Genomic DNA, 106,795 nt, shown 5'->3' with positions numbered 1-106,795 from the left:
CGCCGCGGCCCGCCGGGCCAAGATCACAAACGAATGAGTGTCAAGGATCTACCGACACAGATCCGTCAAGCATGTCCCGAAGGTCGACACCAGCTCCGCACCCGGGTCCCTCCCTCGCGCGTCCCGCGTCATCCCCAGGCGTCGTCGACGGGTTCGTACCCGATCGCTGCCGTCGTCTCCGCGAGCTCGGCCCGGCGGTAGCGGTTGGCGGAGGTCCCGTTGACGACGACGAACCCGTCGACCTCCGCCTCGACCGACGCGCGGACGAGCGCGGCGGCGTCGCGTGGGCTCAGCCACGCCGACCGCTCGCGCGGGACGACGTCGGAGGGCGGTCGCTCGGGGAAGAACCAGCCGATCCGCAGCGCCACGACGGTCGTGGCCGACGTCGCGGCCACCCACGAGCCGAGCGCCTCGGCCCACGCCTTCGTCGCCCCGTAGAGGTCCGCGGGTCGCGGTGCGTCGCCGGGGCGGAGCTGGGTGTGGCCCGGCGCCGCGGACAGCGCCTGCAGGCTGCTCGCGAGCACGAGCCGACGCACGCCCGCGTCCGCGGCGGCCTGCGCGACGGCGTACGCGCCGACGACGTTCGTCGGCAGCAGGGACTCCCAGCCCGCCCGCGGGTCCGGGTCGGCCGCGAGGTGCACGACGGCGTCGGCGCCGTCGAAGGCCGCGCGGCACGCGCCGACGTCCGTCACGTCGAGCGAGACCATGCCGTCGACCGGGTGCAGGTCGGTCGCCGTCACCCGCCACGTGCCCGGAAGCAGAGGCGCGATGCCCCGGCCGATGCCCCCGGCCGCGCCCGTCACGACCACCCGGCGACCGGCACCCTCGCTCTCCACGCGCGGAACGGTAGCGACGACCCCTCACCGCGCGCCCTCCTGCGGGGATCGCGTCCCGGGTCTAGCCTCTGCGGATCGGACGGCGCGTCCGCGTCGGGGGAGGACAGCGCCATGGACCTGCCCGGCTGGGTGAGCATCGCCCCACCGCTCGTCGCGATCGTCGCCGCCCTCGTGTCCCGCCAGGTGCTCCCGTCGCTGTTCGTCGGCGTCTGGGTCGGCGCGTGGCTCGTCGAGGGCCTGACCTTCACAGGCCTCTTCAGCGGCCTGCTCGCCGTCGCCAACCGGTGGGTGCTGGAGGCGCTCGCCCCGCCGGACGGCGACACGAGCCACGCCTCGATCGTCGTCTTCACCGTCCTCATCGGCGGGCTGGTCGGGATCATCGCCCGCAACGGCGGCACGCTCGGCGTCGTCGACACCGTCACCCGGTGGGCGACCAACCGCCGGCGCGGGCAGACCGCGACGGGCGCGCTCGGCTTCGCCATCTTCTTCGACGACTACGCGAACACCCTCGTCGTCGGCAACTCGATGCGCCCCGTCACCGACCGGCTGCGGATCAGCCGGGAGAAGCTCGCGTACCTGGTGGACTCCACGTCCGCGCCGGTCGCCTCGATCGCGCTCATCTCGACGTGGATCGGCTTCGAGGTCGGCCTCATCGACGAGGCGCTCGACACCGCCGGCGTCGACGCCAACGCCTACGGCGTGTTCGTGTCGAGCATCGCCTACCGCTTCTACCCGGTGCTCGCGCTCGTCCTCGTCTTCGCCGTCGCCCTCATGGCCCGCGACATCGGCCCGATGCGGGCGGCGGAGCGTCGCGCGATCGGCGGCTCGCCCGCCAGCGACGGCGACCTCGCCGCGACGACCGACCCGGAGCTCTCGCCCAAGGACGGCGCCCCGCACCGTCTCCTCAACGCCGTCGTCCCGCTCGTCGTGCTCGTCGGCGGCACCATCGGCTTCCTCTTCGTCACCGGTGAGGGCAGCTCGGTCCGCGACATCGTCGGCAGTGCCGACTCCTACGCGTCCCTCGTCTACGCCTCGGTCCTCGCCGTCGTCGTCGCGGGGGCCATGACGGTCGGGCAGCGGATCCTGTCGCTCGGCGAGACCGTGCAGGCGTGGTTCGCCGGCGTGAAGTCGGTCGTCTACGTCCTCATCGTGCTCGTGCTCGCGTGGGCGCTGTCGGCGGTCGCCGACGAGCTCGGCACGGCGCAGTACGTCGCCGACCTGCTCGGCGAGGGCCTGCCGCTGTGGGTGGTCCCCGCCGTCCTGTTCGTCGTGGCCGCGGCGACGGCCTTCGCGACCGGTACGTCGTGGGGGACCATGGCGATCCTCATGCCGCTCGCGGTGCCGCTGACGGTCGCGGTCGCCGAGAGCGCCGGCCAGACCGGCGACGCGCTGCTGCCGGCGCTGTACGCCTCGGTGTCGACCGTGCTCGCCGGGGCGGTGTGGGGCGACCACGTGTCGCCCATCTCCGACACGACCGTCCTCAGCTCGCTCGCCTCCGGCTGCGACCCGGTCGCGCACGTCCGCACCCAGGCGCCGTACGCCCTGCTCGCGGGCGGGGTGAGCGTCGGCGCGCTGCTGCTCGTCGGCCTCGGCGTGCCGTGGTGGCTCGTCTGGCTGCCGGCGGCCGCCGCCGTCGTGCTCGGGCTGCGGGTGCTCGGCGAGCACATCGAGGAGCCCGACGAGCCCGACGAGCCGCGCGAGGTCGACGTGCGGGAGCAGCGGGCCGCCGCGGCAGAGCGTCCCTGAGCCGGCGCCACCGTCGGCCCTCGCGGAGCCGGCGGCCGCACGACCTGCCCGACGGGGTTGTGTCCGGGGGTGGCGCCATCGTGTGCGGATGGGGGACGGGGCCGGTGTCGCGGAGCAGGTGCGCCACCTGCTCGAGCGCTGCGCGAGCGTCCACCGCGCGCTGACCGGCCCGCCGGGGGAGCGTCCGTCCGAGGCCGTCCCAGCCATGGCGGCGGTCCCGGCGGCGCCGGCAGAGGGTCCCTGGCGGACGGGCGACGCCGAGCTGCTGGACGCGTGCGAGGGGCTGCTCCGGCTGAGGTCGGCCGTCGAGGCCACGTACCTCGCCGCCGTCGGTGAGATCGACCGGCGCCGCGTCTCGGCGGCGGACCTTCCTGCGGATCGGCCCGGGCCGGACGTCGGGGTGGCGGCGCTCGTGGTCGGTGCCTCGACGGGACGGTTCCTGCGCGTCTCCGCGCCCCTCGGACCGGGGCAGGCGAGGGCCGACGTCGCGGCGGCGCGGGCGACGGCCCCCGGCGAGGTGCTCCACGAGCTCGGCCGGCGCCTCGCCGACGGGGAGGTGACGAGGGCGCACGTCGACGTCGCGGTCCGCTGCCTCGACACCGTGCCCACCCACCTGCGCAGGGACCCCGAGGACCGGCGCGTCCTCACCGACTTCTTCGTCGACCTCGCTCCCGAGGGCACGCCGCGGCAGCTGCGCACCGCCTGCCGGGCCCTGCTGGAGCGGCTCGCACCCGACCGGGTCCACCGCTTCGACCCGCGCGCGCACGAGCGCCGTTTCCTCGACCTCGCCGACGACGCGACAGGGATGTGCGTCGGCAGCTTCGCCCTCGACGCGGCGGCGGGCGCCGTCCTCCGTCGCGCCCTCGACGCCTACGCCGCACCCCGGCCGACCGCCCCCGTCCCCGCGGACGAGGGCCCCGTCGACGCGTCGGGCGGGGACGACCCCCTGACGGGCGGCCCGGTCCCCGCGAGGGACGAGCGCACCCCACGCCAGCGCCGGGCCGACGCCCTCCTCGACCTCGCGCAGGTCGGGCTCGGGACGGCCGGGCCGTCGCGTGGCGAGCGACCCCGGGTCGTCGTCCACACCACCGCCGAGCAGCTCGCGGACGTGCCGCCCCCGCTGGCGCTCGGGGACGACGTCGTGCCGTCCCCGCCGACGGGGCGGGCCGCCACGCTGACCGGTCAGGAGCTCGACTGGTACGCGCTGCGGCGGCTCTCCTGCGACGCCGTCGTGCAGCGCTGCGTGTGGGACCGGGCGGGCAACCCGCTGCTGCCCGAGCTCCTCGAGCTCGGGCGGACCTCGCGCCTGGTCGACGTCCACCTGCGCCGCGCCCTCGAGGCGCGCGACCGCGGCTGCGTGGGCTGCGGGGCGCCGGCGCACGTGTGCGACGCGCACCATGTCGTCCACTGGGCCGACGGCGGCCGCACCGACCTCGGCAACTGCTGCCTGCTCTGCGGCTCGTGCCACACCGCCGTGCACCTCGGCCACCTCGAGGTGACCACGACGCCGACGGGGCACCCCCTGGTCCGCCACCTCCACGCGAGGGAGCGCAACCGCCGGGCACGGGCGCCCCACCACCACTACGTCGAGCAGCTCCTGCGCCGGCTGCGGGGAGACCCCGGCTCGCGCCGCGGCCGGGACGCCTCCTGGGGGGCGGGTCCGGCGGCAGTCGCCACCGGGCCGCCCTGAGGTGCCGCCCCGGTCCTTCCCGGGAGCAGGTGGCCCGCGGTCGGGTGCGCAGCCCCGCGAGCCACCCGCGGACGGGTCCGCAGCCCGGTGCCGGCCGCCGCCGGGTGCGCGTCCGCCGTGCGGCCCTGTCCGCGGCGCCGCGACGCGACCGTGCCGCAGGTGCACACTGCCGGGGTGGACTGGTACCTGCACGCGGGCGACGCCCTCGCGCTCCGGTCGCTGCGCCACGAGGTCGGTTCCTACCTGCACCGGCACGCGGCGCCCGACGCGGAGGTCGCGGACGCCGAGCTCGTCGTCGAGGAGCTCGTGGGCAACGCCCTCCGCCACGCCGGGGGACCCGTCTGGGTGTCGCTGAGCTGGCGCGAGGTCGCGCCGACGGTGAGCGTCCTCGACCTCGGACCCGGCTTCGACCCGTCGCTGCTCGGCGAGGTCCGTCGCTCGCCCATCGACCGCGGCCCCGACCCCGAGCACCCGCCGAGCGGGCTGGAGGACCTCGACGACCTCGAGCTCGCCCTGCTCGGCGAGAGCGGGCGCGGGCTGTTCCTCGTCGCCACCCTCAGCGACCGGCTCGAGGCGCAGGTGCGCAGGAGCGGAGGCATGGTCGTCACCGCGGTCCTGCCGGTCAAGAAGCGCGAGGAGCTGAGCCACGACCCGCCGCGGCGCACCGCCGGCGCCCTGCCGCTGCCGGAGGAGGCGAACCCCGACGGCAGCTTCGGCAAGGAGCCGTTCCTGCGTGCCCTCGTCGTGCAGATGGCCCGCGCGCTGGAGTTCGACCACGGCCCCGACGCGGCCGAGGCGGCGGTCGCGCAGGTCGGCGCCGACGTGGGCGGGCGCATGGAGGAGGCCTACCGCGAGGCGGAGGCGGTGGTGGAGCGGTTGAGCGCCGAGCAGCTCGCCGACTGCTACGTGCGGCTCAAGCACGCCATCGACGGGGGCTTCACCGTCACGAGCGTCGACGAGGACCGGATCGTCCTCGTCAACGACCGGTGCCCCTTCGGGGAGGCCGTCATGGCCGCACCGTCGCTGTGCCGGATGACCTCGAGCGTGTTCGGCGGCATCGCGGCGCGCAACAGCCCCGAGGGAGCCGGTGTGCTGCTGGAGGAGCGCATCGCGCTGGGCGACCCCGGCTGCCGGGTCGTCGTCTACCTCACCGAGCCGCCGCCCGGCGCCCAGCCGTTCGTCCACCGCTACCGCCCGCCGGTGTGACGGGCGGGGACGTCGGGTGACCTCGCCGCCCGCGGCTCAGGTGCGAGGGGCGCCGGGTCGATGACCTGGGGGTGCACGCCCCGGCCACGACGACCGCACGGGCCGCGGCGCTGAGCCTCAGCGTCATCGGGCTCGCCTCAGGCGTGCTCACCTTCGCGTCCACCCTCGTGCCCAGCGCCCCGGGGCTCGACCTCGTCGCCGTCCGCTGGGTCGCCCTCGCGACCCTCCTGGTCGCCGCCGCGGTGGCGGCCCTGCCGTGGCGGCGGGTGCCCGTGCGCTGGACGCTGCTGCTCGTGCCCGTCGGCATGCTGCTCATCGGCGTCCACAACTACCTCGCGGCGGCCGACGCCTACCGCTACGGCGCCTTCTTCCTCCTGCTGTTCGTCTGGGTCGGCCTGTGGCACCCGAGGGGCACGGCGACCGCGCTGTCCCCTCTCGCGGCGGTCGCCTACGTCGTCCCCCTCGTGGCCGGGTCGGCCCCGGGCCACGCACCGTGGACGGTGACGTACGCCCTGCCGCTGTACGTCGTGACGGGCGAGGTCATCGCGTGGCGGTCGGCCCGCCTGCACGAGGCGCTGCGTCGCCTGGACGACCTCGCCCGGACGGACCCGCTCACCGGTCTGGCCAACCGGACGGTCCTGGACGCGGCGGGTCGAGGCGGTCCGGGCGGTGGTGCCCTGCTGTACCTCGACGTCGACCGCTTCAAGCAGGTGAACGACTCCTACGGCCACCAGCGAGGTGACGCCGTGCTGCGGGCGGTCGCCGCGGCGCTGCGTGCGGCCGTGCGCGAGGGCGACGTGCCGGTCCGGATCGCGGGGGACGAGTTCGCCGTCCTGCTGCGGGGGCCGCTCACCGCCGCCGAGGCCGACGCGGTCGCGGGCCGCATAGGCGCCGGTCTGGGTCGGCTGGACGTCGACGGGCTCACCGTCACCACGAGCATGGGCGTCGCCTGGTGCGCCGGCGACGGCGTCGAGCGGCTGCTCGCGCGCGCCGACCGCGCGATGTACGCCGCCAAGGACGCCGGCGGTGCACGGCTCGTCATCTCGGCGCCGCGGGCCGCACCCGGTCCCGGCTGAGGAACCGCCGGGCGGTCGTTTCGTGCGGGGACGGCTCGGGTACCGGACCTCCGATGACCGCGATCGGGTTCCACGCCTCCCACGAGCAGGTCCACCCCACCGCCCTGCTGCGCGCCGTGCAGCGCGCGGAGCAGGCGGGGTTCACCTTCGGCATGTCCTCGGACCACTTCTCGCCGTGGAGCGCCCGGCAGGGCCACTCCGGCTTCGCGTGGTCCTGGCTCGGCGCCGCGCTCGCGACTACGAGCCTGCCGTTCGGGGTCGTCAACGCCCCCGGCCAGCGCTACCACCCGGCCGTGGTCGCGCAGGCCATGGCGACCCTGTCGTCGATGTTCCCGCAGCGGCTGTGGGTCGCCCTCGGGACCGGCGAGAACTCCAACGAGCACATCACCGGCGACGCGTGGCCCCGCAAGGAGCTGCGCAACCAGCGGCTCCTGGAGTGCGTCGACGTCATCCGGCGGCTGCTCGACGGCGAGACCGTCAGCCACGACGGCCTCGTCACCGTCGACCGCGCGGTGCTGTGGACCCGCCCCGACGTGGCACCCGCGCTCGTCGGGCCCGCCGTCAGCGAGGCGACCGCCCGCTGGGTCGGTGGCTGGGCCGACGGTCTCGTCACCGTCAACGCCGAGCACGACACGCTCCGCCGCCTCGTCGACGCCTACCGGGAGGCCGGCGGCCCCGGGCCGCTTCGCCTGCAGGTGCACGTCTCGTGGGCGCCGACCGACGAGGAGGCGCTCGCGATCGCCCACGACCAGTGGCGCACCAACGTCTTCCCGCCCCCGGTGTGCTGGGACCTGGAGACCCCCGAGCACTTCGACGCCGTCGGGGAGTCGGTCGAGCCCGACGCGGTGCGCGGCACCGTGCTCGTGTCCAGCGACCCCGGACGGCACGCGGAGTGGCTCCAGGGCTTCGCCGACCTCGGCTTCAGCGAGATCGCCGTCCACCACGTCGGGCAGGAGCAGGACGCCTTCGTCGACGCCTACGGCGAGCACGTGCTCCCGCAGCTCGACGTCACCGTCCCGCCGCCGGTGCAGCCGGCGCGCACGAGCGTCCTCGCGGGGTCCGCACCGTGAGCAGCACCGCGGCGCAGGCCGACTTCTGGTGGAAGAACGCCGTCGTGTACTGCCTCGACGTCGAGACCTTCTTCGACAGCGACGGCGACGGGTGCGGTGACCTCGTCGGGCTGGTCCGCCGGCTCGACCACCTCGCGGACCTCGGGGTCACGTGCCTGTGGCTCATGCCGTTCTACCCGACCGCCGACCGCGACGACGGCTACGACATCAGCGACTGGTACGGCGTCGACGACCGGCTCGGCAGCCTCGGCGACGTCGTGCCGTTCGTCCGCATGGCCCGCGAGCGCGGCATGAAGGTCATCATCGACCTCGTCGTCAACCACACCTCGAGCGACCACCCGTGGTTCCGCTCGGCGCTGGAGGGGAAGGACTCCCCGCACCGCGACTACTACGTGTGGCGCTCCGACCCGCCGCCGGACACGTCCGACCAGGTCGTCTTCCCCGACGAGGAGGACAGCATCTGGACCCTCGACGAGAGCAGCGGCGAGTGGTACCTGCACCGCTTCTACGCCCACCAGCCCGACCTCAACGTCGCGAACGACGCGGTGCGCGAGGAGATCACGAAGGTGATGGGCTTCTGGCTGGAGCTCGGCGTCGACGGCTTCCGCGTGGACGCGGTGCCGTTCCTCGTCACCCCCGACCACCCCGAGACGCAGGGCCACGCGCCCGACCCGCACGACTTCCTCCGGTACCTGCGCGAGTTCCTGTCCCGTCGCAAGGGCGAGGCGATCCTGCTCGGCGAGGTCAACCTGCCCCGCGAGCAGCAGTGCGAGTACTTCGGCGGCGGCGACGGCGACGAGCTCGACATGCAGTTCGACTTCGTCGGCATGCAGCACACGTACCTCGCCCTCGCCCGCGAGGACGCGACCGTCCTCGCGCGCTCGTTGCGGGTCCGACCCGCGATCGCGCAGCGCTCGCAGTGGGCGAGCTTCCTGCGCAACCACGACGAGCTCACGCTCGACAAGCTGGGAGACGCCGAGAGGCAGGAGGTGTTCGACGCCTTCGGCCCGGACCCCGACATGCAGCTGTACGGCCGCGGGCTGCGCCGTCGGCTGCCGCCGATGCTCGGCGAGGCCCCGGACGGGGACCAGCGACGCCTCAAGATGGCGTACAGCCTCATGTTCAGCCTGCCCGGCACCCCCGTCCTGTTCTACGGCGAGGAGATCGGGATGGGGGAGAACCTCGACGCGCCGGACCGGCAGGCTGTCCGCACGCCGATGCAGTGGACCTCGGGCACCAACGGCGGGTTCTCGACCGCGCCCCCGGACCGGCTGCCGAACCCCGTGACGACCGGCGCGTACGGGCCGGAGCACGTCAACGTCGCCGACCAGACCGACGACCCGACGAGCCTGCTCGCGTTCGTCTCCCACCTCGCGCGCCGCTACCGGCAGTCGCCGGAGCTCGGCTGGGGCGCGCTCGAGGTCCTCGACACCCCCCACGACCACGTGCTCGCGCACGTCGTGCGGTGGGAGGGCAAGGTCATGCTCGCCCTGCACGCGCTCGCCGACCGCCCCGTGACCGTCGACGTCTCCTTCGCCGACGACGCCCACGACGGCACGCTCGTCGACCTGCTCGACGGCACCCGGGTCGAGGTCGCCGAGGACGGCAGCGCGAGCGTCGAGCTGGCCGGCTACGGCTACCGCTGGCTCCGGCTGCGGACGGAGCAGGACGACCGGCTGCTCTGACAGCGCACGACCGGGCGGGGTCTTCCACGCAGGGCGAGGTCCTGCACGCAGGGCGAGGTCCTGCTAGTAGGAGCGGAGCACGAGGCCGTCGACGTGTGCGGGCCGGTCCGACGCGGACCGGACGGCGAACGTCCCGGTGCGCTGCGGCCGGCCGAGCGGGACGCGGACCACCTGCTGGGCTCGCGTCGACGTGCTGCGCAGGTCGACGCGCGCGAGGACGACGCCGTCGTTCATGACCTCGACGACACCGCACGTCGGGCACCGGGTCGCGACCAGCCACACCGCGTCGGTGCGGTTCGCGGTGAGGCGCACGTGGCTGCCGCTGCGGTCCAGGCGGGTGGCCGTGCGCATCATCGCCGCGGACGACGCCTGACGGGTGTGCGCGCCGGAGGCGACGAGGTGCCGGTCGTCGACGGCACGGGTGACGCAGCGCTCGGCGGACCACGCCGACCAGTTCCCGGCCCTGTCACCCGCCCTGACCTGCAGGCAGCGCGTCTCCCCCTCGGCCAGGGCGACGGTCACGGCGCCCAGGGCGGGGTGCACCTCCGCCCAGGCCGTGGGCACGAGCCACGGCCCGAGCGGCTCCCGGACGTGGGCGCTGCGGGCCCGTACCTGGAAGTGGGGCAGCACGCGGTCGTCCGACCCCGTGAAGGTGTACCGCACCGAGGACGTCGCGGACGTCGAGGGGAGCGACGTCGCGACGACGCGTGGCGCGACGAGGTCGGGACCCGGTAGGTAGCGGCTGACCTCGACCGACGACTCGGCCCACTCGCCGAGGCGGGCGACGACGCGCACGCGGTAGCTCCCGGCCGCCGGGGTGGGGATGACCACCCGGTGGAGGTCGCCGCGCACGCGCGTCGAGGCGTAGCCGTGGGTCGACGACAGCCGCCCGTCGACGTGCACGTCGAACGTCGTCGGAGCCGGCCGACCGACGCTCTGGACCCACTCCAGCGTCGTCGTGCGGTCGGCGTCGTCGCTCGGGTCGAGGGTCAGTCCGCTCGGTGCGGCCGGTCGTACGAGCCGGGAGGTCACGTCCGCCGCGACGGCGCCGGCCGTGCCACCCGGGCCCACCGTGGCGACCTCGACCGTGTAAGCCCGGCGGGGGTGGAGGTCGAGAGCCGCGCTGCGAGCCCCGGGGTCCAGGAGGCGCACGGTCTGCGGCCACGGGTCGCCGGCGAACCGCACCACCAGCAGGTGCCCCAGCGCCTGGCCGCCGCCGGGGTGCTGCCACGAGACCGTGACGTCACCGTCGTCGGGGTAGGAGAAGGCGAGGTCGGTGGCGGGCGGTGGCGGCGACGCGGCCCCGTCCGGCGCGGAGGGCTCCACGACCGGGCCCGGCAGGCTCGCATGCCGCACGCCTCCGTCGGGAGTCACCCACGCGACCGAGACGGTGGGTCCCCAGGTCGTCACCGCCACCGTCTCGGACCTCACGACCGACGGGCTCAGCCGGTGGTCCGGGACCACGGGACCGAGGTGCTCCCAGCCCGCTCCCGGCACGCCGAGCGATCGCCACTGCAGGACGTGCCCGTCGTCGTCGCGCACGGTGCGGAGCAGCGCGCCGTTGCCGAGCCGCGGGTGGGACAGGTCGCCGAGCTGCTCGGGCGCGCGCTCGTCCAGCACGTCGAGAAGCTGCCAGGAAGCGGACCTGCAGCGGACGAGGAGCCAGCGGCCCGCAGCCTGCATCCCCGGTTCGACAGCCTCCCCGGGGTCGCACCCGGGCGCCGTGGCGACGGTGCGCGTGCCCCCGGTCCGGAGGTCGCGGCCCACGAGGAGGTCGGGCGCCGCCCCCCGTCGTCGGAGCCGCTCGTCGAGGAGGGCGTGCTCGGCCGTCCGCCACAGGACCGAGTCGTGCAGGGCGACCGGTTCCCCCAGGCCGGTGCTGCTGCCGTCCGAGAGGTCGACCAGGAGCCGCTCCCTGAGGGAGCCCCCAGGCGGCCACGTGAGGTGGTGGTCGCCAGAGAGCGAGCCGACGCCCTGCCCGACGCGGTCGGCCTCGGGCAGCTCCCTCCCCGCCTCCCCGCCCGGTGGGCGTGCACCCGGCACGGCCGCCGTCACCAGGCCCTTGCTCCACGGCAGCTCGACGAGGGCTCCGCCTCGGTGGGCCACCACCCCCCACGACGCCTCGTCCGCGAGGACGCCGGAGGGCGAGGGCACCGGCGCGCCCAGCGTGGCCGGGTCGAACCACCGCACGTCGGCAGCGGCGACGAGCAGCCGCGGACCGTCGAGCGCGACGCCCCTCGCCGGGGCACGCTGCGCCGGCGGTCGCCACAGCAGGTTCGTGACGGGGTCACGGTCGTCCGTGGGTGCCGGCTCGACGACGACCTGCTCGCCGTCGGACCGGACGACCCGACCGCCCGGGTAGGACAGGAGGGGCGAGGCCCGCCCGACCGGGACGAGGCGACCGTCGTCGGCCAGCCTGAGCACCGGCGTCGGCGGCGGCTCCGGCTCGGCGCGTACCGGCAGGGTGTACGGGCGCCCGCCGAGGAGGACCTGCCCGCCGGTCAGGACGATGGCCGGGAGCTCGCCGGACCCGTCGCCCGGCCACGGCTCGCTGTGGACGACAGGACCCGGGGCGCCGTCGACCAGCGTCGTGCGGCTCACCCGGGCACGCGGGGAGGTGCCGTCCGCTGCGCTCTCGCGAGACCACCACGCGAGCACGTCGCCGCCCTGGACCGCTGTCCCGGGCACGACGTCCAGGTCCGTGTCCAGACGCCTGGCGGTGGCCGACGGCGTGTGGACCGCGAAGGCTCGCCGTGCCCCTGTCGCGGGGTCCGTCGTCGAGACGACGGCGACGTCGGTGTGCACGGGGGGCACGCTCCGCAGGTCGACGTCGCCGACGAGCCCCCTGACGCCGACGATGCCTCGCTCGTGAGAGTGCACGGTGAGGCGCTGGTCCGCCGGGGCCTCGGAGCCCTCGTCCGTGAGGACGCCGTCGGACCCGACGCTGAGCGGGTGCCCGTACAGGTGCAGCAGCGACCCGGTCGCGACCTGCTCGGCGCGGAAGCCGTATCGGGGGTCCTGGTGCACGAGGACCGACCCGGCGAGCGCGAACGGACCGGTGCCGTACAGCGTCCGCCGGACCGGAGGGCCGTCCACCGGCAGCCACACGGCGTCGCTGACGAGCGGTTCCGGGCGCCCCAGCGGCTCCTCGGCCACCAGGAGGCCGGCCTCGCTGCTCGCGACGACCGCGACGCGCGGGGCGGCGGCGCGTGGTGGGACGGGGACGTCGGTGACGACCACGGGAGCCGTCCCCGTCGTGCCCGCCGAGCTGCTCGACGCGGTGAGTGACGTGGTGCCTGGGGTAGCGCGTGTGGTGGTGCCTGTGGTGGTGCCCGCCGAGGCGCGGGCGGGCTCGGAAGCGGGCAGCGTCACGACGACGACCGCGAGCGCGAGCAGCAGCGGCACCACTCGGCGCAGCGGCCGCACGGGGTTCACGGGGGGGAGCATGACGGTTCGGGCCACCACGCGAGGTCGTTCGGCGCGACTGCACCCGGGCGGAGCCGCGGCCGGACGCGGACGCGAGCCCGCGGACCCGGTCCCGGTCGCTAGCGTCCCGGCTGTCCCCCTCAGCCCACCCGGAGGCCCCCATGGCGCTCGCCGACCACGACCGCTACCCGCTGCTGTTCGGGCCTTCGCCCGTGCACCGCCTCGAGCGCCTGACCGCGCACCTCGGCGGGGCCGACCTGTGGGCCAAGCGGGAGGACTGCAACTCCGGCATCGCCTACGGCGGCAACAAGACCCGCAAGCTCGAGTACCTCGTCGCCGACGCGATCGCGACCGGCTGCGACACGCTCGTGTCGATCGGCGGCGTGCAGTCCAACCACACCCGGCAGGTCGCGGCCGTCGCCGCCCGGGCGGGCCTGCGCTGCGTGCTCGTGCAGGAGAGCTGGGTGGACTGGCCCGACAGCGTCTACGACAAGGTCGGCAACATCCTGCTGAGCCGGCTCGCCGGGGCCGACGTGCGGCTCGTGCGGGCCGGCTTCGGCATCGGGTTCAAGGAGAGCTGGGAGCAGGCGCTCACCGACGTCCGCGAGTCCGGCGGCACGCCGTACGCGATCCCCGCGGGCGCGTCCGACCACCCGCTCGGCGGGCTCGGCTTCGCCCGCTGGGCGGAGGAGGTCGCCCAGCAGGAGGAGGAGCTCGGCGTCTTCTTCGACACGGTCGTCGTGTGCTCGGTGACGGGCAGCACGCAGGCGGGCATGGTCGCGGGCTTCAAGGCGCTCGAGGCGGACGGCGCCCGCCCGCGCCGCGTGCTCGGGGTCGACGCGTCGGCGAAGCCGGCCGAGACCCACGCGCAGGTGCTGCGCATCGCCCGCCGCACCGCCGACCTGCTCGACCTCGGTCGCGAGCTGCGCGAGGACGAGGTGGAGCTCGACGAGCGCTACCACGCGGGCGTCTACGGCATCCCGGACGAGCGGACGCTCGAGGCGATGCGCCTCGCCGCCCGCACCGAGGGGATGGTCACCGACCCCGTGTACGAGGGGAAGTCGATGGCCGCGATGGTCGACCTCGTCGCGAACGGCGAGATCGACGCGGGCTCGACCGTCCTGTACGCCCACCTCGGCGGCCAGCCGGCCCTCAACGGCTACAGCGCGCTGTTCTCCTGAGGTGGCCGGGGCGCGTCGAGGTCGCGCTGGAACCACGCGACGTCGTGCCAGCGACCGAGCTTCCAGCCGACCCGACGGAAGACCCCGACCTGCTCGAAGCCGCACGCGAGGTGCAGGCCCTCGCTGGCCGGGTTGGGCAGCGTGCTGCCCGCCACCGCCCGGCGGTAGCCGAGGCCGGCGAGGCGGGGCAGCAGCGCCGCGTACAGCGCGCGACCGGCCCCGCCACCCGTCCGGCCGGCGGCGACGTACACGCTGACCTCGCACGTCCACGCGTACGCCTCGCGCACCTTCCACGCGCCGCCGTAGGCGTACCCGACGACCCCCCGCCCCGGGTCGTCGAGCACCAGCCACGCGTGCGCGGCCTGCGCGACCGCCATGCGTCGGGCGATCTCGGCCGCGTCGGGCGGCTCGAGCTCGAAGGACACGGCGGTGTCGCGCACGTAGGGCGCGTACACGGCCGCGCAGGCCGCCGCGTCGACCTCCGTGGCGTCCCTCGCCACCCGCCCGTCCGTCACCACCGTCGGATGCTAGGCGGGTGCCGGAGCGGCGGGTGCCGGAGCGGCGGGCGCCGGAGTGCGCACGAGGACCGCCGGGACGCTCAGGCCGAGCGGAGGGTGAGGACCTCGGCGCCGTCCTCGGTGACGGCGACGGTGTGCTCGCTGTGCGCGGTGCGGCAGCCCGTGGCGCTGCGCAGGGTCCAGCCGTCGGCGTCGGTGACGAGCTCGTCGGTGTCGGCCATGACCCACGGCTCGAGCGCGAGCAGGAGCCCCGGCCGCAGCCGGTAGCCGCGACCCGGGCGCCCCGCGTTGGACACGTGCGGGTCCTGGTGCATGGTCGAGCCGATGCCGTGCCCGCCGAACTGCGTGTTGACGCGGTAGCCCGCGCCGGTGAGCACCTCGCCGATCGCGTGCGACACGTCGCCGAGCCGGGCGCCGGGCCCGACGGCCCCGATCGCGGCGGCGAGCGCGCGCTCGGTCACCTCGATGAGCGCGAGGCTCTCGGCCGGTCGTGCGTCGCCGACCACGACGCTGACGGCGGAGTCGGCCGCCACGCCGTCGAGCACCACGGCGAGGTCGAGGCTCAGCAGGTCGCCGTCGCGCAGCACCTGGTCGCGCGGGCGGCCGTGGAGCACCGCGTCGTTGACCGACGTGCACACGTAGTGCCCGAACGGGCCGCGGCCGAATGACGGGGAGTAGTCGACGTAGCACGACGTCGCGCCCGCCTCGACGATCATGTCCCGCGTCCAGCTGTCTATCTCGAGCAGGTTCGTGCCGACCGTCGCCCGCTCGCACAGGCGCCGGAGGATGTCGCCGACGAGCGCGCCCGTCCGTCGCGCGCGGTCGAGCTCGCGGGCGGTGAGGATCTCGATCATCGGGGCCTCTCGGTCGCGCCGTCACGGCGACGGGAGCGTCGCCGCACCCCCAGTGTCCCGTGCCCTCAGCATCGCGACCGCGCTCGCCGGGCAGGCCGAGGCCACCTGGACCGACGCCGACAGCGCGGTCGGCAGGTCCTCGCGCGCGACGACCCGGAACCCGAGCCGGCCGAACCAGTCACCGGCGGTCTCGGTGAGGAGCGCGACGGGTGCCTGCGGCGCCGCCGTGGAGGCGGCCCCGTCGAGCAGGTGCCGCACGAGGCGGGCGCCGGTCCCGGTACCCCGCCAGGGTGGCGCGACGACGACGGAGCGGAGCAGCAGGGCCGTGTCGCTCCCGCAGCCGTGGCGTTCGAGCGCCGCCCCGCCGACGACGACCGGGGCCGCGGCGGTGCCGGCCGGGACGACCGCCACGACCGTCCGCCACGCCTCGTCGAGTCCGTCGAGCGGGAGACCGGCCGAGCGCAGCAGCCCGGCCAGCGCCGTCCGGTCGGTCTCGTCCGCCGCCCGGACCGTGGGCCGCGCCCCGGCGGGCGGCTGCGTGCTCATCCGCAGCAGACCTCGCCAGTGCGGGAGGTGGGGACGCTCGCGGCCGCGACCGTCGAGCGCGCCCGACCTGCCAGGACGGCGAGCCCGACCCGGGTACCGCGGGTGACGGCACCCGGCGCCGCGGCCCCGGACCGGCGGCTCGCGCCACCCCGCGCGGCGCGGGCGGCCTCGCGGGCCATCTGGCGCCGGGCGTCCCGGGCACGGCGGCTCAGCGCGGCCTCGCAGGCCTCCCGCGTCAGCTCGGCGGCGCGCTCCTGGACGAGGCGGGTCTCGGTGGTGGGCATGCGGCGGCCTCCTGCGGTCGTGACGTGTGGACCTCCGGCGCGCGTCCTGGTCGCCCAGGTATTCGACAGACGTCGAAGGCAACCCAGAGCCTCGTCGGCTCTTCGACATGTGTCAAGTCCTGTGCGACCATCGACGTCGTGGCGCGCACACGACCCGTCCTCGCCGACACCGACCCGGTGGGCTGCGGTCCGCTGTGCGAGGCCGGGCCGCTCGACGAGCCGGAGGCCGTCGCGGTGGCCGCCCGGCTCCGGGCCCTCGGCGACCCCGTCCGCCTGCGCCTGGTCGCGCTGCTGCTCGCCGCGGACGGCCGCGAGGCGTGCACGTGCGACCTCGCGCCGGACGTCGGGCTCAGCGAGCCGACGGTCAGCCACCACCTCAAGCAGCTGCTCGAGGTCGGCCTCGTGAGCAAGGAGCGGCGCGGTGCGAACGTGTACTACCGGCCCGAGCCGGAGGCCCTGCGGGCGGTCGGGCGGGTGCTCGCCGTCGGCGGCTGAGGCGTCCCGGTGAGAGCGGGCACGGCGTCGGTCCACAGGTGCAGTGCCGCGTACGCGCGGAAGGGCCGCCACGCCTCCGCCCGCGTCAGCGCGTCGGCGGGTCGGTCGGCACCCATGGCGCGGCGCAGGACGAGGTCGCCGGCGAGGAACGCGTCCGCGTCGCCGAGGGCCCGCATCCGCACGTAGCCGGCCGTCCAGGGGCCGACGCCCGGCAGGCGGAGCAGCCGCCGTGTCACGTCGTCGACCGCCTCGGGGCCACCGTCACGTGCCGCCTCGAGGTCGAGCCCGTCGACGGCCGCGGCCGCGAGCGCGACCAGGGTCGCCGCCCTCGCGCCCGTCACCCCGGTGACCGCGCGCACGCGCGGGACGCCCGCGGCGACCAGCACCCCGGGCGAGGGCAGGAGCCGCAGCCGTCCGCCCCGCGAGCCGTCGGGGCCGTCGGGGCCGTCGTGGCCCACCGTCTCGCCCAGTCCCGCCACCAGGCGGGCCGCGAAGGTCCGGGCCGCGCCCAGGGAGACCTGCTGGCCGAGGACGGCGAGCAGCGCCGTCTCGAAGGGAGCGGCGCTGCCCGGCACCACGAGACCGGGACGGCGCTCGACGAGCGGCGCGAGCACCGCGTCGCGGGCGAGCGTCTCGTCGACGCCGGCCGGCCGGTCGAGCCCGAGCCAGCGCCGCAGCCGGGTCGCGAGCCCGTCCGCCCCGGTCACCGTCTCCACCCCGCCCGGGGCGTCCGCGCCTTCCGGGCCCTCTGCCTCGCCCGCGCCGCCTGGCCCTGCGACCGGCTCGACGTCGACCCGCAGGCTCCCGTCGACGAGGTCGGCGAGGTGGGCGACGACCCGGACCGCGCCCGCGCCCGTCCGCACGAGGCGTGTGTGGGTGCCGGCCACCGGGTCGACCAGCTCGAGGCCCGGGACCGCGTGCGCCGCCAGGAACCCCCGCAGCGGCGCCGGCGCGAACGGCCGCGGCACCCGGAGCAGCCAGGAGGTCGCGTGAGGGACTGCACGGGTCACGGGCGGAGCGTGCCGCACGTCACCGACGCCGGCCCCCGCGGGCGGCCGGGCGCACCCCGTGCGGCTGGGAGGATCGGCACATGCAGCGGACCGTCTCCTCCTCCCTGACCGCGGACGTCCTGTCGCCGGTCGACCTCGAGCTGCAGGTCGCGGTCGCCCGCGCCGACGGCCTCGACGTCGACGAGCGGCTCGAGGTGACCCTCGACGGCGCCCCGCTGCAGCCGACGGAGCTCGACGACCCCGGTCCGTCGACCCCCAGCCGCGTCCACGTGCTGCGGTGCGGCCCGGGACGGCTCGAGGTCCGCTACGACGCGCGCGTCACGGGCCGGGCCGCTCCCACGCCCGTCACCGGTCTGGACGCGACGGTCTTCCGGCGGCCGAGCCGCTACGGCGACTCCGACCGCCTCGCCGCGCTCGCGGTCGCCCAGCTCGGCCCCGGGGTGCGCGAGGACGGTGAGGGGGAGGACCCGGCCGTCGTCCGCGACCGGGTCGTGGCCTTCGTGCGTGAGCGCATCGCCTACGTGTCCGGCTCGAGCCGCGGCACCGACTCCGCCGTCGACTCGCTGCTCATGGGCGCAGGCGTCTGCCGCGACCACGCCCACCTCGTGGTCGCCCTGCTACGGGCCCTCGGCGTGCCCGCGCGGCTCGTGTCGGTGTACGCGCCGGGGCTCGCGCCGATGGACTTCCACGCGGTCACCGAGGTGCTCGTGGGCGAGCGCTGGACGCTCGTCGACTCCACCGGACTCGCCCCCCGCCCGGCCATGGTGCGGATCGCGACGGGCCGCGACGCCGCCGACACCGCGTTCCTCACCACCTACGGCGGCGAGCTCCGCCTCACCGGGATGACGGTCCTCGCGGTCGTCGACGGTGACCTGCCGGTGGACCCGACGAGCGACGACGTCTACCTCGGCTGAGGTCCGCGGGCGGGCCCGCCTACCCCAGCACCGGTACCCCGGCGAGCGCGTCGCGGAAGCGCTGCGGCGTGACGTCCTCGTCGACCATGCGGCCGTGCAGGTAGGAGTCGTACGCCGCGAGGTCGAGGTGCCCGTGCCCGCACAGCGCCGTCACGATGACCTTCTCCTCCCCGCTCTCGCGGCACGCGAGCGCCTCGCGGATGCAGCCGGCCAGCGCGTGCGTGGGCTCGGGCGCCGGGACGATGCCCTCCGTCCGCGCGAACTGCACGCCCGCGGCGAAGCACTCCGACTGCGGCGCCGCCACCGCCTCCACCAGCCCGAGCTCGTAGACGTGGCTGAGGAGCGGCGCCATGCCGTGGTAGCGCAGACCGCCTGCGTGGATGGGGTCCGGCACGAAGTCGTGGCCGAGCGTGTGCATCTTCATCAGCGGCGTGAGGCCGGCCGTGTCGCCGAAGTCGTAGGCGTACACGCCGCGGGTGAGCGACGGGCACGAGGCCGGCTCCACGGCGCGGATGACCGGGTCCATCCGGCCGGCGAGCTTCTCGCGCAGGATCGGGAACGCGAGCCCGGCGAAGTTCGACCCGCCGCCGGTGCAGCCCACGACCACGTCGGGGGTCTCCCCGGCGAGCTCCAGCTGCAGCAGCGTCTCCTCGCCGATGACCGTCTGGTGCAGCAGCACGTGGTTGAGCACGCTGCCGAGGGCGTAGCGGACCTCGGGGTCCTGGGCGGCGACCTCGACGGCCTCCGAGATCGCGATGCCGAGCGACCCGGGGTGGTCGGCCTGCCGCTCCCGCACCGCCCGGCCCGCGGCCGTCAACGCGCTCGGGGACCGGTGCACGGTCCCGCCGAAGGTCTCGATCATCGTGCGGCGGTACGGCTTCTGGTCGTAGCTCGCCCCGACCTGCCACACCTCGCACTCCAGGCCGAACAGCGCCGAGGCGAAGGCGAGCGCGGTGCCCCACTGCCCGGCGCCGGTCTCCGTCGTGAGCCGCCGGACGCCGGCCCGGGCGTTGTAGTACGCCTGCGGGACGGCGGTGTTCGGCTTGTGCGACCCGGCGGGGGAGACGCCCTCGTACTTGTAGTAGATCCGCGCCGGGGTGCCGAGCGCCCGCTCGAGGTTGTGCGCCCGGTACAGCGGCGAGGGCCGCCACAGCCGGTAGACGTCGAGGACGGCCTCGGGGATGTCGACGAAGCGCTCGGTCGTCACCTCCTGCTCGATGAGCGCCATCGGGAACAGCGGCGCGAGCGCCTCCGGGCCGATCGGCTCGTGCGTGCCCGGGTGCAGCGGCGGCGGGGGAGGCTCCGGCAGGTCCAGCACGATGTTGTACCAGCGGGTGGGCATCTGCTCCTCGTCGAGCAGGAACTTGTGATGCGGCATGGACGGACCGTAGGTCGCGGGGCCGCCGCGGCGGTAGGGCTCAGGCGGCGGTGCCCTCGAGCCGCTCGTCCACCCGTCGGTCGAGCTCGGCGACGAGTCGCCGGACCTCCGGCTGCCGCAGCGCCGCGAGCACGCGGTCGACCCCGGCGTCGACGTCGCCGCCCGGCTCGAGCCCGCCGTCGCCCCGGTCCCGGTCGAAGCGCTCGCGGGCGTAGTCGACGAGCGCGCCGGACAGCCCGCGGGCACCGCCGACGGCGTCCCGCAGCACCGCCTGCACGAGCCGGAGGTCGAGCTCGTCGAGGACGGCGTCGACCGCGCGCCTCACCGCGCGGGCCTCGCGCCGGAGCCCGGCCGGGTCCGCGTCGTCGGCGAGACCGCCCCGCTGCAGCACACGGTGCGTGGTCCGGGACAGCGCGAGCACGCGGGTGAGGTCCGCCGGCACACCCCGGACCGCCCCGACGAGGCGGACCCACTTGCGGGCGGGCCACAGCAGCACCTTGGCCGGCAGCCCCGCGACGGCCCCCAGCAGGCTGCCGGGACGGTCGACGAGGTCCTCGACGCGCTCGAACGGGTACGTGCGCCCCGACGCCCGCAGCGTGCGGCGGACCGACTCGCGCACGGCCCGGGCCGCGAGCGCGTCGTCGAGGACGGGCAGCGGCACGAACCGCGCGGTCGCGGCGACCAGGCCGCACACCACCCAGTCGCGCAGCAGCGTCGGGGGCACCGACGCGGGCGCGGGCACCTGTTCGCCGGGACGGCTCTCGGTGTCGGGGCCGGCGGCGTAGGGGGGCGTCGTCATGGTCGTGCTGTGCCCTACCCGGGGGCACCGGAAACGGGCGCTCAGCCGGTGGGCGGGGCCACGAGCCGGTACCGGGCGACGAAGGGGCACGAGAACGGGTCGGCGCGCCGCTGCCCCACGCCGTCGAGGTAGCGACGTACCTCGCCGTAGGCGGTGAGCAGCGACGGGGAGGCGTAGGAGATGTCGTGGCGGCGGCAGAAGGCCTCGACGACCGGGCGGGCGAGCCGCAGGTGCGGGCGGGGCATGCTCGGGAACAGGTGGTGCTCGATCTGCAGGTTGAGCCCGCCCATGAGCTCGTCGACGGCGCGCCCGCCCGCGATGTTGCGGCTCGTGAGCACCTGCTTGCGGAGGAAGTCGAGCTCGGCCTCCCGCGGCAGCACCGGCATGCCGATGTGGTTGGGGGCGAAGGCCAGGCCCATGTACAGCCCGAAGAGCCCCAGCTGCACCCCGAGGAACGCGGCGGCCTTGCCCGGTGGCAGCACGACCGCCACGAGGGCGACGTAGCCGCCGAGGCGGAGCACCAGGAACGCGGCCTCCAGCCAGCGGCGCCGGAAGCCGCGGCGACCGAACACGACCCGGAGGCCGTGGGCGTGCAGCGCGAGGCCCTCCAGCAGCATGAGCGGGAACACGAACCAGCCCTGCTTGCGCGCGAGCCACGAGCCGGGTCGGGTGCGCGCGGCCATGGCGGCCGGGGTCATCGCGACGGCCCTCGAGCCCAGGTCGGGGTCCCTGCCCTCGCGGTTGGGGTTGCCGTGGTGGCGGCTGTGCTTGCCGGTCCACCACGAGTGGCTCATGCCGAGCAGCAGGTTGATGAGGACGAGCGCCGTCCAGTCGTTGGCGCGGCCGCCGGTGAACACCTGCCGGTGGGCGGCGTCGTGGCCGAGGAACGCCAGCTGCGTGAGCACGACCGCCACACCGCCGGCCAGCAGCAGCTGCCACCACGTGTCGCCGAGCAGCACGTGAGCGGCGAGCAGGCCCGCTAGCAAGAGGGTGCCCGCGACCATGCGGGTGAGGTACCAGCCGGGACGGCGCCGCAGGAGGCCCATGCCGCGGACCTGTGCCGCCAGCTCGGCGTACAGCGTCTGCCCCGACCCGGCCCGGCCGCGTGGCCCGCGGGTGCGGGCGGCGGAGTGCGGGTCGAGCGCGCCGGGGTCGAGGGGGAGAGCGGTCATCGTGGTCCTCCAGGGGCCGTCGGCACGGGCCCGGGCGCGCTGCTCGTGTCCTCCGACTCTGCGCCTCCTGCGGCGGCGCGTCGCGTTGGTGCGCGCCCGCGTCCGCCGGCGGGGAGGTGCGCCACGGCGCCTGCGCCCGCCGGGGCACACTGGTACCGCTGCGGCGACGTGACCGCCCGCGACCACGCGACCAGCCACGACCCCGGGAGGCCTGCCGTGACGCTGCTCGACCGATCGCGCGCCGGCGAGGGCACCGACGGCGGCCCGGGGACGGCGCGCGGGGCGGTCGACCGGCTGCGCCGCCTGCTGCCCGGCCAGGTCGAGGACTCGGTGCGCGTGCGCGCCGAGTACTCCACCGACGCGTCCAACTACCGCGTCGTGCCGGCCGCGGTGGTGGTCGCGCGCCACGTCGACGACCTGCAGCTGGTCGCGGAGGTGTGCCGCGACGAGCGCGCCCCGCTCACCGTCCGCGGCGGCGGCACGTCGGTGGCGGGCAACGCCGTCGGGCCCGGCGTCGTCGTCGACACCAGCCGTCACCTCACGCGCGTGCTCGAGGTGGACCCCGCCGCCCGCACCGCGGTCGTCGAGCCCGGGGTCGTGCTCGCCCACCTGCAGGAGGCCGCGCGCCCGCACGGGCTCCGCTTCGGTCCCGACCCCTCGACCCACGCCCGCTGCACGCTCGGCGGCATGATCGGCAACAACGCGTGCGGCCCGCACGCCGTCGCCCACGGCCGCACCGCCGACAACGTCGTCGCCCTGGACTGGCTCGACGGCACCGGCCGCCGCTACCGCGCGGGGTCCGGGGACCTGTCGGTGGTGCCCGGGCTCGAGGAGCTCGTGCAGGCCTCGCTCGGCACCATCCGGACCGAGCTCGGCCGCTTCGGTCGGCAGGTGTCGGGCTACTCGCTGGAGCACCTGCTGCCCGAGAACGGCCGCGACCTCGCCAAGGCGCTCGTCGGCACCGAGGGCACGTGCGGCCTGCTGCTCGGCGCTACGGTCCGCCTCGTCGACCTCGCGCCCGCGACCGCGCTCGCGGTGCTCGCCTACCCCGACATGGCGAGCGCGGCGGACGCGGTGCCCGCGCTGCTGCCGCACCGTCCGCTGGCGGTCGAGGGCATCGACGCGCGCCTCGTCGACGTCGTGCGCCATCACCGGGGCGAGGCGGCGGTGCCCACGCTGCCCGCCGGGGGCGGCTGGCTGCTCGTGGAGGTCGGTGGCGCCGACGCCGACGAGGCCTTCGCCGCGGCCCGCCGGCTCGCCGCCGACGCGGGCACCGACGCGGTGCGCGTGGTCCCGCCCGGCCCGGAGGCGACGGCGCTGTGGCGCATCCGCGAGGACGGAGCCGGGCTCGCGGGCCGCACCCCCGCGGGCACGCAGGCGTGGCCCGGCTGGGAGGACGCCGCCGTGCCGCCGGAGCGCCTCGGGGACTACCTGCGCGGCTTCGAGCGCCTCATGGCCGACCACGGCGTCGACGGCCTGCCGTACGGGCACTTCGGCGACGGCTGCGTGCACGTGCGCATCGACCTGCCGCTCGCCGACGACCCGGCCCGCGCCCGCGCGTTCCTCGAGCAGGCCGCCGACCTCGTCGTCGCGCACGGCGGGTCGCTGTCGGGCGAGCACGGCGACGGCCGGGCCCGCAGCGAGCTGCTCGCCCGCATGTACGGCCCCGACGCGCTCCGCCTCTTCGAGGGGTTCAAGGCGCTGCTCGACCCGCTTGACGTCCACAACCCCGGCGTGCTCGTGCGCCCGCGCCCCCTCGACGTCGACCTGCGCCGCCCGCAGGCGCTGCCGACCCCGCGCGCGGGCGGGTTCGCGCTGCTGCACGACTCCGGCGACCTCACCCGGGCCGTCCACCGCTGCGTCGGGGTCGGCAAGTGCCGCGCCGACACGAGCGCCGCGGGCGGCTTCATGTGCCCCTCGTACCTCGCGACGCGCGAGGAGAAGGACTCCACCCGGGGGCGGGCGCGCGTCCTGCAGGAGCTGACGAACGGCACGCTCGTCGACGGGGTCGCCCACCCGGCCGTCGCGGAGTCCCTCGACCTGTGCCTGTCGTGCAAGGCGTGCGCGAGCGACTGCCCCGCCGGCGTCGACATGGCGACGTACAAGTCGGAGTGGCTGCACCGGCGCTACCGCGGCCGGCTGCGCCCCGTCGCGCACTACGCGCTCGGCTGGCTGCCGCGCTGGTCCGCGCTCGTCGCGGCGGTCCCCGGGCTCGCTCTCGTCGTCAACACCGTGCTGCGCGCGGCCCCGCTGCGCCGGCTCGTGCTCCGTCTCGGCGGCATGGACCCGCGCCGGTCCGTGCCGCGCTTCGCGGGCCGCACCCTGCGCGCGCGCTGGGCCGCCGACCGGTCGCCGCGGCCGTGGACGACGCGGTCCCCGGCGCCCGCGGGGCCCGTCCTGCTGTGGGCGGACTCCTTCACCGACGGCTTCTCCCCGGACGTCGGCGAGGCGGCGCGACGCGTGCTGGAGGACGCCGGGCACGAGGTCGTGCTCGCCGGCCCCGGCGCCTGCTGCGGGCTCACGTGGCTGTCGACCGGTCAGCTCGACGGGGCGCGCGAGCGGCTGCGGCGCACCCTCGACGTGCTCGCGCCCCACGTCGACGCGGGCCTGCCCGTGGTCGGTCTCGAGCCCTCGTGCACCGTCGCGCTCATGACCGACCTGCCCGAGCTGCTGCCCGAGGACCCGCGGGCCGCACGCGTGGCGGGCGCGGTCCGCACGCTCGCCCAGGTGCTCGGCGAGCGCGTGCGCGACGGCTGGGCCCCGCCGTCGCTGGCCGGCCTGGACGTCGTGGCCCAGCCGCACTGCCACCAGCACAGCGCCACCGGCTACGGCGCGGACCTCGAGCTGCTGCGCGGCGCCGGCGCCACGGTGCGGGCGCTCGCCGGGTGCTGCGGCCTCGCGGGCAACTGGGGGATGGAGGCCGGGCACCACGACGTCTCGGTCGCGGTCGCCGAGCGCGCCCTGCTGCCCGCGCTGCGCGAGGCGGCCCCCGGCACCGTCCTGCTCGCCGACGGCTTCTCCTGCCGCACGCAGGCCGCGGACCTCGCCGGGGTGCCGGGCCGGCACCTCGCCCAGGTGCTCGCCGACCGGCTGCCGGGCTGACAGGGGGCCTCGGCGGCTCAGGAACCCGGGTGGGTCGGCCGATCATGCCCGGGTGACGGAGGTGACCACGCGCGGCGGGCACGCGGCGGCAGGGGCGTGGTGCCGCCTGCTCGCGTGGGCCGGGGTGGTCCTGACGGTGCTCGCCGCGCTCGTCGCGCTCCTGCTCGGACCGCTCGCCCGCGACGTCCTGCTGCACGTCGTCGTCGGGCTCGTGTGCACGACGGGCGGGGCGTGGCTGCTCGCGCGCGCCCGCCCGCTGGCCGCGCCGGAACGCCGTGCCACCGCGGGCCTGCTCGGCGCCGCGTTCGTGGTCTACGGCGCGGGCATGCTGGTGAACGCGACCCAGCCGGGCGTCGCGCACCCCGAGGCGCCGGGCGACCTGCTCGCGCTCGCCGTGACCCCGCTCGTGCTCGTCGCCTTCGCCACCGCGCCCTCCTCGTCACGGGCGGCGCTGCCCGTCACCCGCCTGCTGCTCGACGCGGTGCTGCTCGCCACGGTCGCGACGCTCACCGTGTGGGAGCTGCTGCTGCCCGAGGGGCGCGACCGCGGGCCCGACCGCTACCTGCTGCTCGCCACCCTCCTCGGCCTGGCGGCGGCCGTGGCGGTGCCCTCCCTCGCGGCGGTCCGGGAACGCGGTCGGCGCCTGCCCGTGCTCGCCCTCCTGGTCGTGGCCTTCGTGGTCCCCGACGGGGCGGTGTCCCTCGGGGCGCTCGGCTTCGTGGTGCCGGCGTGGCTGGAGCAGGCGGCCGTGCTGTGGCAGGTGCTCGTGCTCGTCCCGCTCGTGGTCGCGGCCGGCCGCTGGGTGCTGCTGCCCCCGCCCCGGCGCGACGTCGTCCCCGACGGCGACGACGACGAGGGCGGGTCGGCGACGCTCGCGACCGCCGTCTCCGGCGGCCTGCTCGTCGCCGTCCTCGTCGGCGGCGGCATACAGATGCTCGACCCCGTCGCGCTCGGGCTGTCCGTCGCGGTCGTCGTGCTCGTGCTCGGCCGCGAGGTGCTCCTGCTCTCGGTGCTGCGCCGGCTCGTGCGGCGCCTGACGCGCCAGGCCCTCGTGGACCCGCTCACCGGGCTGCCGAACGCCCAGGCGCTCGCGGCGCAGTCGACCCGCCGTGTCGCGGCGGTCGTCGCGGTGGACATCGCCGGCCTCGACGCCGTCAACCAGGTGCTCGGTCGTGCCGGCGGCGACGCCCTCGTGAGGCGCGTCGGGGCGCTGGTCGAGGCGCAGGCGCCGCAGGGCGCGACGTGCTTCCGGGCCGGCGGCGACGAGTTCCTCCTCGTGCTCACCGCGACGGACGAGGGAGGTGGCGCCCTCGAGCCCGCGCTCGCCGCCGCGGAGCGGCTGCAGGAGGACGCGCGCCGCGGCACCACCGGCGACGACGCCGGGGGCGGGGGACGGCCCGAGGACGGCGTCCGGCTGCACGTCGGCGTCGCCGCCGCCGCCGCGGGTGACGCCGCCCCGCTCGCGGTCGTCGTGGAGGACGCCCTGCAGGCGCTCCGCACGGCCCAGGAGCAGCGCACCAACCGTCCGGTCCTGCACGACGACGCCCAGCGCGAGCAGGTGGCGCGCGACCTCGCGGTGCAGCGCCGGCTCGCGGGCGCCCTCGCCCGGGGTGACGTGACGGTGCACCTGCAGCCGATCGTCGACCTCCGCAGCGGCGAGGTCGTCGCGGCGGAGGCCCTCGCGCGCTGGCACGACGAGGAGCTCGGCCACGTGCCGCCACCGGAGTTCGTCGCCGCCGCCGAACGCACCGGGCTCATCGACGACCTCGGTGAGCACGTCCTGCGCACCGCGGTGGCGGACGCGGACGCGGCGGGCCTGCTCGCGGCCGGCCTGCGGCTCACCGTCAACGTCTCCCCGCTGCAGCTGCGCCACCGCCGCCTGCTCGACGTCGTCCGCGACACCGTGGCCGCGCACGGCGTCGGTCCCGGACGGCTGGCGCTGGAGGTGACGGAGTCGGTGCTGCTCGACGACGACGGGCCCGCCCTGTGGCACCTGCACCAGCTCGTGGGCATGGGGGTCGACGTCGTCATCGACGACTTCGGCGCCGGCCACGCCTCGCTCGGCTACCTCCGCCGGGTGCCCGCCGCGACGCTCAAGCTCGACCGCGGCCTCGTCACGTCGGCGGCCGTCGACGTGCGGGCCCGCGCGGTGCTGCTCGCCGGGCTGGAGCTGTGCCGCACCCTCGGCCTCACCAGCGTCGTCGAGGGCGTGGAGACCCAGCAGGTGGCGGCCGAGATGGCCGGACTCGGCGCGGACCTCGGCCAGGGGTGGCTGTGGTCGCGCGCCGTGCCCGCCGCCGAGCTCGCCGCCGCGCTTGGCGCGTCGGGCCGGCTCAGTGCTCGGGTCGGGAGCTGACGGCCTCACCACGGACGTCGAGGTGCCGGTCGCCCGGCACGGCGTCGCTCTCCTCCGCGGTCTCCGACCCGTCGCCGTCCGGGTCGGACCCGCGCGGGCCGTCCCGCTCGACGTCGGTCGACATCGACGTCTGCTCCGTGCCCGTGCGTCCCGGCACGTCCGCGAGGCCGACCTGGTCGCCCGCGTCCCCGCCCGAGGCGGCGTCCTCCGCCGGTGCGGGCGGGCGCTGCGCGAGCGCCCGCCGGGCGATGATCTGCTGCTGCGTGACGGCGCGCTCGGACCGGCCGCGCCCGACGAAGGTGATGGTCCACTTCAGCAGCGTCGTCACCCGGTTCTTGAAGCCGACGAGGTAGAGCAGGTGGACGGCGAGCCACAGCAGCCAGGCGACGAAGCCCGAGAACTTGCGGCCGCTCACGTCCGCGACGGCGGAGAACCGGGCGATCGTCGCCATCGAGCCCTTGTCCTTGTACCGGAACGGCTCACCCGTCTCCTCCCCGGCCAGCGAACGGCGGATCTCCCGGGCGGCGTGCTGGCCGCCCTGGATGGCGACCTGCGCGACACCAGGAAGGCCCTCCAGCGCCATCATGTCGCCGACCACGTGGACCTCCGGGTGCCCCGGCAGGGTGAGGTCGGGCTGCACCTTGACCCGCCCGGCGCGGTCGAGCTCCGCACCGGACTGCTCGGCCAGCAGCGCGCCCAGTGCGCTGCCCTGGACCCCGGCGGCCCACACCTTGCAGCGGGCGTCGATGCGGCGCACGGTGCCGTCGGGGTCCTTGACCTGCAGCCCGGAGCGGTCGACGTCGACGACCATCGAGCCGAGCTGCACCTCGACGCCCATCTTCTCCAGCTGCCGGTGCGCGGCCTCGCCGAGCTTCTCGTCGAAGCCCGGGAGCACGCGGGGGGCGGCGTCGAGCAGCACGACCCTCGCGCTCGTGGGGTCGATGCGGCGGAAGTCGCTGCGCAGCGTCTGCCGGGACAGCTCCGCGATCTGCCCCGCCATCTCGACCCCCGTCGGGCCGGCGCCCACGACGACGAAGGTGAGCAGCCCCTGGCTCTCGCGCTCGTCCCACGCGAGCTCGGCGAGCTCGAAGGCGCCGAAGATGCGACCGCGCAGCTCCAGCGCGTCGTCGATCGACTTCATGCCGGGCGCGAACACCGCGAACTGGTCGTTGCCGAAGTACGACTGCCCGGCCCCGGCCGCCACGACGAGGTGGTCGTACGTCGTCACGGTCTCGGTGTCCACGACGCGGGAGCGCACGCAGCGGTTCTCCAGGTCGATGCCCGTCACCTCGCCGAGCAGCACCGTGGCGTTGCGCTGGCCGTTCAGGACCTCGCGGGTCGAGGGGGCGATGTCGCCCTCGGACAGGATGCCCGTGGCCACCTGGTACAGCAGCGGCTGGAAGAGGTGGTGCGTCGTGCGCGAGACGAGCGTGACGTCGACGTCGGCCGTGCGCAGCGAGCGCGTCGCGAACAGGCCGCCGAAGCCGGAGCCGACGACGACGACGTGCGGTCGCCCGGTCGTCCGCCGGTGCGAGCCGTCGCGCGAGTCGACGCGGGTGGCGACCGGGCCGGTGACGAGGCTCGGCTCGTGCGGGCTGGTGTCGGGCACCCCGGCCCCGTCGTCGGTCGCCTCCGGCGCGCCGGCGCCGCCCGCGTCCCCGGTGCCGCGGCCGGCCCGCCGCGGGCCCGCCCCGTGCCGCTCGCGGTGCTCCGGGTGCGGGTCCGGGCTGCCGGGTCCGGGCGGGCCCTGGGTGTGGAAGTGCGTCATGGTCCCCTCCGCCGGTGCGGCTGCGTCCACGGTCCCCGCCAGCGTCCCAGCCGTCGCCGCCGACGGCGAGACGACGCGGTCCGGGCGGCGGTGGGCCGTGGCAGCCTGACGCCGTGACGAGGGTCCCCCACCCGCCGCCGGTCGCCGACCGGCGCCTCCCGCTCGACCTCGCGGTGTACGGCACGCTGCGCCGGGGCTGCCGCAACGCGCACCTGCTCGCCGGCGCCGAGCCGCTCCTCGACGGCGTCGTCCACGGCGCCCTGCACGAGGTGGCCGTGCCGCTCGGCCGCGACTTCCGCTACCCGCTGCTCGTCGTGGGCGGCCCGGGGGCCGCCGCGGCCGGCCTCGTCCGCGTCGAGGTCCACCGGGTGCACGACGAGCCCACGCTCGTCGCGCTCGACGCCCTCGAGGCCTACGACCCGGCCTCGCCCGCGACGAGCGAGTACGTGCGGGTGCGCGTGCCGCTGCTCGACGCGACCGGGGGCGCGACCCCGCACGAGGTGCAGGTGTACGCCTACGCCGGGCACGTCGACGGGCTCGGCGAGGTGCTGCCCGGCGGCGACTGGTGCGCCCACGCCGGGTCGGCGGCGTGAGGGCGCACCCACCCCGCGGTGCCGCGGCGGGGTGCCCCAGCCGGTGGGCACCCGCTGAGCGCCCGGGCCCGCTCGGGTAGGAATACGGTCATGAGCGCACGCGCGGACGTCGGAGTCATCGGTCTGGCCGTCATGGGCCGCAACCTCGCGCGCAACCTCGCGCGCCACGGCCACACGGTGGCCCTGTACAACCGCAGCCCGGAGAAGACCCGCTCGCTCGTGGCGGAGCACGGCGACGAGGGCACGTTCGTGCCGAGCGAGTCGCTGGAGGACTTCGTCGCCTCGCTGCGCACCCCGCGCGCGGTCGTCGTCATGGTGCAGGCGGGCGCGGGCACCGACGCCGTGGTCGACGCCGTCGCCGACCTGCTCGAGCCGGGCGACATGGTCGTCGACGGCGGCAACGCGCTGTTCGGCGACACGATCCGCCGCACCGAGGCGCTCGCGGCCCGCGACCTGCACTTCGTCGGCGCGGGCATCTCCGGGGGCGAGGAGGGCGCGCTCAACGGCCCCTCGATCATGGTCGGCGGCTCCGACACCGCCTACGAGACGCTCGGGCCGCTCGTGGAGAGCATCGCCGCGGTCGTCGACGGCACGCCGTGCGCGGCCCACCTCGGCACCGACGGCGCGGGCCACTTCGTCAAGATGGTCCACAACGGCATCGAGTACGCCGACATGCAGCTCATCGGCGAGGCGTACGACCTGCTGCGCCACGTCGCGCGGCTGTCGCCCGCGGAGATCGCCGACGTGTTCCGCGAGTGGAACACCGGCGAGCTCGACTCCTTCCTCATCGAGATCACCGCCGAGGTGCTCGCCCACGTCGACGGCGCCACCGGACAGCCGTTCGTCGACGTCGTCGTCGACGAGGCGGGCATGAAGGGCACCGGCACGTGGACGGTGCAGACCGCGCTGTCGCTCGGCACCCCCGTGAGCGGCATCGCCGAGGCCGTCTTCGCGCGGGCGCTGTCGAGCCACCGCGAGACCCGCGACGCCGTGCAGCAGGCCTTCGGCACCGCCGACGGCTCCGCGGTGCCCGCCCCGGACGACGTGCCCGCCTTCGTCGAGGCCGTCCGCCGGGCCCTGTACGCCTCGAAGATCGTGAGCTACGCGCAGGGCTTCGACATGCTGTCCGCGGGGGCCGCCGAGCACGACTGGCACCTCGACATGGGCACGATCGCCACCATCTGGCGCGGCGGCTGCATCATCCGGGCGCGCTTCCTCGACCGCATCACCGAGGCGTACCGTGAGCACCCCGACCTCGTCAGCCTGCTCGCCGCGCCCGCCTTCCGGGAGGCGCTGGAGGGTGCCGGCGAGGCGTGGCGCGAGGTCGTCGCGACGGCCGTGCGCGCCGGCGTCCCCGTGCCGGGCTTCTCCGCGGCGCTCGCGGCCTTCGACGGCAACCGCCGCGAGCGGCTGCCCGCCGCGCTCGTGCAGGGTCAGCGCGACCTGTTCGGCGCGCACACCTACCGGCGCGTGGACGGCGAGGGCCGCTTCCACGTCATGTGGGGCGAGGACCGCCGGGAGGTGCCGGCCTGACATGGCCCGCAACCTGCGCCCCGAGCAGCGCGAGGCCCGCCTGGAGGCGATCCGCCGCCAGAACGCGGCCGACGCGCGCCGGGCGCGGCTGCTCACGACCGTCGCGGTCGGGCTCGTCGTGCTCCTCGCCGTCGGCGTCGGCCTCGCGGTGTGGCTCTCCGCCCGCGACGGCGGCGGCGGCGACTCCGCCGGCGGCCCGGACCTCGTCCTGCCGGCGGGCACGACGCCCACCGACCCGGAGGAGCCGCTGAGCGGCGGGTTCCTCGTCGGCGAGGCGGGCGACGTCCGCGTCGTCGTGTTCGAGGACTACCAGTGCCCGGCGTGCCGGGCCTTCGAGGCCGAGGCCGGGGAGTACCTCGCGGGGCTCGCGGCCGGCGACGAGGTCTCCCTCGTCCGGCGCCCCGTCAGCATCCTCGACCGCGTGGGCGACGGGTACTCCACCCGCGCCGCCGCCGCGGCCGCGTGCGTGGGCGAGGCCGACCCGGACGCCCTCGAGCGGTGGGGGGCCCGCCTGTTCGCCGAGCAGCCGGCCGAGGGCGGCAGCGGCCTGCCCGACGAGCGCCTCGTCGAGGTCGCCGCCGAGGAGGGCGTCGACGTCGCCGCGTGCGTCGAGGAGGGCCGCTACCTGCCGTGGGCGGAGGCGACGACGGAGCAGGCCGCCGAGGAGCTCGGCCGCCTCGCGACGCCCACCGTCGTCGTGGCCGGCGAGGTCGTGACCGGCGCGCAGGGCGGCTACCCGTCGCTGCCGGAGCTGCGCGACGCGGTCGACGCCGCGGTCGACGCCGCCGGCGGGGCGACCGACGGGACGAGCGGGACGGAGGGCTGAGATGGCCACCGAGGGCTTCACCGGTCCGCCGGTCGGACCCGGCCGCGACGTCGCGGTCGTCGGCGGGCGGGTCGTCCCCGTCGACGGCGAGGTGCTCGAGCGGGGCACCGTCCTGGTCCGCGACGGGCGGGTCGTCGCGGTCGGGCGCGTCGACGACGTCCCCGTGCCGGACGGCGTCCCCGTGCACGACGCGGCCGGCCGCTGGGTGCTGCCCGGGTTCGTCGAGGCCCACGGCCACCTGGGGGTGCTCGAGGACGGCGAGGACTGGCCCGGGCGCGACCACAACGAGACGACCGAGGCCAACACGGCGCGGCTGCGCGCGCTCGACGCCGTCAACCCCGCCGACGTCGCCTTCGTCGACGCGCTCGGCGGCGGCGTGACGACCGTCGTCGTCAAGCCCGGCTCCGCCAACGTCGTCGGCGGCCGGACGGCCGCGCTCAAGACGTGGGGCCGCACCGCGGACGAGATGTGCCTCAAGGAGCCGGCGAGCATCAAGAGCGCGCTGGGGGAGAACCCCAAGCGGGTGCACGGCGACCGCGGGCGGCTGCCCACCACCCGCATGGGTGTGGCGGCCGTGCTGCGCGACGCGGTCGCGACGGCGCGCTACCACCGCCTGCAGCAGCTGCAGGCGCAGGAGAAGGGCGAGATCGGGCCGCCGCCGGACCCCACGAGCGAGACGCTGCTGCTCGCGCTGGACGGCGAGGTCCCGTGGTCGCAGCACGCGCACCGCCGCGACGACATCGCGACGGCCGTCCGGCTCGCGCGCGAGCTCGGCTACCGCCTCGTCCTCAACCACGCGACCGAGGGCCACCTGCTCGCCGAGGAGCTCGCCGCGGCCGGCGTGCCGTGCGTGGTCGGCCCGACGCTCGGCTCCCGCGGCAAGGTCGAGCTGCGCCACCGCACGCTGCGCACGCCCGCCCTGCTGGCCGCCGCGGGCGTCGAGGTGGCGCTCACCACCGACCACCCCGTCGTGCCCATCGCGTTCCTCGTCCACCAGGCGACGTTCGCGGTCAAGGAGGGCCTGGACCGCGACCTCGCGCTCCGGGCCATCACGGTCAACCCGGCGCGGTTCATGGGCCTGGACGACCGGGTCGGCGCCCTGCGCCCCGGCCTGGACGGCGACGTGGTCGTGTGGGACGGCGACCCGCTCGACGTCATGAGCCGCGCCCTCACCACCTACGTGCAGGGGCGGCGCGTGTACGACTTCGACGCGACCCGGCTGGTGGGCCGGGCCGCGGACCCGTGGGGCTGACGCCGCCGGCTGCTCGACCGGCGCCGTCGGGGCCGCCCGGGCCGCCCGCGCTGGTCGCGACCGCGGCGGGCGGAGCGCTCGGCGGCCTCGCGCGCGTGGCGACGGAGGTGGCGTCCTCCGTGCAGCCCGGCCTGCCGCACTGGGCGGCGCTCGTCGCGGTCAACGTGCTGGGCAGCCTGCTCGTCGGCTGGGCCACCGCGCGCGGCGGCCGCTGGGGCCGGCCGTGGGTGACCGTCGGCGTGCTCGGCGGGTTCACCTCGTTCTCCGGCTGGGTGCTCGACGTGCTGCGGCTCGCCGAGCCCGCACCCGTCCTCGCGCTCGCGCTGCTCGTGACGGTCCCCGTCGCGACGGTCGCGGCGTGCCTCGCGGGCCTCGCCCTGGGCGGGCGCCGGTGAGCGCGGCCGGCGCCGCCGTGCTCGCCCAGACGGTGTGCCTCGTGCTCGGCGCGGGGGCCGGCGCCGCGCTGCGGGCCGCGGTCCTCGCGCGCGTGTCCGCCGCCTCCCCGCCCGTCCGGCGTGCCGGGACCGCGTGGGTCAACGTGCCGGCGTCGTTCGCGGCCGCCGTCGTGCTGTCGTGGCTCGTCGCCTCGGGGCGGGCGGAGCCGCTCGCCGTGGGCGGCGCGGACGTGGCGGGCCTGGCCGCGGCCCTCGCGCTCGGGGTGTGCGGCGGGCTGTCGACGTGGTCCTCGCTCGCGCTCGAGCTCGCCGGCGCGGTGCGCTCCGGCGACCGGTCGAGGCTGCTCGTGCCCGCGCTGGGCGTGCTGGCCGGTGTGGCGGCGGGGGTGGCCGGCACCGGGGTCGTCGTCACCGTCGCGCTGCTGTGGCCGTGACGGGTGGCGCCCCGCGACCGGGCCGTGCCGCGGGTGCCGCGGGTGCCGCGGGCCGGTGCGGCCTCAGGAGTCGCCGGGCAGCCGCCAGTCGACCGGCTCGGCCCCCTGGGCGCGCAGCGCCTCGTCGACGCGGCTGAACGGGCGGGAGCCGAGGAAGCCCCGCGCGGCGGACATCGGGCTCGGGTGGGCGCTCTCGACCAGCGGCGTCCCCGGCAGCAGCGGGGCGAGCACGCGGGCGTCGCTGCCCCACAGGACCGCGACGAGCGGTCCGCCGCGCGCGGCGAGGGCGCGGATGGCCGCCTCCGTCACCCGCTCCCAGCCGCGGCCGCGGTGCGAGCCCGGCGCTCCGGGGGACACCGTGAGGACGCGGTTCAGCAGCAGCACGCCCTGCTCGGCCCACGGCGTCAGGTCGCCGGAGGCCGGCGGCGGGAGGCCCAGGTCGCTGTGCCGCTCACGGAAGACGTTGGCCAGGCTGCGGGGCACCGGGCGCACGTCCGGGGCTACCGAGAACGACAGCCCGACGGCGTGGCCCGGAGTCGGGTACGGGTCCTGCCCGACGACGAGGACCCGCACGGAGTCCAGCGGCGCCTCGAGGGCGCGCAGCACGCGCGGGGCGGCCGGCAGGTAGCCGCGGCCGGCCGCCTCCTCCGCGTCGAGGAAGCGCCCGAGCCGGTCGAGGGTCTCCTCGTGGGGCACGAGCGCGTCGAGCCACGAGGGGTGGACGAGGTCGCGCAGGGGTCCCGTCGGCACCCGCGCATCCTGCCGGACGCCGCCGTCGGCGGCCCGGCGTGCGCCACACCCCCGGCGCCCGCAGCATGGCCGGGTGCCCGACCACCGCGAGACCCCCGAGCGCCGCGCCCGGACGGCAGGGAGCGCGGGGGTGGGCGAGGCGCTCGCGCGGCTGCGCCGCGGGCTCGCGGTCGCGCTCGGCGCGTGGGGCGGCGCCTCGGTGGTGGCCGGTGCCGGGCTCGCCGTGCTCGACCGGCTCGGCCGAGGCGGCGGCGCGCTGCGCGGCGCGGCACGGCAGAGCGCGGCGTGGGGCGCCGTCGACGTCGTCGTGGCCCTGCTCGCCGCGCGCGACGCCCGCCGCGCGCGCGGGGACCGCAGCCCCGCGGGCGAGCGGCGGGACGCGGAACGGCTGCGCCGGGTGCTGCTGGTGAACGCCGGCCTCGACGTCGGCTACGTCGCGGCCGGTCTGGCCCTGCTGCGGCGGCGCCGGCTCCGCGGGTCCGACGTGACGGGGGACGGCGCCGCTGTCGTCGTGCAGGGCGCCGCCCTGCTGGTCGTGGACGTCGCCGCCGCCCGCCGGCTCGGGCGGGCGCTGCGGCGCGCGCGAACCACAGCCGTGTAACTCGGTTGCTACGCTCGCCGCGTGGCCGCCCCGTCGAACGACCCGCGCCGTGCCGCGGCGCCGGCGCCCGACGTGGAGGTCCTCGCCCTCGAGCTCGGGGCGGTCGACGCCGAGGTGGGCGCCGACGAGGGCCACGACCGGCTCCCGGACACCGCGGGCGCGACGGGGGTCCCGCCCGGGCTGAGCGCCCGCGAGGTCGACGTGCTCGCCTTCGAGCGGCAGTGGTGGACGCAGCCCGGGTCCAAGGAGCAGGCCGTCCGGGAGCGCTTCGGCGTGGGGCCCACCCGCTACTACCAGGTCCTCAACGCGCTGCTCGACCGCGAGGCCGCGCTCCGGCACGACCCGATGCTCGTCAAGCGGCTGCGGCGGGCGCGCGCGCAGCGCCGCCGCACCCGCACGGCGCGCCGGCTCGGCATCGAGCCCTGAGGTCGCGCGGCGCCACGGCCGCCGCCCGGTAGCCTCCGCAGCGATGGACGACCTCGCCGTGCCCCAGCACCACCGCTCGGGCGCGCACCGCGCGCGCCGGCACCCCCTGCTCACCGTCCTCGCCTCGCTCGCGGCCGTCGCCGTCTTCTCCGGCGTCCTGCTGTGGGCGCTGCTCACCTTCGACGTGCTCGGGGCCGGCGAGCGCCTCGGCGACGGGCTGGCGTCGCCCTCGGGGTCGGCGAGCACGTCCGCGGAGGCGACCGCTCCGGCCGCCGCGCCGACGGACGCCGCCGAGCCGTCCGCGGGAGCCTCCGCCGTGCCGACGGGCGAACCGACGGACGCCGGCTCCGGCGCGTCGTCGGGCGAGGCGCCGACGTCGACCGGGGCCACGGACGCCGCGTCGGAGGCGGGTGCGGCGGAGGTCGACCGCACCGTCGGCGTCGACGTCCTCAACTCCACGCAGACGACCGGGCTGGCCGCCGGCGCCGCGGGCGACCTCGAGACCGTCGGCTGGACCATCGGCGACGTGGGCAACTACCGGGCCGGCGAGGTGCCGACCACCGTGCTCTACCCCGCCCCGGACCTCGCCGCGACCGCGGAGGCGCTCGCCGACGACCTGGGTGTCGGCGTCGTCGAGCTGTCCTCCGACGTCGAGGTCGTCACGGTCGTCCTGGGGACTGACTTCGCCGACCTCGCCGGCTGAGCAGGCGCCGCGGCGGCCGCCACTGGTAGCCGCCGTCCGCGAGCCCGGCCGCGACCTCGAAGCCGTTGCCCGAGTGCACGTCGCCGTGGCGCAGCAGCGACCACAACGACGCGGCGGCGTAGGCGGGCAGGAAGCCGAGCGGCCCGCGCCACGCGGCCCACTGCCCCGCGTGCCGGGCCTCGTGGTCCAGCAGTGTGGGCCGGCGCGCGAGCAGGTCGGCGACGTCCTCGACGCCCTCGACGCGTCGGACGAGCACGACGTCGCCCAGGCACATCGCGGCCGCCCGGGTCAGCGGGAACGCCCTCGGGTGGTGCAGCGCGACGAGCAGGCCGTGCGGTCCCGGCCGCAGCGCGAGGCCGCGGCGCCGTGCGGCCCACGCGCCGAGCGAGGTCGCGCCGGAGCGGGCGTTGGCGCGGCGCCGCCGGAGCACGGTCGCGTCGGCGACGGCGTCGGGCTGTCCGGCATGCGGGCGGGGCACGGCTCCATCGTTGCCCCTCCTGCCCTGCCAGGCACTACGCTGGCCGCGGTTGAGCACGACGGCCCGCACGGGGCTCGAGGGATGAGGCACCGCTTCAGGGGCTGAAGACCGTTCGCGTGAGACCCGGCGTCCCGGTCCCGGGTCGCCGACGACCCGGGGAACTCCCGGGGCCGCGCAGCGGCACCATCAGCAACAGGAGCACCATGGCACAGGGCACGGTCAAGTGGTTCAACGCCGAGAAGGGCTTCGGCTTCATCACGGTCGACGGTGGCGGGGCTGACGTCTTCGTCCACTGGTCGGCGATCCAGGCGCAGGGCTACAAGTCCCTCGACGAGGGCCAGCGCGTGGAGTTCGAGGTGGGCCAGGGCCAGAAGGGCCCGCAGGCGGAGTCCGTCCGCCCCCTCTGAGGCGTGGGCCGGCGTGACGCCGGCCGCCGCTCTCCGCACGAACGCGAGGGGCGCCACCCGTGTCGGGTGGCGCCCCTCGTCGTGCTACGGGGTGGGTCCGCTCAGGAGGCGGGGTCCTTGGAGAGCGCCTCGGTGCCCTCGACGACGGAGCCGCTGTCCTCCAGGGCGTCCTCGAGCGAGCCGTCGAGCAGCTCCACGAGCGCCTCGCAGAACACCGGCAGGTCGTCGGGGTTGCGGCTGGTGACGAGCGGTCCGGCGCCCGCGCGGTCGACGACGAGCTCGGAGTCGACCCAGTCGCCTCCCGCGTTCGTGATGTCGGTGCGCAGGCTCGGCCACGACGTGAGGCGCCGCCCGACGAGCTGCTGGGTCTCCACCAGGGTCCACGGGGCGTGGCAGATGGCGGCGACGGGGGTGCCTGCCTCCATGGCGGCGCGCACGAACCGGACGGCGTCCTCGTCGGTGCGCAGCGCGTCCGGGTTGGCCACACCGCCCGGCAGGACGACGGCGGCGAAGTCGCCGACGTCGGCCTGCGACACCTGCTGGTCCACCGGGAACGTGTCGGCCTTGTCGAGGTGGTCGAACGCCTGCACCTCGCCGTCGGTGGTGCTCAGGAGCACCGGCTCGTGGCCGGCGTCGCGCACCGCCTGCCACGGCTGCGTCAGCTCGACCTGCTCGATGCCCTCGTGGGCGACGAGGAACGCGACCCGGCTCACGCGGCGACCTGCTGGGTGGCCGGGGCAGCGGCGCCCTCGCGCACGGCGGGCACGCGGACGGTGGCCGGACGCGCGTCGACGCTCCGGCGGACGGGGGAGCGGTGCCGGGCCGGCTGCTTGAGCAGCTGGTCCTCGACGCGGTCCATGCCGAGCACGAGACCGAGCGCGGCGAGGGGGACGACGAGGAGTGCGAGCAGGATCATCATGACGAGAGGAGCTCCGGGTGCGAGGTGGGCGGACGGATCTTCGGTGCTGCGGGTGCTGGGGTGCTGCGGGTGCTGCGCTGGAGCGACTGCGGGGTCAGACGCGTGAGGACCGGCCTCGGCCCAGGAGGATGCCCACCAGGCCGATGACGAGGACGATCACGCCGATCCAGATGAGGAACTCGGCCACGCCGGAGAACCCGACGATGGCGAGGATCACTCCGACGACGATGAGGATCAGCCAGAGAGGCATGTCGGTTCCTTCCGTGGGGTGAGCGGGGGGTCGTCCGCTGCAGGTGGCGTACCCCCGCCCCGGCCCGGCGAAACGTCACGAGCAGGTCACGGAACGACTGCCACCGGGACGGCGCAGGAGCCCTCCGCAGCGGGCGGGGTTTGCACTCGCACCCGTCGAGTGCCAATAATGCGACTGGCACTCTCATGCCGGGAGTGACAGAAGACCACGGGGCGAGCAGCCCCGCGGACCGGCAGGCGAGGGCAGGGTCCGACCGGGACGTGACCGGCGGGGCGTGCCCGTCCGTCGCGGGCGTCGTCCGGTCCGAGCCACCCACCGTGTGCGGAGGGACCACCACCAGATGGCCAAGATCATCGCTTTCGACGAGGAGGCCCGGCGCGGTCTCGAGCGGGGTATGAACACCCTCGCCGACGCCGTCAAGGTCACCCTCGGCCCCAAGGGCCGCAACGTCGTCCTCGAGAAGAAGTGGGGCGCACCCACGATCACGAACGACGGCGTCTCCATCGCCAAGGAGATCGAGCTCGACGACCCGTACGAGAAGATCGGCGCGGAGCTCGTCAAGGAGGTCGCCAAGAAGACCGACGACGTGGCCGGCGACGGCACGACGACGGCGACCGTCCTCGCCCAGGCGCTCGTCCGCGAGGGCCTGCGCAACGTCGCGGCCGGCGCCAACCCGATGGCGCTCAAGCGTGGCATCGAGAAGGCCACCGCGGCCGTGTCCGACCAGCTCCTCAGCATGGCCAAGGACGTCGAGACGAAGGAGCAGATCGCCTCCACCGCCTCGATCTCGGCCGCCGACACCCAGATCGGCGAGATGATCGCCGAGGCCATGGACAAGGTCGGCAAGGAGGGCGTCATCACGGTCGAGGAGTCGCAGACCTTCGGCCTGGAGCTCGAGCTCACCGAGGGCATGCGCTTCGACAAGGGCTACATCTCGCCCTACTTCGCGACCGACACCGAGCGCATGGAGGCCGTGCTCGAGGACCCCTACGTCCTCGTGGTCAACTCCAAGATCTCGACGGTCAAGGACCTGCTCCCGCTGCTGGAGAAGGTCATGCAGTCCGGCAAGCCGCTCTTCGTGATCTCCGAGGACGTCGAGGGCGAGGCGCTCGCCACGCTCGTCGTCAACAAGATCCGCGGCACGTTCAAGTCCGCCGCCGTCAAGGCCCCGGGCTTCGGCGACCGGCGCAAGGCCATGCTGCAGGACATCGCGATCCTCACCGGCGGCCAGGTCATCTCCGAGGAGGTCGGCCTCAAGCTGGAGAACGCGACGCTGGACCTGCTGGGCCGTGCGCGCAAGGTCGTCGTCACCAAGGACGAGACCACGATCGTCGAGGGCGCCGGCGAGTCCGACGCCATCGCCGGGCGGGTCAACCAGATCCGCACGGAGATCGAGAACAGCGACTCCGACTACGACCGCGAGAAGCTCCAGGAGCGCCTCGCCAAGCTCGCCGGCGGCGTGGCCGTCATCAAGGCGGGCGCGGCCACCGAGGTCGAGCTCAAGGAGCGCAAGCACCGCATCGAGGACGCCGTCCGCAACGCGAAGGCGGCCGTCGAGGAGGGCATCGTCCCCGGCGGCGGCGTCGCGCTCGTCAACGCGCTGCCCGCGCTCGACGGGCTCGACCTGAGCGGCGACGAGGCGACCGGGGCGAACATCGTCCGCGTCGCGCTCGAGGCCCCGCTCAAGCAGATCGCGGTCAACGCCGGCCTCGAGGGCGGCGTCGTGGCGGAGAAGGTCAAGAACCTGTCCGCGGGCCACGGCCTCAACGCGGCCACGGGCGAGTACGTCGACATGGTCGCCACGGGCATCGTGGAGCCGGCCAAGGTGACGCGCTCCGCCCTGCAGAACGCGGCCAGCATCGCGGCGCTGTTCCTCACCACCGAGGCGGTCGTCGCCGACAAGCCGGAGAAGGCCCCCGCGGCCGCCGGCGCCGGCGACGGCGGCATGGGCGGCATGGACTTCTGATCCGGCCGCACCACCTCGCACCACCAGCGGGCGACCGCTGACGGAGGCCCCCGGGTTCGCCCGGGGGCCTTCGTCGTCGGGCGCCCGCCGCGCGCACCGGGTGCCGCCCGGTCGCCCCAGCGTGCGTGTCCCGCCGTCGTGCCCCCGGCGGGCCGCTGTGATCGGATTGCCCCATGAGCGACCAGCCGGAGGAGCCCTACGCGGGCCAGGACCTCGCCGACCCGGACGCACCGCTCGCCACGTCCGGTGCCTCGGCGCCGCACGGCGGCGGGCAGGCGCACGGCGCCCGCGACGCACCCCACCCGCACGGCCCGGAGCACGCCGACCCCGTGCTCGACGAGGTCGAGGCGCACGCCGACCCGGCCGTCGTCGCCCTCGTCCACGAGGTACGGGACCGCTTCGGCGCCCGGGGGCTCCGCGACGCCATCACGCTCGCGGGCTACGAGCTCGACATCGCGGAACGCGCGGCCGCGGAGCTCGCCGCGCTGGGCGACGACTCGGAGCCGGCCACGGGCCCGGCCTGAGCGCAGGAGGGCGTCCGACGCGGCTGCGGGCGGCCGGTCCCTGACGACCGGCCGCCCGCAGCGGTGGAGGCAGGGGTCAGAAGTCCCAGAAGGACGCGTCCGCGCTGCCGACGACGAGGCCGGCGTTGGCCGCGTCCCCGGTGAGGACCGTCGCGGACGTGGCATTGAGGGCGAGCGACAGGTCCGCGCCGACGTCGAACAGCTCGAGCCGGTCGCCGTCGTTGACGACCGCGCTCACCGTGATCGACTCCCCGGTCGTGTCGATCCAGAAGTTGCGCAGCGAGTACTCGTTCTCGCCGCTCAGGTCGGTGACGGTGACGCCACCGACGTGCTTGATGACGCCGCTGGACGGGTTGCCGACGATGCCGAACTCGGGGGCGCCGTCGCCGTCGCGGTCGGTGTAGGGCTTGTCCACGGACACGAGCAGGGACGCGAGCACCTCGTTCGGCACGATCTCGGTGGCGCCGCGGCTGTTGGGGGCGGCGGCCGCGGGGCCCGCCGTGGTGAGGGCGAGCGCAGCGGCGCCGACGAGGGCAGCGGCAGCGGTGGCGGTGCGTGTCATCGAGTACCTCCAGGGGGTCGGACGGTGACCTCTTCCGGGTCACCTGACCGCTCTACCGCGCGAGCGCCGCGGCTGGATGCACGGCACCTACGCTCGACCGGGTGAGCGCCCCGGACCTGCCGTCGTCCCCGCCCGGACCGTGCGTCGTCGTGCGCGCGGAGGTGTCGTCGGAGCCGGTGCGCGCGGCCGACCTCGCCGCCGATGTCGCCGGTCGCGCCCACGGCGCGGTCGTCACCTTCGACGGCGTCGTGCGCGACCACGACAGCCCCGGTCGCGGTCGCGTCGTGCTGCTCGACTACGAGGCGCACCCGCAGGCGGCCGAGGTCGTCCGCGCCGTGGTGGCCGACGTCGCGGCGCTCAGCGGTGCCGGTGCGGTCGCGGTCGTCCACCGGGTCGGCCCGCTCGCGGTCGGGGACTGCGCGCTCGCCGTCGCGGTGGCCGCCGCGCACCGGCGCGAGGCGTTCGAGACGGCTGCCGTCCTCGTCGACGCCGTCAAGGAGCGGCTGCCGGTGTGGAAGCACCAGCACTTCGCCGACGGCAGCGACGAGTGGGTGGGGCTCGGCGGCCTGGCCTGAGCCCGCGCCCCGCCGGCCGGCGTGGGCCTGGCTCAGCCGCCGCTGAAGGGCGGCAGCACGTCGAGCGTCGTCGCGGTCCCGACCGGGGCGTCCGCTCGCGCGGAGACGCCGTCGAGCAGGAACGAGCACGCCGGCAGGACCCGGCCCAGCCCCGGGCGGTCGGCGGCCAGTCGGGCGAGGACCGTCCTCACCGACTCCTCCGGTGCGGCGCCGGCCGTCTCCGCCGGCGTCCCGGCGGCCGCGCGCGCCCCCGCGAACCACCGCACCTGCAGCGTGTCGCCCCCGACGGCCGTCACCTCAGCCGCCGATCGCGCTCATCGGGCGGTCCGGCCGCACGAAACCCGGGTCGTCGATGCCGTGCCCGGCCTTCTTCGCCCACAGCTCCGCCCGCCAGGCGTCGGCGACCTCGCCGTCGTCCGCCCCGGCGCGCAGCAGGCCGCGCAGGTCCGTGCCGTGCGTGGCGAACAGGCACGAGCGGACCTGGCCGTCGGCCGTGAGCCGGACCCGGTCGCAGTCGCCGCAGAAGGGGCGGGTGACCGAGGCGATGACCCCGACCGTCCCGAGGTCGCGGCCGGCCTCGCGCACGTGCCAGCGCTCCGCGGGGGCGCTGCCCCGCGCGCCCACGGGCTCCAGGTCGAGCTCCGTGCCGAGGCGGTCCAGCACCTCCTGCGCGGTGACGAGCGACGTCCGGTCCCACGTGCCGTGCGCCTCCAGCGGCATGTGCTCGATGACGCGCAGCTCGATCCCGCGGGCGCACGCCCAGCGGACGAGGTCGACGACCTCGTCCTCGTTGACGCCCCGCACGACGAGGGTGTTGACCTTGAGCGGCTCCAGCCCCGCCGCCTGGGCGGCGTCGATGCCGCCCAGCACCGCCGCGAGCCGGTCCCGTTGCGTGATCGCGCGGTAGCGCTCCCGGTCGAGGCTGTCGAGGCTCACCGTGACGCGGTCAAGGCCGGCCGCCGCGAGCCCGGCCGCGCGGCGGTCGAGGCCGACGCCGTTGGTGGTGAGGGCCGTGCGGACCGCGTGGCCGTCCGGGAGCCGCAGCCGCGCTGTCGCCGCCACGAGGTCCTCCAGGTCGCGGCGCAGCAGCGGTTCCCCGCCGGTGAACCGGACCTCCTCGACCCCGAGGTCCCGGACCGCGACGCCGATGAGCCGCACCGTCTCCTCCGCCGACAGCAGCTCCGGGCCCGGCAGCCACGGCAGGCCCTCGGGCGGCATGCAGTACGAGCAGCGCAGGTTGCAGCGGTCGGTGAGGGACACCCGCAGGTCCCGCGCGCGACGGCCCCACGTGTCGACGAGGCCGGGCTCGCCCTCGGGGCGGGGCGGCAGGCCGGTGCCCGCACGGGGCACGGCGGGGATGCCGAGGGCGACGGCGCTCACCGGACCAGGGTAGGCACGCTCCCGCCGGCGTGTGCACCGCACGCGGGGCGGCGGCGCTAGGTTCGGGGCCATGGTCGAGCTGCCGCAGGGTGTCGTGTGGGGGGCCGCCACCGCCTCCTTCCAGATCGAGGGCGATCGCGCGGGCCGCGGCGACACCATCTGGGACGCGTTCTGCCGCGTCCCCGGGGCCGTGGCCGACGGCACCGACGGCGACACGACGTGCGACCACGTGCACCGCTACCGCGAGGACGTCGCCCTCCTCGCCGACCTCGGGGTCGACGCCTACCGCTTCTCGGTGGCCTGGGCGCGAGTCCAGCCGACCGGGCGGGGGGACTTCTCCGCCGAGGGCCTCGGCTTCTACGACCGGCTCGTCGACGAGCTGCTCGGCGCCGGCATCGAGCCGTGGGTGACGCTGTACCACTGGGACCTGCCGCTGGAGCTGCAGCACACGGGCGGCTGGGCCTCGCGCCGCACCGTCGACGCCTTCGTCGAGTACGCGCTCGGCGTGCAGGACGCGCTCGGCGACCGCGTCAAGCGGTGGGCGACGCACAACGAGCCGTGGTGCGCCGCGTGGCTCGGGCACGGCTCGGGCGTGCACGCCCCCGGCATCCGCGACCACGCCCTCGCCGCGCGCGCGACGCACCACCTGCTGCTGTCGCACGGGCGGGCGGTCGCGGCCATGCGTCGGCAGGACCCCGACGCGGCCTACGGGATCGTGCTCAACCTCGACACCGCCCGCGCGGGCGACGGCAGCGACGAGGCCCGCGCGGCCCTGCCGCTGTACGACGCGGTGCGCAACACCGTCTGGCTCGACCCGCTCGCGGGCCGCGGCTACCCCGAGGACGCCGTGTCGCTGCTGCACCCGCACCTGGCCGGTGCCGTGGAGCCCGGCGACCTCGAGCAGATCGCGACGCCGCTGGACTGGCTCGGCCTCAACTACTACAACGACGCCGTCTTCGAGGCCGGTGAGGGTGCGGTGCCGACCGTCGAGCTCGTGCAGCCCGGCCTCGAGCTCGTGCGGCAGGTGGACCCCGGCGACGCAGGCACCGCGATGGGCTGGCCCATCACGCCCGACGGCCTCACCGACGTGCTCGTGCGGCTGCAGGAGGAGTACCCGGTGCTCGGGCCGGTCGTCGTCACCGAGAACGGCTCGGCGTGGGACGACGACCCCGCCGCCGGGCCCGACGGGGTCGTCGAGGACCCCCGACGCGTGGAGTACCTCCACGCGCACCTCGCGGCGCTGCAGGCCGCGCGGGACCGGGGCGTCGACGTCCGCGGCTACTTCGCCTGGTCGCTGCTCGACAACTTCGAGTGGGCGCTGGGGCTGAGCAAGCGCTTCGGCATCGTGCGCGTGGACTTCGACACGCTCGAGCGCACGCCCAAGCGCAGCTACCTCGCCTACCGCGACGCGATCGCCGCGGCCCGCGCGGACGCCTGAGGCCCGCGCCCGCCGGCCCCGCGCGGACGGGCGCCCCCTCACGCCGCGAACATGCGCGCGGTGGCGGCCTCCGTCTCCGCGTACTGCCGGCCCGCCTGCGCGAGGGCGAGCTGGATCTGGTCCAGGGAGTCCCGGACCTGCACCTGCGTCGCCCGCCACTGCGCCGACAGGGCGGCGAAGCCGCTGGCCGCCTGCCCCCGCCACACCCCCTGGAGGTCCTCCAGGTGCCGCATCATCGCGTCCACCTCCGCGCTCAGCGTCTGCGACGTCGCCCGCACCTGCGCGCTCGCCGCGTCCACCCGCGCGCTGTCGACCTCGAACCGTGCCATCGTCCGCTCCCGTCCGTCCTGGCCGGGACGCCGTGCCCCGGTGCCCTCCACCCTGCGGTGCGGGAGCGGAGCCCCGGAGGTGCAGTCCACAGGCACGGGGACGTCGGCGCAGGTCGCGCGCCGTCCACAGGGGGCGCCCGACGACACGCGCCGCCGTAGCCTGCCGCCGTGGCCGTCCTCATCGACCCGCCGCTGTGGCCCGCGCACGGGCGCGCGTGGTCGCACCTGGTGAGCGACACCTCGCTCGCGGAGCTGCACGCCTTCGCGGCGGCGGCCGGCGTGCCCCGCCGGGCCTTCGACCTCGACCACTACGACGTGCCGGAGGAGCTCCACGCGGCGCTCGTGGCCGCCGGCGCCCACCCGGTCGGCGCCGGGGACCTCCTGCGCCGGCTGCGGGCTAGCGGGCTGCGGGTCACGGCCGCCGAGCGGCGCCGGGCCTCAGGTGGCGGCCGGCACCGCTGAGCCGGCGAGGAGCCGACGCAGCTCGTCGCCCACGTTGGCCCGCGCGGTCTCCTCCCAGCCCGCCGCCCCGGGGCTGCGGAACAGCCGGCGGGACAGCAGCCGCCGCAGGACCGCCGCGCGGCCCGCGGCGAACAGCTCGTCAGGCACGTGCCCGTACTCCTCCCGCACGTCGGCCGCGTACTGGGCGTAGCGCTGCGGCGGGGAGGCGAGGATGCCGAGGTCCGCGTCGCACAGCACGGCCGCGTCCGGGTCGGCCGGCGTGCCGGGGTCGTGGTCGGCGGTCACGAGCACGAGGTCCGCGACCGCCTGCGTGTGCCGGCCCGCCACGCCGATCCCCGCCAGCTGCTCGCGGGCGAGGGCGGCGCTCGCGCGCTCGTCGTCGCCGGCCCGGCCGTCGTGCACCGCGTCGTGCCACCACGCCGCCGCCCGCACGAGGTCGGGGTGCTCCGTGTGCCCGACGAGCCGCTCGACGCGCTCCACGACCTCCGCGAGGTGGCGGCGGTCGTGGTAGCGCCGGTGCGGCTCGGACCAGCGGGCGAGCAGGTCGGCCTCGGTGGCCTCGGCGCCGGGCCGGTCCGCCCCGAGGCGGACCAGCACGTCGGCGAGCGAGCCCGGGGCGGGGGAGGAGGTCACGTCAGGTGAGCCTGCCCCGCCCCGCCCACCGCCGTCGAGGGGTTCCGGGCCACCGACCACGACGACGGTGCGACGGCCCAGGTCAGCCGCCGCGGGCGTCTCACCCCTCGGTCGGGGCGAGCGTCACGGGCACCTCGACCGCCTCGGTGCCGCGCACGACCGTCAGGGTCACCTCGTCCCCGGGGCGCAGGGCGCGGACGCGGGCGGTGAGCGCCTCCGACGACGTCGTGGGCTCGCCCGCGACCGCCACGACGACGTCACCGGCGCGCAGGTCGGCCTCCTCCGCCGGCGAGCCCGGGACCACGTCGGCGAGACCCGCACCGAGGCGCGTGCCCTGCCACTGCCCGTCGGCCACGGTGGCCGTCGCGTCCTGCAGGTAGGCCCCGAGACGGGCGTGCTCCACCGAGCCGTCCTCGACGACGGACGCGGCGACGGCGCGGGCGACGTCGACGGGGATCGCGAAGCCGAGGCCGACCGAGCCGGACTGCGGGCCGGTGGTGGCGATGGAGGAGTTGATGCCGACGACGCGACCGGTCGAGTCGACGAGCGGGCCGCCGGAGTTGCCCGGGTTGACCGCGGCGTCGGTCTGGATCGCGTCGGTGACGACGGGCTCGCCGTTGGCGACACCCACCGCCTGCGTCGTGACGGGCCGGTCGAGGGCGCTCACGATGCCGGTCGTCACGGTGCCGGCGAGCCCGAGCGGGTTGCCGACGGCCATGACGGGGTCGCCGACGCCCAGGTCCTCGCTCTCGCCGAGCGGCACGACGGCCAGGTCCTCGGGCGGGTTCACGAGCCGGACGACCGCGAGGTCGGTGGAGGGGTCGGTGCCGACGACGTCGGCGTCGAGCACGCGCCCGTCGAAGAGCGTCACCTGGACGCCTCCGCCGCGCGCCGCGGCGACGACGTGGTTGTTGGTGAGGACGAGGCCCTCGGCGTCGTACACCACGCCGCTGCCCTCCCCGCCCGAGCCGTCGGGCGCCCTCACCGTGATGGCGACGACGCCGGGGCTGACGGCGTCCGCGACGGCGCCCCAGTCGACGCCGTCGGTCGCGACCGCGCCCACCGCCGCCTCGGGCGCCGGGCCGGAGGCGTCCGTGCTGACGGACCGGGTCGCGAGAGCGGCCGCGAGGTCGTCGCCCGTGGCCAGGGCGAGTGCACCGGCGCCGGCCGTCGTCCCGGTGAGGGCGAGGGCGCCGAGGACGGACACGGCGGCGACGCGGGCGGGACGGCGGTACCAGGGACGGGCGGCCGCGGGCCGGGCGGTCGGCAGGGGGGCGCCGGCGTGGGGACCGTAGGCGTCGGCGTACGGGCCGGCGTACGGGCCGACGTGGGGGTGGGCGGACGGGTGGGCGGGGCCGGACGGGCGCGTCGGGGCGGAGGGCGTCGTCATGGCCACCATGGGACACCCGCGTCCTCGGCGCCAGGTCGACGTCACCTGGGAGCACCCTGTGAGCCCGGCGCCGGGCACGATGGCCCGTGTGAGCGTCGACCCGCAGCCGCCGGGGCCTGCCTCCTCCCCCGGTACCCGTGCGGACCTGCGGGCGCTGGGACGCCTGCTGCGCCCGCACACGCCGGCGCTCGCCGTGGCGGGCGCGCTCGGGCTCGCCAACGCGGCCGCCGCGCTCGCGCAGCCCCTGCTCGTCCGCGAGGTCATCGGCGCGATCGAGACCGCGGCGAGCGTCGTCGTCCCGGCGGTGTGGCTCGTGGTGGCGCTCGTCGTGGCCGCGCTGCTGTCGGGCGTGCAGGCCTACGTCCTGCAGCGCGCGGGCGAGGCGGTCGTGCGCGAGACGCGCCGGCGGCTCGTGGGGCGCCTGCTGCGCCTGCCCGTCGCCGAGCTCGACCGCCGCCGCGGCGGCGACCTGCTGTCGCGCGTCGGTGCCGACACCACCCTGCTGCGCACGGTCGTGACGTCCGGCCTCGTCGACCTCGCCTCGGGGGCCGTCATCATCGTCGGCGCCGTCGTCGCCATGGCGGTCGTCGACCCGTTCCTGCTCGCCGTCACGCTGTCGGCCGTCGTCATCGGCATGACGGGCGCGCTGCTCGTCGTCCGGCGGGTGCGCGCGGCCTCGCTCGCGGCCCAGGCCGCCGTCGGCGACATGACGGCCGGGGTCGAGCGCTCGCTCGGCGGGGTGCGCACCATCAGGGCGGCCCGCGCCGAGGAGCGCGAGGAGCGCACGGTGGGCCGCTCCGTCGCGGGCGCATTCGCCGCGGGGGTCCGGCTCGCGCGGCTGCAGGCCGTCCTCGGCCCGGTCGCCTCCATCGCCGTGCAGGGCGCCTTCCTCGCCGTGCTCGGGGTCGGCGGGGCCCGCGTGGCCGCGGGGGCGGTGTCGGTCGGGGACCTCGTCGCCTTCGTCCTGCTGCTGTTCCTGCTCGTGCAGCCCCTCGCGCAGGGCATCTCGGCCATCGCCGCCGTCCAGACCGGTCTGGGGGCGCTCGCCCGCATCGAGGAGGTCCTCGCGCTGCCGGTGGAGACGACGGGCGACGTGGTCCGCGCGCGCGACGTGCTCGCGCACGCGCCGGTCGAGGTGCGCCTGGACGACGTCCGGTTCGCCTACCCCGGGGAGGACGGCACCGCCGAGGGGCCGCCCGTCCTGCGGGGCGCGTCGTTCACGGCGCCGGCGGGACGCCGCACCGCGCTGGTCGGCCCCTCCGGCGCGGGCAAGTCGACCGTGCTCGCGCTCGTCGAGCGGTTCTACGACGTGACGGGCGGGCGCCTGCTCGTCGGCGGGCACGACGTCCGGGACCTGCCGCGCGAGGAGCTGCGCGGGGCGACCGCCTACGTCGAGCAGGACGCCCCGGCGCTCGCGGGCACGCTGCGGGACAACCTCCTGCTCGGCCGGCCCGACGCCACCGACGAGGAGCTGCTCGAGGTCATGGGCCGGGTCAACCTCCTCGACCTCGTCGCCCAGCGCGCGACCGGGCTCGACACGCAGGTCGGCGACGACGGGGTGCTGCTGTCCGGCGGGCAGCGCCAGCGCCTCGCGATCGCCCGGGCGCTGCTCGCGAGCCCCGCGCTGCTGCTGCTCGACGAGCCCACGGCGAGCCTCGACGCGCGCAACGAGGCCGCGCTCGCCGCGGCGGTCGCGGCCATCGGTCCCGACACGACGGTCCTCGTCGTCGCGCACCGGCTGTCGACCGTCGTGGACGCCGACCGGATCGTCGTCATGGACGAGGGGCGGGTCGTCGCGCAGGGCACGCACTCCGAGCTCGTGGCCGCCTCGGGCCTGTACCGGGACCTCGCCGCCCGTCAGCTCCTCGTCTGAGGGTCCGCCTCGGCGGGCGCGTCGCCGTCGGGACCGTCGGGACCGTCGGGACCGTCGGGACCGTCGGGACCGTCGGGACCGTCGGGACGGTCCGGTGCCGGCGGCGGTGCGGCCGGCAGCCGCACCTCGAAGGTCGCGCCGCCGCCCGGCGTGTCGAGGACCCGGACCGTGCCGTCGTGCGCGGCGACGATCGCGGCGACGATCGACAGCCCGAGACCCGACCCGCCCGTCCCGCGGGTGCGGGAGGCGTCCAGGCGCGCGAACCGGTCGAAGACGCGGCCGCGGTCGGCCTCCGGCACCCCCGTCCCGTGGTCGCGGACGGCGAGGGCGACCTCACGGCCGTCCGTGCCGGGGACGGTCCCGGCGACGACCTCGACCGGTGAGCCCGCCGGGGTGTGCCGGACGGCGTTGCCGACGAGGTTGGTCAGCACCTGGCGCAGCCGGTCGGGGTCGCCCTGCACGGGTGCCGGCCCCAGCGGCGAGCCGTCCGGGGTGAGCACGCGCACGGCCCGCTCGGGGTCCAGCGCCCGGACGTCGCCCGCAGCGTCGAGCGCGAGCGACGTCACGTCGACCTCCACCCGTCGCATCGGGCGCTGCTCGTCGAGGCGGGCGAGCAGGAGCAGGTCCTCGACCAGCCGGCCGAGCCGCCTCGCCTCGCCCTCGATCCGCCCGAACGTGCCCGCCACCTCCTCGGCGGGCACGGCGCCCTGCCGGTGCAGCTCGGCGAAGCCGCGGATGCTCGCCAGCGGGGTCCGCAGCTCGTGCGAGGCGTCCTGCACGAAGCGGCGCATGCGCGCCTGCGAGGCGTCGCGCTGCCGGACGCTCTCCTCGATGCGGCTCAGCATGCCGTTGAGCGCGGTGGTGAGCCGACCGACCTCGGTGTCCTGCCCGCCCTCGGGCACGCGCTTGGTGAGGTCGCCCGCGGCGATGGCCGCCGCGGTGTGCTCCACGGCCGTCAGCGGCATGAGCGAGCGCCGCACCGCGACCGCGCCGATGAGGGCGGCGAGGGCGACGACGAGCAGACCCGTCGCGAAGGTCCACACGAGCAGCCGCTTCGTCGTGTCGTCGGCGTCGAGCGGGAGCGCGACCGAGACGGAGCCGACGTCGCCGACGGCGGTGCGGGACGGCAGCGTCACCACCTGCCAGCGCAGTCCGCCCTGCCGTGAGCCGACGGTGAAGGGGACCTCCCCGAGCTCCCTGGCCTCGGCCGCGGTGAGCAGCGGGACGTCCGGCATCTCCGAGCGGCTGCGGAGCTCCGGGGCGATCTCGACCAGGCTCTCCTGGTCCTGCACGTACGCGACGACGACGTACTCGCTCGGGAGGTCACCGGCGGCGCGGACCGTACGCCCGGCGGGCAGCCGCTCGAGGCGGATGCTGGCCGCGACGGACTGCGCGACCGCGGGCGCGGTCTGCTTGAGCTGGGCGTTCACCTGGCCGACGAGCTGCCCGCGCTGGGCCACGACGAGGACGGCGCCGAAGACGGTCGTCGCGACGGCGACCGCGACGACCACGACGAGCACGAGCCGCAGCTCGAGGCTGATGCCGCTGCCCCGGGGGGCGTCGGTGGCAGGGGGCGCGCTCATGCTCCCGGTGGCAGGCGGAGCACGTACCCGACGCCGCGCTTGGTGTGCAGCAGCGGGGTCTCGCCGGTGTCGACCTTGCGGCGCAGGTAGGAGATGTACGACTCGACGATGGCCCCGTCGCCGCCGAAGTCGTAGTCCCAGACGTGGTCGAGGATCTGCGCCTTCGACAGCACGCGGTTGGGGTTGAGCATGAGATAGCGGAGCAGCTTGAACTCCGTCGGGCTCAGGTCGACGGGACGCCCGGCCCGGCGGACCTCGTGCGCGTCCTCGTCGAGCTCGAGGTCGTGGAAGCGCAGGACCCCGCTCGTGGCGTCGCCGACCACGCCGGTGCGGCGCAGCACGGCCCGGATGCGGGCGACGACCTCCTCGAGGCTGAACGGCTTGGTGACGTAGTCGTCCCCGCCGACGGTGAGCCCCTGGACCTTGTCCTCGACCTCGTCCCGCGCGGTGAGGAACACCACCGGCATGTCCCGGCCGCGCTCGCGCAGCTTCCGCGTCACCTCGAAGCCGTCCATGTCCGGCATCATCACGTCGAGCACGACGAGGTCCGGGCGATGCCGCTCGGCCTGCTGCAGCGCCGTCGTGCCGTCCGCCGCGGTGGCGACGTCGTAGCCCGCGAAGCGCAGCGACGCGCTCAGCAGGTCGCGGATGGAGGGCTCGTCGTCGACCACCAGGAGGCGGGTCTTCGTCGCGGTGCTCACATGGGGACAATGCGTGAGCGCGCTGGGAAGTTCCTGGGTGCGGCGCGGCGGGGTGCCGTGGGTACAACCGCACAGCCTGTGCGTCGGGCGCCGTGGTGAGGGGTCCGGCGTGGGCACAGCCGCACAGCCTGTGCGTCGGGCGCCGTGGTGAGGGGTCCGGCGTGGGCAGGACCGCACAGCCTGTGCGGCAGGTGCCGGGGCCGCGTCAGAGGACAGCACGGACCGCCGCGGGGATGGTGCCGGGGTGGTCGGTGTCCTTCCACGTGACACGGACGACGTCGTGCCCCTCGGCGACGAGCGCGTTGCTGCGGACGCGGTCGACGTGCAGCGCCTCGGGGGTGCTGTGGGGTCCGACGCCGTCGGCCTCCACGACCAGCAGGCCTCGTCGTCCCCGGGTCCGCCGGCGGAAGGCCATGTCGACCCGACCGACCAGACGTCCGCTGCGGTCGCGGACCTCCAGCTGCAGCTCGTCCGGCACGAGGCCGGCGTCCAGCAGCCGCAGGCGCACCCGGCTCTCGAGCACCGACTCCGCGCGGCCGTCGGCCCACGCCCACAGCGACGTGGTCGCTGCGCAGCCCGTCGTGCCCTGGGCGCGCCGCGCCAGGACGGGCAGGTCGGCGGGGGAGACGAGACCCGTGCGCAGGGCCGAGTCGAGCACCGCGAGCCCGACGACACGGTCGGTGCCCGTCACGACGTCCACGAGCGTACGACCGGGCGTCGTCACCGCCAGGCCCTGCAGGTGGGTGACGTCGCCCGCGGCGAGCAGACGCCGCCGGGGCCGCAGGTCGGGGGCCGGGGTGGCACGGCGGCTGGGGGGGACCACGACCTCGGTGTCGCCGTCGCCGGTGCCGGCCAGGCCCCACAGCCGGGCGGCGGACGGTCCGCTGACCACGCCGTTCGTGGCCAGGGCCGCGGTCCGGCAACGCAGCCGCAGCGCGTTACCGGGGTTCGTCATCGACCGCACGACGTAGACGCCCCTGCGGGCACGCTCGAGCACGCCGGCGCGCAGCAGGCGGCGCAGTGTCGCCGCGTCGACGCCGTGGTCCCGCAGCTGCGCCCAGGTCACGGCCCCGTCCTGCGACACGACGCGCCTGATGAGCGCCGGCGGGAAGGGCAGCACCACGGCTCGGTCCATGCCGGCACCGTGCCGCAGTCGACCGCGGACGTGCGTCGACGCCTGTGGACAACCGCCGCCGCGCCGGACGCACAGGCTGTGCGGTTGGCGACACGGGCGGGCGGGAGGCCCGGTCCTGAGCGCACAGGCTGTGCGGCTGATGACACCGTGGGGCGGGCCAGGGCGCGGGTCGTGAGTACGACGTCCCTCAGACGCGGACGGCCAGCGCCAGCGCGAGCGCGAGCAGGACCACGGCCAGGGCCAGCCGGACCCGGTCCACGCGTGCGAGCCGTCGGTGCAGAGCGACGCGGTCGGGGGCCGACGCGGACCTGACGAGGGCCTCGTGCAGCGGGACGGCGAGGAGGGCCGTCACGGCGAGCACGGCGAGCAGCACGCCGACCGCGGCGACCGCGAGGACGCCGCCCACGACGACGAGCGCACCGGCCGCGGTGACGACGAGCGCGCCGTACACGGGCGCCACGGCGACGGCCATGCGCCGGGTGTGCACCTGGTGCGCCGTGCGCGCGGCGTCACCCGTTCCGCCCGACCCGCCCGGCCCGCCCGACGCGTCGGCCAGCGCCGGGTAGACCACGAGCCGCACGACGAACTCGAGCCCGAGGTGGGCACCGGCCGCCGCGACGAGCAGCACGGGCCACACGTCGACCACCGGTCCCCTGGCTGCCTCAGTCGAGCGCCGCGGCCACGTCGACCGGCCCGCCGGCGAGGTCGTCGGCGTCGACGATGCGGTACGCGTATCCCTGCTCGGCGAGGAAGCGCTGCCGGTGCTGGGCGAACTCCTGGTCCTGCGTGTCCCGTGACACGACCGCGTAGAAGCGCGCGGTCCGCCCGTCGGCCTTCGGGCGCAGGACGCGACCGAGGCGCTGGGCCTCCTCCTGCCGGGACCCGAACGCGCCCGACACCTGGATGGCGACGGCGGCCTCGGGCAGGTCGACGGAGAAGTTCGCGACCTTCGACACGACGAGGGTCGTCACGTCACCGGAACGGAAGCCGTCGAACAGGCGCTGGCGCTCGCGGACCGTCGTCTCGCCGGTGATGACGGGCGCGTCGATGCGCTCGCCGATGTCGGCGAGCTGGTCGAGGAACTGCCCGATGACGAGCGTCGGCTCGCCCCGGTGCCGCTCGACGAGCTGCTCGACGACCCGCGTCTTCTGCTCGCTGCTCGCGCAGAGCCGGTAGCGCTCGTCCGGCTCGGCCGTCGCGTACACGAGCCGCTCGGACTCCGGCAGGGTCACCCGCACCTCGACGCAGTCCGCGGGGGCGATCCAGCCCTGCGCCTCGATGTCCTTCCAGGGGGCGTCGTAGCGCTTGGGGCCGATGAGGGAGAACACGTCGCCCTCCCGGCCGTCCTCGCGCACGAGGGTGGCGGTGAGCCCGAGGCGGCGGCGGGCCTGCAGGTCCGCCGTCATGCGGAAGATCGGCGCCGGCAGCAGGTGGACCTCGTCGTACAGGACGAGCCCCCAGTCGCGGGCGTCGAACAGCTCGAGGTGCGGGTAGACGCCCTTCCGCTTCGTCGTCATCACCTGGTAGGTGGCGATCGTGACGGGGCGGATCTCCTTGCGCTGCCCGGAGTACTCGCCGATCTCGTCCTCGGTGAGGGTCGTGCGGCGCAGCAGCTCGTCCTTCCACTGCCGCGCCGAGACCGTGTTGGTGACGAGGATGAGCGTCGTCGCGGCGGCCCGCGCCATGGCGCCGGCGCCCACGAGCGTCTTGCCCGCGCCGCACGGCAGCACGACGACGCCCGAGCCGCCGTGCCAGAACCCCTCGACGGCCTCGGTCTGGTACGGGCGCAGGTCCCAGTCGTCGGTTCGCAGCGCGATGGGGTGCGCCTCGCCGTCGACGTAGCCCGCGAGGTCCTCCGCGGGCCAGCCGAGCTTGAGCAGCGCCTGCTTGAGGTTGCCGCGGTCGCTGGAGTGCACGACGACCTCGTCGGGTGCGACGCGGCGCCCGACGAACGGCTGCACCTTCTTCGAGCGCAGCACCTCCTCCAGCACGGGCTGGTCGAGCGCCCGCAGGCGCAGCTCCTCGCCGTCCTTGACCAGCTGCAGCCGGCCGTAGCGCGACATCGTCTCCGCGACGTCGACGAGCAGCGCGTTCGGGACGGGGTACCGGGAGTGGGTGAGGAGCGCGTCGACGACCTGCTCGGCGTCCATCCCGGCCGCGCGCGCGTTCCACAGCCCGAGCGGCGTGAGCCGGTAGGTGTGGACGTGCTCGGGAGCGCGCTCGAGCTCCGCGAAGGGCGCGATCGCCCGCCGGCACGCGGGCGCGTCGGCGTGGTCGACCTCGAGCAGCAGCGTGCGGTCGGACTGGACGATGAGGGGGCCGTTCACCACCCTCGTCAGAACTCGCTCGACATGCCGGCTGTTCCGATGATGCCGAACACGAACACGATGTAGCCGATGAGGAACAGCAGGGCGAAGGCGAAACCGGCCGCGAAGAGGATCCACGACCACTTCGTGAGGTTGCGGCTGGCGGCGACGTCCTCGCGGGCCTTGCCGATGGCGACGGCCGCGCAGATCACGCCGCCGATCGCGAGCAGGTTGCCGCACAGGAAGATCGCGACGCCGTTGAGGATCGTCCACAGGACCGCGCTGGAGCGCGCCTTCTCCTGCTCGGGGTCGAGCGCGAGACCGGGCGGCGGGTAGGGGGCGGGCTGGCCCCCGTACGGCTGGGACGACCCGTACGGCTGGGACCCGTACGGCTGGGACCCGTACGGCTGCGGCGTGCCGTAGGGCTGGGACGACCCGTACGGGGACGACCCGGACGGCTGCGACGACCCGTACGGCTGGGAGGAGCCGTACGGCTGCGACCCGTACGGCTGGGTGGACCCGCCGGACGGCGAGCCGTACGGCTGCGACCCGCCGTAGGACGGCGACTGCTCGCCGGAGGAGCCGTAGGGCTGCGACGCGGCGGCCGAGCCGCCACCGGGGGGCGAGGCGTAGGGGTCGCTGGGAGCGCCCGGGGAGGAGGACGGCTCCTGGCCGCCGCCCGCGGGGTAGGAGCCCGGCTGGTACGACGCCGACGACCCGTAGGACCCCGGCTCGCCGGAGCCCTGCGAGGAGCCGTAGGAGCCCGTCGAGCCGTACGACCCGGACGAGCCCGAGGCCGGGTAGGGGGCGGTGGGGGGCTGCTCGGCCGGCGTCGCGGCGGTGGCCGCGTCGGACGCGTCGGCGCCGCCGGACGCCCCCGTGCCGTCCTCGTCGCCGGGGCCGGACGGCTCGGGACGCGTCGGCTCGGCCCCCGCGGCGGGGTCGTCCCACGAGAAGCCCGACAGCACGGAGCCGCCGTCGTCCTGCCGGTAGCCGCCCTCGTCCGCGGGGCGGTCCTGTGCGGCGCGCTCGTCCTCGGGCTGCCCGGGCTCGTCCCGTCCGGTCTGGTCGCTCATGGCCTGCTCCTCCTGCACTGGCGTCCGGTCGGGCCGGCCGTCGACCGGCCCGCGCGCGTCAGTCTTCCACCCGGGGCGCCGCCGCGGCGCCCGTCACCCGGTGCACGGAGAAGGTCCGCGTGCCCGGACGGCCCACCTCGACCGCCGTCAGCCGTCCGCCGGACAGGGCGAGCGGTTCCAGCAGACGGCGCGACGTGCGCCCGGTCTCGTCGACGTAGCCGACCCACACGCGTCGGCCCTCGGCGACGGCGTCGCGCAGCACCTCGAGGCTGACCCGCGGCTCGAGGTGGGGCAGGTCGATGCTGCCCGGACGCGGGCCCGAGTCGGCGAGGCGCCAGCGCCGCACCGCCTCGCCGAGCTGCTCGCCGGAGGGGACGGCCCGGGCGGCGGCCCCGGTCGCGGCCGCGTGGGGGACCTGACGGCGCGACGGCGCGCGGCGCCGGGCCGGCCCGGTGACGAGCAGCGAGCCGTCGGCCGCCTCCGCGGCCGGCGCGAGCCCCGTCTCGCGGAGGGCGGCGAGCACGGCCGGGCCGTCCGCCTGCGCCGCCAGCACGGTCGCTGCGAGCCGTCGCAGGCCGAGCCGGGCGAGCCGGCGGTCGGCGAGGAGCTCGGTGAGGGCGGCCGGGTCCTCGGCCCGCAGGAACGCACCGGCCGAGCCGACCCGGACGAGGCCGTGCCGGCGGGCGACGTCGCGGACGAGGTACTCCAGCGGCTGCGGCACCGCGCCGGTGCCCGCGCGCGTCAGCACGTCGAGCACGTCGTCGGCGGTGCGGCCCGCGTCGAGGGCCCGCCGCAGCGAGGCGGCGCTGAAGCGGTACACGGTCGCCGCGCCCCGGGACTCGACGTCGGCGAGGAGGTCGACCTCCGCGGCGAGGTCGGCGGTGAGCGGGCCGGGCGCGACGGCCGTGAGGTCCGCCTGCAGCAGCAGGTGCTCGACGGGCGCGGGCAGGACGGTCGCGAGCCGGGCGGCGGCGGCCTCGCGGCCCGCGCCGTCCGGCCCGTCGGCTCCCGCCCCGACGAGCTCGCGCGCGGCGGGGGCCAGGGCCCCGCGACCGGTGAGCCCGAGCCAGGCCGCGTCGTCGAGCAGCCGGCGGACGAGGTCGGTCCGGCCCGGCCCCGACCGGCGCGGGGAGCGGAAGTCCAGCCTCGCCACCACGTCGCCGACGCCCAGCACCTGCCCGGCGGGCAGCGTCGCGAGGTCGGCGAGCACGTCCTGGCGCAGCGGCAGGGACCCCGTGCGGCGGGTGTCCTCCGACAGCGCCGCGCGCACCGTGCCGTCGCCGCCGCGCTCACCCGCGAGCGAGGCGACGGCGTCGCTGCCGCACCACGCGGCCGCGAGCGCCGCCCAGCGCCCGGCGACGTCGAGCTCCAGCCAGTCGTCGGCCTCGCGGGTCGGCACCCACGCGGGCTCCTCCTCGCCGTCGGCGCCGAGCAGGCCGGCCTCGTGCGCGAGCGTGACGGCGAGCGCGGCGGCCCGCTCGTCCTCGCCGAGGGCGGCGGCCAGGCGGCGCAGGTCGCGCACCCCGAGCCCGCCCGCGCGGCGCACCGACAGAGTCGTGCGCTCCGCGGTGCGCAGCACCTCCTGCACGAGCCGGACGGCCTCGGTCGCGGACCCGGCGGCGGCCTGCTCGACGGTGCCGACGTCGGCGGTGCGCTCCGGCAGCGCCGGCGGCCCGGTGACGGGGGCGGCGTGGGTGCGGCCGTCGCGCAGGGCGAGCCCGACCTCGCGCGGCAGCACGACGAGGCCGGGCTCGGGCACGGCGAGCAGGCCGTGGCCGAGCAGCCAGGCGAGCGGGCCGTCCGGGTCCAGTCGGGCCGGGGTCTCCCCGACCGGCGGGCCCCACCGCAGCCGCTCGAGCGCGTCGCGGGCGCCGTCCGGGGCGTCGGCGAGCAGCCCGTCGACGACCTCGCGCCGCCCGAGCGCGGCGACGACCGCCTCGACCGCCCGCTCGGGGTCGCCGACCTCACCGAGGCCGAGCCGCTCGGCGAGGCCGGTGAGCCGGGCCGGGCTGCGGCGGTCCAGCACGTGCCGCAGGGCCGGGCCGAGGCCGGCGGGGTAGGGCCCGAGCAGCTCGTGCGCCACCCGCACGAGCCGCAGCCCGCGGGGCGGGCCCCACACGAGCGCGACGGCCCGCAGGTGCTGCAGGTGGGCGCGGGCGTCGGCCCCCCACGCGCGCGTCACCGCGGCGGGCGCGGTCGGCTCCGGCAGGACCGCGAGGGCCTCGACGACCTGCAGGGCCGCCGCGTCGAGCCGGTCCAGCGCCCGCTGGACGCTGGCGCGCGTCGTCGCGCGGACCGCGAGGGAGGCGACGTCGGTGGGCACGGGCACGGCGAGGTCCGGGCGCAGCCGCAGCAGCTCGACGAGGGCGTCGTCGTCGCGGGCGCGCAGGTCGTCGGCGAGGCTGCGTGGCGGTTCGGGGCGGGCACGCCGCGCGCGAGCCGGTGCCGGTCCGGCCGTGGCGACCGGGCTGCGGCTGTCGCTGGGCATCCGCACAACGGTACGCCGGGGCCGTGCGCGTAGCGTTCCGGCCGTGAGCACCACCGTCCTGGGCCTGCCCGCCGCGCCGCCGCGGCCCGTCGTCGAGCTCGAGCGCGCCCTGCTGGCCGTGCTGCGCCCGGCGGGCTCGGTCCTCGTCGCGTTCTCCGGTGGCGCCGACTCCGCGCTCGTCGTCGCCGCGGCGGCCCGCGCGCTCGGCCCGGACGCCGTGGCCGCCGCCACGGCGGTCTCGGACGCCGTGCCGGAGCGTGAGGTCGACGGCGCCCGCCGGCTCGCCGAGGGGCTGGGCGTCGCGTGGCACCGCCCGCGCACCGACGAGCTCGCGCGCGAGGGCTACCGGCGCAACGACGGCGACCGCTGCTACTTCTGCAAGACCGAGCTCATGCACGTGCTCGGTCCGCTCGCCCGGCGCCTGGGCCTCGCCCACGTCGCGACCGGCACGAACGCCGACGACCTGCGGGCCGGGTTCCGGCCGGGGGTGCGTGCGGGCGCCGAGGCGGGGGCGCTCACCCCGCTCGCCGACGCAGGGCTGAGCAAGGCCGAGGTGCGCGCGCTGTCGGCGGCGTGGGACCTGCCGACGTGGGACAAGCCGGCCGCCGCGTGCCTGTCGAGCCGGCTCGCGTACGGCACCGCCGTCACGCCGGAGCGGCTGCGGCGGGTGGGCGACGCGGAGGCGGCGGTGCGGGACCGGCTCGGCGCGCGGGTGCGGGACGTGCGCGTGCGCGACCTCGGCGCCGACCGTGCCCGTCTCGAGCTCGACGACGCGTGCCTGCGCACCCTCGCCGAGGGCGACCGTGACGGCTTGCGCGGGCTCGTGCGGGCGACCGGGTTCGTCGACGTCGCGGTCGAGCGGTTCCGCTCCGGGGCGATGAACGAGCTGCTGCCCGACCCCGCTCGCTTCCGCTGAGCCCGGCCGCGGGCCGGGTCGCGGACCGCTCGCGCGTTACCCTGGGCGCCGCCGCCCGCGATGTCCGACCCGTCCGTCCGGCCCACCGTCCCCGCCCAGCTCTCCCGAGGTCCACGTGCCCACTGGCAAGGTCAAGTTCTTCGACGCCGACAAGGGGTTCGGCTTCCTCGCCTCCGACGACGGCGGCGAGGTGTTCGTGCACGCCAGCGCGCTGCCGCCGGGCACCGAGGCGCTCAAGGTCGGCTCGCGCGTGGAGTTCGGCGTCGCCGACGGGCGCAAGGGCCCCTCGGCCCTGAGCGTCCGCGTGCTCGACGCCCCGCCGTCGGTCCGCGCCGGCACGCGCAAGCCGGCCGACGACATGGCCGTCATCGTCGAGGACCTCATCAAGCTGCTCGACGGCGTCTCCCGGCAGCTGCACCGCGGGCGCTACCCCGAGCGCGCCGCCGCGCAGAAGACCGCCCAGGTGCTGCGCGCCGTCGCCGACGACCTGGACGCGTGAGCATGGCCACCACGAGCACCGGCACCGACGGGACGACCCCCGCCACCCCGACCCGCGCCCGCGCCGCCCGGGCGCCCCGCGTCACGCTCGACGCGGTCGGCGCGCGGGCCGTCGACGTCGCGCGCGCGGCGGCCGAGGAGGTCGCGGGGGCGGGCGAGGTCGGCGAGCACCTCGGCACCGAGGCCCACGCCGAGCGCGTCGTCGTCCACCGCTTCGCCGCCCTGCACCGCGGCTACCGCGGCTGGGCGTGGACCGTCGTGCTGGCCCGCGTGCCGCGGGCGCGCGCCGTGACCGTCAGCGAGGTCGTGCTGCTGCCGGGCGAGGACGCGCTGCTCGCGCCCGCCTGGGTGCCGTGGGCGGACCGGGTCGAGCCCGGCGACCTCGGCGAGACCGACGTGCTGCCCTTCAAGGAGTCCGACCCGCTGCTCGACGAGGGGTTCGAGGCCGTCCCCGACGGCTGGGACGACGCGTTCTCCGGCGAGGAGCGCGCGCTGCAGTGGGAGCTGGGTCTCGGGCGGCGCCGGGTGCTCAACCGCGAGGGACGGCTCGAGGCCGCCACCCGCTGGTACCGCAGCGACGCCGGCCCGGACAACGCCGAGACGCGGGCCGCCGACGGCCCGTGCTCGACGTGCGGGTACCTCGTCGGCCTCACCGGCAGCCTGCGCCAGCAGTTCGGGGTGTGCGCGAACGCGTGGTCTCCCGACGACGGCCGGGTCGTGAGCCTCGACCACGGCTGCGGCGCGCACTCCGAGACCGGGCAGGACGGCGACGAGGGCGACGAGCCGTTCCCGCCCGTCGTCGACGAGCTGCGTCAGGACCTCGACACGGACCCGCTGCCCGACGAGCCCGAGGACGCGGCCGACCCGGTCGAGCCCGACCCGGTCGAGCCGGGGCCGGTCGAGCCGGGGCCGGTCGAGCCCGACGCACCCGCCTCCGCCGGCGACGGCGCGACGGGGTCCCCGCCGGTCTGACGGCGCCGGCGCCGCCCGAGCGCCCAGCCGAGCGCGAGCACGCCGCACACGACACCCGCCACGGCCGTCCACGTCCACCAGCGGTGGTCGGGCGCGAGCGCGTCCCGGCCCACGAGCAGCACGACGAGCACGACGAGCCACGTGAGCGTGCCGAGGACGACGGGGCGCACCGGGTCCACGGGCAGCGGCTCGGTGACGCGGTGCAGCACGCGGCGCCCGCCCGGTGCCGCGGCGTCCCGCTCGTCGTCGCCCACGGGGCCCAGCGTAGGCACGGCTGGCAGGCTGCCCCCATGAGCCCGACCCCGCCGCCCCCGCCCTCGACGTCGACCGCCCCGGCCGCGGCCGGGAGGGCGCCGGCGGGCGCGCCGCGCGGCACCGCCGTCGTCACCGGGGCCAGCAGCGGCATCGGGGAGGCGAGCGCCCGCGCGCTCGCGGCCGCCGGCTTCCACGTCGTGGTCGCCGCCCGTCGCGTGGAGCGGCTCGAGGCCCTCGCCGCCGAGCTCGGCGGTCGCGCCGTGCGGCTCGACGTGACCGACGACGCCTCCGTCGCCGCCCTCGCCGAGGCGGTGGCCGACCTGCCGAGCGTCGACTGCGTCGTCCACAGCGCCGGCGGCGCCCTCGGCCTGGAGCCGGTGCTGGACTCCGACCTCGACCGCTGGCAGCGCATGTTCGACAGCAACGTGCTCGGGGTCGCCCGCGTCACGCAGGCGCTCGCGCCGCGGCTGCGGGCCAGCGGTCGCGGCCACGTCGTCGTCATCGGCTCGATCGCCGGCTCCGAGGTGTACCCCGGCGGCGCCGGCTACGCCGCCGCCAAGCACGCCGTGCGCGCGGTCACCGAGACGCTGCGCTGGGAGCTGCACACGGAGGGCATCCGGGTGAGCGAGGTCGCGCCCGGCATGGTCCACACCCCCGAGTTCTCCCTCGTCCGCTTCGACGGCGACGCCGAGCGCGCGGCCAAGGTGTACGAGGGTGCCCGCCCCGTCCACGCCGAGGACGTCGCCGAGGTCGTCGCCTTCGTCGCGACCCGCCCGCCGCACGTCGACATCGACCGGGTCGTCGTCAAGCCGGTCGGCCAGGCGAACGGGCACGTCGTGCACCGCCCCGACGCCTGAGACGACCCGGTGACGGCCCGCCGCGCCCCGCCGCGGGTCCGCCGGTGATGGTTAGCCTGGGTAACCGTCGTGCGGTACCCTCGGTCGCGATGACCGTCCCTGGAGCCCGCACCGCGCACACCGGCGAGGGCGCGCACACCGGCGCGCTGTCGGCGGAGCTGCGCGTGTCCCTCATGCGCATCGTCCGGCGCCTGCGCGCGGAGAAGTCCGACGCCGACATCACCGACTCCCAGTACGCCGTCCTCGGCCTGCTGAGCCGGCACGGGGCCTCGACCGCCGCAGCGCTCGCCGCGCACGAGCGGATCAAGCCCCCGTCGATGACGCGGATCGTCGGCAGCCTGCTCGAGGCGGGCCTCGTCGAGCGCGCCGCCCACCCCGAGGACGGCCGCGCCCAGCTCGTCGCGCTCACGCCCGCCGGTCACGCCGCGGTGCAGGAGACGCTGCGCCGCCGCGACGAGTGGCTGTGCCACCAGCTGTCGCGGCTGTCGGAGGAGGACCGCCGCACCCTGGCGCGGGCGGCGGAGCTGCTGCAGGACCTCAGCGAGTCGTGAGGCAGCGCGCGCCCTACACGACCCCCGGCGTGCCGGTGTCCACCGACCCGCCCCGTCGACGGCCCTTCGCCCAGACGTTCCGCTCGCTCGGCCACCGCGACTACCGGCTGTGGGCCGGCGCGGCGGTCGTGTCGAACACCGGCACGTGGATGCAGCGCGTCGCGCAGGACTGGCTCGTGCTCGTCGACCTCACCGCCGACTCCGCGCTCGCCGTCGGCGTCGTCACGGGCCTGCAGTTCCTGCCGATGGTGCTGCTCGCGCCGTGGGCCGGGCTCATCGCCGACCGGTTCGAGAAGCGGCGCATCCTGCAGGTGAGCCAGACCCTGCAGGGCCTGCTCGCGCTCGGCCTGGGCCTGCTCGTGCTCGCCGGCGCGGCCCAGGTGTGGCACGTCTACGTCTTCGCGCTGGCGCTCGGCGTCGTCACCGCCTTCGACGCGCCGGCTCGGCAGACGTACGTCACCTCGCTCGTGCCCGCCGAGGACCTCCCGAACGCGATCGGCCTCAACGCCGCCACGTTCCACCTGGGCCGCCTCCTCGGCCCCGCGAGCGCGGGCCTGCTCATCGCGTGGGTCGGCACCGGCCCGGTGTTCGTCATCAACGCGGTGTCGTTCGCCTTCACCGTCGTCGTGCTCGCGATCACGCGGACGCGCAGCCCGGGGCAGGGCACCCAGGGCCTCAGCGGGCTGGAGCGGATGCGGCAGGCGGTGCAGTACGTCCGCACGCGCGGCGACATCCTCCTCGTGCTCGTCCTCGTGTTCGTCGTCGGCACGTTCGGGCTCAACTTCCAGCTGACCACCGCGGTCATGGCCCGCATCGAGTTCGGCCGGGGGCCGGAGTCCTACGGCCTGCTCGGCACGTTCCTCGCGGTCGGCTCGCTGACGGGTGCGCTCGTCGCCGCCGGACGCCGCCGGGCGCGGCTCCGGCTCGTGGTCGGTGCGGTGACGGCCTTCGGCGTCGCCTCGAGCGCCGCGGCGCTCATGCCGACGTACTGGACGTTCGCCGCCTCGCTCGTGCTCGTGGGCCTCGCCTCGCTCACGCTCATGACGGCCGCCAACGCGACCGTGCAGCTGTCGACGCCGCCGGAGCTGCGCGGGCGCGTGATGGCGCTGTACTTCGCGGTCTTCATCGGGGCGACGCCGGTCGGCGCGCCCCTCATCGGGTGGATCGCCGAGGCGTGGGGCGCGCGCTGGACGATCGCGGTCGGCGGCATCACCGCCCTGCTCGCGGCCGCCGGGGCCGTCGTCTTCCTGCTGCAGCGCTCCCGGGTGGAGCTGCGGTTCCGCAGCGACGCCCGTCCGCACGTGCTCCTGCTCACCGCCCCCAAGGACGACGACACCACCCACCCCACCCACGACGAGCGGGTCGCCTGATGCCGGAGCCGCTCGCCCCCGCGCTCGCCGAGGCGCGCGGGCTGCTGCTGTCCGGCGGCCTCGTGCGCGCGGTCGCCGCCGGCCGGCGGCGTGGTGCGCAGCCACGGGTCCCGCGTGTCGAGCTGCGCGCGGTGACGGTCTCGGCGGGGCGCCGGGTCCTCGTCGAGGAGCGCCGGGAGACCGGCGCGCCGCTGTCGCGCACGCTCGCGGCCGACGACCTCGCCGAGGCCGTCGAGGACCTGCTCGACGAGCCGTTCGGCAACTGGCACATCGAGGTCGCCGGCCCCGAGGGCACCGCGACGTGGCAGCTGCGGGTGACGAAGAAGGGCGAGGCGCAGGTGCACCGGGGGCGCCCGGTCGCCGCCCCCACCGCCGCTCGAGCCGGCCGCGCCGGTCACGACCGCGAGAAGCAGCACCACCTCGCCCCCGACGACCCGCTGTTCACCGCGGTGGGCGCCAACGCCGCCAAGCGCCGCCAGGTCGACGCCTTCCTCGGCCGGCTCGCGCCCGTCGTGCCGCCCCAGCCGGCCGGCCGGCCGCTGCGCGTCGTCGACCTCGGCTGCGGCAACGCCTACCTCACCCTCGCGGCGCACCGCTGGCTGTCCGCCCGCGGGCCGGTCGAGACGGTCGGCGTCGACGTCCGCGAGGACGTCGTCGCCCGCGACCGCTCGCTGGCCTCCCGGCTCGGCGAGAGCGGGGTCACCTTCGTCGTCGACGCCGCGGGCACGTGGGCCCCGGCCGAGCCGCCCGACGTCGTGCTCGCGCTGCACGCGTGCGACACCGCCACCGACGAGGCGCTCGCGCAGGCGGTGCGGTGGGACGCGCAGGTCGTGCTCGCCGCCCCGTGCTGCCACAAGGACCTGCGCCGGCAGGTCGACGCGCGCCGCGGCGAGGCGGTCGAGGGGGCGGACCCCGCGCTGCGGGCCATGCTGCGCGACGGCATCCTCCGACAGCGTCTGCTCGACACCGCCACCGACGCGCTGCGGGCGGACCTGCTGCGCCTGCACGGCTACCGCACCGACGCCGTCGAGCTCGTCGACCCCGAGCACACGCCCCGCAACACGCTGCTGCGGGCGGTGCGCGATCCGCGTGCCGCCCGCGACGGGCTCGCCGCGGAGGTCGAGGCGACGACGGCCGCGCTCGGCGTCCGTCCCGCCCTCGCCGCGCTGCTGGCCCGGTGAGCGCCGACCCGCTCGTCGCGCGGCTGCGCCGGGCGGGCTGCGTGGCCGCCGAGGAGGAGGCCGACCTGCTGCGCGAGGCGGCGCGCGAGGGCCGCGGGCCGCTCGAGGACCTCGTCGCGCGCCGGGAGGCGGGCGAGCCGTTGGAGCACCTGCTCGGCTGGGCGGCGTTCTGCGGGCTGCGCGTGCCGGTCGGGGCCGGCGTGTTCGTGCCGCGCCGGCGCACCGAGCTGCTCGCCGAGCACGCGCTCGACGCGCTCCGGGAGCGCCCGGGCGCCGTCGTGGCCGTCGACCTGTGCTGCGGCAGCGGCGCGCTGGGGCTCGTGCTCGCCACGGCGCTCGGGGCCCGGCTGGAGCTGCACGCCGCCGACCTCGACCCCGCCGCGGTCGAGCTCGCGCGCTCGACGCTCGCGCCGCACGGCGCCGCGGTCCACCCCGGCGACCTGTACGACGCCCTGCCGGACCGCCTGCGCGGCACCGTCGACGTCCTCGTCGTCAACGCGCCGTACGTGCCGAGCGAGGCGCTGCGGCTGCTGCCGCGCGAGGCCCGCGAGCACGAGCCGCTCGTCGCCCTTGACGGCGGCGCCGACGGCTCGGACCTGCAGCGCCGCGTGGTCGAGGGCGCGCCCGGGTGGCTCGCGATCGGCGGGACGCTGCTGCTCGAGACCTCGCAGCGGCAGCTGCCCGGCCTGCTCGGGCTCGCGGGCGAGCGAGGCCTGGTGGCCGAGGGGCTCCGCGACGAGGAGCGCGGCGCGACCGCGCTCCTCGCCCGCGCCGCGGGCTGACCCGGGTGCCCGGCTCGGCCCGACCTAGGCTCGAGCGGTGGGCACCGACACCGTCGCCGGCCTCGGCGTCCGCCGCTGGTCCGGTCGCACGGACGACGGCCCGGTCGTGCTCGCGCTGCACGGCTTGACCGCGACGTCCGCGGTGTGGGACGACCTCGCTCGCCGCACGCCCCTGCCCGTCGTCGCGCCGGACCTGCCGGGCCGGGGTGCCTCGGTCGCCGCCCCGGCGGGCCCCGGCCTGACCGGCCTCGCCGAGGCCGTCCTCGACGTCGTCGACGCCCTCGGCCTGCAGCGCGTCGTCGTCGTCGGTCACTCCATGGGCGCCTTCCTCGCGCCACTGGTCACCGACGGGCTGGGGTCACGCGCCGTCGGGACCGTCCTGCTCGACGGCGGGGCGCCGCCGGCGCGCTCGCTGCTGCACCGCCCGTTCGTGGTGCGGGCGCTGCTCGGCCTGCAGCTGCGGCGCCTGGTCCGCGCCTGGACGTCGGTCGACGCCTACACCGCCGCGGCGGAGGGCCGGCTCGTCGTCGAGCGGCCGGACCTGCGCGACGGTGTCCGCGCGTGGTCGGAGGCGGTCCTGCGCCCGCACGGCGGCGCGCTGCGCCCGGCGCTCGACCCCGCTCGCGTCGTCGCCGACGGGGTCGACAGCCTCTGCCGGCCCGCGCACCTGCCGCTGCTGCGGCGCGCGACGACGCCCGTGCACCTGCTCGCCGCCTCGCACGGGGCGGACGGGCGCCGCGCGCCGTTCCTGTCCGACGAGGCGGTGACCGACGCGGTACGGCTCGTGCCGCGGCTCGGGTGGCAGCGCGTGCCGGCCACCCACGCCTCGCTGCTGTTCGACGCCGCCGTCGCCGCGGCCGTCCGTCGCGTGGCCGACGGCGGCGGGACGGGCTGACGGCGGCGGGGCGGGGCGCCGGTCAGGGACCGCCGACCGACGGCAGGACGGCCGTGCCTGCCCACCGCCTCGGGGGCCGCCCGGCGATCTGCCCGGTGAGCTCGTCGAACAGCCACGTCCGGTAGGCCAGGACGTCGGGCGGCGTCGCCAGCGTGAGCAGGAACCCGACCTGCCGGCAGTAGGAGTCCACCTCCGACTGCAGCGCCCGCAGCCGCTCGACGGCCGTGGTGAGCGCCACCGGGGCCTCGTAGACGACGTCGACCACGTCCTCGCCCGCCGCGCGGGCCTCGGCCATCCGGCGCTCCCGCAGGCGACGGAAGGGCGAGACGTCGTCGGTCACCGCCGTCACCACCTCGAGGAACCGCGAGGGCAGTGCGTCGTCCGGGGTCTCGGCGAGACCGAGGGTGATGAGGGTCATCTCGCGGGCCAGGCCGTCGTGGTGCTCCTGCGCGCGTTCGGCGAGGTCGACGGGCAGCCCGAGGAGGTGCACGGTGACGGTCTCCACCGGTCCCTCCCTCCGCCCGGACGGGCCCGGGGGAGCCGCGGCCCCGGGGCGTCGAGTGTGCCGCTCACGCGGCGGCAGGTCGAGGACGTGCGCGCGTCACGACCCCTCGCCCGCCCGTCCGGCGGACCCGACAGCCCTCGTCAGTCGTGCACCCTCGCGCGGGCGAGCACCGCGAGCCCGAGGGTGACCAGCGCGATGCCGACCGGGATCGCGAGCAGCGCGAGGTGGATGCCGACGAGGTCGGCGAGCACGCCGACGGAGAAGGGCACGAGCCCCGCCGAGGCGCCCACGCCGACGGACACAGCCGTCATGCCCCGCTCGGACTGCCCCGCCGTGCTCCGCACGAGCCACGCCACACCGATGGGGAAGAACGCCCCCGCCCCGGCGCCGGCGAACGCGAGCCCGACGACCGCGAGCGACACCCAGCCGGTCGAGGCGAGCGTCGACACCCACAGCAGGGCGAAGCCGCCGCCGGCGAGCACGACCGCGGCGCGCAGCAGCGCGGCGCTCGTCCAGCGCCGGGCCAGCGGCACGGCGACGAAGCGCCCGACCGTCATGCCCGCGGCGAACGCGGCGACGAAGGCGCTCGCGCCCGCCTCCTCCAGCACCGTGCGCTCGCGCAGCAGCTCCGCCGACCACGTGTTGAGGCTCACCTCGCTGCCGACCCCGCACATGACGACGGCGAGGATCACCCACACCCGCCGCGGCAGCGGCGTCCGCCGGCCGCTCGCGTCGCGTCCCGGGGCGGGCGAGGCGCGCAGCGAGGAGGCGTCGACGTCGCCTCGGCGGTCGGCGGTGAGCACGCGCCGCACGAGCAGCACCCCCGCGCCCGCGAGCGGCACCAGGAGCAGCAGCGCCGGGCGCCACGTGAGCCCGAGGGCGACGAAGGCGCCCACGAGCAGCGGCGCGCACATGCCGAGGCCCGAGCCGAGGCCGTTGGCCTCGCTGACCGCGGCGTTGGAGGACCGGCCGTGGTGCCCGTCGAGGACCGCGGTCGACGTGCCGATGAGCAGCGTGCCGCCGAAGCCCGCGCTCACCATGCCGAGCAGGGTGAGCGCGAGCCCCCAGCCGGGCAGCAGCGAGCCCACCGACAGCAGCACCGCGGCGAGGCTCACGCAGGCGGCCCCCACGCTCATGGCGCCGTAGCGGCGCAGCCGCCGCACGAGCGGCGTCAGCAGCGGCGCCGAGGCGACGCTGCCGACGGACAGGAACGTCGCGTGCAGGCCGACGAGGGTCTTCGACAGGCCGAGGTCGAGCCCGACCAGCGGCAGGATCGGGCCCGAGGCGAAGACGAACCAGCCCCACGTGACGACCGCCGAGTACCCGGCGGCCGTGACGGCGTCGCGGCGCAGCGGCGGGGCCACCGCGGCCCGGCCGGGTCCGCTCACGCGAGCCGCTCGACGACGTGGTCGACGCAGGCGGTGAGGGCCCGGACGTCGTCGGGGTCCACCGAGGGGAACGTGCCGACGCGCAGCTGGTTGCGACCGAGGCGGCGGTACGGCTCGACGTCGACCACGCCGTTCGCCCGCAGCACGCGCGCGACCTCCGCGGCGTCCACGTCGAGGACGTCGAGGGTCACGACCACGGGCGAGCGCAGCGCGGGGGCGTCGACGAAGGGCACGAGCCAGTCCCGCTCCGCCGCCCACCCGTACAGCACCCCCGAGGACTCCCGGCAGCGCGCCGCGGCCCACGCGAGGCCGCCGTGCCCGAGCAGCCACTCCAGCTGCTCGGCCAGCAGCACGAGCGTGACGAGCGCGGGGGTGTTGACGGTCTCGTCCTTGCGCGAGGCCGCGACGGCCGCGCGCAGCGAGAGGAAGTCCGGCACCCAGCGGGTCGGCTCGAGCCGCTCGGCGCGTTCCAGCGCCGTGGGCGACAGCACGGCGCACCACAGCCCGCCGTCGGAGCCGAGGGCCTTCTGCGGGGCGAAGTAGTACGCGTCGGTCTGCGCGAGGTCGACCTCCACCGCGCCCGCGGCCGACGTCGCGTCGACGAGGACGAGGGCCCCGTCGTCGGCGCCGTCGACGCGGCGCACCGGGGCGAGGACGCCCGTGGAGGTCTCGTTGTGCGGCCAGGCGTAGGTGTCGACGCCCGCGGCGGCGTACGGCGCGGCGGCCGAGCCGGGCTCGGCCCGGACCTGCACCGACTCGGCGACGAACGGCGCGCGGGCCGTCGCCGCGGCGAACTTCGCGCTGAACTCGCCGTGCACGCAGTGCTGCACCCGGTCGCCGACGAGCGCGCCCGTCGCGACGTCCCAGAACGCGCTCGACCCGCCGTTGCCGAGCACGACCTCGTAGCCGTCGGGCGCGCCGAGGAGGGCGGCGAGGCCCTCCCGGACCCGCCGCACGAGCGCCCGCACCGGCTCCTGGCGGTGGCTCGTGCCGAGGACGCCCGCGGAGGTGACGAGGGCGTCGAGCTGCGCGGGACGGATGCGGCTCGGTCCGGACCCGAACCGGCCGTCGGCGGGCAGCAGGTCGGCGGGGATCCTCACGACGCGCTCACGCGCGCCATCGTCTCAGCCGTCAGAGGCTGCGCGGTCCCTCGCCCGCGTAGCGGGCGGACGGGCGGATGAGGCGGCCGGTGCGCTTCTGCTCGAGCACGTGGGCGGACCAGCCGGCGCTGCGGGCGCACGTGAACATCGGGGTGAACATCTCCGCCGGCACCTCGGCGAAGTCGAGGACGACCGCGGCCCAGAACTCGACGTTGGTCGCGAGCACCCGGTCCGGCTTGCGGGCGTGCAGCTCCTCCAGCGCGGCCTGCTCCAGCGCCCGGGCCGCCTCGAAACGCGGCGCGCCCAGGCGCTCGGCCGTCGCGCGGAGCACGCGGGCCCGCGGGTCCTCCGCCCGGTACACCCGGTGCCCGAAGCCCATGAGCCGCTCGCCGGCGTCGAGGACGCCCCGCACGTAGGCGAGCGCGTCGCCGCGCTCCTCGACGCCGTCGAGCATGTGGAGCACGCGGCTCGGCGCGCCGCCGTGCAGCGGGCCGCTCATGGCGCCCACCGCGGCGGACACCGCCGCGGCGACGTCGGCGCCGGTCGAGGTGACGACCCGCGCGGTGAACGTCGAGGCGTTCATGCCGTGCTCGGCGGCGCTCACCCAGTACGCGTCGACGGCGTCGACGTGGCGGGGGTCCAGCTCCCCGCGCCAGCGGACCATGAAGCGCTCGGCCGCGGTGGTGGCTGCGTCCACGCGGTCCTGCGGCACGGCCGCCTGCTCGCCGCGCGCGGACTGGGCCGTGAACGACAGGACGGCGTCGGAGACGCGGGCGAGGTCGTCGCGCACCGTGGCGGCGTCGACGTCGAGCACGGGTCGCAGGCCCCAGCGCTGCGCCAGCGTCGGCAGCGAGGCCTGCACGTCGACCCGCACGTCGCCGGTCCGCACGGGCAGCTCCACCGGCTCGCCGGGCTGCAGCCCGGGCCGCGGCCCGTCGTCGACGAGGAGCCCCCACACCTGCTCGAACGGCACGGCCCCCGCGAGCTCGGTGATGTCGACGCCCCGGTAGCGCAGCGCGCCACCGTCGCGGTCGGGCTCGGCGATGGTCGTCTCGAAGGCGACGACGCCCTCGAGGCCGTGCGCGATCCGGCCGTCCGTCATGCCGCCTCCCAGGTCGTGACACCGCTGTCGGGGCCCGACACTACCGACGTGGCGGCCGAGCGGATCAGGGACATGAGGGTGACGTACCTCGCCGGGACGCTGGGCGAGGGCGAGGTCGCCCCCGACCCGCTCACCCAGTTCCGGCGCTGGTTCGACGACGCCGCCGCGTCCCCGGCGGTCGTCGAGCCCAACGCGATGGTCGTGTCGACCGTGGACGGGCACGGGACGCCGTCGAGCCGGACGGTGCTGTGCAAGGGCGTCGACGTGGCCGGGTTCCGCTTCTTCACCAACCTCACCTCGCGCAAGGGCCGCGAGCTCGCGGGGAACCCTGCCGTCGCCCTGCTGTTCGGCTGGCACGACATGGAGCGCCAGGTCGGCGTGCGCGGCCTCGCGGAGCCGCTCGGCCGCGAGGAGGTCCGCGAGTACTTCGTGTCGCGCCCGTACGCCTCGCGCGTCGGGGCGTGGGCGTCCCGGCAGTCGGAGGTGCTCGACGGGCGCGAGCCGCTCGAGGCGCGCGAGGCCGCGCTGCGCGCGCGGTTCCCCGACACCGGCTCGGCCGACGACGTGCCGCTGCCGGAGTTCTGGGGCGGCTTCCTCGTCCGGCCGGTCGAGGTCGAGTTCTGGCAGGGCCGGGCCTCGCGGCTGCACGACCGGCTGGTGTTCGTGCGCCCCGACGGCGCGAGCGGCCCCGGCCGGCTGGACGCGGCCGACGACTGGCGCCTGGTGCGCCGCTCACCCTGAGCCCCGGTCGCCGTGGTCGCCGTGGTCGCCGTGGTCGTCGCGGTCACGGGGCGAGGCCTCACACCGGCGTCGCGAGCACCCGCCCGTTCGTGACGCCGTGGCCGTCCCAGTCGCCGACCACCGCGAACAGCGTGCGGCCGTCGTCGCCGCCGAGCGCGCACGAGAACGCCCCCGAGCCGAGCGGCACGGTGGCGAGCACCTCCCCGCCCTCCGCGACCCGGCGGCAGTGGGCGTTCGGCACGTCGGCGTACCAGACCGTCCCGTCCGTCCCGACGCATATGCCGTCCGGGGCGGCACCGTCGCCGAGGTCGGCCCACACCCGACGGTCCGTCAGCGAGCCGTCCGCCCCGACCGTGAAGGCGGTGAGCCGGGCGGCGTGGGACTCCGCGACGAGCAGCGTCGCGCCGCCGTCCACCACGGCCAGGCCGTTGGGGAAGGCGAGGCCGCCGGCCACGACGTCGCTGCTCCCGTCGGGTCGGACGACCGCGACGACGCCGGGCGCCGGGTCCTCCCACGGCATCGAGCCCGGCATGTCGACGAAGACGTGGCCCTCGGGGCCGACGGCGATCTCGTTCCACGGTCGCCCGAGCGCGCCGTAGGGCTCCAGGCCCGGCCCGACCCGCACGCCGTCGGAGGTGCACACCACGAGGCGGCCGTCGGGCAACCAGTCGACCGAGAACGGCACGCCCTCGACCCGCGTCACCACCTCGCGGTCGCCGGCGGGGGAGAACGCGAGCACCTCGCCGGCGACCCAGTCGCACAGCCACAGCCGGCCGCGGTGCCAGCGGGCGGACTCACCCATGCCGATGCCCGTCGCGAACGTGGTCGTGGTCACGGGGGGCAGACCGGCGGTACCGGTGGATCTCATCGCGGGCAGGGGACAGCCCCCGGGGCGGTGACACGGTCACCCGTCGCGTGGACGAGGTGCGACACCCGGGGGCTGCGGTGGCTGCCGTGGTCTACGCCTGGCAGTCGAGTCCTTGGTTCAGGGGCTCCCGCTCAGCGGGCAGCCACCTCACTCGTCCGAAGGATTGTCATTCCTCGGATCACCTCCCTTCCGTGTGCTCGGAACCGTACGTCGGCGCACCGCGGGACGTCGAGGGCATTTCGCTCAGGGCCGGACGGCGCCGAACCGGTCGAGCGCCTCGGCGCGCTCGGCGGCGTGGTCGACGACCCGCTCCGGGTAGCTGTGGTCGTAGCCGTCCTCGACCTCCCACGGGGTGTGGACGGCCTTCCCGGCCACGTGGCGCAGCTCGGGCACGTAGCGGCGCACGTAGTCGCCGTCCGGGTCGAACTTCACGCCCTGGGTGACGGGGTTGAAGATGCGGAAGAACGGCGCGGCGTCGGTGCCGGAGCCTGCGGCCCACTGCCAGCCGTGGTTGTTGCTCGCGAGGTCGCCGTCGCGCAGCCACCGCAGGAAGTACCGGGCGCCCACCTGCCACTCCAGGTGGAGGTCCTTGACGAGGAAGCTCGCGACGACCATGCGGACCCGGTTGTGCATCCAGCCCTCGGCCCGCAGCTGGCGCATGCCGGCGTCGACGAACGGGTAGCCCGTGCGGCCCTCCTGCCACGCCTCGAGCCGGCTGCGACCGGCCCCGCGCGACGGGGAGTCGTAGCGGAGGTCGGCGTACTCCTCGCGGTGGTACTCCCGCGCGGTGCGCGGGTGGTGCCACAGGACGTCGGCGTAGAACTCGCGCCAGCCGAGCTCGCTGCGGAAGGTGTCGACGGAGTCCTTCGAGTCCGTGGACAGCCGGCCGTCGTCCAGCAGGCGGCCGAGCCCGGCGAGCAGCGTGCGCGGGTGCACCTCCCCGTACTTGAGGTGCGCGCTCAGCCCGCTCGTGCCGTCGACGGCCGGGGAGTTGCGGGTCTCGGCGTAGGTGAGGAGCCCGTCGTCGCGGAAGGACTCCCAGCGCTCGCGGGCGGCCGCCTCGCCTGCCTCCGGCAGCTCGAGGTCGCCGAGGTCGGGCTCGCTCGGCCACTCCCGCCCCTCCACCTGCTCCCACGACACGTCGCCCGGCTCGACGTCGTGGCCGGGCGACGGCCAGCCGTGGCGCAGCCACGCCCGGTAGAACGGGGTGAACACCTTGTACGCCTCGCCGGAGCCGTTGAGCACGCTGCCCGGACCGACCGCGTACGGCGTTCCGGTGCGCACGAGCGAGACGCCGTCGCCGAGCGCCTCCTCGACGGCGGCGTCGCGGCGTCGCCCGTACGGCCCGGTGTCGGCCGTGACGTGGACCTCCCCGGCGCCGGCGTCCCGGGCCACGGCCGGGACCACGTCGGCCGGGTCGCCCTCGCGCACGACGAGCCCGCCGTCGAGCCGCTCGTCGAGGGCGCGCAGCGAGCGCAGCAGCCACGCGCGGCGCGGGTCCCCCGAGGGCCCCCACAGCGCGGGGTCGACGACGAACAGCGGCACGACCGCGCGCCCGCCCGGGCCGTCGCCGGGCTCCGCGCCCGTCGCGGCCAGCAGCGCCGGGTGGTCGGCGAGGCGCAGGTCGCGCCGGAACCACAGGACGGCGGGGGCCTGCTCGGAGGACTCGGACGCCACGCGGCGACGGTAGGTCGGCGCCGCGACCGGCGCGACACGGGCGGGACGGACGCGACGGGCGCGACACGGACGACGAGGAGCCGCAACCTGCCCGGCCGCGGGGGTCGCGGGTTACGCTTCGGACGTGCACGCGGTGCGCACGGCGCGACCCACGACGACGGGGCCCGGACGGGGCCACGCGTTCGTGCGCGGCCATGTGCTCCCCGAGCACCGCAGCAGCCGGTCCAGTCGGAGCCGCTCGTGCTGCTGCCCGTCCGTGAAGGCGTCGTCCCGTGTGGGACGGCGCCTTCGTCGTCGTGGGGGCGGGTGCCGTCCCCCGGGCCCGTGCAGGAGGCCGTAGTGCGCACCCTCGTCCTCAACGCCGGCTACGAGCCGCTGGCGGTCGTGTCGTTCCGGCGGGCCGTCGTGCTCGTCCTCGCAGGCAAGGCGACGGTCGTCGCCGCGCACGCCGAGGAGGTCGTCGGCGCGACGACCCGCTTCGTCCGGCCCTCCGTCGTGCTGCTGCACCGCTACGTGCGCGCCCCGTACGCCACGCACGTGCCCGTGAGCCGGCGCGGCGTGCTGCGCCGCGACGGGCACCGCTGCGCGTACTGCGGCGGGTCGGCGACCACCGTGGACCACGTCATGCCGCGCAGCCGCGGCGGCGTCGACTCGTGGGCCAACCTCGTGGGCTGCTGCGTGCGGTGCAACAACGTCAAGGGCAGCCGGACGCCGGAGGAGATGGGCTGGACGCTGCGCTCCCGGCCCTACACCCCACGCGGCAGCGCGTGGGTGGTCAAGGGCGCCGACCAGCGCGACCCGGCGTGGGAGGAGTACCTCGTCGCCGCCTGAGCGTGCAGCCGGGCGGCCCGGCGCCCACGATCGACCGGGTGAGCGCACCCCCCACCCGTCCCGAGCTCGCCGGCACCTTCGGCATGGTGTCGACCACGCACTGGCTCGCCACCGCCGTCGGGCAGTCCGTGCTCGAGCGCGGCGGCACCGCCCCCGACGCCGCGGCGGCCGCCGGCTTCGCGCTGCAGGTCGTCGAGCCGCACCTCAACGGCCCCGCCGGTGAGGTGCCGATCCTGCTCGCCCCGCCCGGGCAGCCCGTGCAGGTGCTGTGCGGGCAGGGCGTCGCGCCCGCGGCGGCGACCCCCGAGGCGTTCGAGGCGCTCGGTCTGGACCACGTGCCGGGCACCGGGCTGCTCGCCGCCACCGTGCCGGGGTCGTTCGGGGCGTGGGCGCTGCTCGTGCAGCGCTGGGGCACGTGGTCGGTCGCCGACGTCCTCGCCCCGGCGATCGCCCTGGCCGCCGACGGCGCGCCCGTGCTCGACCGGGTCGAGGCGACGCTGTCGCGTACCGCGGCGCACCTGCGCGCGCACTGGCCGACCTCGGCGGCGACCTACCTCGTGGGCGACGGCCCGGACGGCGTGCCCGTCGCGGGGGAGCTGCTGCGCCTGCCGGCGCTCGCCGACACCTACCGGCGCGTGGTCGAGGCGGCCGGCACCGGTGGGCACGAGGAGCAGTGGGAGCGCGCCAGGGCCGCGTGGTACTCCGGCTTCGTCGCGGAGGCCGTCGACGACTTCTGCCGCACCACCGAGTGGCTGGACTCCAGCGGCGAGGTCCACGGCGGACTGCTCACCGGCGACGACCTCGCCGCCTGGCGCGCCACCGTCGAGGAGCCCGCGACGCTCGACCTGCCGCAGCACCCCGGCGTGACGGTCTGCAAGACCGGGGCCTGGGGTCAGGGCCCGGTCATGCTGCAGGTCCTCGGCGTGCTCGGGGCGCTCGGCGTGGGCAGCGGGCCGCTCGCCGACGCCGAGGGCCGCGAGGACCCGGCGTGGCTGCACGCCTGGGCGGAGGCGACGAAGCTCGCGCTCGCCGACCGCGAGGCGTGGTTCGGCGACTCCGGCGACACCCCGCCCCCGCTCGCGGACCTGCTCGACCACGCCTACCTCGCCGAGCGCTCGCGGCTGATCGGTGAGGCGGCGGACACCGGGGCCGACGGCCTGCGCCCGGGGAGCCCGGGCGGGCGCAGCCCCGTGCTCCCGCTCGCCGTGACCCGGCGGTGGGAGGCGTGGCGCGACGGCACCGCCGAGGCCGGCGCCGCGGTCGGCGCCGGTGAGCCGACCGTCGACCGGGGACGGGGTGCCGCGGCCGCCGCCGACGGCAGCACGCGCGGCGACACCGTCCACCTCGACGTCGTCGACCGCTGGGGCACGGTGGTGTCGGCGACCCCGAGCGGCGGCTGGCTGCAGTCCAGCCCGGTCGTGCCCGCGCTCGGCTTCCCGCTCGGCACGCGCGGGCAGATGTTCCGCGTCGAGCGCGGCCTGCCCGCCACCCTGCGCCCGGGCCGGCGCCCGCGCACGACCCTGTCGCCGACCCTCGTGCTGCGCGACGGCGTGCCGTGGCTCGGCCTCGGCACGCCGGGCGGCGACCAGCAGGACCAGTGGACGACGGTGTACCTCGCGCGCGTGCTCGCCGCGGCGCACCACGGCCGCCGGACCGGTGAGCCACCGTCGCGGCTCACGCCGCTGCAGGCCCTGCTCGACGAGCCGATGCTCCACACCGACCACGCCCCGAGCTCGTTCCACCCGCGCGCGGCCGAGCCGGGCTCGCTGCTGCTGGAGGACCGCTTCGCCCCGCACGTCGTGGCGGACCTGCGCCGTCGGGGGCACCGCGTCGCCCTCGGCGACGGCTGGCAGCTCGGCCGGACGTGCGTCGTGGGCGTCGAGCACGGGGTGCTCCGCGCCGCGGCCAACGCCCGCGGCGCCCAGGGGTACGCCGCCGGGCGCTGACGAGGCGGCGGGACACCCGAGCCGTCGCAGATCCCGGACGGTGCGGTCGTCCTCTGTCACACTCGAGAGCCTGATGACCCCCCACACCACCGGCCCCGGCTCCCCCCGTCCACCCGGTGCGCCCGCCGCCTCCCCGGTGCGCCGCGGTCGTCGGCGGGCGCACCCGGCCGCCGTCGTGGCCGCCGGGCTCCTCGCGCTCGGGGCTCTCGCGGGCTGCGCGGAGGCCGAGCAGGTCGCGCGCACCGCGGTCGAGGACGCCGCCCGTGAGGCCGTCGTGGAGGCGACGGCCGGTGCGGGTGAGGTCGGCAGCGCACAGGCGCGCGAGCAGGCGCGCGACGCCGTCGACGACGCCCTCGCCCAGGTACCGGGCACGTGCCGCGACCTCCTGCGGGTGCCGGAGGCCACGCGCGAGGAGTACGCGCTGCAGGTGCTGCGCGGGTTCTGGCTGTCGGAGCTCACGACGCAGGACCCGCCCACGGAGACCGCGGAGGCCTTCGCGGAGGCCGTCGCGGTGCGCTGCGAGGACTCCCTGGAGACGGCCGGCTCCGACGTCATCACCGAGGTGTGGGAGACCGGGGAGTTCGCCCCCGGCGGGTGAGCCCTCGCGGCCCGCGCCTCAGCGGACCGTGACGGTCGTCTGGTCCACGAGCAGCGCCGGGTCGAGCACCCCGTCGGCCTCGCCGTCGGACTCGTCCGGCACGCGCACCCGGAACGTGTACGTCCCGGCCGGCAGCGCCACCGGCACGTTGAATGTGTCGAACTGCCCGTTCGCGCCGGTCACCGCGGTGCCGGACGCGCGGACGGTGCCGTTCTGCACGACCTCCCACAGCAGCGTCCCCTCCGGTGCGCTGCCCACGCCGGCGAACACGGTGGTGCCGACCGAGGCCGTGCTGATCGACGGGGCGCGCAGCTCGACCTGGCGGCCGCCTGCGGGGACGGTGACGGCGTCGGGGCTGCGGCCCTCGCGCGTGACGACGACCGTCGCCCCGGAGTCGGACTGCTGCTCGACGGTGATCGTCGTCGCGCCGCTCGCGGTCCGCAGCGTCGTGCCGCGGCGCAGCGCCGACGCCCAGTCCGAGGTACGGGTGCCGGAGGTCACCGAGCCGTCCAGCAGGACGCTCTGCCGGGCGCTGACCGGGCTGCGCCGGGTCACCACGACACCGGCGTCCAGGCCGCGGCTGTTGCTGCCGAGCCAGGCGTCCCAGCCGCTCGCCACCCGGTACTCCACGTAGTACGTGGCCGCGCCCTCGTCGATGCGCAGCACGCGCAGGCCCTCGCCGGTCTGCGGCACGAGGTGCACCCGGACCGGCTCGGAGGTGACGAGGCGCTCGGTGGAGCGCAGCACGCCGAGCGCGTCGGCGTTGGGTGCGGCGAGGGACCCGAGGTTCGACCACGACACGCCCATGACGTCGTAGTAGTTGCGGTACTCGTGGTGGCTGCAGCCGCTCTGCCAGGCGCCCGAGGCGTACGTGCCGTCGGAGCGGTCGGTGCACAGCAGGCCGTTCGCGTGCCCGAGGCCGAGGTTGTGGCCGAGCTCGTGGGCGACGATCGACGGCATGGGCGTGCCGACCCAGGCGCGCCCGCCGCTGTCGGGGCTGGAGCCGACGGTGCCGAGGCCCGACCCGCACCCGTTCGCCGACGGGATGTAGAGCAGCAGGTGCCGGCGCGTGCCGCCGGTCCAGCCGACCTTGGCCGCGACCTCGTTCCACACGTCGAAGGCCTCCGAGCACGGCGAGGCGAACGACGTCCAGCCGACGGCGCGGACCACGCGGAAGCCGCGCTGGCCGCGGGTCTGCTGCTGCCAGTACGTGTTCGCGCCCCGGCCGACGACGTCGGTGAGCGTCGCGGTGGTCGTGCCGTCGCGCGTGCCCTTCGCCGGGTAGGCGAGCACGACCGTGACCTCGTGCTCCAGCGTGGCCGCCGCGGCCCCGAACACGTCGGTGCTGCCCTCGCCGAACTCCACCGCCCCCGCCGCGAGGACGGGCTCCTCGACGCGCTCGACGGCGGTGACCGGGTGCGGCAGGTCCGCGCCGGCGCGCGACCCGAGCCGGGCGGTCACCCGCGCGCCCTCGGGCGCGTCGGCCACGGCCGTCGGCTCGACCCGGTAGGCGGTGCCGTCCTCGCCCTCGAGCCACGTCTCCGGCAGGTGGGCGTCGTCGTGCCCCGCGCCGTCGCCGTCGACCCAGACCCGCACGAGCGTGCCGGTGACGGTCCCGGGCGCGGCCTCGCGGAAGGGCGCCGGCGCGGTGGGGACCGAGTTCCCGGGGGTGGTCGGGGTGGTCGGGGCGGTCGGGGTGGTCGATGGCGCCGGCGAGGCCGGGGCGGTGGCCGGGGCGGCGGCCGGGGTCGCTGCCACCGGCCCCGGGACGGCCGGGGGCGGGACGACCGGCGGTCCGGCGGCGGGGGCCGGGCCGGCGTCACCGGGTGCGGGCCGCTCCGAACGGTCACCGCCCGGTCCGCCGGCGGCGACGACGACCGCGTCTGCGCCGCCCGCCCCGGTCCCGGTGCCGGACCGCAGCGCGAGCGCGCGGTCGTCGCCGACGGACGGCGTGGCCGCGGCGCCGGAGGAGCCTCCGCGGCCGGGTCCGGCGTACGACGCCGCCGCCACGGGGGCGCCCTCGGGCGCCTCGGCGTCACGGGAGACCCCGGGCACGACGAGCGAGGCCACGAGGACGGCGAGCGCGGCGGCTGCCCCCAGCGGACGTCGGTGCACGAGGTCGCCTCCTGTCGTGGCCGGGCCGGGTGCCCGGGTCGCACGAGAGGCGTCGTCGCCGCGCGGGGTCGCGTTGAGGGGCGCCTCGACCGCTCACACGGGCGCGTCACCGGACGGCGGAGGCCGGGAGCGTCGGCGCGACGCTGCGTGAGCGGGGGACGGGCGGCCGGGGCCGGGGTGCGGCGTCCGGGTGAGCACGTCGACGGCGCTGCGTCGTGCCGGTCGGGCGGCGCGACGAGCGGGCGAAGGCGCGACCGGGCGGGACGCGCCGACCCGCCCTCCCTGTGCCGGGAGGGCCGGGACGTGGTGGGCTGGTGCCATGACACGCAGCGACGCCCTCGTGCTCTTCGGGGCCACCGGGGACCTGGCGTTCAAGAAGCTCTTCCCCGCGCTGTACGAGCTGCAGGCCAAGGGCCGCCTCGGCGTCCCCGTCATCGGGGTGGCGCTCAGCGAGGGCGACGACGACATGCTGCGGGCCCGCGCCCGCGCCTCGCTGGAGGCCCACCACCGCTCGGCGGTCGACCCGGCGGTGCTCGACGCGCTGTGCGGGCAGCTGCGCTACGTGCAGGGCGACTACCTCAAGGACGCCACGTACGAGTCGCTGTGCGCGACGCTCGGCGACGCCGAGCGGCCGGCCCACTACCTCGCGATCCCGCCCTCGCTGTTCCCGACGGTCGTCAAGGAGCTCGCCGAGCACGACCTCGACACGGGGGCCAGGGTCATCGTGGAGAAGCCCTTCGGGCGCGACCTCGACAGCGCCCGGGAGCTCAACGCCGCCATCGGCAGCGTGTTCGCCGAGGACCAGGTGTTCCGCATCGACCACTACCTCGGCAAGGAGACGGTCGAGAACCTCCTCACGTTCCGCTTCGCGAACTCGCTCTTCGAGCCGGTGTGGAACCGGGACCACGTCGCCAGCGTCCAGATCACGATGTCGGAGGCCTTCGGCGTCGCGGGCCGCGGCGCCTTCTACGACTCGGTCGGCGCGGTCCGCGACGTCGTGCAGAACCACCTCCTGCAGATCGTCTGCGTGCTCGCGATGGAGCCGCCCGCCGGCGGGGGCGCCGACCCGCTGCGCGACGAGAAGGTGAAGGTGCTCCGGGCGATGCGCCAGGTCACCGCCGACGACGTCGTCTTCGGGCAGTTCGACGGCTACCTCGACGAGGACGGCGTGAAGCCGGACTCGCAGGTCGAGACCTACGCGGCCCTGCGCCTGTCCATCGACTCCTGGCGCTGGTCCGGCGTGCCGTGGTTCGTGCGCACGGGCAAGTCGATGGCCGGCACCGCGCTGGAGGCGGTCGTCGAGCTCAAGCCGACACCGACCCTGCTCTTCGCGGGGGAGTCCGCGCCGCGACCGCACCCCAACCTCATCCGCTTCCGCCTCGGCGGGGTCGGCGGGGTGTCGGTGTCGATCGAGGCCAAGCGTCCCGGACGGACCTTCGCCACCAAGCCCATCGACCTGCGGGTCGACTTCGAGCGCAGCCTCGGCGAGCCCGACGACGCCTACGAGCGCCTGCTCGACGACATCCTCGACGGCAACCAGCGCCGGTTCGCGCGGCAGGACACCGTGGAGGAGGCGTGGCGGGTCGTCGAGCCGCTGCTCGGCTCCAGCATCCCGGTGTACCCGTACGCGCCCGGCACGATGGGGCCGAACGAGGCCGGCCGGCTCCTGTCGACGGGCCTGCACTGGTACGACCCGGCGTGAGCGGGCGGGGCGACGGCATGGCGCGGGGCGCCGCCGGGTACACCGACGGCATGCCCCGCGCCCACACCGACGAACGGAACCCGACGAGCGACCTCGGTCCGACGACCGACGCCGACGTCCCCGAGGTGGACCGCAGCCAGTGGCGCTCGTGGCGCAAGGACCGCTGGAGCGACCACTTCGGCCGGCTGGCGCTGCGCAGCGGCCAGGCGCTCCTCGTCCTCGTCGCCTTCATCCTCCTCGCGTACGCGCTCATCTTCCTGCGGGTCGTCGTCATCCCCGTGCTCCTCGCCGTCGTCATCGCGGCGGCGCTGTGGCCGATCGTCGCCTGGCTGGGCCGACGGGGCCTGCCGCGTGCGCTGTCGGTGCTCGTCACCCTGCTCGCGGCCTTCGCCATCATCGGCGGGGTCTTCACCCTCGTCGGCACCGCGGTCGCCGACCAGGCCGACGAGCTGACCGAGGGCGTGTCCGGCGGCCTGCAGGAGCTGCAGGACCTCGGCGAGAACCTGCCGTTCGGCCTCACGCGCGCCGACGTCGACCAGCTCGTGCAGCAGGGTCGCGACGCCCTGCAGGGCGCGCAGATCGGCTCGGGCGTGCTGAGTGGCGCGACGGTGGCGGCGAACATCGCGACGGGCTTCGTGCTCGCGCTCTTCGTCCTGTTCTTCGTGCTCAAGGACGGCGAGACGATCTACCGCTGGATCCGCGAGCAGCTCCCGGCGAGCACCCACGAGCGGGTCGACGCCGTGAGCGACCACTCGCTGCACGTGCTCGGCAGCTACGTGCGCGGCACCGCGCTCATCGCCTTCGTCGACGCGACCGGTATCGGCATCGCGCTGCTGATCCTCGACGTGCCGCTCGCGCTGCCGCTCGCGCTCATCACCTTCATCGCCTCGTTCGTGCCCATCGTCGGCGCGGTGTCCGCGGGCCTGCTCGCCGCGCTCGTGGCGCTCGTGTCCAACGGCCCGGTCAACGCCCTGCTCGTGGTCGCGGCGATCGTCGTCGTGCAGCAGGTCGAGGGGAACATCCTCCAGCCGTTCATCCAGGGCAAGGCGCTCAAGCTCCACCCGCTCGCGATCCTGCTGGCGGTCGCGGCCGGCACGATCGCGGCGGGCATCATCGGCGCGATCCTCGCGGTGCCGCTGCTGGCGGTGGCGTGGGGCGCCGTCACGGTGCTGCGGGGCCTGCGGACCGAGCGCGACGGGCCCGTCCACGTCCACAGCCACCGCCACTCCGGCGACACCGGTCCCGGCCACGGCGGTCCGCCGGAGGTCGCGACGGGCCACGCCCACGGCGTGGAGGTGCGCGACCGGGACGGGTCCGGGGACGGGTCCGGGGACGAGTCCCGAGACGGGACGAGGGACGAGAGCGCACCGGCGCACGGCCGCGACGAGGCGCGCAGCGGGGGCCGCACCGACCGCGCTTGACCCTCACGCCGCGTGAGCCCGCACGCTCCTGCCCATGAGGAGCACGATGGCGGACGTGAGCGGCGCGCAGCACGAGCACGTCGACCCGGCCCCGGACGACGGGCTGACCGTCGGACCGGCCGCCCGGGTGGTCGGCACGACCGTGCGCGCGCTGCACCACTACGACGCCATCGGCCTCGTCCACCCCGGCGGCAGGACGCCTGCGGGGTACCGCGTGTACCTCGAGGCCGACCTCGACCGGCTGCGGCGGGTGCTCGTGCTCCGCGAGCTCGGGTTCCCGCTGCAGGACGTGGCCACGCTCCTCGCCGCGCGCGACGACGGGGACGAGGACGGCGTGCTGCGCCTGGTCACCGACCAGCTCGCCGCCGTGGACGCGCGCATCGACCGCCTGCAGCAGGTGCGGGCGGCGCTGACGAGGGAGAGGGAGGCGCACGTGAGCGGCGTCAGGTTGACCCAGGACGAGAAGCGCGAGCTGTTCGGCACGACCTGGGTCGAGAACGAGGAGGACTACGCCCGCGAGGCCGAGGAGCGCTGGGGCGCCACCGACGCCTGGCGGACCTCGCGCGAGCGGACGAGCCGGTACACGAAGGCGGACTGGGAGCAGGTGAAGGCGGAGGCCGACGGCATCAACGCCCGCTTCGTCGCCCTCATGGCGGCCGGCGAGCCGGCCGACGGCGAGGCGGCGCGGGCGGTCGCCGAGGAGCACCGGCAGCACATCGGCCGGCGCTTCTACGACTGCCCACCGGAGATGCACGCCGGTCTCGGGCGGATGTACGTGGCGGACGAGCGGTTCACGGCCACGTACGAGGCGCTCGCGCCCGGTCTCGCGCAGTACGTGTCGACGGCGCTGCAGGCCAACGCGGCCGGCCGCTGACGGCGGTCCGGGGGGTGGACCCGGCGTCCACCCCCCGGGACCGCCCGTACCATCGGCGCATGCCCGTCGACCCCTGGGGTTTCACCAAGGTGCCGCGACAGGACGTGCCCAAGCGCCCTGTCGAGCTGCGGCTGCTGGACTACAAGCCCGTCTACGAACGCCCGGACGAGGAGTCCGTGCGCGCGCAGGCGCGCCGCTGCATGGGCTGCGGCGTGCCGTTCTGCCACCAGGGCTGCCCGCTGGGGAACCTCATCCCGGAGTGGAACGAGCTCGTGCTCGACGCGGACTGGCGCCGCGCCATCGACCGGCTCCACGCGACGAACAACTTCCCGGAGTTCACCGGCTGGCTGTGCCCTGCGCCGTGCGAGGCGGCCTGCGTGCTCGCGATCGGCGACGACCCGGTCTCCATCAAGCAGATCGAGCTGTCGATCATCGACCGGGCGTGGGACGCCGGCTGGGTCGTCCCGCAGCCGCCGGAGCGCATGACGAGCCAGACCGTCGCGGTCGTCGGCTCCGGACCGGCCGGCCTCGCCGCCGCGCAGCAGCTGACGCGCTCCGGCTACACCGTCGTGGTCTACGAGAAGTCGGACGAGGTCGGCGGCCTCCTCCGCTACGGGATCCCCGACTTCAAGATGCCGAAGACCGCGATCGACCGGCGCATCGCCCAGATGGAGGCGGAGGGCACGCGCTTCGTCACCGGCGTCGACGTCGGCAGCGAGGCCATGCCCGTCTCCCGGCTGCGCCGCCGCTTCGACGCGGTCGTGCTCGCCGTGGGTGCGCTGCGCCCTCGTGACCTCGAGGTCGACGGCCGTGACCTCGACGGCGTCGTGCAGGCGATGGACTACCTGCCGGAGGCCAACCGCTACGTGGCCGGCAAGCAGGAGGCCGTGCCGGTGTCCGCCGAGGGCAAGCACGTCGTCGTCATCGGCGGCGGCGACACCGCCGCGGACTGCCTCGGGACCGCCAACCGCCAGGGCGCGGCGTCGGTGACGGTGCTCGACCACAACCCCACCCCGCCCGTGGTCCGCGACCCGCTCGCCAACCCGTGGCCGCAGTGGACCCGTATCCACCGCAAGAGCCCCGCCCACGAGGAGGGCGTCGAGGAGTCGTGGGCGACGCAGACGGTGTGCTTCGTCGGCGACGGGACCGGTCGCGTCACGCACGTGCGCGTGCGGACGGTGGAGCGGCGCTTCGACGAGTCAGGCGTCCGGTCGTTCCACCCGGTCGAGGGCTCCGAGCGCGACCTGCCCGCCGACCTCGTCCTCCTCGCGACGGGCTTCGTCGGCACCGGCGCGGACGACCTGCTCGGCGGGGCCGGTGTCGACGTGGTCGGCGAGCGCGGCACCGTGCGGGTCGACGACCGCTGGTCGACGAGCACGGAGGGCGTCTTCGCGTGCGGCGACGCCACGCGCGGCGCCAGCCTGGTCGTGTGGGCGATCGCCGACGGCCGGGCGTGCGCGGCGGCCGTCGACCGGGCGGTCCGGGGCAGCACGCGACTGCCGGCGCCCGTCGGGCCGCACGACCGGGCGCTCTGATCGCCGCGGCGCAGGAGCCCGCCGTCCCCGCGGCCCGGGCCGCCGGGGGCGAGGACCTCCCGGCGCCCGCCGCCCCGGCGGAGCACCGCGGCCTCGCGCTGCTGCTCGTGACGGCCGGGGTCGCGCACCTCGCCCGCCCGCGGGTGTTCGACTCCCTCGTCCCGCCCTGGCTGCCGCCGTCCCGCCGGTTCTGGACCGTCGCGAGCGGCCTGGCGGAGGTGGGCACGGGCCTCGCGGTGGCCCACCCCCGCACGCGGCGTGCCGGCGGGCTCGCGGCCGCGGCGCTCTTCGTCGGGGTGTTCCCGGGCAACCTCTGGATGGCGTGGCGCTGGCGGCACCGCCCGTGGCCGCAGCGGGCGGCGGCGTACGCGCGCCTACCGCTGCAGGCGCCGCTCGTCGCGTGGGCCGTCCGCGTCCACCGGTCGGCCGCCCCACGCGGCTGAGTCCCGCGCCGTCGCGAGGACGCCGACCGCGACGGTCGGCGCGACGGCCGCCACGGCGAGCGCGCCCGGCAGGCCGAGCAGGTCGCCCAGCCCGCCGACGAGCGCCGAGCCGAGCGCGGAGCCGGTGAAGAACACGAGGGTGAACAGCCCGAGCGCGGCGCCGCGCACCCGCGGCTCCACCGCCGCGGCGACCGAGCCGACGAGCGAGGGCTGCGCGAGGGCGTAGCCGGTGGACAGCCCGACGAAGCCCGCCCCCGCCAGCCACGGCGACACCCCGACCCCCGCGGACACGAGAGCGCCGACCGCGGACAGCGCGAGGCCGAGGAGCGCCGTGCCACGGCGGCCGAGCCGCCCGATGACGCGCGCGCTGTTGAACGAGACCGCCGCGCCGAGCAGCGCCCCGGGCAGCAGCAGCAGCCCGTTCTGCATGGGGTCCCAGCCCCGCCCGGCGAGCACGAGCGGGACGGCGACGAGACCGGCGAAGTACACCGTCGGCATGGCCGCGGCCGCCACGCCCGCCCGGACCACCACGTCCTCGCGGACGACCGCGAGCGGGACGAAGCCCTCCGGCAGCCCACGCACCCGCAGCACGAGCGCGAGGAGCAGCGGCGGCGCGAGCACGGCACCGGCGAGGGTGAGGACGCCGGGGTCGCCGAGCGTCTGCACGACCACGAGGAGCGAGGCGGCGGTCGCGGCGACGAGGCCGGCCCCGACGGCGTCGACGCGCACCCCCGTGCCGCGCGACGGCGCGAGCCGGTAGGCCACCGGCAGCAGCGCGAGCGCGAGGACCGGCAGCAGCACCGACCCGCGCCAGCCGACGAGCACGCCGACCGCCCCGCCGAGCAGCGGCCCGAGGCTCGTGAGCACGAGCGTGACGGAGTTCGTCCGGCCCAGCGCCACCGTCCGGTCGTCGCCGTCGTAGCGCGCGGACAGGGTCGTCGTGGTGAGCACGGGCACCGCCCCGGCCCCGAGGCCCTGCAGCAGCCGCCCGAGCAGCAGCAGCCAGAAGCTCGGCGCGAGCGCGGCCAGGGCCGCGCCGAGGGCGAGCAGCGTGACCCCGACGAGGTACGGGGTCCGGGTGCCGACCGAGTCCGCCACCCGCCCCCACACCGCGGTCGACGCCGCGAGCATCAGCGCGAAGGACGTGAGCACCCACGCGCTGCCCGCCGTGGAGAGCCCGAGGCCGGCGGACAGGGGCCCGAGGACGACGCTCGTCGCCGACGTCCCCATCGCCGACAGCCCCCACAGCAGGCCGAGACCCACCGCCGCCCGGGTCGGGGACCACACGGACTCCTCGGTTCGGGTGGGCACCGTCCGATCCTGGGACCTGGGTCCTGCGGCGGCGACCCGGACCGGTGCCATGCTCGGGGGGTGAGCCCTGACGCAGGCCCGGCCGCGGGCACGTCCCCACCCGCCCCCGGTCGCCCCGTCGTCTGCGTGGTGGGCGCCGGCCCCGGGCTCGGCCTCGCCGCCGCGCGCGCGTTCGCCCGCGACGGCTACGACGTCGCGCTCGTCGGCCGCAGCGCCGACACCCTCGAGCGCCTCGCGGGCGAGGTGGAGCAGGCGGCGCCGGTCGACGTCGGCTGGGCGCCGGTCGACGTCGCCGACCCCGACGCGCTCACCGCGGCGCTGCAGCGGTTCGTCGCGCACACCGGGCGCCTCGACGTGCTGCACCACAACGTGAGCGTCTACCGGTCGGGCGGGGTCGAGGACGTCACGGCCGAGCAGCTGCTCGCCGACGTCGCCGTCGGTACCGCGAGCCTGCTGAGCGCCGTGCGCGCGGTGCTCCCCGCGCTGGCCGACGCCCGGGGCAGCGTGCTCGTCACCGGCAGCGGCGCCGCCGACCGGCCGGACGCCGGGGCGCTCACGCTCGGCGTGCAGAAGGCGGGCGTGCGGGCGCTGCTGCAGGCCCTCGCACCCGGCCTGCGCGAGCGGGGGGTGCACGCCGCCACGCTCACGGTGCACGGCGTGCTGCGCGAGGGCACCGCCTTCGACCCCGCCCGCGTCGCGGAGCGGCTCGTGGGCCTCGCGGCCCGTCGTCACGACGACCCGGCCACGTGGCAGCCCGTCCACGACCTGCGCGCGGCCGGGGAGGACGCCGCGTGAGCGCCGACCTGCACGACCCGCGTCCCGCCGCGGCGGAGCGCGCCGGCGGGGACGACCGGGCGTTCCCGCGGCTGCTGCCGTGGGTGCTGACGGTCGCGGGCGGCCTCGGCCTGCTCTCGGCGCTCGACCTGTCCTACGAGCGGCTGCTGCTGGCCACCGACCCCGACTACCGCCCCTCGTGCTCGTTCAACCCGCTGCTCGACTGCGGCGCGGTCGCGAGCTCGGACCAGGCGAGCGCCTTCGGCGACTTCCCCAACACCCTGCTCGGGGTCGCGGCCTTCGCCGTCGTCGTCACGCTCGGGGTGCTCGCCCTGCTCGGCGTGCGACTGCCGCGCCCGGTCCGGCTCGGGCTGCAGGTCGGCGTGCTCGTCGGGTTCGCCTTCGTGCAGTGGCTCGTGCACGTGAGCGTGTTCCAGCTCGGCGTCCTCTGCCCGTACTGCATGGTCGTGTGGGTCTGCACCGTCACGCTGTTCTCCTACGTCACGCTCGCGAACGCCGCCGACGGCGTGCTCGGCGCGCGCCTCGCGCGCAGCCCGCTCGTGCGCACGCTCGTGATCGCCCACCCCGTGCCCGTCGTGCTGTGGGTCGCGGCGGTCGCCGCCCTGGTCGGCGTGGTGTTCGCCGACCAGTGGGCCCTCATGCTCTGAGGGCGGCCTCCCGGGCCCGACGGCGCCGGCCGCGCCCGGCCGTGCGGACGAGCGCGACGGCGAGCACGCCGAGCAGCACGAGCACGAGGACGGGCAGGAGCAGGGCGGCGAGCGAGAGCCCGACGGCGAGCCCGTCCTCCGCGGTGGAGGCGACGGGGGCGCCGAGCCCGGCCGTCGTCGTGTTGACCACGGCGCGCCCGCCCGCCTTGAGGAGGTGGACGACGAGCGCGATCGCCGCGCCCACCGCGACGGGCACCCACTCCCCGGAGGACACCCAGCCGGACGGGTCCTCGACCAGGGACACCGAGCCGGTGCCCGCTCCCACGGCGAGACCTCCCGAGACGGGCCGCACGACGGTCTGCAGCAGGTCGTTGACGTGGTCGAGGCCCGGCACCTTGTCCGCCGTCACCTCCACGACGAGCAGGACCGCGAGCACGCCGAGCGCCCACGGGTCCGCGAGCCACGCCCAGCCGGCCGGCAGGGCGAACAGCTCGGTGTACCGGGCGAGCAGCCCGAGCGCGAGCAGCGGGACGTACGCGTTGAGCCCGGCCGCCGAGGCGAGCCCGAGCGCGGTCAGCACCTCCATGCCGCCACCTCCCTGACGCCCAGGGTACGGCGGTCCGCGCGCCGAGGCCGGGCCCGAGGGGTCGCTCCGGGGCCGGGCTACAGCCGGCCGGCGTCCACCACGCGGCGCAGGAACTGCTGCGTGCGCGGCTGCGTGGGGGAGCGCAGCACCTGCTCCGGCGGGCCCTCCTCGCACACCCGGCCGCCGTCGAGGAACACGACGTGGTCGGCGACGCGGCGGGCGAAGCCCATCTCGTGCGTCGCCATGAGGATCGTCGCGCCACCCTCCGCGAGCTCGCGGACGAGAGCGAGCACCTCGCCGACGAGCTCGGGGTCCAGCGCGCTCGTCACCTCGTCGAGCAGGAGCACCCGCGGCTCGACCGCCACGGCCCGTGCGATCGCGGCCCGCTGCTGCTGCCCGCCCGACAGCCGGTCCGGGTACGCGTCGGCCTTGTCGGCGAGCCCGACCCGCTCGAGCAGCGCCGTCGCGCGCGCGTCCGCCTCGGCGGGGTCGACGCCGTGCACGACGCGAGGGGCGAGGGTGATGTTCTGCCGCACCGTCATGTGGGGGAAGAGGTTGTACGCCTGGAACACGACCCCGTAGCGGGACCGGACGGCGTCCGCGTCGGCGTCCGGGTCGGTGACGTCCTCCCCGTCGAGCAGGACCTGCCCGTCGGTGACGGGCTCGAGCAGCGCCGCGCACCGCAGCAGCGTCGACTTGCCCGAGCCGGACGAGCCGATGAGCGCGACGACCTCGTGCTCGCCGACCGTCACGTCGACCCCGTGCAGGACCGGCGTGTCGTCGTAGTGCTTGACGAGGTGGCGCACGTCGAGGACCACCGGGCGCCCGCGCGTCGGCCCCTGCGGCAGGTGCCCGCTCACAGCACCGCCCCCGCCTGCTCCCGGCGCGTGGCCCGGACGCTCACCCAGTCCGCCAGCCGGGCCGTCGGCACGCTGAGCAGCACGAAGAGCAGCGCCGCGACGACGTAGGGGGTGAAGTTGAACTCCTGCAGCGAGGCGATCTGGGCGGCGCGGACGGCGTCGACCGCCCCGAGGATGGAGATGAGCCCGACGTCCTTCTGCATGGCGACGAAGTCGTTGAGCAGCGGCGGCGTGACCCGGCGCACCGCCTGCGGCAGCACGACCAGGCGCATCGACTGCCCGTACGTGAGGCCCAGGGAGCGCGCCCCGAGCCGCTGGCTCGGGTGGACGGTGTCGATGCCGGCGCGGAACACCTCGCTGACGTACGCCGAGTACGTGAGGACGATGGCGGCGGTGCCGAGCACGACGACGCTGATCCGGCCGTCGGTGAAGCGGAGCGCGGGCACGCCGTAGCCGATGAGGTAGAGCAGCACGATGAGCGGGACGCCGCGGAACAGGTCGACGTAGACCGTCGCGAGGACCCGCAGCGGCAGGAAGACGGGCCCTCGCAGGGTCCGCAGGAGCGCCACGACGAGCGCGAGGACGACGGTGAGGACCGCCGCGACCGCGAGCACGCGGACGTTGAGCCACAGCCCGTCCGCGATCTCCGGCAGGTACCGCCAGGCGATGACCGGGTCGAGGAACGACTGCTGCACCCGCGGCCAGCCGGGGGCCGTGGTGACGGCGAGCCACAGCGCCACGGCGAAGACGAGCGTCGACACGAGCGCCGTCGCGGTGGAGCGGCGGGAGCGCCGCGCCCGGACGGTGCGGCGGTCCCGCTCCAGCTGTGTCGGCTGGTACGTCACCCCAGCTCGGGGGCGCCGGCGGCGTCGGCGAGCCACTCCTGCTCGAGCGCGTCGAGCGTGCCGTCGGCCTCGAGGGAGTCCACCGCGGCGCTCACGCAGTCCGTCAGGGGGCTGCCCAGGTCGAGCACCATGCCGAACTGCTCGGGGTCGTCGCCGAGCTCGGGGAGCTGGCCGACCACCACGCCGTCGTCGAGCTGCGCCGCCGTGACGAAGAACGCCGTCGGGAGGTCGACGACGATCGCGTCGACCTGCCCGTTCTGCAGCGCCGTGACGGCGTCCTCGTTGCTGTTGAACACCTGGGGCTGCAGCGTCGGGCCGATCAGCTGCTCGACCGCCTCGAGGCTCGTCGTGCCGACCTGCGCGCCGAAGAGGACCTCCCCGAGCTGCGCGAGCGACGTCGCGCCCTCCGCCGGGCTGCCGGCGGTCGCGACGACCGTCTGGCGCACGTCGTAGTACGGGCTGGAGAAGTCGACGGCCGCGCGGCGCTCCTCGGTGATGGAGAACTGGTTGATGGCGACGTCGAAGTCCTTCGGCCCGGGGGCGATCGCCGCCTCGAAGGGCACGCGCACCCACGTCACCTCGTCCTCGGCATAGCCGAGCCGCTCCGCGACGGCGTAGGCCACGGCCGACTCGTAGCCCTCGCCGTTCGTCGGGTCGTCGTCGACCATCCACGGCTCGAACGCGGGCTCGCTCGTCGCCATGGTGAGCGTGCCGGCCGTCAGGGTGTCCAGCGAGGCGGGGTCGCAGCCGTCGAGGCCGGCGGCACCGGCCGCGGCGTCGGTGGCGTCGGTGGCGGCGTCGTCGGCGGGCTCGCTGTCGGCGACGGCGGTGGCCTCGGGGGCGGTCGTGGCGTCCGCGGCGCCGTCGTCGCCGCCGCAGGCGGCGAGCGCGAGCACGGAGACGCCGGCCAGCACGAGCGGCCGGGCGAGCGGGGACAGGGGACGGCTCACGGGGACCTCCGGAGGCGGCGCGCAGGGTGGGTGCTGTCGCGCGCGGACGCGGGACAGCGCATCATCGCAGCAGAGCGGGACACCCGACCGGGCGATCCGCCGGGCGGGACGGGCCGTTAGGCTGGGCCATCGCCGGACCACAGGCGTCGACGACGACGCCCTGACGGATGAGGTGAGACCGCGGTGGCCCACTACCGCACCATGGGGGACGTGCCGCCGAAGCGGCACACGCAGCACCGGGACGGCTCCGGCCGCCTCTACCACGAGGAGCTCATGGGCGAGGAGGGCTTCTCCTCCGACTCCTCCCTGCTGTACCACGTGGGGGTGCCGTCGGCGCTGGTCGACGCCCGTCCGTGGCGGCTGCCCGACCAGTCCACCGTGCCGAACTCCCCGCTCCTCCCGCGCCACCTGCGCCTGCACGAGCTCTTCCCCGGCGGCAGCGGCACCGAGGCCACGCAGGTGGCCGACGTCGACGTCGTCACCGGGCGCCGGCTCGTGCTCGGCAACGCCGACGTACGGCTGTCGTACGTCGTCGCCGCGGCCGACTCGCCGCTGTACCGCAACGCCGTCGGCGACGAGTGCGTGTACGTCGAGCGCGGCGCCGCCCGCGTCGAGACGGTGTTCGGGCACCTCGACGCCCGCGAGGGCGACTACGTGCTCCTGCCGCGGGGCACGACCCACCGCTGGCTGCCCGTCGACACCGCCGCCAACGGCCCGCTGCGCGCGTACTGCATCGAGGCGAACAGCCACGTCGCGCCGCCCAAGCGGTACCTCTCCCGGTACGGGCAGCTGCTCGAGCACGCGCCGTACTGCGAGCGGGACCTGCACGGGCCGAGCGCGCCCGAGGTGCGCGAGGAGACCGACGTGGAGGTCCTCGTCAAGCACCGGGGGTCCGGTCCCGGTGGCCTGGCCGGCACGGTCCACGTCGTGCCGCGGCACCCGTTCGACGTCGTCGGCTGGGACGGCTGCCTGTACCCGTACACGTTCAACGTCGCCGACTTCGAGCCGGTCACGGGCCGCGTGCACCAGCCGCCGCCGGTCCACCAGGTCTTCGAGGGGTGGAACTTCGTCGTCTGCAACTTCGTGCCTCGCAAGGTCGACTACCACCCGCTCGCGGTGCCGGTGCCGTACTACCACTCCAACGTCGACAGCGACGAGATCATGTTCTACGTCGACGGCGACTACGAGGCGCGCAAGGGCTCCGGCATCGCGAAGGGCTCGGTGACGGTCCACCCGGGCGGGCACAGCCACGGCCCCCAGCCCGCCGCGATCGAGGCCTCGCTGGGCGCCGAGCGCTTCGACGAGCTGGCTGTCATGGTGGACACGTTCCGCCCGCTCGAGCTGGGGGAGGCCGCGCGGGCGAGCGACGACGGCCGCTACGCGTGGACGTGGAGCGGTCGGGGACCCGAGGGGGAGCTGTGACGGACACGACGAGGCCGCTGCTGCGGCGGCTGCTCGACGACGCCGCCATGTTCCCGCCGGGCAACGCCGGGCCGCGGGACGCCGTCGCCGCACGCGCGATGTACGAGGACAGCTGGTTCGCCCCGCTGCTCGGGGACTTCGTCGTGCGCGCGGACCGGGTGCCGGAGCTGCTCGCGGCGCTCCGGCTGGCCGGCGACGACGGCCCCCGCGAGCCGCTGCCCGTCGCCGTGGTGGTGCCGGGCGGCCTCGACGACGTCGCCGCGGCCGTGCGCGCCGGGGACGACCCGGCCCTGCGGCTCGCGGGCGTCGAGGTGCCGCTCGGCGCCGCGGCGCCCGACACCGTGCTGCTGCTGCGCACCGGCATGGAGGTGCCCGACGGCGTCGCGCTCGTCGTGGAGCCCTCGCCCGGGCTCGACCCCGCCGCCACCATGCCCGTGCTCGGCGAGGCGGGCGTGCACGCGAAGCTCCGCACGGGCGGGGTGACGTCGGCGGGCTTCCCGGCGACGCAGGTGGTCGCGCGGTTCGTGCGGGAGGCCGTCCGGGCGGGCGTGCCGTTCAAGGCGACGGCCGGCCTGCACAACGCGCTGCGGCACCGTGACGAGGACACGGGCTTCGAGCACCACGGCTTCCTCAACCTGCTCGCCGGGACCGCGGCGGCCCTGCTGCACGACGCGGACGAGGACGACGTGCACCGGCTCGTGACCGCGACGGCGCCCGAGCCGCTGCTCGACCTCCTCGAGCCCCTCGACGAGGCGCAGCAGGCGGCCGTGCGGGCCGCCTTCACGTCGTTCGGCACGTGCTCGACCGTCGAGCCGGTCGAGGACCTCGCCGGTCTCGGGCTCCTGCACCGCCCGGGCGTGGGGCTCGTCGGCGCCGGCGCGTGAGCGCCGAGCCGGCGGACCCCTGGGACGCGACCGACGCCGACGGGCTCTTCGGCCCGCAGACGCTCGCCCACGGCGTCTTCTCCATCCCCGGCCAGCTGCCGCGGGTCGGCGTGCGGCTGCACGACGCGGTCGTCGACGTCCACGCCCTCGCGGTCGACGACGGCCTGCCGTGGGCCGACACCCTCGCCGCGCCGGTGCTCAACCCCTTCATGGCGCTCGGGCCGGAGGCGTGGGCGGAGGAGCGGGAGTGGCTCGTCGGGGTCCTCGCCGACGACGCCGTCGACGCCGACCGCGTGCGCGAGCTGTCCTACCCCCTCGGCGGTCCGGCGCCGGTCGCGCTGCACCTGCCGTTCCAGGTCGCCGACTACGTCGACTTCTACTCCAGCCGTGAGCACGCGGCGAACCTCGGGTCGATGTTCCGGCCCGGCCAGCCCGCGCTCACCCCGAACTGGACGCACCTGCCGATCGGCTACCACGGGCGCAGCGGGACGGTCGTCGTCTCCGGCACCCCGGTCCGCCGTCCCGTCGGCCAGGTGCGTCCGCCCGGCGCCGTGGCCCCGCTCGTGCGCCCGTCGGCCCGGCTCGACATCGAGGCCGAGGTCGGCGTCGTCGTGGGGGTGGGCTCGACGCTGGGGGACCGGGTGCCGGTGGGCGCCTTCGCCGACCACGTGTTCGGGGTGTGCCTGGTCGACGACTGGAGCGCGCGCGACCTGCAGGCGTGGGAGTACGTCCCGCTCGGGCCGTTCCTCGGCAAGTCGTTCGCCACGAGCGTCTCGGCGTGGGTGACGCCGCTGTCCTCGCTGACCGCCGCGCGCGTGCCGGCCCCGCCGCGCGAGCACCCCGTGCAGGGCTACCTCGACGACAGCGCGCACCCGTGGGGCCTCGACGTGCACCTCGAGGTGCGGCTCAACGGAGCGGTCGTGTCCCGGCCGCCCTTCGCCGGCATGTACTGGACGGCGGCGCAGCAGCTCGCGCACCTGACGGTCAACGGCGCCTCGCTGCGCACGGGCGACCTGCTCGCCTCCGGCACCGTCAGCGGCGCGGGCGCCGACGAGCGCGGCTCGCTCATCGAGCTGACGTGGAACGGCGAGCAGCCGCTGGAGCTGCCCGACGGCACGACCCGCGCCTTCCTGGAGGACGGCGACGAGGTCGTCGTCTCCGCGTGGGCGCCCGGGCCGGACGGGTCCCGGGTCGGCTTCGGCGAGGTCCGCGGCGTCGTCGAGCCCGCCCGCCCGGTGCCGTGAGCCCGCGCGACCTGCCGACCGCGCCGCCGTCGGCCACGGGCCTGGACGCGACCGCCCTCCTGCGCCTCGTGCGCGAGTGGGAGGCCACCGACGGCCTCGAGCCGCACGCGCTCGCGGTCGTGCACCGGGGCGCCCTCGTCGCCCGCGCCACGTGGGCGCCGTATATGCCGGACGAGGACCGCCTCGTGTACTCCGTGAGCAAGACGGTGACGGCGTGCGCGCTCGGCCTGCTCGTGGGCGACGGGGCCGTCGACCTCGACGCCCGGGTCGTCGACCTCCTGCCCCACCTCGTGGGACCCCGCACCGTGCCGGAGTGGTCGGCGGTCACGCTCCGGCACTGCGCGGCCATGGCGACCGGGCACGCCGAGGACGCCGTCGCCGCGGCGTGGGCCGCCGACCCCGACCCGGTGCGGGGCTTCCTCACGGTGGCGCCCGCGCTGGCGCCGGGCAGCCGGTTCGTCTACGACCAGCCCGCGACCCAGGTCCTCGCCGCCGTCGTCGAGCACGTGGCCGGCGAGGGCCTGCTCGACCTCGTGCGCCGCAGGCTGCTGCGCCCGCTCGGTGCGGGCGAGGGCGCCTGGTCGCGCGACCCGACCGGTCGCGCGCTCGGCTTCTCCGGCTTCCGCTGCACGGTCGACGACCTCGCCCGGCTCGGGCTGCTGCTGGTGCGGGACGGCCGCCACGACGGTGCGGACGTGCTCCCGCCGGGCTGGGTCGACGAGGTCGTGCGCATGCAGGTCGCCACCGACGACCACGACGACCCGGCCGGCCCGGACTGGCTCCTGGGCTACGGCCTGCAGGTGTGGCGCTCCCGGCACGGCTGGCGGGCCGACGGCGCCTACGGGCAGTTCGTGCTCGTCGTGCCCGAGCACGACCTCGTCGTCGCGCTGACCGGCCAGACCGAGCGGACGCAGCGCCTGCTCGACCTCGTGTGGGAGCACGTGGTCCCGGCCGCCGTCGCCCCGGCTCCCGGCAGCCCCCGGCCGGGCCGGCCCGACGACGCCGACGAGGCGCTCGCGGCGCACCTGTCGCGCGTGACGCTGCCCGACGGCCGGGCGCGCGGCGGCGCCGTCCGTCCCGCGCTCCCGGCGGAGGGGGTGGGGCTCGACCCGACCGGACCGCTGCCGGGGGTGCGGGTCCACCTGGCCCCCGCCGGTGACGCCGCGGTGCGCTGCACGCTCCTCGACGGGGGACGGGACGGCGACGACGAGCTCGTCGTCGTCGCCGACGACGGCTGGTCGCGGCACCCGGCCGGCACCGGTGCGGTCGCCGCCACCCTGCTGTCCGCCGACGCCGGACGGGTCGAGGTGGAGCTGCGGCCCACGCACCTGCCGCACGCCCTCGTGCTGGACGCCGACCTCGTGCGCGGCACGGCCGCCCTCCGCTTCTCGACCGAGCCGCTGTCTCCGGTGCCGCTCACGCTCGCCGGCGTGCTGCGCCCCGACGGGGCGTGAGCGACCGGGCGCACTAGGCGGCGCTGCCCCCGCCCATGACGGCGAACCGCGCGCCCCACGGGTCCACGACCGTCGCCATGCGGCCGTACTCGGTGTCGAAGGGCCCGGCCGCGACCTCGGCGCCGAGACCCTTCGCGGTGGCGACGACCGCGTCGCTGTCCGCGACGGAGAAGTACGCGAGCCAGTGCGGGGGAGAGCCGTCGCCGGACAGCCCGCCGAGCCCGCCGAGCGGACGGCCCTCGTCGCCCGCGAACGTCCAGTAGTCGACCCCGCCCCCCGGGACGGCTTCCCACCGGTACCCGAACACCTCGGAGTAGAAGGCGCGACCGGCGGCCGGGTCGGGCAGCGACGCCTCGTTCCACGTGAGGGCGCCCGGCTCGTTGACGACGCCGCAGCCGACGTGGCGGCCCGCCTGCCACACGCCGACGACCGCGCCCTGCGGGTCGGCGGCGACGAGCATGCGGCCGAGGTCGCCCACGTCGAACGGCTCGGCGAGCACCGTGCCGCCCGCGGCGCGCACGCGGGCGGCCGTCGCGTCGGCGTCGGCCGAGGCGAGGTACGTCGTCCACGCCGGTGGGGCGCCCTCGGCGGCCGGCCCGATGCCGGCTGCGTCGTGCCCGCGCACCGCGCACATGACGTACCCGCCGTGCTCCGGCCCGGAGGCCGTCGCGGCCCAGCCGAGCACCTCGGTGTAGAAGCCGGTGGCGGCCTCGACGTCGGTGGCGCCGTAGTCGACCCAGCACGGCGTCCCTGCGGGCCACGGCTCGGTTCGCGTCGTCATGGGCGACGAGCCTGGCACCGGCGGCCGGACGGCGGAAGGCCCCGGCCCCCTGCGGTTGCGGGCGCGTCGCGCCGTCGTGAGGGTGTGCGGGTGACGCTCGCGCAGAACTCCGTCAACGCCGTGCCGCTCTCCGAGCAGGCGTGGGCCGTCGTGCTGTGGGTGACGGTCGCCCTGTGCGTCGCGTGGCTCGTGTTCGTCGTCGTCTTCACCCGCTACCGCGAGCACCACCGCCCCCGCACCACCGGCGAGGCGCACACCCGGGGGGTCGAGACGCGCGTGGCGCGTCGCGGGACCGCCGTCGTCGTCGGGGCCGTCGCCGTGCTCCTCGTCGTCGCCCTGCTGGTCTTCGTGCTGGGTCGAGCGGGTGACCTCTTCGCCTGAGAGGGCGGACGGGCGCGCCTCGCGCTCAAGTCCGGTCGCAGCGCCCCCGATCCGGACCGGGTGACCGACACCCTCGTCCTCGACGCGTCCGCCGTGCTCGGCGCGGGCCCCTTCCGGCTCGTGACCCGCAGCGACTTCGACGGCCTCGTGTGCGCGGTGCTGCTGCGCCAGGCCGGCCTCATCGACGACATCCTCTTCGTCCACCCGAAGGACGTGCAGGACGGGACGGTCGACGTCACGGGCCGCGACCTGCTGACGAACCTGCCGTTCGACCCGCGCGCGCACCTCGTGTTCGACCACCACCTGTCGGAGACCGTGCGCAACCAGGCGTCCCCGCGACACGTCATCGACCCGGCCGCACCGTCGGCCGCGCGGGTCGTGCACTCGTGGCTCACCGCCGCGGGCCACGAGCCGGCCGTGTCGGACGAGCTCATGCGCGCGGTCGACCAGGCGGACTCCGCGCAGTACGCGCTCGCCGACGTGCTCGAGCCGTCGGGCTGGACGCTGCTCAACTTCCTCATGGACAGCCGCACCGGGCTCGGCCGCTTCCGCGACTTCCGGGTGTCGAACTACCAGCTCATGATGCAGCTCATCGACCACTGCGTCCGCTACCAGGACGTCACCGAGATCCTCGCCCTGCCCGACGTCGCCGAGCGGGTCGAGCTGTACCGGGCGCAGGAGGAGCTGTTCCGCGCGCAGCTGCTGCGGGTGACGACGCTGCACGGCGACGTCGCCGTCGTCGACCTCCGCGAGGAGGACGTCGTCCACGCCGGGAACCGCTTCCTCGTCTACGCGCTGTTCCCGCAGGCCCGGGTGTCGGTCCACGTCATGTGGGGCCGCAACCGGCAGAACACCGTGCTCGCGGTCGGGCGCTCGATCCTCGACCGCAGCTCGACCGTCGACGTCGGTGCCGTGTGCCTCGCCCACGGCGGCGGCGGCCACGCGGCCGCCGGCACGTGCCAGGTGCCGCACGAGGCCGCCGAGCGGACGCTCGCCGACGTCGTCGGCGCCCTCCGCGGTCGCTGACGCGACCGTCCACCCCCCGCCCGTTCCCAGCCCGCTCCCAGCCGGCAGGAGGAGCGTCCCGCCCGCGCCCACCCCGGGCGCCCCCGCCCAGGAGGCACCAGTGAGCCCCACCCGCCACACCTACCGGACCGCGCTCGCCTTCACGCTGAGCCAGCTCGGACTCGTCTGCGTCGTGCTCGGCCTCGTCGAGCACGCCGTCGTCCCCGTCGAGACCGCGCTGCTCTTCGTCGGCATCCCGCTCTACCTCGTCGCGTCCGCGGTCGTCGTGCGCAACGCGGTGGTGCGCCCCCGCCCGGCCTGAGACCCGGCGGGGGCCGCACCTGCCGTCAGCGGGCCAGGAAGTCGACGACCGCCGCGTTCCACTCCTCGGGGTGGCTCACGTTGACCCCGTGCGGCGCGCCGGAGATGACGTGCAGGCTGCTGCCCGTCACCGCGGCGTGCGTGCGGGCGCCGGAGCCCTCGAGCGGGACGACCGCGTCCGCGTCGCCGTGCAGCACGAGGGTGGGCACGGAGATGGTCGCGAGGTCGTCACGGAAGTCGGTCTCGCCGAAGGCGGCCATGCAGCCGAGGGCGGCCTTCTTGTCGGCCTGCTTGCACAGCGCGAGCGCGTTCTGCCGCTCCTCCTCGCTGACCGCGAGCCGGCCGTCGACGGCGAAGAACTGCGTCGTGAAGTCGTCGTAGAAGGCGTCGGGGTCCTTCGTCAGCTGCTCCGTCATCTCCTTCGCCTGGCTCTGCGGCAGCGGGCCGTCCGGGTTGTCGTCGGTCTGCGCCATGTACGGCGGCACCGCGGAGGCGAACACGACGCTGCGGATGCGCTCGGCGCCGTACCTCGACAGGTAGCGCGCGACCTCGCCGCCGCCCATCGAGAAGCCGACGAGGGTGACGTCGCGGAGGTCGAGCGCCTCCAGCAGCGCCTGCAGGTCCTCCGACAGCGTGTCGTAGGTGTAGCCGGTGCGCGGCTGGTCGCTGCGCCCGAAGCCGCGGCGGTCGTAGGTGACGACGCGGTAGCCGGCGTCGGAGAGGGCGCCGACGTTGTGCGCGAAGGCTTCGCCCGACAGCGGCCAGCCGTGGATGAGGACGACGGGACGGCCGGGGCCGCCGTGGTCGTCCACGTGCAGGTCGACGTCCTTGAGCAGGCCGTGGTGGGCGGTGATCTCAGTCATGCCGACGAGGTCCCCGGCGCGTGGGCCGTCTACTCGGGTTCCGGGGGTGCGGCTGGTGTGAGGAGCCCGACGTTTGACCACCGGTCCCTCACGTCTCAGCCCGCGAGCCGCCCCCAGTCGCCGCGCAGCCGCGACCACGGACCCTGCGCGACCACGACCCCGCCGACGAGCACGACGACCCGGTCGGCCCGCTCCAGCGCGGCGCGCTTCGAGGTCGAGCCGACGACGGTGGTGCCCCGGTCCCGCAGGGCCTGCCACAGGTCGAGCTCGGTCTCGACGTCGAGCGCGGACGACACGTCGTCGGCGACCAGCAGCTCGGTCTGCGGCGCGAGCGCCCGGGCGAGGGCGAGGCGCTGCAGCTGCCCGCCGGACAGCCGGACGCCCTTGTGCCCGATGACGGTCGTGACGCCACCCGCGGAGGCGATGTCGTGGTCGAGCTGCGCCGCGGTGAGCGCACCCTCGACCTCGACGTCGTGACCGAGGTGGACGTTCTCCGCGATGGTCCCGGACAGGACCCGCGGCAGCTGCGAGACGTAGCCGACCTGCTGCGGGCGCAGGAAGGAGGCGGGGTCGGCGACCTCCTCGCCGTTCCACCGCAGCGAGCCGCGGTGGTCGACGATGCCGGCCAGCGCCCGCAGCAGCGAGCTCTTGCCGGACCCGACGGGGCCGACGAGCAGCACGAGCTCGCCGCGGCGGACCTCGAGGTCCACCCCCCGCGCGCCGAGGGTGCCGTCGTCGTGGACGGCGTCGAACCCGCGGAGCTCCAGCCGCTCCAGCGGCACCCGGACCGGGGGCGCGGGCGCGGGCGCCGCACCGGTCGACAGGTCGACCCCCGGCACCGGGAGGGTGAGGGTCGAGGTGCCCGCCATCTCCGTCGCGCGGCGCACCCACACCCGCGCCGAGGGGTACTTGGAGGCGATGGAGGCCGTCGTGAAGCCGAACCACTGCGCGGCCGCGAGCGTCGACACCGCGACGAAGGTCGCCGTCGAGGACAGGCTGCCGCGCAGGTACAGCGACCACGCGACGAGCGGCAGCAGGCCCGACAGCAGCGGCGGGGCGGCGCTCGCCCACACCGTCAGCCGGACCTCGCGGGCGAGCGTCGCGCTGCGGACGGCGTCGAGGCGGGCGAGGTACGCGAGCACGGCCGGCGTCGCGCCGGACAGCTTGACGGTGCGCGCGGCCGACAGCGCCGAGACGAGCGAGGACGCGAAGGCCGCGCGGCTCGTGATCGCCTCGCCGGCGAGGCGGTGCAGCGCCGGACCGAACGCGACCGCGACGAGACCGGACACGACCATCGTGCCGAGGAAGAACAGCCCGGGCACGACCGAGCCCGACACGACCGTCATGACGACGACGAGGAACAGCCCGAGCGCCTGGTCGTAGAGGTTGTCGGACAGGCTGACGACCCGCTCGGTGTCGCCGGTCTGCGCGACGACCTCCGCCGGCTGGTACCGGCTGACCCGGCGGGGCCCGGTCTGCCCGCGCAGCACGCGCAGCCCGAGCCGCAGCATCTGCCGGACCCACCACTCGGGGAAGCGCCGGAACGCGACGAGGCTCGTGGCGACGGGCAGCAGCAGCGCGGTGACGAGGCCGACCGTCGGCCACAGCAGCCCGCCGGTGCCGTCGACGAGGTCGGACCACAGCCACGCGAGCACCGAGCCGTCGAAGCCGAACACGACGACGACCGAGAACGCGGCGATGGCGACGAGACCGAGACGCGGGTCGTTGACGCACATGCGCAGCAGCTCCCGCCACGGCCGGGCCCGGGGCGGCGGCGGGGCGGTGGGTGGGTCGAGCCGGTCGTGCCGGTCGGTCGCGTCGGTCGCGTCGGTCGCGTCGGTCGCGTCGATCGGGTCGGTCGCGTCGGTCGCGCCGGCCGGCCACGGGGGCATCGGCGCAGCCGAGTCGAGTCCCAGCGCGGCCTCGGCGTCGAGGGCGAGGTCGTGGGCCCCACCCGCGCCGCCTGCGGTTGCGAGGAGCTCGGCGAAGCGGCGCGACGTCGCGAGCGGGCCGGCCTCCACCACGCGACCGCCGGCGAGCACGACGACCTCGTCGCACCGGCTCACCGAGGACAGCCGGTGCGCGACGACGATGCCGATCCGGTCGGCGAGCAGCCGGTCCGTCGCCGCCCGGACGCGCGCCTCCGTCACCGGGTCCATGCGGGCGGTCGCCTCGTCGAGCACGACGACCCGCGGGTCGCGGACGAGGATGCGCGCGAAGGCGACGAGCTGGGCCTGGCCCGCGGACAGCGTGTGGCCGCCCTCGCCGAGGCGGGTCTCGAGGCCGGCGGGCAGCTCGGCGAGCCAGGCGTCGAGGCCGAGCTCGGAGAGCACCGCGGGAACCCTGTCGAGCAGGTCCGGCTCGAACAGCGCGACATTCTCCGCGAGCGTGCCGGTGAGGATCTCGGTGCGCTGCGGGACGACGGCGACGTGGCGACGGAGCAGGTCGAGGTCGACGTCGACGAGGTCGGTGGCGCCGTCGCCGTCGCGCAGGAACACGGCGCCCCGGGGGACGGGCAGCGCGCGGGTGAGGACCGAGGACAGCGTCGACTTGCCCGCCCCCGTGCGTCCGACGACGGCGTAGGAGCGGCCGCGGCGGAAGGTGAGGCTCACGTCGCGCAGGGCGGGCGGGCCGTCCGGGTCGTCGGGGTAGCGGAAGGTGAGGGAGCGGACCTCGATGTCGCCGTCGCGCGGCGCGTCGCCGCCGGTCGGCTCCTGCGGGGAGTCGAGCAGCAGCCGGACCCGTGTCCACGCGCCCAGCGCGTTCTGCAGCTCGGCGACGTTGTGGGAGATCGTGCTGACCGTCCCGGCGAAGGCGAGTGCGAGCACCCACACGCTCGTAAGCGCGGCCGCGTCGAGCCGGCCGCTGCCGATGAGCACCGCGCCGGTGACGACGAGCGCGGCCATGACGAGCGACACCATGGCGAGCGCGCCGCACACGAGGTACGCCGACAGCCGCCACACGTGGCGACCCCGCTCGATGACCTGTGCGGCCCGGCGGGCGTACAGGCGCAGCACGTACGGCTGGGCCAGCGTCGTGCGCACGTCGTCCTGGCCGTGGACGCCCTCCTCCATGACGGCAGCGAGGTCGGACCAGGCGGCCTCCTCGCGCACGCGCAGCGGGCCGATGCGCAGCGCGAGCGGCCTGAGCGCGACGACGAGCACCGCGCTCAGCGCGGCGAGGGCCAGCCCCGCGGGCCACCACACGAGCAGCGCCGTCACGACCGACAGCAGCCCGGTGAGCAGCGAGGTGACGATGTGCAGGCCCTGGCTGCGCACGAGCGCGGCGGTGTCGTGCATGTCGTGGTCGATGCGGTCCAGCAGCTCCCCGACGGGCGTGTGCTCCAGGCGGGGCAGCTCCTGGGCGAGGGCGACGCGGGTGGAGCGGCGGCGCACGTCGGCGGCCCAGTCGGCGCTGAGCCCGGCGAGGACGACCCGGGCCACGAGCGCCGCGACGACCGAGACGGCGAGGCCGGCGGCGAGGCCGGTGAAGGCGGCGACGGAGCGGTCGACGAGCACCGGTCCGGCGAGCGCGGCCGCGGCGGCACGACCGCCTGCGGCGAGCACGACGAGGACGGCGACGAGGCCCGTCCGTCGCGGGGACGTCGCCCACAGGTCCGCGAGCAGGCGCACGAGAGCTCCCCTGTCCAGGTGGTCGGCGGGCCGGTCGTCCGACCCGGCCGCAGGACAGCATCCGCGCACGGCGCGGCCGCGGCAAAGGGGTTTCCCGGACGACGGGTCAGGAGTCCCGGGCGAGCAGGGCGCGTGCCGTGAGGGCGACACCGCGGTCGGTGTCGTGCTCCAGCTCGCGGAGGACGGGCCCCGTGGCGGGCAGGGGCAGCTCGGCGAGCGAGGCCGTGACGCGGCGCCGGACCGGCGCGTCGGCGCCGTCGAGTGCGGCCCGGAGCGCGGTGACGGCCGCGTCGGCGGGCACGGCACCCTCGCGCACGAGCCGTCCGAGGGCGTCGGCGGCCTCGACGTCGTCCCGCCCGGCCGCGACGAGGTCGACGAGCCCGGGCAGGACGTCGTCGTGGCCGGCCCGGGCGCGGGCGAGCAGCGCGCGCCCGCGCACGCCGGGGTCGTCGTGGCCGCCTGTGCGGCGCAGCACCTCGACCGCTCCTGGCGTGCCGAGCGCGGCGAGGGCCTCGACGGCGCGCCTGGCGCGCCCGGGACCCTGTCCGTCGCGCGCGTCGGACCCGTCGAGGGCTCGCGCGAGCGCGGACACGGCGGCGTCCCCGTGGGGTCGCAGCGCCCAGCGCAGGGACCCCGCCACGACGGGGTCGGTCTCGGCGAGGACCGACTCGACGAGCGTGCCGACGTCGGCGCCGGCCCGCGCGGCGAGGGCGGCCCGGTGCCGCCGCGAGCCGTCGGGGGAGTCGAGCCCGCGGACGAGCGCGGTGGTGCGGAGGACGTCGTCCCACGTGCCGGTGCCACCCGCTCGCACCCGGGTCAGACGCCGCAGCAGCTCGGTGTCCCGCTCGAGCCGGGCGCTGGTCTCGGCGCGCAGTCGCTCCAGCAGGGGACCGGGCTCGAAGCCGGGCTCGTCGAGGACCGTCGCCACGTCGCCCAGGCGGAGGCCGAGGGAGCGCAGCGCCTCGACGCAGAAGAGCCGGCGCAGGTCGTCGTCCGAGTAGTGCCGGTACCCGTTCCCGGTGCGTCCGGACGGGCGCAGCAGCCCGAGCCGGTCGTAGTGGCGGAGCATCCGGGCGCTCACGCCCGAGCGCTCCGCCACCTCGCCGATGAGCACGGTGCCTCAGGCGCCGTCGACGAGCGGGGCGCCGTGCAGGACGACCGCGCGGCGGGCGGTCGCCAGGGCGCACTCGTACCCGGCGTCCGGTTGGCGGGCGAGGTGCCGGGTGGCGACCGCGTGGGTGCGGACGGCCTCGTCCGGGTGCCCGAGCGCGCGGGCGAGCGGCTCCTCGGCGGCCTCGCCGAGCCCGACGAGCGCGCGGCTGAGGCTCAGCCGCACGTCGTCGTCGCCCCTGCCCAGCCGACGGGTGAGCTCCTCGGCGAGCCCGGCCTCCCGACCGGCAGGGACCAGCCGCACAGCCGTCCGCCACGCCGCCCGGGCGACGTCGTCGTCGGGGTCGTCGAGCAGCGCGAGGACCGCCGGCCACGTGCGGAGGTCGGCGACCTTGGACAGCGTGCGGACGGCCTGGCTGCGCGCCCGCGAATCGGGCGAGGCCAGCTCGGGCAGCACCGCGTCGACGACCTGGTCGGACCGGTGGCGGGTGAGCGCCCACGTCAGCATGTCGCGGACGAAGAAGTCCGGCTCGAGCTCGCAGCGGGCGACGAGGACGCCGACGAGCGCAGGGTCGGGGACCGCGCCGGCGCGCAGGGCGGCGGCCAGGCGGACCGAGGCGTCGGGGGCCTCGAGCGCGCCCGCGAGGGTGGTGCGTGTGCTGGTCATCGGGACCACCTCCTGCCCGCAGGGAAGAGGGTGTCACCGTGTCAGGGTCAAGCGGAGCCGTCCGCGGGCGGTACCGGCTGTCCGGGCCCGGGGCTAGCGTCGGCGCGACAGGGAACCGGGTCGGGTGCCAGGAGGGGTCGAGATGGCCGAGGTCGTGCTGTTCCACCACGTGCAGGGGCTGACGGACGGGGTCGCCGCGTTCGCCGACCGGCTGCGGTCGGACGGGCACACCGTGCACACACCCGACCTCTTCGACGGGCGCACCTTCACGACGCTCGAGGAGGGCATCGCGCACGCCCAGGGGGTCGGCTTCGGTCGGCTGCTGGAGCGCGGGGTCGAGGCCGCCGAGGGGCTCGGGTCCGACGGCGCGGTCTACGCGGGGTTCTCCCTCGGGGTGATGCCCGCCCAGCAGCTCGCGCAGACCCGTGCCGACGCACGAGGTGCGCTGCTGTTCCACGCCTGCGTCCCGCTCGGCGAGTTCGGTGACGCGTGGCCGACGGGGGTGCCGGTGCAGGTGCACGGGATGGACGCCGACCCGCTGTTCGTCGACGAGGGCGACCTCGACGCCGCCCGCGCGCTCGTCGCCTCGACCGCCGACGCCGAGCTCTTCCTGTACCCGGGTGAGGCGCACCTGTTCGCGGACTCGTCGCTGCCGTCGTACGACTCCGTGGCCGCGGACCTGCTGGTGGAGCGGGTGCTCGGCTTCCTGCGCGCCGTCTGACGGCTGGGGTGCCCGACGGCTGGGGTGCCCCTGTCGACCTTCGGGACATGCTTGACAGATCTGTGTCGGTAGATCCTTGACACTCATTCGTTT

The 106,795-nt window shown here is 76.5% G+C and carries 101 protein-coding genes and 1 pseudogene; 55 read left to right on the top strand and 47 right to left on the bottom strand.

What is annotated here, in order from left to right:
- Nucleotides 1-128: 128 nt before the first annotated feature.
- Nucleotides 129-836 (bottom strand): NAD-dependent epimerase/dehydratase family protein, encoded by a 708-nt coding sequence (locus tag WAA21_RS09910; protein WP_336922626.1) that lies wholly within the window; start codon nt 834-836, stop codon nt 129-131.
- Nucleotides 837-947: 111 nt separating this feature from the next.
- On the opposite strand from WAA21_RS09910, the gene WAA21_RS09905 reads away from it, so the two are divergent.
- From WAA21_RS09905 to WAA21_RS09880, 6 genes are all read left to right on the top strand, one after another.
- Nucleotides 948-2,582: a Na+/H+ antiporter NhaC family protein gene (locus WAA21_RS09905; RefSeq protein ID WP_336922625.1), complete on the top strand. Its 1,635-nt coding sequence runs from the start codon at nt 948-950 to the stop codon at nt 2,580-2,582.
- A gap of 88 nt (nt 2,583-2,670) precedes the next feature.
- Entirely contained in the window at nt 2,671-4,272 is a 1,602-nt protein-coding gene (locus WAA21_RS09900) for an HNH endonuclease signature motif containing protein (RefSeq protein WP_336922624.1), read from the top strand.
- A 159-nt stretch (nt 4,273-4,431) separates the two neighbouring features.
- The gene (locus WAA21_RS09895; protein WP_336922623.1) at nt 4,432-5,478 is read left to right on the top strand and encodes an ATP-binding protein; all 1,047 of its coding nucleotides are present in this window, start codon (nt 4,432-4,434) and stop codon (nt 5,476-5,478) included.
- A 71-nt stretch (nt 5,479-5,549) separates the two neighbouring features.
- On the top strand, nt 5,550-6,554 hold the full coding sequence (locus WAA21_RS09890; protein WP_336922622.1) for a GGDEF domain-containing protein: 1,005 nt from the start codon (nt 5,550-5,552) through the stop codon (nt 6,552-6,554).
- A 53-nt stretch (nt 6,555-6,607) separates the two neighbouring features.
- Entirely contained in the window at nt 6,608-7,624 is a 1,017-nt protein-coding gene (locus WAA21_RS09885; RefSeq protein ID WP_336922621.1) for a TIGR03885 family FMN-dependent LLM class oxidoreductase, read from the top strand.
- Nucleotides 7,621-9,309: an alpha-amylase family protein gene (locus WAA21_RS09880; protein WP_336922620.1), complete on the top strand. Its 1,689-nt coding sequence runs from the start codon at nt 7,621-7,623 to the stop codon at nt 9,307-9,309. Before WAA21_RS09885 ends, WAA21_RS09880 begins: the two co-directional genes overlap by 4 nt.
- Before the next feature lie 63 nt (nt 9,310-9,372).
- On the opposite strand, the gene WAA21_RS09875 is transcribed toward WAA21_RS09880, so the two are convergent.
- The gene (locus tag WAA21_RS09875) at nt 9,373-12,744 is read right to left on the bottom strand and encodes a hypothetical protein (protein WP_336922619.1); all 3,372 of its coding nucleotides are present in this window, start codon (nt 12,742-12,744) and stop codon (nt 9,373-9,375) included.
- A 152-nt stretch (nt 12,745-12,896) separates the two neighbouring features.
- Between WAA21_RS09875 and WAA21_RS09870 the strand changes: the two genes are divergently transcribed.
- Nucleotides 12,897-13,916, top strand: a complete 1,020-nt coding sequence (locus WAA21_RS09870) for a 1-aminocyclopropane-1-carboxylate deaminase (RefSeq protein WP_336922618.1) — start codon at nt 12,897-12,899, stop codon at nt 13,914-13,916.
- Here WAA21_RS09870 and WAA21_RS09865 read toward each other — a convergent pair.
- The 4 genes from WAA21_RS09865 to WAA21_RS09850 form a co-directional block, all read right to left on the bottom strand.
- Nucleotides 13,895-14,434 carry a GNAT family N-acetyltransferase gene (locus WAA21_RS09865; RefSeq protein WP_336922617.1) on the bottom strand — a complete coding sequence of 180 codons (540 nt, stop codon included), beginning with the start codon at nt 14,432-14,434 and terminating at the stop codon, nt 13,895-13,897. The genes WAA21_RS09870 and WAA21_RS09865 overlap by 22 nt on opposite strands.
- 80 nt (nt 14,435-14,514) lie before the next feature.
- Complete coding sequence (gene map / locus WAA21_RS09860) at nt 14,515-15,288, bottom strand: type I methionyl aminopeptidase (protein WP_336922616.1); 774 nt, start codon at nt 15,286-15,288, stop codon at nt 14,515-14,517.
- A 21-nt stretch (nt 15,289-15,309) separates the two neighbouring features.
- Nucleotides 15,310-15,834, bottom strand: a complete 525-nt coding sequence (locus tag WAA21_RS09855; protein WP_336922615.1) for a GNAT family N-acetyltransferase — start codon at nt 15,832-15,834, stop codon at nt 15,310-15,312.
- Nucleotides 15,831-16,118 carry a hypothetical protein gene (locus WAA21_RS09850; protein WP_336922614.1) on the bottom strand — a complete coding sequence of 96 codons (288 nt, stop codon included), beginning with the start codon at nt 16,116-16,118 and terminating at the stop codon, nt 15,831-15,833. Before WAA21_RS09850 ends, WAA21_RS09855 begins: the two co-directional genes overlap by 4 nt.
- A 138-nt stretch (nt 16,119-16,256) precedes the next feature.
- Between WAA21_RS09850 and WAA21_RS09845 the strand changes: the two genes are divergently transcribed.
- Nucleotides 16,257-16,613: a helix-turn-helix domain-containing protein gene (locus tag WAA21_RS09845; RefSeq protein WP_336922613.1), complete on the top strand. Its 357-nt coding sequence runs from the start codon at nt 16,257-16,259 to the stop codon at nt 16,611-16,613.
- Here WAA21_RS09845 and WAA21_RS09840 read toward each other — a convergent pair.
- On the bottom strand, nt 16,553-17,623 hold the full coding sequence (locus tag WAA21_RS09840; protein ID WP_336922612.1) for a DNA-3-methyladenine glycosylase 2: 1,071 nt from the start codon (nt 17,621-17,623) through the stop codon (nt 16,553-16,555). The two genes, WAA21_RS09845 and WAA21_RS09840, sit on opposite strands and share 61 nt — an antisense overlap.
- 80 nt (nt 17,624-17,703) lie before the next feature.
- Here WAA21_RS09840 and WAA21_RS09835 point away from each other — a divergent pair, with 80 nt between their 5' ends.
- Nucleotides 17,704-18,537 (top strand): transglutaminase-like domain-containing protein, encoded by an 834-nt coding sequence (locus WAA21_RS09835; protein WP_336922611.1) that lies wholly within the window; start codon nt 17,704-17,706, stop codon nt 18,535-18,537.
- Nucleotides 18,538-18,556: 19 nt separating this feature from the next.
- Here the strand turns inward: WAA21_RS09835 and WAA21_RS09830 are convergent, their stop codons facing one another.
- Genes WAA21_RS09830 through WAA21_RS09820 form a run of 3 tightly spaced genes read right to left on the bottom strand, consistent with a single transcriptional unit; the run spans nt 18,557 to nt 21,886 of the window.
- Nucleotides 18,557-19,915: a TrpB-like pyridoxal phosphate-dependent enzyme gene (locus WAA21_RS09830; RefSeq protein WP_336922610.1), complete on the bottom strand. Its 1,359-nt coding sequence runs from the start codon at nt 19,913-19,915 to the stop codon at nt 18,557-18,559.
- 40 nt (nt 19,916-19,955) lie between these two features.
- Nucleotides 19,956-20,714 (bottom strand): hypothetical protein, encoded by a 759-nt coding sequence (locus tag WAA21_RS09825; RefSeq protein ID WP_336922609.1) that lies wholly within the window; start codon nt 20,712-20,714, stop codon nt 19,956-19,958.
- A gap of 41 nt (nt 20,715-20,755) precedes the next feature.
- Entirely contained in the window at nt 20,756-21,886 is a 1,131-nt protein-coding gene (locus WAA21_RS09820) for a fatty acid desaturase family protein (RefSeq protein ID WP_336922608.1), read from the bottom strand.
- A 216-nt stretch (nt 21,887-22,102) separates the two neighbouring features.
- Between WAA21_RS09820 and WAA21_RS09815 the strand changes: the two genes are divergently transcribed.
- Both WAA21_RS09815 and WAA21_RS09810 read left to right on the top strand, forming a co-directional pair.
- On the top strand, nt 22,103-24,988 hold the full coding sequence (locus WAA21_RS09815; protein WP_442893259.1) for an FAD-binding and (Fe-S)-binding domain-containing protein: 2,886 nt from the start codon (nt 22,103-22,105) through the stop codon (nt 24,986-24,988).
- 52 nt (nt 24,989-25,040) lie between these two features.
- Entirely contained in the window at nt 25,041-27,344 is a 2,304-nt protein-coding gene (locus WAA21_RS09810; protein ID WP_336922607.1) for a bifunctional diguanylate cyclase/phosphodiesterase, read from the top strand.
- Here the strand turns inward: WAA21_RS09810 and WAA21_RS09805 are convergent.
- Nucleotides 27,322-29,142 (bottom strand): NAD(P)/FAD-dependent oxidoreductase, encoded by a 1,821-nt coding sequence (locus tag WAA21_RS09805; RefSeq protein ID WP_336922606.1) that lies wholly within the window; start codon nt 29,140-29,142, stop codon nt 27,322-27,324. The two genes, WAA21_RS09810 and WAA21_RS09805, sit on opposite strands and share 23 nt — an antisense overlap.
- A gap of 83 nt (nt 29,143-29,225) precedes the next feature.
- Here WAA21_RS09805 and WAA21_RS09800 point away from each other — a divergent pair, with 83 nt between their 5' ends.
- The 6 genes from WAA21_RS09800 (at nt 29,226) to WAA21_RS09775 (ending at nt 34,145) form a co-directional block, all read left to right on the top strand.
- A complete protein-coding gene (locus WAA21_RS09800) occupies nt 29,226-29,705 on the top strand; it encodes a gamma-glutamylcyclotransferase family protein (RefSeq protein ID WP_336922605.1) in 480 nt (159 codons plus the stop codon).
- 90 nt (nt 29,706-29,795) lie between these two features.
- Nucleotides 29,796-31,238 (top strand): NADP-dependent phosphogluconate dehydrogenase, encoded by a 1,443-nt coding sequence (gndA, locus tag WAA21_RS09795; RefSeq protein WP_336922604.1) that lies wholly within the window; start codon nt 29,796-29,798, stop codon nt 31,236-31,238.
- 1 nt (nt 31,239) lies between these two features.
- Complete coding sequence (locus WAA21_RS09790; RefSeq protein ID WP_336922603.1) at nt 31,240-32,064, top strand: DsbA family protein; 825 nt, start codon at nt 31,240-31,242, stop codon at nt 32,062-32,064.
- A 1-nt stretch (nt 32,065) separates the two neighbouring features.
- On the top strand, nt 32,066-33,316 hold the full coding sequence (locus WAA21_RS09785; RefSeq protein ID WP_336922602.1) for an amidohydrolase: 1,251 nt from the start codon (nt 32,066-32,068) through the stop codon (nt 33,314-33,316).
- Nucleotides 33,307-33,711, top strand: a complete 405-nt coding sequence (locus WAA21_RS09780; protein ID WP_336922601.1) for a FluC/FEX family fluoride channel — start codon at nt 33,307-33,309, stop codon at nt 33,709-33,711. The genes WAA21_RS09785 and WAA21_RS09780 overlap by 10 nt, the downstream gene beginning before the upstream one ends.
- A complete protein-coding gene (locus WAA21_RS09775) occupies nt 33,708-34,145 on the top strand; it encodes a CrcB family protein (RefSeq protein ID WP_336922600.1) in 438 nt (145 codons plus the stop codon). The genes WAA21_RS09780 and WAA21_RS09775 overlap by 4 nt, the downstream gene beginning before the upstream one ends.
- Before the next feature lie 63 nt (nt 34,146-34,208).
- Here the strand turns inward: WAA21_RS09775 and WAA21_RS09770 are convergent, their stop codons facing one another.
- Nucleotides 34,209-34,895 carry a uracil-DNA glycosylase gene (locus WAA21_RS09770; RefSeq protein ID WP_336922599.1) on the bottom strand — a complete coding sequence of 229 codons (687 nt, stop codon included), beginning with the start codon at nt 34,893-34,895 and terminating at the stop codon, nt 34,209-34,211.
- Between the two features lie 73 nt (nt 34,896-34,968).
- Between WAA21_RS09770 and WAA21_RS09765 the strand changes: the two genes are divergently transcribed.
- From WAA21_RS09765 to WAA21_RS09755, 3 genes are all read left to right on the top strand, one after another.
- Nucleotides 34,969-35,496, top strand: coding sequence for a DUF6992 family protein (locus tag WAA21_RS09765; RefSeq protein ID WP_336922598.1), 528 nt, complete (start codon nt 34,969-34,971; stop codon nt 35,494-35,496).
- A gap of 180 nt (nt 35,497-35,676) precedes the next feature.
- On the top strand, nt 35,677-35,922 hold the full coding sequence (locus tag WAA21_RS09760) for a DUF3263 domain-containing protein (protein WP_336922628.1): 246 nt from the start codon (nt 35,677-35,679) through the stop codon (nt 35,920-35,922).
- Nucleotides 35,923-35,965: 43 nt separating this feature from the next.
- Nucleotides 35,966-36,625: a LytR C-terminal domain-containing protein gene (locus WAA21_RS09755; RefSeq protein WP_336922597.1), complete on the top strand. Its 660-nt coding sequence runs from the start codon at nt 35,966-35,968 to the stop codon at nt 36,623-36,625.
- Here the strand turns inward: WAA21_RS09755 and WAA21_RS09750 are convergent.
- Entirely contained in the window at nt 36,582-37,103 is a 522-nt protein-coding gene (locus WAA21_RS09750) for a hypothetical protein (RefSeq protein WP_336922596.1), read from the bottom strand. The two genes, WAA21_RS09755 and WAA21_RS09750, sit on opposite strands and share 44 nt — an antisense overlap.
- 203 nt (nt 37,104-37,306) lie before the next feature.
- Between WAA21_RS09750 and WAA21_RS09745 the strand changes: the two genes are divergently transcribed.
- Nucleotides 37,307-37,510, top strand: a complete 204-nt coding sequence (locus tag WAA21_RS09745; protein WP_336922595.1) for a cold-shock protein — start codon at nt 37,307-37,309, stop codon at nt 37,508-37,510.
- A 101-nt stretch (nt 37,511-37,611) separates the two neighbouring features.
- Here the strand turns inward: WAA21_RS09745 and WAA21_RS09740 are convergent, their stop codons facing one another.
- The 3 genes from WAA21_RS09740 to WAA21_RS09730 form a co-directional block, all read right to left on the bottom strand.
- On the bottom strand, nt 37,612-38,223 hold the full coding sequence (locus WAA21_RS09740) for a type 1 glutamine amidotransferase domain-containing protein (protein ID WP_336922594.1): 612 nt from the start codon (nt 38,221-38,223) through the stop codon (nt 37,612-37,614).
- Nucleotides 38,220-38,426 (bottom strand): hypothetical protein, encoded by a 207-nt coding sequence (locus tag WAA21_RS09735; RefSeq protein ID WP_336922593.1) that lies wholly within the window; start codon nt 38,424-38,426, stop codon nt 38,220-38,222. Before WAA21_RS09735 ends, WAA21_RS09740 begins: the two co-directional genes overlap by 4 nt.
- Before the next feature lie 97 nt (nt 38,427-38,523).
- Nucleotides 38,524-38,679, bottom strand: a complete 156-nt coding sequence (locus WAA21_RS09730; protein WP_336922592.1) for a hypothetical protein — start codon at nt 38,677-38,679, stop codon at nt 38,524-38,526.
- A gap of 340 nt (nt 38,680-39,019) precedes the next feature.
- On the opposite strand from WAA21_RS09730, the gene groL reads away from it, so the two are divergent.
- Nucleotides 39,020-40,645, top strand: a complete 1,626-nt coding sequence (gene groL / locus WAA21_RS09725) for a chaperonin GroEL (protein WP_336922591.1) — start codon at nt 39,020-39,022, stop codon at nt 40,643-40,645.
- Between the two features lie 173 nt (nt 40,646-40,818).
- A complete protein-coding gene (locus WAA21_RS09720) occupies nt 40,819-41,169 on the top strand; it encodes a hypothetical protein (protein ID WP_336922590.1) in 351 nt (116 codons plus the stop codon).
- Between the two features lie 76 nt (nt 41,170-41,245).
- Here the strand turns inward: WAA21_RS09720 and WAA21_RS09715 are convergent, their stop codons facing one another.
- Nucleotides 41,246-41,731: a hypothetical protein gene (locus WAA21_RS09715; RefSeq protein ID WP_336922589.1), complete on the bottom strand. Its 486-nt coding sequence runs from the start codon at nt 41,729-41,731 to the stop codon at nt 41,246-41,248.
- A 101-nt stretch (nt 41,732-41,832) separates the two neighbouring features.
- Here WAA21_RS09715 and WAA21_RS09710 point away from each other — a divergent pair, with 101 nt between their 5' ends.
- A complete protein-coding gene (locus WAA21_RS09710) occupies nt 41,833-42,306 on the top strand; it encodes a molybdenum cofactor biosynthesis protein MoaE (protein WP_336922588.1) in 474 nt (157 codons plus the stop codon).
- Between the two features lie 32 nt (nt 42,307-42,338).
- Here WAA21_RS09710 and WAA21_RS09705 read toward each other — a convergent pair whose 3' ends face one another.
- Together WAA21_RS09705 and moaA are read right to left on the bottom strand one after the other, a co-directional pair.
- Nucleotides 42,339-42,602 carry a MoaD/ThiS family protein gene (locus WAA21_RS09705; protein ID WP_336922587.1) on the bottom strand — a complete coding sequence of 88 codons (264 nt, stop codon included), beginning with the start codon at nt 42,600-42,602 and terminating at the stop codon, nt 42,339-42,341.
- A gap of 1 nt (nt 42,603) precedes the next feature.
- Entirely contained in the window at nt 42,604-43,686 is a 1,083-nt protein-coding gene (moaA, locus tag WAA21_RS09700) for a GTP 3',8-cyclase MoaA (protein ID WP_336922586.1), read from the bottom strand.
- A 70-nt stretch (nt 43,687-43,756) separates the two neighbouring features.
- Between moaA and WAA21_RS09695 the strand changes: the two genes are divergently transcribed.
- Nucleotides 43,757-45,124 (top strand): GH1 family beta-glucosidase, encoded by a 1,368-nt coding sequence (locus WAA21_RS09695; protein ID WP_336922585.1) that lies wholly within the window; start codon nt 43,757-43,759, stop codon nt 45,122-45,124.
- 38 nt (nt 45,125-45,162) lie between these two features.
- Here WAA21_RS09695 and WAA21_RS09690 read toward each other — a convergent pair whose 3' ends face one another.
- Nucleotides 45,163-45,453, bottom strand: coding sequence for a WXG100 family type VII secretion target (locus tag WAA21_RS09690; RefSeq protein WP_336922584.1), 291 nt, complete (start codon nt 45,451-45,453; stop codon nt 45,163-45,165).
- A 168-nt stretch (nt 45,454-45,621) separates the two neighbouring features.
- Between WAA21_RS09690 and WAA21_RS09685 the strand changes: the two genes are divergently transcribed.
- A complete protein-coding gene (locus tag WAA21_RS09685; protein ID WP_336922583.1) occupies nt 45,622-45,915 on the top strand; it encodes a DUF4031 domain-containing protein in 294 nt (97 codons plus the stop codon).
- On the opposite strand, the gene WAA21_RS09680 is transcribed toward WAA21_RS09685, so the two are convergent.
- Together WAA21_RS09680 and WAA21_RS09675 are read right to left on the bottom strand one after the other, a co-directional pair.
- Nucleotides 45,892-46,548, bottom strand: coding sequence for an HD domain-containing protein (locus tag WAA21_RS09680; protein ID WP_336922582.1), 657 nt, complete (start codon nt 46,546-46,548; stop codon nt 45,892-45,894). The genes WAA21_RS09685 and WAA21_RS09680 overlap by 24 nt on opposite strands.
- 100 nt (nt 46,549-46,648) lie before the next feature.
- A complete protein-coding gene (locus WAA21_RS09675; protein WP_336922581.1) occupies nt 46,649-47,938 on the bottom strand; it encodes a S1C family serine protease in 1,290 nt (429 codons plus the stop codon).
- Between the two features lie 79 nt (nt 47,939-48,017).
- Here WAA21_RS09675 and WAA21_RS09670 point away from each other — a divergent pair, with 79 nt between their 5' ends.
- The gene (locus WAA21_RS09670) at nt 48,018-49,811 is read left to right on the top strand and encodes an ABC transporter ATP-binding protein (protein ID WP_442893260.1); all 1,794 of its coding nucleotides are present in this window, start codon (nt 48,018-48,020) and stop codon (nt 49,809-49,811) included.
- Here the strand turns inward: WAA21_RS09670 and WAA21_RS09665 are convergent.
- From WAA21_RS09665 to WAA21_RS09635, 7 genes are all read right to left on the bottom strand, one after another.
- The gene (locus WAA21_RS09665) at nt 49,796-51,394 is read right to left on the bottom strand and encodes a sensor histidine kinase (protein WP_336922579.1); all 1,599 of its coding nucleotides are present in this window, start codon (nt 51,392-51,394) and stop codon (nt 49,796-49,798) included. The genes WAA21_RS09670 and WAA21_RS09665 overlap by 16 nt on opposite strands.
- A complete protein-coding gene (locus tag WAA21_RS09660; RefSeq protein ID WP_336922578.1) occupies nt 51,391-52,095 on the bottom strand; it encodes a response regulator transcription factor in 705 nt (234 codons plus the stop codon). Before WAA21_RS09660 ends, WAA21_RS09665 begins: the two co-directional genes overlap by 4 nt.
- A 205-nt stretch (nt 52,096-52,300) precedes the next feature.
- Nucleotides 52,301-53,230 (bottom strand): type IV toxin-antitoxin system AbiEi family antitoxin domain-containing protein, encoded by a 930-nt coding sequence (locus tag WAA21_RS09655; protein ID WP_336922577.1) that lies wholly within the window; start codon nt 53,228-53,230, stop codon nt 52,301-52,303.
- 187 nt (nt 53,231-53,417) lie between these two features.
- On the bottom strand, nt 53,418-53,876 hold the full coding sequence (locus WAA21_RS09650; RefSeq protein ID WP_336922576.1) for a hypothetical protein: 459 nt from the start codon (nt 53,874-53,876) through the stop codon (nt 53,418-53,420).
- Between the two features lie 16 nt (nt 53,877-53,892).
- On the bottom strand, nt 53,893-55,560 hold the full coding sequence (locus WAA21_RS09645) for a DNA repair helicase XPB (protein WP_336922575.1): 1,668 nt from the start codon (nt 55,558-55,560) through the stop codon (nt 53,893-53,895).
- 5 nt (nt 55,561-55,565) lie between these two features.
- Complete coding sequence (locus tag WAA21_RS09640; RefSeq protein WP_336922574.1) at nt 55,566-56,612, bottom strand: hypothetical protein; 1,047 nt, start codon at nt 56,610-56,612, stop codon at nt 55,566-55,568.
- A 58-nt stretch (nt 56,613-56,670) separates the two neighbouring features.
- On the bottom strand, nt 56,671-59,100 hold the full coding sequence (locus tag WAA21_RS09635; protein ID WP_336922573.1) for a helicase-associated domain-containing protein: 2,430 nt from the start codon (nt 59,098-59,100) through the stop codon (nt 56,671-56,673).
- A 43-nt stretch (nt 59,101-59,143) separates the two neighbouring features.
- On the opposite strand from WAA21_RS09635, the gene larE reads away from it, so the two are divergent.
- The 3 genes from larE to WAA21_RS09620 all read left to right on the top strand — a co-directional run bounded on the left by larE (nt 59,144) and on the right by WAA21_RS09620 (nt 61,486).
- Entirely contained in the window at nt 59,144-60,016 is an 873-nt protein-coding gene (gene larE, locus WAA21_RS09630) for an ATP-dependent sacrificial sulfur transferase LarE (protein WP_336922572.1), read from the top strand.
- A gap of 115 nt (nt 60,017-60,131) precedes the next feature.
- Complete coding sequence (locus WAA21_RS09625) at nt 60,132-60,515, top strand: cold-shock protein (protein ID WP_336922571.1); 384 nt, start codon at nt 60,132-60,134, stop codon at nt 60,513-60,515.
- A 2-nt stretch (nt 60,516-60,517) separates the two neighbouring features.
- On the top strand, nt 60,518-61,486 hold the full coding sequence (locus WAA21_RS09620; RefSeq protein ID WP_336922570.1) for a DUF3027 domain-containing protein: 969 nt from the start codon (nt 60,518-60,520) through the stop codon (nt 61,484-61,486).
- Between the two features lie 68 nt (nt 61,487-61,554).
- On the opposite strand, the pseudogene WAA21_RS17955 reads toward WAA21_RS09620, so the two are convergent.
- A pseudogene (locus tag WAA21_RS17955) lies at nt 61,555-61,608 on the bottom strand (hypothetical protein); the annotation flags it as partial.
- Nucleotides 61,609-61,776: 168 nt separating this feature from the next.
- On the opposite strand from WAA21_RS17955, the gene WAA21_RS09610 reads away from it, so the two are divergent.
- The 6 genes from WAA21_RS09610 (at nt 61,777) to WAA21_RS09585 (ending at nt 67,377) form a co-directional block, all read left to right on the top strand.
- Nucleotides 61,777-62,598: an SDR family NAD(P)-dependent oxidoreductase gene (locus tag WAA21_RS09610; RefSeq protein ID WP_336922569.1), complete on the top strand. Its 822-nt coding sequence runs from the start codon at nt 61,777-61,779 to the stop codon at nt 62,596-62,598.
- Between the two features lie 89 nt (nt 62,599-62,687).
- Nucleotides 62,688-63,149, top strand: coding sequence for a MarR family winged helix-turn-helix transcriptional regulator (locus WAA21_RS09605; protein WP_336922568.1), 462 nt, complete (start codon nt 62,688-62,690; stop codon nt 63,147-63,149).
- The gene (locus tag WAA21_RS09600; RefSeq protein WP_336922567.1) at nt 63,146-64,519 is read left to right on the top strand and encodes an MFS transporter; all 1,374 of its coding nucleotides are present in this window, start codon (nt 63,146-63,148) and stop codon (nt 64,517-64,519) included. The genes WAA21_RS09605 and WAA21_RS09600 overlap by 4 nt, the downstream gene beginning before the upstream one ends.
- Nucleotides 64,519-65,700: a class I SAM-dependent methyltransferase gene (locus WAA21_RS09595; protein WP_336922566.1), complete on the top strand. Its 1,182-nt coding sequence runs from the start codon at nt 64,519-64,521 to the stop codon at nt 65,698-65,700. The genes WAA21_RS09600 and WAA21_RS09595 overlap by 1 nt, the downstream gene beginning before the upstream one ends.
- The gene (locus WAA21_RS09590; protein WP_336922565.1) at nt 65,697-66,482 is read left to right on the top strand and encodes a putative protein N(5)-glutamine methyltransferase; all 786 of its coding nucleotides are present in this window, start codon (nt 65,697-65,699) and stop codon (nt 66,480-66,482) included. Before WAA21_RS09595 ends, WAA21_RS09590 begins: the two co-directional genes overlap by 4 nt.
- Before the next feature lie 37 nt (nt 66,483-66,519).
- Nucleotides 66,520-67,377, top strand: coding sequence for an alpha/beta fold hydrolase (locus tag WAA21_RS09585; RefSeq protein ID WP_336922564.1), 858 nt, complete (start codon nt 66,520-66,522; stop codon nt 67,375-67,377).
- Between the two features lie 22 nt (nt 67,378-67,399).
- Here the strand turns inward: WAA21_RS09585 and WAA21_RS09580 are convergent, their stop codons facing one another.
- The 4 genes from WAA21_RS09580 to WAA21_RS09565 all read right to left on the bottom strand — a co-directional run bounded on the left by WAA21_RS09580 (nt 67,400) and on the right by WAA21_RS09565 (nt 71,472).
- Nucleotides 67,400-67,882, bottom strand: coding sequence for a hypothetical protein (locus WAA21_RS09580; protein ID WP_336922563.1), 483 nt, complete (start codon nt 67,880-67,882; stop codon nt 67,400-67,402).
- Nucleotides 67,883-68,022: 140 nt separating this feature from the next.
- On the bottom strand, nt 68,023-69,270 hold the full coding sequence (locus tag WAA21_RS09575) for an MFS transporter (protein ID WP_336922562.1): 1,248 nt from the start codon (nt 69,268-69,270) through the stop codon (nt 68,023-68,025).
- A complete protein-coding gene (gene serC, locus WAA21_RS09570) occupies nt 69,267-70,370 on the bottom strand; it encodes a phosphoserine transaminase (RefSeq protein WP_336922561.1) in 1,104 nt (367 codons plus the stop codon). The genes WAA21_RS09575 and serC overlap by 4 nt, the downstream gene beginning before the upstream one ends.
- Nucleotides 70,371-70,401: 31 nt before the next feature.
- Nucleotides 70,402-71,472 (bottom strand): citrate synthase 2, encoded by a 1,071-nt coding sequence (locus WAA21_RS09565; protein WP_336922560.1) that lies wholly within the window; start codon nt 71,470-71,472, stop codon nt 70,402-70,404.
- 72 nt (nt 71,473-71,544) lie between these two features.
- Between WAA21_RS09565 and pdxH the strand changes: the two genes are divergently transcribed.
- Complete coding sequence (pdxH, locus tag WAA21_RS09560) at nt 71,545-72,213, top strand: pyridoxamine 5'-phosphate oxidase (RefSeq protein WP_336922559.1); 669 nt, start codon at nt 71,545-71,547, stop codon at nt 72,211-72,213.
- Nucleotides 72,214-72,271: 58 nt separating this feature from the next.
- Here pdxH and WAA21_RS09555 read toward each other — a convergent pair whose 3' ends face one another.
- Nucleotides 72,272-73,048, bottom strand: coding sequence for an SMP-30/gluconolactonase/LRE family protein (locus tag WAA21_RS09555; RefSeq protein ID WP_336922558.1), 777 nt, complete (start codon nt 73,046-73,048; stop codon nt 72,272-72,274).
- A gap of 276 nt (nt 73,049-73,324) precedes the next feature.
- A complete protein-coding gene (locus WAA21_RS09550) occupies nt 73,325-74,758 on the bottom strand; it encodes a cryptochrome/photolyase family protein (protein WP_336922557.1) in 1,434 nt (477 codons plus the stop codon).
- 339 nt (nt 74,759-75,097) lie between these two features.
- Between WAA21_RS09550 and WAA21_RS09545 the strand changes: the two genes are divergently transcribed.
- From WAA21_RS09545 to WAA21_RS09535, 3 genes are all read left to right on the top strand, one after another.
- A complete protein-coding gene (locus WAA21_RS09545; protein ID WP_336922556.1) occupies nt 75,098-75,589 on the top strand; it encodes an HNH endonuclease in 492 nt (163 codons plus the stop codon).
- A 38-nt stretch (nt 75,590-75,627) separates the two neighbouring features.
- Nucleotides 75,628-77,535 carry a gamma-glutamyltransferase family protein gene (locus WAA21_RS09540; RefSeq protein ID WP_336922555.1) on the top strand — a complete coding sequence of 636 codons (1,908 nt, stop codon included), beginning with the start codon at nt 75,628-75,630 and terminating at the stop codon, nt 77,533-77,535.
- Nucleotides 77,536-77,608: 73 nt separating this feature from the next.
- Nucleotides 77,609-78,133 (top strand): hypothetical protein, encoded by a 525-nt coding sequence (locus tag WAA21_RS09535; protein WP_336922554.1) that lies wholly within the window; start codon nt 77,609-77,611, stop codon nt 78,131-78,133.
- Nucleotides 78,134-78,151: 18 nt separating this feature from the next.
- On the opposite strand, the gene WAA21_RS09530 is transcribed toward WAA21_RS09535, so the two are convergent.
- The gene (locus WAA21_RS09530; RefSeq protein ID WP_336922553.1) at nt 78,152-80,248 is read right to left on the bottom strand and encodes a hypothetical protein; all 2,097 of its coding nucleotides are present in this window, start codon (nt 80,246-80,248) and stop codon (nt 78,152-78,154) included.
- Between the two features lie 319 nt (nt 80,249-80,567).
- Here WAA21_RS09530 and zwf point away from each other — a divergent pair, with 319 nt between their 5' ends.
- The 5 genes from zwf to WAA21_RS09505 are packed head-to-tail and all read left to right on the top strand — an operon-like array spanning nt 80,568 to nt 86,223.
- A complete protein-coding gene (zwf, locus tag WAA21_RS09525) occupies nt 80,568-81,950 on the top strand; it encodes a glucose-6-phosphate dehydrogenase (RefSeq protein ID WP_336922552.1) in 1,383 nt (460 codons plus the stop codon).
- Nucleotides 81,947-83,371 (top strand): AI-2E family transporter, encoded by a 1,425-nt coding sequence (locus WAA21_RS09520; protein ID WP_336922551.1) that lies wholly within the window; start codon nt 81,947-81,949, stop codon nt 83,369-83,371. The genes zwf and WAA21_RS09520 overlap by 4 nt, the downstream gene beginning before the upstream one ends.
- Nucleotides 83,372-83,405: 34 nt before the next feature.
- Nucleotides 83,406-84,245, top strand: coding sequence for a MerR family transcriptional regulator (locus WAA21_RS09515; protein ID WP_336922550.1), 840 nt, complete (start codon nt 83,406-83,408; stop codon nt 84,243-84,245).
- Nucleotides 84,246-84,304: 59 nt separating this feature from the next.
- Nucleotides 84,305-85,780: a glutamate synthase subunit beta gene (locus WAA21_RS09510; RefSeq protein ID WP_336922549.1), complete on the top strand. Its 1,476-nt coding sequence runs from the start codon at nt 84,305-84,307 to the stop codon at nt 85,778-85,780.
- A complete protein-coding gene (locus tag WAA21_RS09505) occupies nt 85,699-86,223 on the top strand; it encodes a DoxX family protein (RefSeq protein WP_336922548.1) in 525 nt (174 codons plus the stop codon). The genes WAA21_RS09510 and WAA21_RS09505 overlap by 82 nt, the downstream gene beginning before the upstream one ends.
- Here WAA21_RS09505 and WAA21_RS09500 read toward each other — a convergent pair.
- On the bottom strand, nt 86,155-87,534 hold the full coding sequence (locus WAA21_RS09500; protein WP_336922547.1) for an MFS transporter: 1,380 nt from the start codon (nt 87,532-87,534) through the stop codon (nt 86,155-86,157). The genes WAA21_RS09505 and WAA21_RS09500 overlap by 69 nt on opposite strands.
- Before the next feature lie 60 nt (nt 87,535-87,594).
- Here WAA21_RS09500 and WAA21_RS09495 point away from each other — a divergent pair, with 60 nt between their 5' ends.
- Together WAA21_RS09495 and WAA21_RS09490 are read left to right on the top strand one after the other, a co-directional pair.
- A complete protein-coding gene (locus WAA21_RS09495) occupies nt 87,595-88,329 on the top strand; it encodes an SDR family oxidoreductase (protein ID WP_336922546.1) in 735 nt (244 codons plus the stop codon).
- A complete protein-coding gene (locus tag WAA21_RS09490; RefSeq protein WP_336922545.1) occupies nt 88,326-88,976 on the top strand; it encodes a vitamin K epoxide reductase family protein in 651 nt (216 codons plus the stop codon). Before WAA21_RS09495 ends, WAA21_RS09490 begins: the two co-directional genes overlap by 4 nt.
- Here WAA21_RS09490 and WAA21_RS09485 read toward each other — a convergent pair.
- From WAA21_RS09485 to WAA21_RS09470, 4 genes are all read right to left on the bottom strand, one after another.
- Nucleotides 88,966-89,562, bottom strand: a complete 597-nt coding sequence (locus WAA21_RS09485; RefSeq protein WP_336922544.1) for a DUF4126 domain-containing protein — start codon at nt 89,560-89,562, stop codon at nt 88,966-88,968. The genes WAA21_RS09490 and WAA21_RS09485 overlap by 11 nt on opposite strands.
- Nucleotides 89,563-89,639: 77 nt before the next feature.
- Nucleotides 89,640-90,422, bottom strand: a complete 783-nt coding sequence (locus WAA21_RS09480; protein ID WP_442893257.1) for an amino acid ABC transporter ATP-binding protein — start codon at nt 90,420-90,422, stop codon at nt 89,640-89,642.
- Nucleotides 90,419-91,267, bottom strand: coding sequence for an amino acid ABC transporter permease (locus WAA21_RS09475; RefSeq protein WP_336922543.1), 849 nt, complete (start codon nt 91,265-91,267; stop codon nt 90,419-90,421). Before WAA21_RS09475 ends, WAA21_RS09480 begins: the two co-directional genes overlap by 4 nt.
- Nucleotides 91,264-92,217: an ABC transporter substrate-binding protein gene (locus WAA21_RS09470; RefSeq protein WP_336922542.1), complete on the bottom strand. Its 954-nt coding sequence runs from the start codon at nt 92,215-92,217 to the stop codon at nt 91,264-91,266. The genes WAA21_RS09475 and WAA21_RS09470 overlap by 4 nt, the downstream gene beginning before the upstream one ends.
- Before the next feature lie 183 nt (nt 92,218-92,400).
- Here WAA21_RS09470 and WAA21_RS09465 point away from each other — a divergent pair, with 183 nt between their 5' ends.
- Genes WAA21_RS09465 through WAA21_RS09450 form a run of 4 tightly spaced genes read left to right on the top strand, consistent with a single transcriptional unit; the run spans nt 92,401 to nt 97,221 of the window.
- A complete protein-coding gene (locus WAA21_RS09465) occupies nt 92,401-93,639 on the top strand; it encodes a homogentisate 1,2-dioxygenase (RefSeq protein ID WP_336922541.1) in 1,239 nt (412 codons plus the stop codon).
- Entirely contained in the window at nt 93,636-94,523 is an 888-nt protein-coding gene (locus WAA21_RS09460; RefSeq protein WP_336922540.1) for a hypothetical protein, read from the top strand. Before WAA21_RS09465 ends, WAA21_RS09460 begins: the two co-directional genes overlap by 4 nt.
- Entirely contained in the window at nt 94,520-95,767 is a 1,248-nt protein-coding gene (gene fahA / locus WAA21_RS09455; RefSeq protein WP_336922539.1) for a fumarylacetoacetase, read from the top strand. Before WAA21_RS09460 ends, fahA begins: the two co-directional genes overlap by 4 nt.
- Complete coding sequence (locus WAA21_RS09450; RefSeq protein ID WP_336922538.1) at nt 95,764-97,221, top strand: serine hydrolase domain-containing protein; 1,458 nt, start codon at nt 95,764-95,766, stop codon at nt 97,219-97,221. Before fahA ends, WAA21_RS09450 begins: the two co-directional genes overlap by 4 nt.
- 13 nt (nt 97,222-97,234) lie before the next feature.
- Here the strand turns inward: WAA21_RS09450 and WAA21_RS09445 are convergent, their stop codons facing one another.
- Nucleotides 97,235-98,002 (bottom strand): VOC family protein, encoded by a 768-nt coding sequence (locus WAA21_RS09445; RefSeq protein ID WP_336922537.1) that lies wholly within the window; start codon nt 98,000-98,002, stop codon nt 97,235-97,237.
- Between the two features lie 90 nt (nt 98,003-98,092).
- On the opposite strand from WAA21_RS09445, the gene WAA21_RS09440 reads away from it, so the two are divergent.
- The 3 genes from WAA21_RS09440 to WAA21_RS09430 all read left to right on the top strand — a co-directional run bounded on the left by WAA21_RS09440 (nt 98,093) and on the right by WAA21_RS09430 (nt 99,710).
- Nucleotides 98,093-98,383, top strand: coding sequence for a hypothetical protein (locus tag WAA21_RS09440; protein ID WP_336922536.1), 291 nt, complete (start codon nt 98,093-98,095; stop codon nt 98,381-98,383).
- Nucleotides 98,384-98,443: 60 nt separating this feature from the next.
- Nucleotides 98,444-99,409: an exopolyphosphatase gene (locus WAA21_RS09435; RefSeq protein WP_336922535.1), complete on the top strand. Its 966-nt coding sequence runs from the start codon at nt 98,444-98,446 to the stop codon at nt 99,407-99,409.
- Between the two features lie 100 nt (nt 99,410-99,509).
- Nucleotides 99,510-99,710, top strand: a complete 201-nt coding sequence (locus tag WAA21_RS09430; RefSeq protein ID WP_336922534.1) for a hypothetical protein — start codon at nt 99,510-99,512, stop codon at nt 99,708-99,710.
- 25 nt (nt 99,711-99,735) lie between these two features.
- On the opposite strand, the gene WAA21_RS09425 is transcribed toward WAA21_RS09430, so the two are convergent.
- The 4 genes from WAA21_RS09425 to WAA21_RS09410 form a co-directional block, all read right to left on the bottom strand.
- Nucleotides 99,736-100,572 carry an alpha/beta fold hydrolase gene (locus WAA21_RS09425; protein ID WP_336922533.1) on the bottom strand — a complete coding sequence of 279 codons (837 nt, stop codon included), beginning with the start codon at nt 100,570-100,572 and terminating at the stop codon, nt 99,736-99,738.
- Nucleotides 100,573-100,667: 95 nt separating this feature from the next.
- The gene (locus WAA21_RS09420; protein WP_336922532.1) at nt 100,668-104,204 is read right to left on the bottom strand and encodes an ABC transporter ATP-binding protein; all 3,537 of its coding nucleotides are present in this window, start codon (nt 104,202-104,204) and stop codon (nt 100,668-100,670) included.
- A 106-nt stretch (nt 104,205-104,310) separates the two neighbouring features.
- Complete coding sequence (locus tag WAA21_RS09415) at nt 104,311-105,318, bottom strand: MerR family transcriptional regulator (RefSeq protein ID WP_336922531.1); 1,008 nt, start codon at nt 105,316-105,318, stop codon at nt 104,311-104,313.
- A gap of 6 nt (nt 105,319-105,324) precedes the next feature.
- Complete coding sequence (locus tag WAA21_RS09410; protein WP_336922530.1) at nt 105,325-105,981, bottom strand: HEAT repeat domain-containing protein; 657 nt, start codon at nt 105,979-105,981, stop codon at nt 105,325-105,327.
- 142 nt (nt 105,982-106,123) lie between these two features.
- On the opposite strand from WAA21_RS09410, the gene WAA21_RS09405 reads away from it, so the two are divergent.
- A complete protein-coding gene (locus tag WAA21_RS09405) occupies nt 106,124-106,702 on the top strand; it encodes a dienelactone hydrolase family protein (protein ID WP_336922529.1) in 579 nt (192 codons plus the stop codon).
- Nucleotides 106,703-106,795: the final 93 nt, after the last annotated feature.

Source organism: Aquipuribacter sp. SD81, assembly GCF_037153975.1.
Lineage (GTDB): Bacteria > Actinomycetota > Actinomycetes > Actinomycetales > JBBAYJ01 > Aquipuribacter.
The sequence above is the reverse complement of the archived record's forward strand: the minus strand, read 5'-3'. Positions and strand labels throughout refer to the sequence as shown.

Bases quoted from the DNA above. Each gene is read 5' to 3' on its own strand.
- WAA21_RS09905 (WP_336922625.1), top strand. From the start codon at position 948: ATGGACCTGCCCGGCTGGGTGAGCATCGCCCCACCGCTCGTCGCGATC.
- WAA21_RS09900 (WP_336922624.1), top strand. From the start codon at position 2,671: ATGGGGGACGGGGCCGGTGTCGCGGAGCAGGTGCGCCACCTGCTCGAG.
- WAA21_RS09885 (WP_336922621.1), top strand. From the start codon at position 6,608: ATGACCGCGATCGGGTTCCACGCCTCCCACGAGCAGGTCCACCCCACC.
- WAA21_RS09870 (WP_336922618.1), top strand. From the start codon at position 12,897: ATGGCGCTCGCCGACCACGACCGCTACCCGCTGCTGTTCGGGCCTTCG.
- map (WP_336922616.1), bottom strand. From the start codon at position 15,288: ATGATCGAGATCCTCACCGCCCGCGAGCTCGACCGCGCGCGACGGACG.
- WAA21_RS09855 (WP_336922615.1), bottom strand. From the start codon at position 15,834: ATGAGCACGCAGCCGCCCGCCGGGGCGCGGCCCACGGTCCGGGCGGCG.
- WAA21_RS09850 (WP_336922614.1), bottom strand. From the start codon at position 16,118: ATGCCCACCACCGAGACCCGCCTCGTCCAGGAGCGCGCCGCCGAGCTG.
- WAA21_RS09835 (WP_336922611.1), top strand. From the start codon at position 17,704: ATGCAGCGGACCGTCTCCTCCTCCCTGACCGCGGACGTCCTGTCGCCG.
- WAA21_RS09830 (WP_336922610.1), bottom strand. From the start codon at position 19,915: ATGCCGCATCACAAGTTCCTGCTCGACGAGGAGCAGATGCCCACCCGC.
- WAA21_RS09825 (WP_336922609.1), bottom strand. From the start codon at position 20,714: ATGACGACGCCCCCCTACGCCGCCGGCCCCGACACCGAGAGCCGTCCC.
- WAA21_RS09820 (WP_336922608.1), bottom strand. From the start codon at position 21,886: ATGACCGCTCTCCCCCTCGACCCCGGCGCGCTCGACCCGCACTCCGCC.
- gndA (WP_336922604.1), top strand. From the start codon at position 29,796: ATGAGCGCACGCGCGGACGTCGGAGTCATCGGTCTGGCCGTCATGGGC.
- WAA21_RS09790 (WP_336922603.1), top strand. From the start codon at position 31,240: ATGGCCCGCAACCTGCGCCCCGAGCAGCGCGAGGCCCGCCTGGAGGCG.
- WAA21_RS09785 (WP_336922602.1), top strand. From the start codon at position 32,066: ATGGCCACCGAGGGCTTCACCGGTCCGCCGGTCGGACCCGGCCGCGAC.
- WAA21_RS09755 (WP_336922597.1), top strand. From the start codon at position 35,966: ATGGACGACCTCGCCGTGCCCCAGCACCACCGCTCGGGCGCGCACCGC.
- WAA21_RS09745 (WP_336922595.1), top strand. From the start codon at position 37,307: ATGGCACAGGGCACGGTCAAGTGGTTCAACGCCGAGAAGGGCTTCGGC.
- WAA21_RS09735 (WP_336922593.1), bottom strand. From the start codon at position 38,426: ATGATCCTGCTCGCACTCCTCGTCGTCCCCCTCGCCGCGCTCGGTCTC.
- WAA21_RS09730 (WP_336922592.1), bottom strand. From the start codon at position 38,679: ATGCCTCTCTGGCTGATCCTCATCGTCGTCGGAGTGATCCTCGCCATC.
- groL (WP_336922591.1), top strand. From the start codon at position 39,020: ATGGCCAAGATCATCGCTTTCGACGAGGAGGCCCGGCGCGGTCTCGAG.
- WAA21_RS09720 (WP_336922590.1), top strand. From the start codon at position 40,819: ATGAGCGACCAGCCGGAGGAGCCCTACGCGGGCCAGGACCTCGCCGAC.
- WAA21_RS09715 (WP_336922589.1), bottom strand. From the start codon at position 41,731: ATGACACGCACCGCCACCGCTGCCGCTGCCCTCGTCGGCGCCGCTGCG.
- WAA21_RS09695 (WP_336922585.1), top strand. From the start codon at position 43,757: ATGGTCGAGCTGCCGCAGGGTGTCGTGTGGGGGGCCGCCACCGCCTCC.
- WAA21_RS09690 (WP_336922584.1), bottom strand. From the start codon at position 45,453: ATGGCACGGTTCGAGGTCGACAGCGCGCGGGTGGACGCGGCGAGCGCG.
- WAA21_RS09675 (WP_336922581.1), bottom strand. From the start codon at position 47,938: ATGACGACGCCCTCCGCCCCGACGCGCCCGTCCGGCCCCGCCCACCCG.
- WAA21_RS09670 (WP_442893260.1), top strand. From the start codon at position 48,018: ATGGCCCGTGTGAGCGTCGACCCGCAGCCGCCGGGGCCTGCCTCCTCC.
- WAA21_RS09665 (WP_336922579.1), bottom strand. From the start codon at position 51,394: ATGAGCGCGCCCCCTGCCACCGACGCCCCCCGGGGCAGCGGCATCAGC.
- WAA21_RS09655 (WP_336922577.1), bottom strand. From the start codon at position 53,230: ATGGACCGAGCCGTGGTGCTGCCCTTCCCGCCGGCGCTCATCAGGCGC.
- WAA21_RS09640 (WP_336922574.1), bottom strand. From the start codon at position 56,612: ATGAGCGACCAGACCGGACGGGACGAGCCCGGGCAGCCCGAGGACGAG.
- WAA21_RS09635 (WP_336922573.1), bottom strand. From the start codon at position 59,100: ATGCCCAGCGACAGCCGCAGCCCGGTCGCCACGGCCGGACCGGCACCG.
- WAA21_RS09620 (WP_336922570.1), top strand. From the start codon at position 60,518: ATGGCCACCACGAGCACCGGCACCGACGGGACGACCCCCGCCACCCCG.
- WAA21_RS09610 (WP_336922569.1), top strand. From the start codon at position 61,777: ATGAGCCCGACCCCGCCGCCCCCGCCCTCGACGTCGACCGCCCCGGCC.
- WAA21_RS09605 (WP_336922568.1), top strand. From the start codon at position 62,688: ATGACCGTCCCTGGAGCCCGCACCGCGCACACCGGCGAGGGCGCGCAC.
- WAA21_RS09595 (WP_336922566.1), top strand. From the start codon at position 64,519: ATGCCGGAGCCGCTCGCCCCCGCGCTCGCCGAGGCGCGCGGGCTGCTG.
- WAA21_RS09565 (WP_336922560.1), bottom strand. From the start codon at position 71,472: ATGACGGACGGCCGGATCGCGCACGGCCTCGAGGGCGTCGTCGCCTTC.
- pdxH (WP_336922559.1), top strand. From the start codon at position 71,545: ATGAGGGTGACGTACCTCGCCGGGACGCTGGGCGAGGGCGAGGTCGCC.
- WAA21_RS09535 (WP_336922554.1), top strand. From the start codon at position 77,609: ATGACCCCCCACACCACCGGCCCCGGCTCCCCCCGTCCACCCGGTGCG.
- zwf (WP_336922552.1), top strand. From the start codon at position 80,568: ATGACACGCAGCGACGCCCTCGTGCTCTTCGGGGCCACCGGGGACCTG.
- WAA21_RS09515 (WP_336922550.1), top strand. From the start codon at position 83,406: ATGAGGAGCACGATGGCGGACGTGAGCGGCGCGCAGCACGAGCACGTC.
- WAA21_RS09510 (WP_336922549.1), top strand. From the start codon at position 84,305: ATGCCCGTCGACCCCTGGGGTTTCACCAAGGTGCCGCGACAGGACGTG.
- WAA21_RS09485 (WP_336922544.1), bottom strand. From the start codon at position 89,562: ATGGAGGTGCTGACCGCGCTCGGGCTCGCCTCGGCGGCCGGGCTCAAC.
- WAA21_RS09445 (WP_336922537.1), bottom strand. From the start codon at position 98,002: ATGACGACGCGAACCGAGCCGTGGCCCGCAGGGACGCCGTGCTGGGTC.
- WAA21_RS09425 (WP_336922533.1), bottom strand. From the start codon at position 100,572: ATGACTGAGATCACCGCCCACCACGGCCTGCTCAAGGACGTCGACCTG.
- WAA21_RS09410 (WP_336922530.1), bottom strand. From the start codon at position 105,981: ATGACCAGCACACGCACCACCCTCGCGGGCGCGCTCGAGGCCCCCGAC.
- WAA21_RS09405 (WP_336922529.1), top strand. From the start codon at position 106,124: ATGGCCGAGGTCGTGCTGTTCCACCACGTGCAGGGGCTGACGGACGGG.